Source organism: Marinobacter salinisoli (assembly GCF_017301335.1).
Taxonomy (GTDB): domain Bacteria; phylum Pseudomonadota; class Gammaproteobacteria; order Pseudomonadales; family Oleiphilaceae; genus Marinobacter; species Marinobacter salinisoli.
In genome coordinates this window covers 3,454,187-3,567,728 of the sequence record NZ_CP071247.1, presented here as the reverse complement: position 1 = coordinate 3,567,728, position 113,542 = coordinate 3,454,187, and the positions used below count along the sequence as shown (strand labels likewise).

Here is a 113,542-nt window from a genome sequence, read left to right as displayed (position 1 = left end):
TTTTGAGCAAAAATTTGTTCGGAAGCGAATTTGGGTCCATGTTATACACATGTGCAACGGTGGAGTTGCTCCCATGGATTTCAATGCGTACCAGAAGGCCCTGACCCTTCAGTCCCGTGGAAGTGAATGCCCCTTTCCTCCGGAAGAATATGATCAGCGGCTTGCGCGCGTCCGTCAGTTGATGGAAGCGGATGATATCGACGCGCTGCTGCTCACTGACAGCTCCGATATCTTTTACCTGACCGGCTACAGCACCTTCGAAGTTTCTGTGCATATTGCGCTGGTCGTTACCACTTCATCCCTGTTGCTTCAGGTGCCCTCCATCGAGATGGGGCCGGCCATTGTGACCACCCGGGTGGACAACGTGACCGGGTATCGCTGGGAAGGAATTGGCGAGGTTCTGTTGCCACTGATTGATGCCCTGAGTGAAGCGGCGGATACGGTGGGCATCGATTCCTGGCACGGCTCGTTGCGACTCGGCGTGGTCGAGGGGCTGAAAGCCCGGCTGCCGGGTGTCCGATTCGTTGATGCCGGCGGTCTGGTGAAAAAGGTCCGGATTGTGAAATCCGAGATGGAAATCAATTTCCTCAGGCGCAGTGCCAGTGTGACAGCGGAAGGCTTGCGCGCTGCAGTGGCCGCCGTACGGGCAGGAATCACCGACAACGAGGTGGCCGCCGCCGGGGCCCGGGCGTTGCTGGATGCCGGTAGCGAGTTCATGAGCATGCAGCCGATCGTAACCACCGGCCCCAGAAGCAGTGTGATCCACGCCAACCACAAACGGTGTCCGATTGAACCGGATGAACCGGTCTTTCTGGAGTTTGGTGCGGCCTGGCACCGCTACACGGCACCGATGATGCAAACCGTGATAGCAGGCAAGCCTTCGGCTCAGATGCAGAAGGTGTTCGAGGGCTGTCGTAAGGTGGTAGATGCGCTGTTGGCGGCAGTGAAGCCCGGAAACACCTTTGATTCAGCGGCCCGGGCGGCGGAAAAGGCCCTGGCGCCGTTGGCCGACAAGGTATTCTTCTCTGGTGTGTTCGGCTACACCGTGGGCGCGCAGTTTCCGCCGTCCTGGGTCGAGGGTTCCGGCTTCATTGCCCGTGGCGGCAACACCACCTTCAAACCGGGCATGGTGTTCCATTTGCCAATCTGTCTGCGCATCCCGGGGCAGTGGGGCATTGGTTGCAGCGAGACGATTCTGGTGACCGGTCAAGGCGTCGAGGTGCTGACGGATAACCCCTGGACGCTCACTCCAGCCTGAGATCCTGAATGTAGATGGTGGTGGGCTCTGGCAGCCGTGATACGAACAGCTTGAGCTGTGACACGCTATCCATGTCCATCCGCCGCGTCCGCGGTGCCTGCTCGATGTCGTACAAATCCACCGTAATGGTTTGCGCACCTGGCTGCAGCGTCAGCCGGGTGTTGTACCGATCGCTGTGCGCGTTGTTGCCGAACGCGTGAGTCCAGTCATTGATGCGCAGTGTTATCGGCAGTGGCTCGCTATTGGGGTTGAACAACGCCAGATGCAGCCGTTGATAGCCGCGCCAGTCGGATGGCAGGTTGCCCAATGACCCGCCTGAGTACAGCTTGGTGTTCAAATCGAGCCGGAGGCTCTGCTCGTGCGGGCCGGCGTATTCCTTCGACGGTGTGAGCTCGCCTTGCCAGTAAGGGGTGGGGTCGTTGTGGCTGAAATCGTAGAGCTGGGGCAATTGATGGGCGACTTTAAACTGCCGGACACCGATGGCGGCCGTGGTTCCCAGTTCGAACAGGAGCAGCAGCGTGCTGGCGAGCATCAGTGCAGTATGAGCACTGGCTTGGGCTGATTGTTTCGAATCGAGCCGGTGACGCCAGGCCAGAACGATCCAGACGCCGATCAGGTTACGCAGCATATCGTGCCAGCTGGCCTCGCGCCCGACATCCGACTGCACAACTTCGATCGCGCCACCAACCAGAAACACCGCCAGCGTGGGGATCGCCCAGAGTTTCCAGCCCCCCAGCCATCGCCAGGGATGAGCGGCCAGCGTTATCAGAGCAAAGAAGCCGATATGGCCCAGGTTCCAGACGGCGCTTCCGAAAGGCCCGTTGAACCACTCGGGGCCACCGAAAAATAGTAACGGGGCCACAAAAAGAACGACCAGCAAGGCCAGGGCACGAGGCCCCAGCCAAGCTGGTCGGTTCGGGGAAGACACCGCTTCCATTAGCTGCGGCTGGTCACTTCCAACAGGTGATAGCCGAACTGGGTCTTGATCGGCCCGATCACGGTATTCAGTTCGCTGTTGAACACCGCTTTGTCGAATTCCGGAACCATCTGGCCCGGGCCGAAGCTGCCCAGGTCGCCACCGTTGCGGCCGGACGGGCAGGAAGAGTGTTGCTTCGCTACTTCGGCAAAGTCCTGACCACCTTCAATGGCTTTTTTCAGTTCTTCGCATTTGGCTTCGCTGTCTACCAGGATGTGACGTGCAGTGGCCTGTGCCATGGTTATTCTCCTATCAATGCATGGGTACATCAGAACGGGCATGCTGCCGTGACCCCTGGTCAGAGGCAAGCCCTTTTTATCCGTGCTTTTGCGGTCTCACAGTTGAACTGGCAAACCTGTACAATGCCGGCTTTTCCCGTCGCTGCCTGTGCATTCAAGCACGGCCGCCCTCTAATTCTATAGGTTTTTTCTTGATCTCCACCGCCAATATCACCATGCAGTTCGGGGCCAGGCCCCTGTTCGAAAACGTTTCGGCCAAGTTTGGCAACGGCAACCGGTATGGCCTTATCGGTGCCAACGGCTGCGGAAAGTCCACGCTGATGAAGATTCTGGGTGGCGATCTGGAGCCTTCTGCCGGCCAGGTCATGCTGGAACCGAACAGCAGGCTGGGTAAGCTGCGCCAGGACCAGTTCGCTTATGAGAACTTCACGGTGATCGACACCGTAATTATGGGCCACGAGGAGCTTTGGCGGGTCAAGAACGAGCGGGACCGTATCTATTCCCTCGCAGAAATGAGCGAAGAAGACGGCATGGCCGTGGCGGATCTGGAAGTCCAGTTCGCCGAAATGGATGGCTACACCGCAGAATCCCGCGCCGGCGAACTGTTGCTTGGCCTGGACATTCCGCTGGAAGAACATGACGGGCCGATGAGTGCGCTGGCACCGGGCTGGAAGCTTCGAGTGTTGCTGGCTCAGGCGCTTTTCTCTGATCCGGACGTCCTGCTGCTGGACGAACCAACCAACCATCTGGATATCAACACCATCCGGTGGTTGGAGAATATTCTGGTGTCGCGCAACAGCACCATGATCATCATCTCTCACGACCGCCACTTCCTGAACAGCGTCTGTACTCATATGGCAGATCTGGACTATGGCGAGCTGCGGCTGTTCCCGGGCAACTACGATGAGTACATGACCGCTGCGACTCAGGCCCGCGAACGCATGCTGGCGGATAACGCCAAGAAAAAGGCGCAGATTGCCGAACTGCAGCAGTTTGTCAGCCGGTTCTCGGCCAACGCCTCCAAAGCCAAGCAAGCCACGTCCCGTGCCCGCCAGATCGATAAGATCCAGCTGGAAGAGGTGAAACCCTCCAGCCGCGTGAGCCCGTTTATCCGATTTGAGCAGGGCAAGAAGCTGCATCGTCAGGCTGTCACGCTGAAGGATCTGACCAAGGGGTTCGACGGCGAAACCTTGTTCAACAAGTTGAATCTTCAGATCGAAGCCGGGGAACGCGTTGCCATCATTGGTCCCAACGGTATCGGCAAAACCACGCTGTTGCAGTGCATGGCAGGCGCCTATGAGCCGGACGGTGGTGAAGTAAAGTGGACGGACAGTGCCGAAGTCGGCTACTTCAATCAGGATCACACCGCGGATTTTGCCGCCGATGACACCCTGACCGACTGGATGGCGCAATGGACCAAGGGCGGCGAACAGCTGGTTCGCGGCACATTGGGGCGAATGCTGTTTTCCGGTGATGACATTGGTAAATCCGTGCAGGTTCTTTCCGGTGGTGAGCAGGGGCGCATGTTGTTTGGCAAACTGATTCTGCAAAAGCCGAATGTGCTGCTGATGGATGAACCCACCAACCACCTGGATATGGAATCCATCGAGGCGCTGAACCTGGCGCTGGAGAACTATCCGGGCACGCTGATCTTCGTGAGCCATGACCGGGAGTTTGTTTCGTCGCTGGCGACGCGGATTATTGAGTTGAGTGCCGATGGGGTGACTGACTTTAGTGGCTCTTATGATGATTATCTGCGGAGTCAGGGCTACTTCTAACCTTGTTAAGACGGGGGCTGGACAAGCGAGGCGGGCTGTCCAGAACCCGCTCAGGCACATCCCTGTGTCGCTTGAGCTTCGCCATCCATGGCTCAGCACAGTTCTGGTCAGCCCGCCTCGCTTGCCCGATCAGGCTTCATTGCCTGTGTCCTAGCCGAACGAGGAATCGAATGTGAACGAAACAGCGCTGATTGAAACAACGCGAAAATGGGTCGAAGACGTGGTGGTCGGGTACAACCTGTGTCCGTTTGCCAAGCGCGAGCTGGTCCGGGACCGGGTTCGATTTGTGGTGTCTGATGCCAAGGATGAAGATGCGTTGCTTCAGGATCTGCATGCTGAGCTTCGTCGCCTGGACGACCAACCAGAGATTGAAACCACATTGTTGATCCACCCGGATGTATTGCAGGCATTCGGACCCTACAATGAATTTCTGGATGCGGCCGATGGCTTGCTTGCGTACCTTGAGATGGAAGGCGTTTACCAGATAGCCAGTTTCCATCCGGATTATCAGTTCGAGGGAGCGGAGCCGGATGCTGCCGAGAACTATACCAACCGGTCTCCGTACCCGATGCTTCACCTGTTGCGGGAAGCCAGTCTGGAGGCGGCGATTGATAACCATCCAGATGTGGATGGTATTCCTCAGAGAAATATTGAGCTGATGGAAAAGATTGGTGTAGAAAAAATGCAGGCGGTGTTAAGGGCTTGTTTGCACTCTGGTGGGAATTCAGGGGGCTCCACCTGCGATAGCTCGGAGCTTTGACCAGGGAATCACATTTTTAAAGGTGAGGAAACACGTGGGACTTCTTTTCGAGCAAATCGATAGCCAACCCTCCGAAATCGGAGAGATCACCCTGCGTCGGCGCCGCATCCCGGCGATCGGCAACCGCGATATCTTCGAAGTAAAGCTCGGGGAAGAGTTCCTGATGTCCAGCATGTTTGTGGACGCCGAGGTGGCGCTGTCGGACATCGGCCTGGAGGCAACGCCGGGTGACAACCTCAGTGTGGTTGTTGGCGGGCTTGGCCTCGGCTATACGGCGGTTGCCGCGCTCAAGCACCAACGGGTGGGGGAGTTGCTGATTGTTGAGTACCTGGAGCCGGTCATTCGCTGGCATCAGCAGGAAATGGTGCCATTGGGGGCGGATATAAACGCCGATGCTCGGAGCCGGTACGTGCATGGCAGCTTTTTTGATCTCGCCATCGCCGAGCCTTCAGAGGGCGGCTTTGACCCTGAGTCGCCCGGCAAAACCTTCGATGCCATTCTTCTGGATATTGATCACTCGCCCCGGGCCCTGCTTCACGATTCCAACGCCAGCTTCTATACCGTCGCCAACATTGGCCAGATGGCTCGGCAGATCAAGCCGCAGGGAATCTTCGCCATGTGGTCCAACGAGGGTGAGGATGAGGAATTTATGGCGGTACTGAGGGAAGTGTTTGTCGATGTGGCCTGCCACGTCGTCACTTTTTTCAATCCGTTTCAGAACAGGGAGTCTTTCAACACCGTTTATGTCGCCCGGAAGCCGGGCTGAATTTATCGGGGGCGCTCTACCTGTGATAACCCATCGAACCCGACCCTTCAGTAGTAGTCAGCGGTTGCCCGACGCCGTGGAGCCAGTGGTTCAGCATGAGCCGGAACAGGCCGGGGCGCTGCTTGCCGAGTTCGTTCGAGACCATCCGCGACTGATGGTGCTCACCGGCGCCGGTGTCAGCACGGATTCCGGCATTCCGGATTACCGCGACGGCGATGGCGCGTGGAAACGCAAGCAGCCTGTTCAGCATCAGGTGTTTCTGGACAGTCACGAAGCCAGGCAGCGCTATTGGGGGCGCAGTCTGATCGGCTGGCCCCTGATCCGTGATGCCCGGCCCAACCCTGCCCATCATCACATCCGGGAGTTGGAGCATCGCAATCACTGCCCGCTGGTGGTCACGCAAAATGTCGACCGCCTGCACCAGCGAGCCGGTTCCCGATCGGTGATCGACTTGCACGGCCGGGCCGATGAAGTGCTCTGCATGAGCTGCGGCTACCGTTGCACCCGTGATGAAGTCCACGACCGGTGCGCTGATCTGAACCCGGGCTTTACCGGCCTGAGTGCCGGGGTCGCGCCCGATGGGGATGCCGACCTCGACGTGGAGTTCTCCGGTTTCAAACCTGCGGATTGCCCCAAATGTGCCGGCATCCTGAAACCGGATGTGGTGTTTTTCGGGGATTTCGTGCCCAGGCAGCGGGTGGAAGCCGCACTGGATGCGCTCCGCCAGAGTGATGGGCTGCTGGTAGTGGGTTCGTCGTTGATGGTGTACTCGGGCTTTCGGTTTTGTCGCTATGCGAGCGAGTGGGGCAAGCCCATCGCCACGCTGAACCTGGGGCGGACCCGGGCGGATGAATTGGCGGACCTGAAGCTTAACGCACGAATCGGGGAAACGCTGGAAGCAGCCTTGCGGCTGATCTAGAGGTGTGAGCCGGGCGTGGGCCGGGGTTGGTTTTGAAAATCGATCTGCCCGGATACAGAAAGGCACCGCCCGAAGAGGGTGGTGCCTTCAATCGCTATCTCACGAAAATCGGCGTGTTTTACCCTTTAGCGATTTTTCTGGCGCGGCGGGAAGCCAGGCCTGCGACACCCAGCGCGAGGAGTGCGAGGGTGGACGGCTCGGGAACAGCCTTGACGTTGAAGTCGTAGCGATAGGTGACGTCTGCATCTGCATAGAAGCCGCTGGTGCGGAAACGGTGTATTTTGAATGGAGCGATCTCAACAAAGGTTTCGCCGTTCTTGATTTCGCCCTGGAAAAGGTCGCCAGCTAATGTCTGGGCACCGTCGCTGTTGTAATTGCCATTGCCACTGCCACTGAACCAAGCCTGGAACGTGCCTGAAATGAGCTCAAAACCCTCCTTCACGATAATGCCTATCTCGTCGATATCTCCTACGTTAGCAGTACCCAGAATAGATAGGGCTCCTTCTTCGAGGCGCCAAATCGACATACCGGACAGACCAGTTCCAATGTCGCCATCAGTAGCTTCGTCGTAAATAAGGCCGGCATTAGTAGAGAAGGACAGAGTGAGTAATAGAGCGCCAATCCCTGCAACTATTTTTTTCATCATTAACTTCCTTTTTCATATGAATGAGGGTCTTGCAGGGGGTAAATAAGCAAAAGAAATGCCGGTTAAATAAAGTGTTTTTTATCAGAAGGTTATGATTTTGTTTTGGGCGACATGTAAAATAAGTGGACACTTATATTTTAGGGCTTGCTTGCACCGAACAGGTAGTTTCGGGCTGATTGGTCGCACTCTTTTCCGTTCCCGAATAAAAAAGCCCGCTCGGAAGCGGGCTTTGTCGTTTCAGGTTGTGAGGCTTACATCAGGTTGTAGATGAACACCACAGCAACCGCAACCGGCGTGAAGTACCGCACGGTGGTGTACCACAGGCGGAACATCGGCTCGGACAGCGACAGCTCGTTCTCGACCGCCTGGCGGGACATCACCCAGCCGACGAACACAGCCACCAGCAGGCCACCCAGCGGCAGCAGGATGTTGGCGGTGAAGAAGTCGAGCAGGTCGAAGATGGTCTTGCCTTCGAACATGGCGATGCTGCCCAGCGGTGCGAAGTCGGACCACAGGTTCAGCGACAGGATCGAGGCAATACCCAGCGCCCAGCACACCAGGCCCGCACCCAGGGTGCTCACGGTGCGGTTCATGCCCTTCTGCTCTTCCAGCCACTCAACGATGGGCTCCAGCAGGGAGATGCCGGATGTCCAGGCCGCGAAAATCAGTAGGACGAAGAACAGGGTGCCGAACAGGCTGCCCATGGGCATCTGACCGAAGGCCAGCGGCAGGGTCTGGAAGATCAGGCCAGGACCTGCACCCGGCTCGAGGCCGTTAGCGAACACGATCGGGAAGATCGCCAGGCCAGCCAGCAGGGCCACACCGGTGTCGATGACAGACACGGTGATGGAGGTCTTGGCGATGGACACGTTCTTCGGCAGGTAGGAACCGTAGGCCATCATCACCGCCATACCGAGGCTCAGGGTGAAGAAGGCGTGGCCCAGGGCAACCAGCACACCGGAGGTGGTCAGCTTGGAGAAGTCCGGCTGGAACAGGAACGCCGCCGCACGGCCAAATTCGCCGGTGGTCATGGCGTAACCAACAACCAGCAGCAACAGCACGAACAGGCCGGGCATCAGGATGCTGACCGCACGCTCAAGGCCAGAACGAACACCGCGGGCTACCACCACCATGACCAGCGCCATGAACACGGTATGCCACATCAGCAGGGTGAGCGGGTCGCTCAGCAGGCCGGAGAAGATCGCACCGATGGCATCGGCAGACTGGCCCACCAGCTGGCCGCTGGCTGCCGTACCCACGTAAGAGGCAGCCCAGCCGCCAATCACAGAGTAGAAAGACAGGATCAGGAAGCCGGCCAGAACGCCGACGGCGCCAATCATGCGCCAAAGGGGGTTGAGCCTGTCGCGCTCGGCAATCAGACGAATGCTGTTGACCGGACTGCGACCACCGCGCCGGCCGATCAGCACTTCACCCATCATGATGGGGATACCGACCACCGCAATACACAGCAGATACACCAGCACAAAGGCGCCGCCGCCGTGTTCGCCGGTGATGTAGGGGAACTTCCAGATATTACCCAGGCCCACCGCAGAACCGGTGGCGGCCAGGATAAAGGCCAGGCGTGAGGACCAGAGGCCACGCTTGGCGCTGGCACCTTCCTGTGCTCCGGTATACGTTGTGCTGCCGGATTGTGATACGGACATAGCTGTCTCCTGCTAGTACTTGTTTTTGTAAGGGGAAACAGAGGCTGTGACGGGCACAGCCTCATAGGTGGTGTTGCCGCTGTTCAGACCGCGCGCGCCAAACGTTCGGGCAGGGTGCTGACATGGGCAACGTGCTTCTTGAACCGCTCCTCGGCCAGCTCGTTAGCGATCACGCCAGTGGGGCGGCCGCTGTCGTCGGAGCGACGGAAGATCTCGGCCAGGGTGTCAGCGATGGTTTCCACGTGGGCGCGGGATTTCTCGGCAGAGCCGGAGGTGCGCTCGTAGAACACATCGATGATGCCGCCAGCGTTGATGGCGAAGTCCGGGGCATACAAAATGCCGCGGTCTTTCAGGGCCTGGTCATGGTCCGGGCGCTCCAACAGGTTGTTGGCGGCACCGGCAATCACAGACGCTTTGATTTCAGGGATCGTGCTGTCGTTCAACACGGCACCCATGGCGCAGGGGGCAATGACGTCCACCGGCAGGGTCAGGATGTCCTCGGCCGCGGCCGGCTTGGCCCCCAGTTCGTCCACGGCGCGCTTCATGTTGTCCTCGTGGATGTCGTACACCCACAGCTGGGCGCCGGCGTCCGCCAGGTGCTTGGCCAGGCGGAAGCCCACGTTGCCAATGCCCTGGATGGCGACTTTCAGGCCCTTCAGGCTGTCGGTGCGAAGCTGGTGCTTCACCGCCGCTTGCAGGCCGATGAAAGTGCCGTAGGCGGTGGCCGGGGACGGGTCGCCATTACAAGGACGGCCATCAATACCGGTGCGCTCAACGATGCCGGCAACGTGCCGGGTATGACGGCCCATGATTTTCAGGTCAGAGACACTGGTGCCGGAATCTTCAGCGGCAATGTACTGGCCACCGAGACCGTCAAGATGCTTGCCCATGGCTTCCAGCAGTGCTTCGGTCTTGTGCTTGCGCGGGTCACCGATGATCACCGACTTACCGCCGCCCAGATCCAGGTTGGCCAGGGCGGATTTGTAGGTCATGCCCCTGGACAGGCGCAGCACATCACGCAGCGCTTCTTCGTCCGAGGCATAGGGGAACATCCGGCAGCCGCCGAGGGCGGGGCCGCGAGAGGTGTTGTGAACGGCAACAATGGCTTTCAGTCCGGTTTCCGGATCGCAGAAAAAGGACAGATGCTCGTGGTTGTCGAATTCGGGATGGCTGAATACGTTCATGGCGTTTCACCTTTCTCGTTAAGCCACCGCTGCCCTTGTGGGGCCTGCGGTGGCGGGGTTCTTGTTGTTAGATTGCCGCGTTGGCGATTTGTTGATGTTCCCGTGCGTTTGGATTCAGTTCCGCACGCAACTGGGTCCGCTCCTTGCGGGTGGCCTCATAGGCTTTTTCCTTCACCGGGCCATAGCCGCGGATCTTCGCGGGCAGGTTGGCCAGGGCACGGGCGGCGTCGGCGTGGTCGCTGCTCAGGTTTTTGAGCAACCAGTTAACATCCGCCTCGTAGTCACGAATCAGCTTGCGCTCCAACCGGCGATCGGCGGTGTAGCCGAACGGGTCCAGCGGGGTACCGCGCAGCCCTTTTGCTCTGGCGAGCAGGGCAAAGGCCTTCTCCATCCACGGGCCGAACTTCATTTTCTTCGGGCGCTCGCCGTTCCTGGCGCGGCTGAAGATCGGCGGAGCCAGGTTAAACTCCAGCTCCACCTCGCCCTCGAACTCTTCCGCCAGTTGCTTGCGCAAGTTGCCGTTGCTGAACAGACGCGCCACTTCGTACTCGTCCTTGTAGGCCAGTACCTTGGCGTAGTTTTCCGCGATGGTGCGCAGCAGCACCGGATCACTGCCCAGTTGCTTGGCAATGCGGGCTTCGGCCTGACGCACCAGCTTCTCGTAGCGCTTGGCCAGGGCGGCGTTCTGGTACTCGGTCAGGAAGTTCATCTTGCGACGGATCAGCTGATCGGTGGTTTCCATGATCTGTACCACGTCGCCCTTGGGCTTCGGGAAGGCCAGGCCTTTGACCCGGTCCAGATCGTGAGCCGCCCGGCGGCCCCACAGGAACGCCTGCTTGTTCTTGTCCACAGCTGCGTTGTTCAGTTCGATGGCGCGCTCAATGGAAGCCGCGCTCAATGGCAACAGGCCTTTCTGGTAGGCAAAGCCGACGGTGAACAGGTTTACCGCCATGTTGTCGCCCATCAGAGCCTTTGCCAATTTGCCGGCATTCAGGAAGTGACCGCCGTCTTCGCGGCAGGCTTCGCGAATGCTTTGCTCCATGGATTCACCTGGGAACTGAATGTCCGCATTACGGGTGAAGGCAGCCGGCATGGCTTCTTCCACGTTCACCACACAGCGGGAGAAACGGTTGTCCAGCTTGGCGAGGGCGTCGTCCGTGGCGGCAACCATCAGGTCGAACGCCATCATCAGGTCGGCTTCACCCGCCGGGATGCGAACCGCGTGGATGTCTTCCTGCTTGTCGCTGATGCGGATGTGACTGACCACCGCACCGAATTTCTGGGCCAAACCGGTCTGGTCCAGCACAGACACGCCTTTGCCTTCCAGGTGGGCGGCCATGCCCAGCAGGGCGCTGACGGTGACCACACCGGTACCGCCGACGCCAGTGAGCAGGATGCCGTAGGGGTTATGGCCATCCACAGCGATCGGCTCCGGCAGCTCGGGGAAGTCCACATCCGCACTGACGCCAGCCGGCTTCTTCAGCTTGCCGCCTTTGACGGTGACAAAGCTCGGGCAGAAACCACGCACGCAGGAGAAGTCCTTGTTACAGGCGGATTGATCGATGGTGCGCTTGCGCCCTTCCTCGGTTTCCTTCGGCAGGATGGACAGGCAGTTGGACTGGATGCCGCAATCGCCGCAACCCTCACACACATCGGAGTGAATCATCACGCGCTGATCCGGGTCCTCCATGGTGCCGCGCTTGCGACGACGGCGTTTCTCCGCGGCGCAGGTCTGGTCGTAGATGATCACTGAACAGCCTTCGATTTCGCGCATCTCGCGCTGCAGGGCGTCCAGATCGTCCCGGTGATGGAAGGTGGTGCGATCGGCAAAATCAGCCCGGGATGGGTACTTGTCGGGCTCGTCACTGACCACGGCAATGCGGCGCACACCTTCACCGTAGAGCTGGTGGCTGATCTGCTGCACCGTTAAGGTGCCGTCCACCGGCTGACCACCGGTCATGGCGACCGCGTCGTTGTACAGGATCTTGTAGGTGATGTTGGAACCGGAGGCGATAGCGGCACGGATGGCCAGCAGGCCAGAGTGGAAGTAGGTGCCGTCACCCAGGTTCTGGAACACATGTTTTTCTTTGGTGAACGGCGCCTGACCCAGCCAGGTCACACCTTCGCCCCCCATCTGGGTGAAGGTGTCGGTGCCCCGTTCCATCCAGGTGGCCATGTAGTGACAGCCAATGCCGCCCAGGGCGCGGCTGCCCTTCGGGACCTGGGTAGAGGTATTGTGCGGGCAGCCGGAGCAGAAGTGCGGGGTGCGCTCCAGGCGATCTTTTGGCTGCGCCAGGCTGTTCTCTTTCTCGGTCAGAAAGTTCAGGCGACGGTGCAGCTGGTCGTTGCAGACGCGGTCACCGAGGCGGGAAGCGATGGCGCGGGCCACCATGGCCGGTGTCAGCTCGGAGATCACCGGCAGCAGCTCTTCACCGTGCTCGTTGCGCTTGCCGATCACCAGCGGGCGCTCTTTGTCCTGCCAGCTGTAAAGCTGGGTCTTGAGCTGGTCTTCAATCAGGCCGCGCTTTTCCTCAACCACCAGGATTTCTTCCAGGCCGGAAGCAAATTCGAAAATACCTTCCGGCTCCAGCGGCCAGGGCATGGCGACCTTGTACACGGTCAGGCCGATGGCCTCGCGCTCCTGCTCACCCAGGCCCAGGTCGGCCAGCGCCTGAATCACGTCCAGGTAAGCCTTACCGGTGGTGATGATACCCAGCTTGGGCTGGCTGGCGGACAGCACGGTCTTGTCCAGACGGTTGGCCCGGCAGAACGCCTTGGCGGCTTCCAGCTTGTAGCGGTGCAGACGTTCTTCCTGCTGCATGGGTTTGTCCGGCCAGCGGGAGTTCAGGCCGCCTTCGGGCATCTGGAAATCCCGGGGAATCTGGATGTCGATGCGGCTCAGGTCCAGGTTGGCGGAAATGGATGAATCCATGTTTTCAGCCAGTGCCTTGAAGCCAACCCAGCAGCCGCTGAAGCGGGACATGGCCCAGCCATACAGGCCCATGTCCAGAATGTCCTGAATGCCGGCCGGGTTCAGCACCGGCATGCCGGCATCCATGAAGGCGTAGTCGCTCTGGTGGGGCAGGGTGGAAGACTTGCAGGCGTGGTCGTCGCCCGCTACCGCCAGTACACCGCCGAAGCGGGACGTGCCTGCGGCATTGGCGTGCTTGAAGACGTCACCGGTGCGGTCAACGCCCGGACCCTTGCCGTACCACAGACCAAAGACGCCGTCGTACTCGGCGCCTTCGAAAATATTAACCTGCTGGGAGCCCCACACGGCGGTCGCGCCGAGGTCTTCGTTAATGCCTGGCAGGAAGTGAATGTTCTGTTGCTTGAGGTAGTCGCGGGCTTTCCACAGGACTTTGTCGAAGCCGCCCAGTGGTGAGCCGCGGTAGCCGGAAATGAAACCGGCGGTATTCAGGCCGCTGGCCTTGTCGAGCTGGGCCTGAAGCAGGGGCAGGCGAGCCAGGGCCTGGCTGCCATTCATGTACACGGCGCCGGAGTCTTTTTCCCAGACGTCGTTCAGGCTGGCGTTGCGCAGTTGTTTCTCTTGCATGGTGTTCACCGTTTCCACAAATCGTCGGGGCACGCGCGCAGTGCATTCCATGCGCTGTGTGCCGGAATCAGTTCGAGTTCAGAAAGCGTGCCGGGCAGCCGTCAGGCTGGCAGCTTGAAACGCAGTCGAAGTCGGTTGCTGATGTCAGAGTCGGCCGGTATGGCCTTGGGAAACGGTCGGCGGGACTGTCGGCGTGCAGGGTGCACCAGTCCTGATCGATTGGTCATTGCTGGCATTTTGAAATCCTCTCCACCTCTCCGGATCACGGTTTGGGTGGCCATCTTGTTTTTGTAGACCGGCTTTTGGCCGTACTTCTGATTTCAATTGTCCACCGTTGATGTTGGCTTGCCCTTTTGGGGCTGGACGGGAAACACGCTAGTCAGTTTTCTGGGGGAGGTCAATGTTCAAAACTTAGGCAAAAAGGCGTAGATGATTTGGATGGCCGATAACGTCTTGTCCGCCTGAGAAAAAAAATAAGTGACGAAATGTTTAAGAGCAGCATGGCCGGAGGCGAACAATTCTTGAGCTGTCGTTCGGTATTTCCCTATTCGCCGAAAAGCGGATCTCGCTTAGCTTGCTTAGGATGTCTGCCGCATCGTTTTCCTACCAGATTCAGCCCTGCAAAGTCCGTCAGGAGTTTGTCCGGCTTTTTCCCATCTCCCTGTTTGTGGTGGCGTTCGGTGCTGCCTTTGGATTGGCCGCCACCCAGAAAGGTCTGGAGCCACTGCAAGCCTTGCTGATGAGCGGGGCTGTGTTTGCCGGCGCATCCCAGTTTGCCGCCATCGATATGTGGAGCGGCCAGGTGTCGGTATTGCCGCTGATGGCGGTGGTGTTTGCCATCAACTCGCGCCATTTGCTGATGGGGGCCTCGCTGTACCCCATGCTCAAAGACCTCAGCCCTGGCAAGCGCTACGGCGTGCTGCTGTTGTTGACCGATGCCAACTGGGCAGTGTCGGCCCAGGATTACCAGAACGGCCGTCGTAACCTGGAGGTCATCCTTGGGGGCGGCCTTGTGCTCTGGCTGGCCTGGATTGTCGGTACCTGGCTGGGCGTTTACTTCGGTGGTTTGCTGGCTGATCCTCAAAGCCTGGGGCTGGATATGGTGCTGGGCTGTTTCCTGTTGGCCATGGCTCTGGGCGGCAAGCAGAAATCGGTTCGAACCCTCACAGCTTGGGCGGTGGCGGCAGTGGCCTCGCTGTCTGCCTGGAAGTGGCTGCCTCCACACACGCACGTGGTGGCTGGCGCATTGGCTGGCGGACTGGTGGGTTACTTCTGGCTGGAAAAGCCTGCGGCGGTAGAAGCGGATGCGGGAGGTGACTCCCAATGACCATTGAAACCACTGCTGTCGGCACCCTGGCGCTCATTGCCATCATGACCGCCGTTACCGTCGCCACCCGTTTCGGGGGCGTGTTCATCATGTCCTATCTGCGCATCAGCCCAAGGGTGGAGAGCTTCATCAACACCATGGCCAGCTCGGTGCTGATCGCCATTGTGGTGCCCATGGCGTTTGCCGGCGATGTCGGAGCGCTGGCGGCTCTGTCCGTCACCGCCATCATGATGCTGGTGCTGAAAAAGCCCCTGCCAGCCATTGGCGCAGGTATCGCGGCGGCTGGCCTGGTGCGTTATCTGATGTGATCTGGTCTCTGCGCCTGTTTCACTCCATGAAGTCCAGCACTAAGGCGTGTACCAGATCGGACTGGTAATGGCCCGCTCCTGAGACACGTAAGTCGCATCGTCAGGCATCTCATCCTTCAGGTCATAGAATTTCCGGTCATAGGCCAGGAAAGTAGGTGTCGGAATCTCGATCACGCGCATGTAATAAAAGGCCCGCTGATCCGGGTCGAAGTTCGGATCTTCCCAGTAGGCTCCCAGAGTGGCCGAACCAATCGAGTTATCGTAGCTCGCATCATCAACATCTACAGTGTTGCCAACCGGTTCCTCCGCTCGGCCATCGCTGTTGATCGTGCGATCGCCGGCAACGGCGATGTCGTAGATTCGCTCTTGGGTGTTGCCCTTAGCGTCGAGCCAGCCCTTGATGACCTGGATTCGGTCCAGATTGGCACCATCCGGGTCGCGCAATGCGCGCACCAGAAAGCGGGGTGATTTATCCGAGGGTGCCTCTGACAAATCGCCTCCCATGGGAACCCCCACTTCATAGGCATGTTCGGCCAGGTTCGACTTGTAGAGGTCGTCCTCGGTGAAATCGAAACCGCCAAATACCCTTACCCGAATGCGGGTGCCGGATGTTGCATAGACCTCGCGGCGTTTGAACGCATCCCAGATTGCCTCCCGGGTGTTCTCGCGGGCCCACACGGCCGCCAGGCCAGACGCGTTGAGACTCAGCGCGTTGATGGAAAGGCTGTCGTCGACCGGCGACTTGATCAGCACGTCTTTCCAGCGCTCGGGGCTGGGTTCGACGATGTTGGCCTTGCCGAACCAGTTGTTCTCCTCGGATGAGGCCAGGCCACCATGGGCATCGGTACTGCCGATCATCCCAAACTTGAAAGGGTTCTCGCCCAGCTCTTCCTCATAGGCCAGCCCACTCTTCAGGGCTTCCCGGGCGTACTCGTACTGCAGCATGTCGTCGGTTTTGGCTTCAGTGCCGTTTAGATTGGTACCGTCGATCAAGGCAAAATCTGCGAACTCATCGTTTGGCGAGAGAAACGGATGGGCTTCGCCGTAACCTTTGGGCTGGATAACCTCGACCACGGGCTCCCATTCACTCCGGCGGTTGGCATAATCGGCATCCAGCGGTTCCTGTGTGGTCAGTGTGGTGGGTGCAAACATCATACCGTTCGACAGATTGCCGTTATGAGGAATGGCCAGCGCCCTGTCCCCGGTTTTCTTTTCATACTCTGACATCCAAGCCCAGAGGTCCTCCGGATCCCGGCTGTCATACTGCGAAAATGGCACGATCTGGGAAGCCGCTTCCTTGCCGCCCCGAAACAGAACGTTCCGATGAAGGTTGTTACCATCGACGTTCGTGGTCCACTCGAATCCGATGATGGCAGTGAATCGACCCGGCTGGTTGTATTTTTCCGCCATATCGATAATTTCGTTCCAGGCGGTGCGTGACATCGACGGGTCTTTGATCGGGTCCTCCGCCTTGCCTTGGTGGCTCAGCCAGTCCAGAAAGGCCTCGTACCCGTTTCCGGCTTTCACCATGTCGTGGTATCGCTTTGCTTGCGGGTTGTCTAAAACCACTGGCGCGCTTCTGTCGATCAGCGGTGCCAGGCCGAGGTTTTCCGCGTGATCCGCCACCACCAGAAAGTCCAGTGGCCGTTTGAGCTTGGCCCGCAGGCCGGTGCTGCTTTCAACCTCATAGCCCAGAGCGAAGCGATAGGCGCCCTCCGGCGTTACCGTATTGCCACCCATGCCAGCATCCACGGAATAGGACGTGTGCAGGTGGGTGTCACCAAAGTACACCGTATTCGGAAACGTTTGTTCTGGGTAAGGCGAATAGATCTGATCGGGGTCTACCTCTGGAAAACGCGCCTGGGCGTTTGCTGTGGAAGCGAGTGCAAAAGCCAAAACAAGAGGTGCGACCATCCTGATAGTCGGAGAGATCATGCCTTCGAGCTCCATGCCGTTCGTTTAAGAAGTACGGAAAGGACAGAGTCAGACAGCAATCGTGATTCTGTGCAGAGACAGCTTCTTGGAAGTGTAGCCGCTGCCGATGACAGCGAAAGTTTGCCCCGCAGCGGCTACACGACGGGTTGTCAGGCGACAGTCAGGGTTTCCAGCCAGTGGAACATTGCTGAGCGGATATGCGGGAAGTCTTTGCCACCAATGGTCCAGTGGCAGCAGCCCGGAATTTCGATCAGGGAGGCCTGAGCACCAAACCGCTCTGCGATGCGGCGTTGAATGCGGATGGGCGTGATGCGATCAGCGGTGCCGCCGATGATCAGCACGGGGCATCGGATACGCTCCACCTCCACATGGGCCGGGGAGCGACGACGAAGGATGAGCCCCACGCTGAGCTGGAACGTGGCCATCCCGGATTCGTAGGTACAGCCCTCGAATATCTCCTGCTGAAGCTCCGCGCTCTGGCTGTTGGCGACGCCGTAGCGGATATTCTCCAACCCGACTTCCGTTACCTTGTCCCAGAGCGGAAAACGCACCAGATTTCGCCCCAGGGTCCGGATCACTGACCAGCCCAGGCCATTGATGCCCGCCGGAGCCGCGGAGGACAACACCACCAGCTGTGCACAGGGCACCCGTGCGGCCACCAGCTGAACCAGCACGCCGCCCATCGAGTGCCCCACCAGAATCGGCGGGCGTGCCTGTGCGCTTACCTGTTCCACCAGGTAGACCACGTAGTCCTGAATCCGGGCCCGGGCCAGAGCGGCCATGGAGGCATCGGTGTGATCGGCCTTGGCGAGGTGATAGGGCAGGCAGAGGGCCTGGACCTCGTAACCTTCATCAGCGAATGCATCACGGAGTTCGTGCAGCGTCTGGTCGGTGCTCCACATGCCATGCACGAGCAGTACCGGTGGTTTGTCGTTGCCGGCGTGAAGCTGGTCGTCAAGTTGTTGCGGCTTCCGTGTCATGCCGTTGCCGCCCATGGGTCTTTGTCGGCGCTGGAGCTCGCTTTCGACGCGGTCTGAAAGGCGAGAATGCCGTCATCCACCGGGTCCTCAACCAGCATCTTCTTGTCCTTGCCGTAGTGCATCGTTACCTCCCAGGGGGGCGCCTTTCCCTGACGTGGCATTCGCTCGATCGCTCGCTTGATATAGCCGGGGGCGAAGTTATCCAGGACACCGGTGTCCGTCCAGCTGTCGAAGTGGTCCACCGGCGTGGCCACCCTGAACCCGTGATCGTCCATATGCTGGAACAGCCGGCACAGGTACTGGCCACCGATATCGCATTTCAGTGTCCAGGGCGCGTTAGTGTACCCGAAGATCCAGCCATAGTTGGGCACGTCCTGAATCATGATGCTCTTGTAGCTCAGCTTTTGAGTCAAAGGCACCGGCACACCATCCAGCTCCAGTTGCAGCCCGCCCATGAGCTGAACGTCCAGGCCGGTGGCGGTGACGATGATGTCGGCGTCCAGATGCTCGCCGGACTTGAGCACAATGCCGGTTTCGTCAAAGCGCTCGATGTGGTCCGTTACTATGTTCGCCTTGCCGGAGTTCAGGCTGTCAAAGAAATCGCCATCCGGTGCCGCGCACAGGCGCTGATCCCAGGGCATGTAATCCGGAGTGAAATGCCGGATGTCGATGTTTGGCGCCTGCTTGTGCATGTGAGCGATCAGCAGCTTGCGGGCGCGTTCCGGCCAGCGCTGGCAGGCCAGATAGAGCCCTCGCTGGATCAGTATGTTGCGCTTGCGGGCCAGCAGGAAAACCCACCGCTTTGGCAGCAGCTTGCCGAGCAGCATGGAGATCTTGTCGGTGTCGGGCATGGCCATGATGTAGCTGGGGGAGCGTTGCAGCATGGTGACCCTGGCGGCTTTGTCCGCCATGGCGGGTACCACGGTAATGGCGGTGGCGCCACTGCCAATCACCACCACCTTCTTGCCCGTGTAATCCAGGTTTTCCGGCCACTGCTGGGGGTGGATGATTGCACCCTTGAAGGTGTCCTCGCCGTCGAAGTGTGGTCGGTAACCGTGATCGAAGCTGTAGTAGCCGGCACAGTTCACGAGGAAATTGCAGGTAAAGCTTCTGGTTTCGCCACTCGGTTCATGAAGTGCCGATACCGTCCATTGCTGATCGGTGCCCGACCAGTTCGCAGTGTCCAGCCTGAGGCCGAACTTCACCTTGTCGTACAGGCCGAATTCTTTGGCGGTATCCACCACGTACTTGCGAATATCCGGGCCCTTGGCAAGCACGGTGTCGGAATACCAGGGCTTGAAGTTATAGCCGAAGCTGGCCATGTCGGAGTCGGATCGGATGCCCGGGTAACGGAACAGATCCCAGGTGCCGCCCATCCTGTCCCGGCGTTCAAGGATGGCCAGAGTCTTGCCGGGGTGCTGACGGGCGATTCGGCAGGCGGTGCCGATGCCGGAGAGCCCCGCGCCAATGATGATGATGTCGTAGTGCTCCGCACTCATGGTCGTCTCCTTGTTATTCATTTATACGACTGACAGGTTCCTACTATTCCAAAGCCACGCTTGACAATCTTGACAAATCGGGACAAGTTTTTGACATATTGCGACAGGAGTGGCCGTGACGCATCTGATTCGGGTGACCAACCTCAGGGGCTTTGACCAGCTGGTCCGGGAGCGGGGCGGTGATCCTCTGCCATTGCTGGGCAAGTACCGCATTCCGCCGATGGAGCTGCGCGACGACAGCTCATTCATCCTCTACCGTCATTTGTCAGCACTCCTTGAAGATACTGCTCATGCACTGAATTATCCGGAATTTGGCCTCAAACTGGCGGAATATCAGGGCATGGATATTCTCGGGCCGGTCAGCGTCATCGCCCGAAGCTCAGCCACCGTCGGCGCTGCGATCAACAGTATTGCCCGTTATCTGCACTTGCACAGCCCGGCGTTGGCCCTGAGCAAACTGGTGGAGGGCAACGGCAGCGGGCAGCGCGTTCGTTTCGCTTTCCTGATCGACGACGATGATGCCGGCGGCTATCGCCCCCAGGCCTACGAACTCAGCCTGTCCAACTCCATGCAGGCGATGAAGCTGTTGTGCGGGGAGTGCTTTGACCCGATCAGTGTGCATTTCAAACACCCGCGGGCGGGCTCGGAGCAGGCCTATCGGGAGGTTTTTCGATGCACGCCGCAATTCAATGACAGCTGGTGCGGGTTTTGTCTGAACCCCGACGTGTTCGACATTCCCCTGGCCAGCGCCGATCACCAGACCTGGCAACTGGCCGAGCAGTACCTTGCCTCCCAGCAGGCACCCTTTGCCGAGACCCTGTCCGAGGATGTCGCGCGGCTGATCAACACCCTGCTGCCCACCGGCAAGTGCAGCAGCGAAACCATTGCCTCACACCTGAATATGCATAAACGTACTCTTCAGCGCCGGTTGTCTGAGGAGGGTGTGACCTATGAGCAGTTGCTGAACCGGGAGCGCAAGAAACTGACCCGCCAATACCTGACAGAGCCGAACCTGAAACTCGGCCAGATCGCCGGCCTGGTGGGCTATTCCGAGCAGTCTGCGTTTAACCGTGCCTGCAAGGATTGGTTCGGGGCGACGCCGCGGGCGGTCCGGACGGCACTTGATCAGGGCAAGTAATCGGGCATCAGAAATTCTGGCCCCGCCACTGCTCGAAACGCTCGACTTCGTCATTCAGGGTTTTGAGGTGGCCATTGATGAGCTGTCTGCTACCGCCGTGGGCAATCAGATACGACCCGGGCCCGAAGGCGGGCGCAATGCTCACCGCGGTTTCCTCGGGCAGACTCCGCCCCGCCTGCGAACGTAGTGTCAGCCAGGACATCGGTCAGGCCTTTTTCCAAGCCACCAGGGGGCCGGGCTGAAAAAACAACGACCCATTAACATCAAGAGGTGACTCGGCGATGCCCAGCCAGAAGGCAATCCCTGCCATGGCCAGATCGAAACCCAGCCAGAAAAACAGAATGATCAGCCACCATCGCCAGGAAATGCGCCGCCAGTCCAGCAGACGGCGAGCCAGATCCGCGACTTGCCTCTTACCTCCGGTCAGCGCCGCCAGCCCCAGTCCGGCCAGCAGCGGGCTGGCACCGCCCAGCAGGAACCACACCAGGCCTGGCAGTGTCCACACCGATTCGTCTGACAGCAATACCGGAAGCCAGAAGAGATAGGCCCACCCCAGATAGATCAGTGGAAACCCCAGGCGTGGGTGTGCGATCGCCCACCGCCTCGTGCGGTCAAAATGAGGACCGTGCTCAGGCGTCACCATTCAAGAACTCGACCGAAGTCACGTCCGCCACGAAAAATGGGAAATACCGGTCCGTGGCGAATTGGTTTCCGGCTTCCACGTGGGTGGGCAGGCGAAAGCCGCCGAAATGTCTGAACTCCGAGAGATAGCCACCGAACGGCTGCCATTGATATTTCTGCTCGGGATTGGCATTGCTCCACCGCTGAAAACGGACCTGCAGCGGTTGACCGTCCGGCCCCACGGTCAGGTCGACCGATTGAGACATGCCTCGGTGACTGACGGTCACCCGGGCAGAGTCCGCATCGATGGCCTCCCAGACGATTTCAGGGCGGGGCAGCACGGCTGCCGGTGTCCAGAAGATGGCTTCGGCCACGTAGCGGCCAAACGCGGACAGGGTATGGTCGGAATCACCGCCCAGGCGTGCCACCGGCACGAAGCCTATCAGCCAGAACCGCGTCCAGCGGTGGCTATCTGAACCGGAGAGTCCCATCAAGCCGCGCCGGGCATGCATCTTCCACACGAAGCCCTGCGGCATGGCCAGGACTTGAGTCGCTGAAAAACACAGATAGTCGGGGTTTTCCCGGTCGCCCATACCAAAACGACCGGCCATGGTGATCCGTGCCGCTGACAAAAGCGGGGTGCCGGGTTCTATCGAATACATGAAAAAGCGCCGGGCCGGGTCCGGCAGGTCAGCCACCATATCGGCGGAAAACACGGGTGGGTGGTCTGGCTGGCTGACCGCCAGTGAATGCATGACATCATGATCAGCCCGGTGGTCCATTCGCCGCCACAGGCAGAGCGACAGGCCGGTGGCAAGCAGACCGACCAGTACCACAGTGACTGCGCTCATCGCAGAACATCCTCCACTGGCCGCCTCAGGGAACGGGGCATCTCAGGGCCATGGCCGATCCGTACAGCGAGGTCCGGGCGCCGGTCACCAATGCCGATTGCCCGGGCAAACTCACCGCGAAGATTGGCCACCTCGACGGGTTGGTTGATAAACGCCGTCTTCAGGCCAAGCGCCGTCACCTGAAGGGCCAGGCGCTGGTAGCATCTGCCCGCCTCAATCCAGTGGGGGATGTCATCGCACTCTGAGTAGATCACGGCGAGGGCTGAAGAACTCTGGATGTGGCGTCGATCTTTGCTGTTCTGTTGGTTCGCAGAAAACGTGGCTTTCATGGCCAGCAAACCGAGCCAGCGTGGCACGCTCGGGTTGCCCATGGCAGGGCCGTAGAGTCCGTCACAGGTTTGCACGGCTTCATTGGCGCTGAAGCGAATCCATGATTTCAGTTCGTTGGCCCAGGCTCGGTCCGCGAACTGGGCATTGTTCCCTTTCACGACATACCCTGTGACGAGCGCTTTTCCACGCGTGTCAGTGATCAGCAGTGTTGACACACCGTCGCCACAGCCGGAGTTCTGAATATGCTTCAAGTCGGCTTCAGAGAGTGGTTTCCCGTCATATTCAGTCCGGCAGCACTGCCGATGGGGAATGGCGTCGAAAAGTGGCGATCTGGTCGGCGGGGCCGTTTCAAACTCAATGAATACCCCGGATGTCGACGCATCGAATCGGCAACGGCCTTTCAGCCCGGCGGCCTGTGCCGCAAGCATCAGGTTTTCGGTGGCACATCCCAGGCTGGCGAACAGGTGGTGGTCGTCTGGATCCACAGCAGGGCAGCGGCGAGAGACATCGGGGAGAACCCAGATGCCGTTGCGCTCGAGTTTGAACCGCCAGGGTTGGGTGTTGTGGCTGGAAGCGGCCAGGGTGGCGTAGCGTACCAGCTCTGTAAAGACGTTGGTCGCAAGATCAAGGTTGCCATGGCGCCAGGTTTTCTGGGCCTTGTCGGAATAACTCATGGTGCACCCCAAGTGTTCAGGTTGAGGAACGTTGGGCGAGCGTTTGGCCTACTCGCTACCGGACAAGCATGCCATTAATTCCGTTTCGAGAGACTCACTCAGGTCAATTCCGATGATCTCTATTCGGCTTTCCGAACAATCCTCGAGCTTAGTCTCTTCAAAAGCGTCAGCGGTTACGTTATAGCCGACCATGCCCGCGTCGGTAATGAACACGCCCTTCACCCGATCAGCCGTTACGCCTCTCAAGAAGGCCACGAGTTTGTTGCGATTGAAAGACAGTGACGGCGAAAAGCGCCAGCCAATACTTTCGTATCCCTCGCCACGATTGTGCGCCTTCAGATAACCGCAATCCGGAATCGGGGCGTCCGAGAGCAGTTCCGAGGGTTCCTCGGCATGGTGATGCGGGGCTGCTGTCGTCAGTGGGGACGTTGCACCGTCAAGCATCCCGATATCGATGATGCCGTGTTCGGTGAGCACCGTTGGTGTCTGTTCACCGGCATGCAATCGGGTGTATTCGGTGAGTCTCTCGTCATCGCCCGGTTTATACAGATCGCGTTTATTGCCGATCACGATATCGGCAATGGCGATTTGTTGGTTAAAGGTGTCGTGCCGGGTATAACGTTCATCGGCAAGCTTGCGGGCATCAACCAGGGTCAGGGTTTTCTGCAGCGAGAGAATGTCCTGATAATGCTCTGCCGACAATGCCCGGAGTACCTCGGCCGGATGGCCCAGTCCGGTGGGCTCGATCAGCAATCGATCGGGTTTCGCCCGGGCCAGTAACTGGTTCAGGGCAATTTGCATTGGTAAGCCAGACACGCAGCACATGCAGCCACCTGGGACTTCGCGGATGTACACGCCCTGATCCTGGCCATGTTGACCCTGAAACAGGCTGCCATCGACGCCAATTTCTCCGAATTCATTGACCAGCACCGCCCACCGTTCGTTGTCTGGCTTGTTGTTCAGCAGATGCAGGATGGCGGAGGTTTTCCCGACCCCAAGAAAGCCAGTAATGATATTGGTCGGAACGGCCTTGATGGGCTCTGGTGCGGTGTTCATGGGCAAGTTATATCTCCGTAGGGAACCATGGGCAGCTTTTCTGCCTAAACTGAGGGGTACTGGATTTGGCTTGAGATTCTCTTTTTCAGCGGAGCCTGTCCAGCCTTGGTCACAGTTTGGTCGCCACGCAAACGTCCCTTGGACGATGGAGAATCTTGATGCCGAGGTGTAGACGCCTCTCACATTATCTTGCCACCCTGGCACTGATCTGTCTGCCGCTGCTGGTGAGCCGGGTCGAGGCGTGCATGGTCTGTATTCCGTACCCCGAGGAAACCGGGACCGACCGGCTGTTACACGCGGATGCGGTGGTCTTTGCCCGCGAGAACCCGGAACAACCGTTTTCGTACTCGGCCGTTGAAGTCCTCAAGGATGACGTGGAAGCGCCGCCGATTGATCTGTTTCTTCCGAGCACCACCCGCAAACGCCTGGCGCTCAGACCCGAAGATTCCGTGGCACTGGCCTTTGATGCTGCCAACAACGAGTGGCGTTCTGCCGGATATGCGACCCCTGCTTACCAGGAACTTGTGCGCAAAATCGTGATGCGCGCGCCGGCCTGGAACCGCTCGGCGCGGGCAGAAAGTCGGGCGAGGTTCTTCGTGCCCTATCTCGCCAGTGAGGACGAAAGTGTTCATAAACTCGCCTATCTGGAAGTTGGACAGTCCTCCTACGATACGATTCGCGAAGCCGACAGTGTCGTGCCCGCCGCACAGGTTCACCGCTTTCTGAACGATCTGAAGTACATCGAATGGCATGCGCTGTACATTCTGCTGTTGGGGGTGGATGCGCAGCCGGAGGAAGAGCGCATCATTCGTCAGGCCATGGAAAGCAGGGCGCGGCTCGGCCTCAAGCTCAATCTCTCGGCATGGGCGACGGCGCTGATCGAAATCGATGGGGCCGAGGCAGTCGAGTGGCTGGAGCGGCATTATCTGGGCGTTGCTGACCGCGAGTCCGATGCCGTGGTGGAAGTTGTAAAAGCACTCTCGGTTCAAGGTGCCCGTAACCGTTCCAGCCTGCGGCAACGCATTGCAGACAGCTACGCGCTATTGATTCAAACCCATCCGTCGCTGGCGGGGTGGGCGGCGCGTGATCTGGCCTCCTGGAACGACTGGCGCTTCGCAGATGCCCTGGCCGAAGTGCGTGACGGCGAACAGGACCTGGATGGTGCTGCCGCCTTCTCAATCAACTACTACATCCGGCGTGCGCAATCCCGCGCCTCAAACTGAACGCCCTTGCTTTCATTACCCGCCGGGGCTTAACTGAATCTGATAGCCCCGGCTTTTGCTCCCCGCAGGCCTGGGGCTTTGGACAGGAGTGGTGCAGTACCTGTTACTGGAATCCAGGGAAGGAGGAAAGTCATGCAGTTGCCCACATTCGATGAGCTCAAGGATCTGGCTCAGCGTGATCCGGAAGGCTTCGAGAAATTGCGCGCCGAACTGATTGAGGAGTGCATCCTCAGCAGTTCGAAAAGCAACCAGCCTCGTCTGAGAGGCCTTCAGTTTGTGATCGAGTCCCGCCGGCGGGTGGCGGGGAGTCCAATGAAAGCATTATTGGACATCCAGAGCATGATGCACGATTCGCTTTTCGAGCTTCAGCAGGCGCTGCTAGGCCCGCGCGGTGGTTGTGAACCGGCGCCGGCAAGTACGCGCATTCTGGAGTTCCGGCCGCCGCTGTCGTCTGCAGACTGATGCCTTAACCCTTTGGGGTCGCGCTCAGCGAGGGAACGACAAGGCCGGCAGCAGCGCCCTGGCGTTCCCGAGCCGGGCACCTGGCGCCGGCCAGTGTATGCTTTTTACCGGTGCGCCAGCGCGTAGTCGATCGCCGCACACACCGCAGCCGCCTGCGCAGCATTGCATTGTTCCGGGGTCGCTCGGGGGCTGTCTGGATAGACCTCGGTGGTCGTCCTGTACGGCGCGTTGGTGACACTGGCGCACAGCCCCAGCTGCTCAATCGGGTACTCGATCACGCCCCGAGCCACCACGGGTGACCCGAAGATCTCGCCTTTGTCATCGGCCGGCGCGATATGTGTGATAGGTTCTACCGCCTTGATCACCGCTTGCTGGAATTCAGGCTGTGGGTTGTTGCTGTCATCGACCAGATAGAAACCATCGGGAATCCCGCCGGGCTCGAACGGCTTGCCGTCGCGGGCAGCCAGCGCGGGGCGAAACTCGGATTCGTCGGTGTCGGTGGTCTCGTGCAGGTCCAGGTGCAGCAGGGCACGGTCACGGATGGGGGCCACCAGACGCATGAGGGCCGCCGACTCTTCCGCTTGACTGTCATCGCGGAAGGAGCGGTTCGGGTCGACCGCGTGCGCGTTCCAGCGGTGGATGCGCTCGTATGCCCAGGGGCTGACGCAGGGCGCGACCAGCAGGTTGACGCGACCGGCGTAGTCCCCTGCGTGCTGATCGACGAACTGCAGCGCGCCGTGCACGCCGCTGGTTTCATAGCCGTGCACTCCGCCTGTGATCAGCACGACCGGCAAATTATCACGCCAGTCCCGGCTCCGGATTGCCATCAGCGGGTAGGTTTCGTGGCCGTAGTTCAGGTGGCCATACTCTTCCACATCAAACCGCGTGCCCAGACGCTCGATCACACTCAGCACCTCAGACTCGTAGCTGCGATGACGGGTCTGTCGTGACAACCACTCGGCGCGTTCCGCTTCGCCCCAGGGCGTGCCGGGAGTTCCGATTGGGTAGGGTGCAGGAGCCGTGCTCATATCAAATGTTCTCCGGTGATGATCGATACTGGCGGGCATTCTAGCATCCGCGCCTGAGCTCGCAATCCGGGCTGATACCTGCCGGGGCAAGCTTGCCGTGCCATCGGTGCCTCCCTGAACGGACGGATGAGCACTTGTTATCACCCACTCGCACCGGCGTGGTTTGTCAGTGCTGCGGCGTTTTCCCATTATTGGGCAGGCTCTGCCATGTCAGGGTTTCGGGCGCCCGGGCTGGTGCCGAGCCCAAGTTCCACTACTATCTAGGTAAGTTAACGCTGGAGACGACGTTACCGTGGGTCTGTCGATCGAAAAAACGGAATTTGCTGCGGAAGATTTTGAACGTTTTGCTGCCAAGGTTCGCACGGACCTCTCGGCACTGACCCGTCTTCTGAATCGCCCGGGTTTTGGTGAGGGGGAGAGTTCCATTGGGGCCGAGGTTGAGTTTTATATCGTAGACTCTGACCTGCGCGTTCAACCCATCAACACCGAAATCGCGGCCAGCGTTCAGGATCCCCAGCTGACGGTTGAGCTCAACCGCTTCAACCTCGAATACAACCTCAGCCCGCAACCGTTCAAGGGCGACCCGTTTGGCAGAACGGAGCAGGAATTACTCTCTGCCATCAGGCGAATCAATCAGCACGCCGCATCCATGGATGGGGAGCTGGTACCGATCGGCATTCTGCCCACCCTTCGCCAGTCCGATATGGGGGCGTCGGTGATGACCGACGAACCCCGCTATCATGCCCTGTCCAAAGCGTTGATCGAGCAGCGAGGAGAGCCCTTCAGCATCCACATCGGTGGCAACGATGTCATCGATCTGCAGGCCGACGACGTTTACATGGAAGGGGCCAATACCTCGTTTCAGCTGCACTGGCGTGTTCCCGTCCATCGTTTCGCCGACTATTTCAACGCCGTCCAGCTGGTGACACCGATTGTTCTGGCCCTGGCCAGCAATTCGCCGAGCCTGTTCGGGCATCACCTGTGGGACGAAACCCGTATCGCCCTGTTCAAGCAGTCCATCGACAGCCGATCCCCCAATCACAAAACCTGGCGCCACCCGCCGAGGGTTTACTATGGCAATGGCTGGGCCCGCAGCGCCTGGGAGCTGTTCGCGGCCTCCGGTGCCTTGTATCCGCCCATCATTCCACTGATGTCGGATGAAGATCCAATGGCCGTGATCGATGGTGGCGGGGTGCCGAAATTGGCCGAGTTGCGCCTGCACCAGGGCACCACGTGGCCCTGGAACCGGGCCATCTACGATCACACCGAAGGGGGCCATCTGCGCATCGAAATTCGTTCCATGCCGGCGGGCCCGACCGCCGTTGATATGTGTGCCAACGGACTGTTTATCATCGGAGCGGCGCTGGCGGTGCTGGATGATATCCGCCATCTGACGTCGATACTCCCTTTCCATTACACCGAACACAATTTCTACCGTGCCGCGAAATACGGCATTGGTGCAGAAATTATCTGGCCGCACAAGGACCAGGTTCAGTTGCAGGATGTGCCCCTGTTAACCGTGGCCCGAGAGCTGCTGCCGCGCGCCCGGGAGGCGCTGCAACACACCGCAGTGGACGAGGCGGAAATTTCCCGTCTGTTGGGCATCATCGAAGGCCGCATTGAAACCAATATGTCGGGGGCGCGGTGGCAGCGCCACATCACGGAGTCTTTTCTCAAGTCCCTGACTCCCGATGACGCATTCCGGAGCATGTTGTCTCTTTACATGGCCAACCAGAAGACAAACCGGCCGCTCCATGAATGGGCATTGTCACCGTGAGCCACTCGAATGTTCTTGATTGCCTGAATAATCCGTCGCCCCGAACCTTGGGACGATCACCCCTTGAGTGGCTGGACCGGCTGAGGAGGCCCACGGTGGTGCGCGTTGCCGGTCGGGATCGCTCCCGCACCCGGGCCATGTCAACGCTGCTGCATGGCAATGAGCCTTCGGGGCTGTTTGCGCTGCACCGCTGGTTACTGGAGCAGCACACGCCCGAGGTCAACATGGTGTTTCTGCTCGGTGGCGTCTATCCCGCGAAGATTCCCCCTATGCTTTCACTGCGACAGCTGCCTGACGGGCTCGACCTCAATCGGTGTTTCAAAGAGCCTTTTGACGGGGAGGAAGGCGCCATCGCACAGGCCATGCTGGCAGAGCTGCGCAAGGCCAAACCTGAATGCCTGCTGGATGTGCACAACACCTCAGGCACCGGCCCGGCCTTCGCGGTGACCATCACCAATGACGCCGCTCATCAGGCGCTGACCTCGCTCTACACCGATCGCCTGATCATGACGGATCTTCGTCTGGGCGCGCTGATGGAATATTCCGAGCAGGAGGTGCCCACGGTGACCATTGAGTGCGGTGGGTCTCAGGATGAGCAGGCTCACCAGCTGGCCTACGAGGGGCTCGTCCGGTATACCTCGCGACCCGACGTGTTGTCGCTGGAAAAAGCGGAGTGGGACGTTGCGGTACTGCGCAATCCGATCCGGGTGGAGCTGGACCCTGAGGCAACCATAGAATACCGCCTCGAACCTTCCGGCCACGCTGACCTCACCTTCCCGCCGGACATTGAACACCGCAATTTCGGGGTGGTTTCACCGGATGAGCCGCTGGGTTGGATCGGGGACAAGGGCCTCGGCATCCTCACCGCGATCAGCCATAACCGGGCCGAGGATGTAGAGCAGGTGCTTCAAGTAAAGGACGGGCAGATTTACCCTGCCCAGGACATCAAAGCCTTCATGATTACCACCAACCCGGTCATTGCCAAGAGCGATTGCCTGTTCTATGCCGTCAAAGCAACGGGCGAACCCATATTCTAGGCTCCACCGCGTGGGCTTCAGACACCTGGTATTTCCACTGCCTTGGCATCAGTGCTATGCACTGGCTTTTGCTCGTGCCTGTTAATCGTGTATGGCCCGCTGCCTGGCATCCCTTCGGGAGTCGGCATCTTCAACCACGGCGATAGAGATCATCTTGGTCTCTATGTATTCGAGGGGTAGAGCGGTTTCCTGTGCACCGATGAGCACATGGTTCATGTACCAGGAATAGGGTTTGAGCGTTGTATCAATATGGGTGGCCACATAAGTCACTGCCCGCACCGGGCGGCCATCCACGGCCAGGACATCTACCGTTTTCTCGTCATAGCCAAAGCCCAGGCCTTCCGCTTTATCCAGAACGGGCTTTTCGTCGGGATCAATATTGAACAGGGCGCCGTAAATAACGTCACGCACGTTTGATGTGAAGTAGGCATCGCATTTGGCAGAGCCATCATGGCAGGCTTTGTGAAACCGCAAGTCATGCTGATGGAGACGATACTGCCCAAGGGCGAGCGCGCTGGGAACCCGAGCCCTCAGCCGCGCCAGTGACATGTTCGATCCGTATGCAAAATAGAGCATGAAAACCTTTTCTGGTTAACGCCAGCAGCAGCCATGATCCAGCGACCAGCGGGCGCAATGCTGGCTGACTTTTCATCGGGCTCTTACTGGCTGGCTTCCGCCATGGGATTCGGGTTGCGCAATGCCAACTCGCCAATCCCGGGCAACTTGATCCCCAGCGCCATTGGGTTCACCCCCAGCGACAGCCCCAGCACGTTCAGCTCCAGCCCTTCCCGAACACCGGCCAGCAATCCGAAATAACCGCCCACGCTGAGCTGGTAGCCGGCGCCCCCGGGCACTTCAGCCACCCAGCTTTCCCCCAGATAGTCCTTGCCGATGGCGTGATTGGGCAGTGCAACGTCGAGTCCCGGCACCTGGCGAATGACCCAGGCCACAAAGGTGTTGCTGTTGGGGCCCGGCCAGGCTTTGTACTTGGTGGGGTAGGGGTAGGATTCAACTGCATCGTAGATGGCAGGAATGAGTGCTTCCGCCTCTTTGCCGCGAATGTCGGTGTAGAGTTTGGGGAGCGCGCCATACCAGTGACGGTCCGGAACTCCGGGTGCGGACTTCACTACGTTCCGTCGCCAACCGATGACCTGATGAACCTGGTAGTGGTCGGCCCCTTGTTCCTTGGTGGCAATCCATGTGTGCACCGCGAAGTACCCGCGCCAGCTCCAGGCCCGGGCGCCATAGACGTGAACAACGGCACCGTTGTAGTCCTCGGGTGAGGGGGCAAGTCCGGCGCTTTCCCGGCTGGCGGTTTGCCAAGTTTCGGCGCCTTGCAGGCTACTACTGGTGGCCATCAACAATGGCCCGGCCAGAATGACCGCAAAACTGACGACTAGCCAGAGGCTGAATCTAGAGGCTGCTTTCATGACAAAGGTTACGCCGTGAACGGCCGGCCAGATCGCCGAAGGCTGCGGCGAGTTTGCCGGTATCGGGCTTGTCTTCTAGGCTCAAGAGTATCTTCAGCCACGCTGTTGTCAGCAAACCGGGGGAATCAATCATGACTGACCACCATACCTACAAGAAAGTCGAGATTGTGGGCTCGTCCAAAAAAAGCATAGAAGATGCCATCGAGAATGCCCTCGCCGAGTGCGCCAAGTCGATTCACAACATGGAATGGTTCGAGGTGGTGGAAACCCGGGGTCATATCGTGGATTCCAAGGTGGGCCACTATCAGGTCGTTCTGAAGATCGGCTTCAAGATCATGGATAGTTGACGTTGATCACCCGGGTTCGGATGGCGTCTACCAGACGGTTCATCAGGTCCCGGGCCTCGCCGTCGTAAAGGGCCTGGCATTTATCCTTCAGAACCCGGCGTTCGTGGTCGGAGGATGAGTCAGACACTTCCTTCGAGACGTCCATATGCTGACAGGCGGTCAGGTGGACCTTGATTTCGGTGTCAATCAGGCGGCTCACCAGTTCTTCGACGGTTTCATTGCAGAAGGGGCGGTTCTGATTCAGCAGCTGTCTGGCCTCCAGCGCGGCGTTGCGGGCGTCGAGCCGAAGATCGCCGGCGGACTCGCCGTTTTCGATTGCCCGAATGAAGATCCCCAGGCGGTCATGTAAGTGCCAGATTTGCGGCCAGATTTTGCTGTAGGCTTCTTTCTCTGTGTCGTAACGGGCAGCGCCCGGGTCGGCGCCCAGGGTCGGCGGCGGGCGATGACTGCTGCCTGAGAAATGGCCGACCCGAAGCTCCTCCAGCTCGCGCCCGAGTGTGCGCGCTTGCTGGCGCAGGGATTCGACTTCCCGGTTGGCGCTGCGGGACAGGGTGATGGCCATGACCAGGGCGACAAGGCCTGTCAACAAGGCGATGGCCGCAATAATGAGTGCTGTGTGGTTGCCTTCAAAAAGACTGAGTAGTGAGTCCGTTTCCATTCGGGCTGCGTCCGTGTGAGTCTCATCAAAGTATCAGTATAGAAGCTAATCCGGATCCTGTTGTTTGTAGGGCAGAAAGCTGAACGACTCCTGAAAATAGCTGTCCACGTGCGCCGTTTCATCCCGGATAAACGTGCGGATGGCGTCCCGGAAGCCAGGGTGACTGATGCCGTGCCAGGAGTGAGTAAGCTGCGGCTCGAACCCGCGCACCAGCTTGTGCTCGCCCTGCGCGCCGGCATCAAAATGGCTCAGGCCCAGCTCAATGGCCAGTTCGATGCCCTGGTAGTAGCAGGTTTCGAAATGCAGGTGCGGAATCTCTTCCAGACAGCCCCAGTAGCGGCCGTAGAGGGTGTGCTGACTGGACAGGAAGAGGGCGCCGCCAATCCATTGGGTGTCTTTCCGGGCCATGACCATGTGCAGGTGTTCGGGCAGGTTGGCGCGAATCAATTCAAAGAACTGCCGGTTCAGGTAGGGGCGTTGGCCGCGCTTGAGGTAGGTGGCCTGGTAAAAGGTGTAGAACGCCTCCATGGCGTCGTCCGGGATGTCCTGACCGTGAAGGCGGCTGAACACAATGTCCTGTTCGGCCACCTGGCGGCGCTCGCGCCGGATCGACTTGCGCTTGCGCGAGGTCAGCTGGTCCAGAAAGTCGTCAAAGGTGTCATACCCGCGGTTATGCCAATGAAACTGGCAGCCGAGTCGCCGCAGCTGTTCCGGCTGGCCGAGCAGTTTCCGGTCCTGGGCATCGGGGAACAGCAAGTGCCAGGAGTGAGCCCCCAGCTGATGCATCAAGGTGTCGAACATTTCGTGCAGCTGGCTGGCTTTCAGCATGCTTCGCAACTCTGGTTTCAGCAGCAGTCGCGGCCCCTGAGAGGGCGTGAACGGAATGGCCATGAGCAGTTTGGGGTAATAATCCAGGCCGTGCTGGTGATAGGCCTCGGCCCAGGACCAGTCGAACACGTATTCCCCCATGGAGTGGGTTTTCAGGTAAGCGGGAGCCACGCCGGCGAGTTCACCGTCCAGCCGGAAGACGAGGTGGCTGGGCTCCCAGCCTGTCAGGCGGCTGGTGCAGCCGGAACGCTCCAGAGCCTGAAAGAACTCGTAGCGCAGGAACGGGTTCTGTTGGCCGGCGAGTCGGTCCCAGTCGGCTCGTGGAATGTCTTCCACCGAGTAGCAGGTGTCCAGGGTCAGGGCGGGGGGCTGTGTATCAGGCATCCGTTACAGGCTTCTTCGGCATCCTTGGTCATACCATAGGTCACATCAGGGCTGAGATCACATGTTTTACGTGAGAAAGCATTGCCAGGTTCTCAGAATGTAAAGGTTCTGCAAAGCAAAGCGACAGGAATCAGCGGCTTGAATCCGCCGTGTTAGACTCGCAAGGAGTCTGTGGGAGGCAAACGATGCAGAACCGGGTATTGCTGGTTGAGGATGATGACGAACTGCGGAGCCTGCTGGCCCGTTACCTGAGTAATCAGGGATTTACGGTCCGTGAAGCGGCCACGGGTAATGATGGCCTGGCGCTGGCAAAGGGGCAGGCCTGTGATTTGGTGGTGTTGGATATCATGCTGCCGGATATCAATGGCCTGGAGGTTTTGCGTGAACTGCGGGCCGACACCCATCTGCCGGTGGTGTTGCTGACCGCCCGGGGCGATGAAACCGATCGTATCGTAGGCTTTGAAGTCGGTGCCGATGATTACATTCCCAAACCCTGCAATCCCCGCGAACTGGTGGCCCGGATGCAGGCCCTGTTGCGCCGGGTGGCATGGGACCAGAGAACCGAGGTGAACGCAGCGCGCGTCTGCGGTGACCTGACTGTCGAGCCTGACCACCGCCGCATTCTCCAGAACGATGAGGCACTGGATCTGACCGCCACCGAGTACGAAGTCCTGCAGGTGCTGCTGGCCCATGCCGGCAGCGTGGTTCGCAAAACCGACCTGATGCAGTGGGCCCTGGGCCGCCGCCTTGAAGCCTACGACCGCACGCTGGACATGCACATCAGCAATCTTCGCAGAAAACTTGGCCCGGAAGGTCCGGCGCGCATCGAAACCGTGCGAGGCCTGGGTTACAGCTACAGGGTGCCGGTATGAAGTGGCCCCCGTCGGTTCCCCTGTTCTGGCGAATTTTCCTTTTTATCTGGCTGGCAATGGCGGTAACGGTGCTGGCCAGTCAGCTGGCAACCCGAGTGCTGCTGGACCGGGAGCGGCAAGCCATTGAGCGTCAGGTGGGGCTTGAGGATCTTGGGCTGGAAGCGGTGGAAATCCGCGAACGGCAGGATAAACGCATGGCCTGGCGGTTCTTGCGGCAGCAAGGCGAGGAGCGTGGTCTGTATCTGATTCTGAATGATCAGAGTGAAAACGACGGCCAGCTGCCTTCCTTCGTCCGCGACCGGATGAATTCAAGCTGGTATCCCCAGCAGCCCGCGGTGATTGAGATTACCGACAGATACCGGCTGGTCGCCTGGCCCCGGTCTTCCGGTGAGGGCTGGCTGGACCCGGGAATTTTCCGTTACATCGAGCTGGCACTGGCCTTTGGGCTCATCACGGTGGCCTGCTGGTGGGTGGCCCGGCTGGTTTCCCGGCCACTGAAACACATGGAACAGACCGCGCGCCAGATCGCCGGTGGCCGGACGGAACTGCGGGTGAGTGACGATATTGCCGGGCGGCGCGATGAAGTCGGGCAGCTGGCCACAGCCTTCAATGCCATGACGGATCAGCTCTGTACTCTGCTGGAGCGGCAGAAACATTTGTTGCGGGACATCTCACACGATCTTCGAACCCCGCTCACGCGCCAGAGGATTGCCATCGAGTTGGCCAGCGATGGCGGCGGTGATGAGCAATTGATGGCCAGCATTCTGCGCCAGAATGAGCGGCTGGAGGCCATGACGGCCCATATTCTCACCCTTTATCGCGTGGCGGAGCAGGGCGGGGATATCGAGCGGCAGCCGCTTGGCCTGGTGAAGCTGATTAATGAGGTTTTGCGCGACGCCGCAGACTACGCCGAGCACCGGGGGGTGGACTGCCAGCTCAAAGCCAGGCCCGATTTGGTCCGAAGCGCGGTGCTTGGCGATGCCGAACTGTTGCGCCGGGCGTTCGAAAACATCCTGCAGAATGCGTTGGATCACACCTCACCCGGCCATGCGGTGCATGTGAGTGCAGACTCTGAAAACCGATGGTTGCTGGTGGCGTTTGAGGACGAGGGTCCGGGAGTGGATGCCGAGCACCTGCCGCATCTGTTCGAACCGTTTTACCGGGCGGACAAATCCCGTGGTGGGCAGGGCTGGGGCCTGGGCCTGGCGATTGCCCGGGATATTGTCGCGGCGCACGATGGCACGATCAGCGCCGACCGGGGCGCGTCCGGCGGGCTACGCGTGACGATCCGGCTGCCGGCTTTCATCGGCGGCTGATTCCCGTTCTTCGGCTGTGGCACTGTCGGTCGGTTTGAGATCGGCGGCGCCGGAAAAGTCGATACCTTCCTGCAATTCGTCGTCTGCGAACCGGATGCCGCAGGCGGCTTTCCGGATCTTCGCTGGGCTGGCTGTGCCCGGGCTGCTACGATCGCTGTCTTGAGACATAAGGTTTACCTACAGATGAGCAAGGATTACCCCGTCCCCGCAGGATACCTTGAGCGGGAAACGGAAGTGAAGAAAAGCCGCTTCATCGCCCGGATCGTCCCGGTTTCCTCCCGGGAAGAGGTCAAATCCTGGCTGGAAAGCGCCCACAAGGATCACCCGGACGCCCGGCACATCTGCTGGGCTTACCAGCTCGGCCGGCCGGGATCCGCCGCAGAAGCCGCCATGAGTGATGATGGCGAGCCCTCCGGCACCGCCGGCAAACCCATTCTCAACGTCATCCAGCACAAGGATATGGGGGATGTTCTGGTGATGGTGATTCGTTATTTCGGCGGCGTAAAACTGGGCGCTGGTGGCCTGGTGCGGGCTTACGCCGGGGCTGCCGAGAGCGTACTGTCGGCGGTGGATCGTGTGGTCCAGCAACCCATGGCGGCCGTAACCGTGACCATGCAGTTCGCCGATGAACAGCCAATCCGGCACTGGTGTGAAGTGAACGGGGCAGAAGTTGAATCGGTTGATTACGGTAATCGGGTCACGGCCCGCCTTCAGGTGCCCGAGGAATTGTCCGAAGCGTTGATTGCTTTCTGCGATGCCCAGCGATTGGACTACCATTTCGATAACTGATCCGTAAGGACCGCTGACGGTCTCTGGCGGACGTATACTGAAAGGACGTGAGTTCCACAAGGAGGACCTTGCATGCGTTTACTGATGATTTCTGCCCTGGTGCTGGCTCTGACCGGCTGTGCGGCGAACGTGGTTACCGATTACAAGGATTCAGCACCGTTCGGCAGCTATGGAAGCTGGGCGTTTGCACCGAATGCCGGCGAAGGTTCCTTCGTGTCCCTCGATGATAGCCGGGTTCGCACTGCGGTGGACCGCGAAATGAAGCGCGAGGCCTTGCGTCAGGTGCCTCAGGCCGAAGCTGATCTGCTGGTGAACTGGAAAATTGTCGAAGAAGAACGGCTGGAGCAGGTGGGTGTTGGCCTCGGCGTCGGCTTTGGGAATGGGCCCTTTGGCTGGGGCATGGCAGCGCCGCCCCCGGTGCGGGAAGTGAAAGAGGGCAAGCTCGTTATCGAACTGATCGATACGGCCACGAACGAAGTCGTTTGGCGCGCGGCCAGTCAGCGTTATCTGAAGGAGCGCCAGTCACCCGACGAGCGCCGCGAACTGATCGATGAAGTGGTAGCGGAAATGTTTTCGCAGTACCCTCCGGTGCCTGAGTCATAAACCGGAGAACAACAGAGGACCGGAATGAAAAAGCGCAACGAAGGGGGGCTGGTTTTTTCCACCGAGCACGGTCGGATGTGCCCCGGCTGTCATAACCCTGTGGCTGAATGCAGTTGCAGCGCGCCTGAGCGGCCCAAGGGCGACGGCGTGGTGAGGGTCAGCCGTGAAACCAAGGGGCGCAAGGGCAAGGGCGTGACCCTGGTGACGGGCATCCCTATGGACGACAAAGAACTCAAAGCTTATGCAAAAGTCCTGAAAGCCAAGTGCGGCACCGGCGGTACAGTGAAAGATGGTGTCGTGGAGATTCAGGGCGACCAGCGGGATATTCTGGTGCCGCTCCTGCAGCAGAAGGGCTGGACGGTAAAGCGTTCGGGTGGCTGATAACCGGCCATCACAAAACCCTGAGGGCTCGCACTTCTGCTGATCCCACACCTTTCTTATCTGTGTCGGCCTTGGTCGATCTTCTCCAGGGTGAAGCTAATGGTACGCTTCGCCTTGTTTCCCATCTTTGTATCATGCTGAAAAGTCTGCCATAAACATTTCAAATTGAAATTCAGGTTTCATATTGAAATGCTTTTCTTGCGTGGCGTGCTTGTCGTGTATCGGTTTTTACTTACACAAAAAGACCAACAAAAATAAGCAGTTAAAAACTAATTCTTCTGATCTTGGCTGAGTTGGCACTCGGTTTGCGATGCGTAGTGAAAAAGCCCACATCTGAAGGGCGCTAACACTCCATCCAACAATAGTGTGCTGACGAAAATGACCAAACCATTAGAAGGCGTTCGAATTATCGACCTCACGCACATGCTCTCCGGCCCCTATGCGGGCATGCTGCTAGCCGATATGGGGGCTGAGTCGATCAAGGTAGAGCCGCTTAAAGGCGAGGGCACCCGGGCTCTGTTGGCAAGCGATCCGAAGAATTCCTACAACGGCCAGGGCGCCTACTTCATCACCCTCAACCGGAACAAGAAAAGCGTCTGCATCGACCTTAAAACCGAGGAAGGACTGGAAACCTTCTACGACCTGGTTCGGGAAGCGGACATTGTGCTGGATAATTTCTCCGCCGGCGTTCCCACCAAGCTCAAGATCGATCACGAGCACCTTTCCCGCATCAACCCGGGCATCATTACCTGCTCTGTCACGGGCTTTGGCCAGGCCGGCCCGAACTTCAAGCGCCCGGCCTTCGATCAGGTGGTGCAGGGCATTGGTGGCGGTATGTCGATCACCGGCCACGATGAAGAGCATCCGGCGCGGGCGGGCATCCCCATTGGCGATCTGGGTGGCGGTATGTTTGCGGTGATGGGCGTACTGGCTGCACTGCACTCAAGGGCAGTCAACGGCTATGGGCAGCACGTTGATATTTCGATGCTGGATTGCCAGATCAGCATGCTCAATTACATGGCCACCATGCACATGCTCAGCGGCGATAATCCGACGCCCATCGGTAATGGCCACTTCGTTCACGTTCCTTACGACGCCTACAAGACCAGCGATGGCTTCGTGATCATTGCGGTCATCTTCGACAGCTTCTGGGACAACCTGGTTCAGTTGCTGGATATCGACGAATTCCGCGACCCAAAATACAAAACCCAGCCGGGGCGTTTCGCCGACAAGCATAAGATCAACGCCATTCTCACCGAACTGCTTCAGACCAACACCACCCAGCACTGGGTTGACCTGCTCTCCGGCGCCCGGATTCCCTGCGCGCCGGTCAATAAATTCTCCGACGCGTTGACTGATCCCCAGGTGCTGTTCCGCAACATGGTGGTGGACATTCCCCAGGCCGGCGGCGGTGTCGTCAAGGCTCCAGGTAACCCGATCAAGCTGAGCATTGACTCTTCCGACAGCTATACGCCGCCACCGTTGCTGGGTCAGCACACGGAAGAGGTGCTCAGGAGTATGGGGTACGACGATCAGCGCATTGCTGATCTGAAAGCCAAGAAGATTGTGGGGTAAAGCAATGTCCATCGAGATTCGAGTCAACGAAGTGGGGCCTCGCGATGGCCTCCAGAGCCAGGGCAAGACCCTGACTACGCATGCGCGTCTGGACCTGATTCGCACCATGGTTCGTGCCGGTGTGCGGAATGTCGAGGCGGGCAGTTTCGTGTCGCCCAAGGCGGTGCCTCAAATGGCGGGCACGGCCGAACTCTTTGGACAATTGCCGGATCCGGACGCAGTTCGGTATGCGGGGCTGGTGCCCAACATGAAAGGCTATGAACTGGCTGTTGAAGCTGGGGCCCGGGTGGTGAACGTGGTGTTGTCCGTCACCGAGACCATGAACCAGAAAAACATTCGCATGAGTCTCGATCAGACTGCCGAGGTCTGCGCCGCCATCGTCGAGCGCGGTCGCAGCGAAGGAATCGAGGTGCAGGCGTACCTGGCCGTCGCCTACGAATGCCCGTTTGAAGGACGTGTATCACCCAGTGTGGTTGCCGAGTATGGCCGCCAGATGCAGCAGGCCGGTGCCAGCAAAATCATTGTCGCTGACACCATCGGAGCGGCTAATCCGGCACAGGTCCGGGAGGTCCTTGGTGGGCTGACTGCGTTTGTGCCTTCGGAAAATCTGTCCTGCCATTTCCATGATACCCGGGGCATGGCGCTGGCCAATATCACAGCGGCCCTGGACCTGGGGATACGGGAATTCGATGCTTCCATCGGCGGTCTGGGGGGATGCCCCTTCTCGCCGGGGGCAACCGGGAATGTGGCAACAGAGGATGTGGTCCTGCTCCTGAACAGCATGGGTTACCAGACCGGCATTGAGCCGTTGGACCTGGTGCCGGTCGTCAAGTTCGCGGAGGACCTGACCGGCGTGACGCTGGGGGGCAAGAGCTTCAAGTGGCTGGATCAGCAGTTCGCGAAAAAGCGCGGGGAAACCGGCCATGGTGGGTAAAGTGCTCGGCTTCGCAGCGCAGGTTGCTCCCTGGGCGGTAGTCAGCGGACTGGCCTACGCCGCCGCTTTCATCAAGCCCTCCGTGGAGCCGCTGCCACTGCCGCAGCCGCTCAGCGAGTCCAGGGATACGTTCTACGACGTGAGCGCTACCGGTTCCGATCGTTTCTGGTTCGCGGGCAACAACGGGGTTGTGCTGGAAGGGGGCACGGATCCGTCGACCTGGGCTCGTCATTCCATGCCCCACAACATCAACCTTCAGGGGATCGCCACCTCGGACGATGGCCTGGTTCTGGCGGTTGGTAACGGCGGATGGACCTTCCGCCGGGAAGGTGGAGGCCAATGGGAATCCACGCAGCTGCCGGTGTCAGACATCGCCGGAAAACTGATCGAAGTGGCCTGGCTGGGCGACGGTTTCTTTGCGATTGGCGAGATGGGCGCAGTCTTTCGCAGCAATGCCGAAGCGGAGGACTGGGTGAACCTGAGTATCGATGGCGATGTTGGCCTGAACGACATCACCCGGGACAACGACGGTGTGCTCTGGATTACGGCCGAATTCGGGACTGTCTACCAGTCCGACGACAACGGCGAGAGTTGGTCCGGCGAGGAGCTGGGTTACGAGAGTCTCCGTTCCGTTGCGTTTTTTGATGGCACCGGCGTCATCGTGGGCAACGGTGGCGTGATTTTCCGTTCTACCGATGGCGGCGACAGTTGGACATCGGTTTCTTCGCCTACCTCTGAACATCTCTACGACGTTATCCATGACGGCTCTCGCTGGCTTGCCGGTGGCAATGGTGGGGTGCTGCTGGAATCGGTCGATGGTGACGAATGGCGCTTGCTGACGCCCGAGAACGGAACCACCGGATACGTCGCGCGCCTACTGACTGCCGGCGACCGTGTGGTGGTTGCCGGCCAGGAGATTGGTCAACTTGATGGTGGACGCTGGGACGCTTGGCCCGCCACCCGCGGCGAGGAGAAATAGGCATGGTCAGTCAGTTCGCACGCTCCCTCTCGGAACTCTGCATCCGTCATCGCGGTGTGGTTGCCATCCTGATCTTGATCAGCACGCTGTTTATGGCGCTGACGCTCCTGAAAATGGATGTGCGAACCGTGTTCAGCGACATGGTGCCCAGCGATCATGAATACGTGGATGTTCACGAAACCTACAAGGAAACCTTCGGTGGAAGTAACAAGGTTTCCATTCTGGTACAGGCTAAATCAGGCGACATCATGACTGGCCCGATCCTGACCGAAGTCCAGCGCATCACTCGCGAGCTGGCCAAGGTCAGCGGTGTCAATCCGTTTCAGGTAGTGTCACTGGCGTCCCGCAAGCTGAAATCAGTCAGCGCCTCGTCGATGGGAATAGAAAGTGTGCCTCTGATGTGGCCGGGTGTTCCCGAAACCGCCCAAGGCATCGAAGAGCTGCGCGAAGCCATTCTGAATAACCCGCTTGTTTACGGCATCTATGTGGAGCCTGACCTGTCTTCCACGCTGATCCAGATGGATTTCTACGATCACCTGGTGGATTACAGCAAGATCTTCCCTCAGGTACAGGCCATTCTCGATGCCTCTCCTATCAAGGATCAGGTAAGCCATCATGTGGTCGGCGAGCCGATTCTTTATGGCTGGGTCGATTTCTTCCTGGAAGAGACCGTCGCCATCTCTCTTATTTCACTCGGTGCGATGCTGCTGGCGCTGTTCCTGCTGAACCGCACCTGGCGCGGTACGCTGCTGCCGTTGCTAAGCGGCGTGGTGTCCACCATCTGGGCCCTGGGCATTGGTGTGCTTCTGGGCTTCAATTTCGACCCGCTGGTTATCGTGGTTGCCTTCATCATTACCGCTCGTTGCTTCAGCCACGCGGTGCAGCTGATCACCCGTTTCGATGATCTGTGTGACGGGGAGGGCGTGGCACCACGGAAAGCGGCTGAGCAGACCATGCGGGAACTGTTCCGGCCAGGGCTGCTGGGTCTGGTGTCCGATGCGGGCGCGATCCTGTGTGTGGTGCTGACCCCGATTCCGCTGCTGCAGAAAGTGTCGATCATTGGTGCGATCTGGGTGATGACCATCGGCTTTTCGGCGGTGATCCTGACGCCGGTGATGCTCAGCTGGGTGAAGGCGCCGCTTCGCAATGCCCATCCCCTGAACCTCCGGTTCCTGCTGAGTGCGGTACTCGGACTGGCGGTCAGAGTGGTAGAGACCCGCGCCCGCTTTTTTGTGTTGCCGGTGACGCTCGTGGCCGTGGGCCTGCTGGTGTTTAAGGCCACCGACCTGACCATCGGCGATGCCACCACCGGCTCGCCCATCCTCTGGGAGGATTCCTCGTTTAACCGGGACAGTGCGTTGATCAATGCCAGCTATCCCGGCACTGAGCAGATGTTTGTGGTGCTGGAGGCGGAGGAGCGGGATGCCCTGAAGCGCCCAGACGTGCTGGCATGGATGCAGAGTTTCCAGCGGCGCATGGAACGTCTGCCACAGGTAGGTGGCAGTATTTCCCTGGCGGATATTGTCGTGGATGTACGTCGCAACCTGTACGAGGGTAACCCCCGTTACCGGGAACTGGGTTCGAGCCAGCTCGAGAACGGTGAGCTGATCAGCTTCTATATGCAGGGCGCTGCTCCGGACGACCTGGCCCAGTTCGCTGACCCACTGTTCAAAAACGGCTCGGTCATCCTGTTTTTCCGTGATCGTCAGGGCGAAACGCTGCGTCAGGCTACCTATCAAATCAAGCAATTCATCGCGGCAAATCCGCTGGATGGCGTCGAAGTCCGGCTGGCTGGCGGGTCGCTGGGCATCATTGCCGCGGTGAATGAGATTCTGCTTTCCGATCAGATCGAAGCGATTGCCCTGGCACTGCTGGTGGTCATTCTGTCCTGCCTGGCGGTTTACCGTTCCTCCGCGAGCGGCATCTTCTTCATCGTACCGGTGCTTATTTCCAACGTGGTGACCTTTGCCTTCATGGCGTGGCAGGGCATTGGCATGAGCATCAGTACTCTGCCGGTGGTCGCGCTGGGGATCGGCCTGGGCGTCGACTACGCGTTCTACATCGTCGATTCGGTGAAAGAGTATCTGGAGAAGGAGCCAGACGCCGACCCCGTCGAGGCTATTCGCCAATCCCTGTTTTCTGCCGGCCGCGGCGTTCTGCTCACATCAGTGACGCTTGCCGCGGGCGTTCTGTTCTGGTCCCTGTCTTCGCTGCGATTTCAGGCGGAGATGGGCACCTTGATCGGGCTCTGGCTTCTCGTCTCAGCGTTCACATCGCTGTTCGTGATGCCATCCCTTGTCCGGGTGCTGCAGCCGAAGTTTATTTTTGGTGATAGCCCCTCCGGCACCGAAGCCAAGCAAGGCGCAGGGCCGCTAGCTCAATCCACGCAATGAAATGGGTAAAACTATGACAACGAAAAATAACCTGGAGTTGAAGGGGCGCTATCGGAAGCAGACGCTTCTGGCAGCTGGCATTGTGGCTGCGACGATGGCTGGCGTTCCCCAAACCGTGTCCGCAAGTGAAGAGGACTGGCTGACCAAAGACTGGGAGGTGTCCGGCTACATTCGCGAGTATCTTTCGTGGAACCTGGAGAACCCCACGCTGATCGGCCCTGGCCCCAATATCTTCGATGGCGAGCAGCGGGATGACTATCGCTACGACCTCTCCATGGCGCGGACCGTCGGCAAGCTCAACCTGTTCCGTGACTTTGGCAACGCCCGTTTCAAGTTTACCGGGCGCATCTCCCGGGAGTCTCCCACGGATTACCTGAAGGACCTGCAGGCGGTTGCCGATGAGTGGGCACAAACCGGCGGTGCGTCAGGTTCTTCGGTGAATCTGCGTGACGACGTCTACGACGATGAGGAGATCCGTGAGCTCTGGGTTCAGGGCGATATTACCGATACTACGAATCTGAAAGTCGGTCGGCAGCAGGTAGTCTGGGGCGAGACTGACTTTTTCCAGTTACTGGACGTGGTGCATGGTTACGACTTCCGCTGGCGTTCTTTCCTCGAGCCTGAAAATGAGGAGCTTCGCAAGCCGCTCAATCTGGTCAACCTGGTACAGCGGGTTGATGACCTCGATGGCAGCCTGCAGCTCCTCTACATTCCAGGTCGCCTCAATGATGGTGAAAACCGTGGCAACAGTTACGACGTAGAAGGCGGTCGCTGGGCCAACAACCCGAATAAGGGCATTACCTTCGCGTCCGCACCCTTCGCCGCCAACGTGCCCTACAACTACGACCATTCCGAAGCCGACATGGATGATGACTCCTACGGCCTGCGTTGGAATGGCCTGGCCGGAGACTGGGGCTACTCGGTAGCCTGGTTCCACGGTCCCAACCCCAATCCAGTGGCGAATCCCAACCCGGCCACCAATCCGGGGCGGCCTGACCTTCAGACCAACCCGTACGAGTATGAAGGCAACCCAGCTGCGGCCGGTGAGTTTATCTACCCCTACATCGATATCTTTGGTGTGACTGCGAACAACTATTTCGCGGGTCCGGACCTGGTGTTCAGTACCGAGATCGCCTACATCCCGGATGCTCCCTACAACGTCGGCATTGCCGGTGGTGCGGCAGGGCTCGGCGCCGGCGAAGCTTGTGGCTTCTTCCCGGGTTTCTGCGGCATTGCCGAGAAGAGCCTGGTGCGTTCGATGTTCCGCATTGACAAGCAGCTGGACCTGCAGGATTTCCTCGGCACCAGCCGTCCATCGTTCTTCACCGTTCAGCTTTTCAACAACTGGATTACTGACTTCGAACGCGAGGAGCAGCTGGTTAACCTCGCCGGTTTCGGCGGTGAAACCAAGGAGTTCAGCAGCATCATCACTGCGGTGCTGGCAACCAATTACGCCAACGACCAGATCAATCCGTCCCTCGCGGTTGGTTCCGATCTGACCTACGGCGGCGGGTTCGTGATTCCCGCAGTGGAAATGGCCTACGGCGACCACATCCGGGTTCGCCTTGAAGCCGATATTTTCTGGCACGAAACCGATCAGGATCGTCCCCTGGAGGGCTTCAACGATACCAACCTGTTCGGCTATTTCTCCGGCAACGATCAGTTGACCGCACGTCTGACTTACCAGTTCTGAGGAGATACTCATGACAATCACAACAAACCTGAAGAACCTGACTCTGGCTGTAAGTCTTTTGGCAGGCGCCAGCCATCTGGTGGCTGCGGAGTTGCAGTCGGGTGATGTAATTAATGCGGGCAACCTTGATCAGCGTCTGTCCGATACTTTTGACGGGGATAGCATTGACTCCCTGCTGACCGACCTGCAGAAACGGCTGATTCGCGAGGAAGGCCTGGTCATTACGCTCAAGGCGCCCGAGCCCATTAACCTCGGTGACGACTACCTTGCCGCGACCGAGCAGTACGCCAGTGCCGCAACTTTCAATCCCGATACCCGCATGATGGAAGGCTGGAAAGCCGGCATGCCTTTCCCCGAGGTGGATGAAAACACACCTCATGCAGCGGAAAAGCTGATCTGGAACCACCACGTTGCACAACCGACCAAGAACTTCCAGGACTACCCGGAATTCGCCTATCTGTTTGTCGATGATGAGCGGGGCCTGGAGCGCACTCAGGAGTGGGTGCTGCGCCGCTACTATATGAAGGGGCGACTGGGTGAAGAACAGACCGTTGAGGGTGATGGCGATGTGTTGTGGAAGCAGCTGCTGTACGCCACCTATCCGGCGGATATCCGGGGTCTTGGCCTGTTCACCGTTCGCTATGACAGCCCGAAGCTGGATGACAGCTGGGCTTACATCAAGTCAGTGCGTCGTACCCGTCGTCTTTCGGGTGGTACCTGGATGGATCCCATCGGCGGCACCGATCAGCTAAATGACGATATCGAGATCTTCAACGCCCATCCGACCTGGTATCCGGAATACAAGCTTCTAGGCAAGCGCAAGATTCTGGTTGTCGCCAACAGCCAGTCCACGGCTTGGAATCAGGACGCCAGTGGTGACGCGGAATTCCCGATTGTGGACCTGGATAGCGAACCGTACTGGAATCCGACCGATCAGTGGGAGCCCCGTGAAGTGTGGGTGATCGAGGCCGTGGCTCCGCCCGAGCATCCGTACAGCAAGAAAGTTATGTACATGGATACCCAGTTCCCGCGTTTCTACATGGCCGATGTGTATGATCGCAAAGGGGAGTTCTGGAAGTGGATGAACTACAACCTGAAGACGATCGAAACCGAGGACGGCGACCGTGGCATTGTGTCCAACGCCGGTTTCACCATTGATTACCAGCGTCGCCACGCCACCATCTTTGTATTGGCACCGAACGCGAAACTGAACACAGGCGGGGTGGACGGTGATTCCATCAGTCTGAGAGAGCTGGAGCAGGCAGCAGCGCGCTGATGCCCATCCACAACCAAAACGTTTGTCAGGAGGAAGTATGAGCTTTCGACTAGGGGTTGATGTGGGCGGCACGTTTACGGACTTACTGCTCATCAACGACGATACCGGTGCGACGTATACCGCCAAGGTGCCTTCGACACCTTCCGACTCGTCCCAGGGGGTGCTCAACGGGATCGAGAAGATTTGTCGTACATCGGGGATTGATCCGAGACAGATTCGCTCGGTCATGCACGGTACAACTGTGGCGACCAACGCCATTTTGACCCAGAAGGGAGCCAGGGTTGGTCTGGTCACTACTCAGGGCTACCGGCAAGTGCTGCACATCGCGCGGTCCTTTGTGCCGGGCGGGCTGGGTGGCTGGGTGATTTTTAACAAGCAGCCACTGCTGGCGTCCCTGGAAGACACGGTCGAGGCGGTCGAGCGGGTCAGTGCCAAGGGTGAGATCATCCAGGAGCTGGACGAGTCGGACATCCGGTCGAAACTCGCATTGCTGCGCGACTCCGGCATAGAGGCCCTGACGGTCTCTCTCATTAATGCCTATGCCAGTGGCGCCCATGAGGAAAAAATCGCGGCCATCGCCGCGGAAGTGATGCCGGATATTCCGGTATCACTTTCCTCCCGGGTAGTTCCGGAAATGCAGGAGTACGAGCGGACTGAGACCACCGTGGTGAACAGCTTTGTCCGTCCGGAAGTATCCAGCTATCTGGATCACCTGGAGCATGAGATCAAGTCCCGGCTGGCGGATGACGTCCAGTTGTCCATCCTGCGTTCGGATGGCGGACTGGCCACCTGCGATTCGGCCTCCTACACGCCCGTCAACCTGCTGTTGTCCGGTCCAGCCGGCGGCGTCGCCGGTGCCATCTGGTTCTGTTCCAGGGGCGGCTTCGACAAGGTGCTCACGTTCGACGTGGGTGGCACCTCCACCGACGTGGCGCTGATTGAGGACAACAGTGCACGACTGCGGCGGGAAACCCGTGTCGGTGACGTCGCAGTCCGTGCGCCTTCGGTGGATGTCCGAACGGTTGGTGCCGGGGGCGGTTCCATCGCTTTTGTACCTGAGCTGACCAAGGCGCTGCGGGTCGGGCCGGACAGTGCCGGTGCCGAGCCCGGACCGGCAGCCTATAACAAAGGCGGCGATCAGCCAACGGTCACCGATGCCAACGTGGTACTGGGGTACCTGCCGGCTAACCAGCGGCTCGGTGGGGATATGGAAATCCGTAAGGACCTGGCCGAAGCAGCCGTTCAGAAGGTGGCGGATGCCATGGGGGTTCCTTTGAAGGAGGCGGCGGAAGGCATTGTGCGGATTGCCAACGAGCATATGTTCGGTGCACTGCGCTTGATTTCGGTCGAGCAGGGCTATGACCCCCGCGAATTCGCCCTGTGTGGGTTCGGTGGTGCCGGTCCTCTGCACGCCAACGCCCTGGGCATTCTGATGGATGCCTGGCCAGTGATTGTACCGCCGTCACCGGGGGTGCTCTGTGCCTACGGTGATGCCACCACGCGGGTTAAAGACGAGGCGTCCCGTTCCCTGATCAAAGGCTTCTCCAATATCGACAAGAGCCAGGTGGTGGATATTCTCGAGGTACTCACCAAGCAGGTGAGTGATTCACTGGAGACACAGGACATCCCGGGCGACCAGCAGACCATCACCTGGGAGGCGGACGTGCGCTACCAGGGACAGGCGCTGCTGCTGACCCAGACGGTTGAGCCGGAGGATCTGCGTAGCAATGGTCTGAGCGTGTTGCAGGATGCGTTCGACGCGGAGCATGAGCAGCTGTTTAGCTTCTCGCTGGATGAAGAGCATGAGCTGGTTAATCTGCGCGCCATTGCGCGGGCCCCCCGCCCGAACATCAATGAAAAGGAATGGGCGGAAAAAGCGCAGGATCTGAGCGCGGCGGTCACGGGTGAAAGCCCCATCTACTTTGACGGTCAGGATCACACTGCGGTGCTGTATGACCGTGAGAAGCTCTGGCCCGGGCATGTGGTGCCCGGTCCCGCCATCGTAACCGAGATGGATTCAACTACCGTGGTTTTTCCGGGGTATCACGCGAAGGTCGACCAGGTGGGTAACCTGCTGATTGAACCCGTGGATCACAAGGGGAAGGAGTAATCGTATGCCAGCGAACATCGTTCAACCCAACAGCAAACCACTTGAACGCGTAGAAGTGGATACGGTCACCCTCGATATCATCGAGAATGCCATGGCCAATGCCCGCAACGAGATGGACGCCGTGCTCTTTCGCACCGCCATGTCGCCGGGTATTCGCGAGCAGGGTGATGCCTTCCCGATGATCGCCAATCACGAGGGTAAAATGGTCGTTGGCCAGTTTGGTTCGTTCATTACCGGGTTCACCCAGTCCTACCAGGGCGACATCGAGGAAGGTGATATCTTCCTGACCAACGACCCCTACATGTGCGATGGGGCGGTGAGTCACCTGCCAGACTGGCTGGTTCTGGTGCCCATCTTCAAGGACGGCCGGCTCATTAACTGGGCGGCCATGTTCGGTCACATGTCCGATGTGGGCGGCAAGGTTCCGGGCAGCCTGCCGACCGATGCGCAGACCATTTTTGAGGAAGGTATCCGGATTCCCCCGGTCAAGATCTACAAGAAGGGCGAGCTGAACGAAGACGTTCTGGATTTGATCCTTCACAACGTGCGGATGCCGCGCTGGAACAAGTCGGATTTCAACGCCATTGTTGCGTCCTGTCGTACTGCCGCGCGTCGCTGTGTCGAACTGGCAGAACGTTTCGGTGACGACGTGTTCTGCAGTGCTCTGGGCATGATGCTTGAACGCAACTACATAGCGATGCGCGAAATCATTCGCAATGTGGTTCCGGAAGAGAAACGTTCCTTTGAGGATTATATCTGTGACGATGGTGCGGGACTGGGGCCTTACACCATCCGCTGCACCATGTGGCGCGAGGGTGACAAGGCCATCTTCGATTTTGAGGGGACCGACCCACAGGCTCCGTCTTCGGTGAACTTCTACCTCAACGAGGAGATGTTCAAGATGTTCTTCGGGGCGTTCACCATCAACCTGTTTGATCCGTCAATCCTGTTTAACGACGGTTTCTACGACCTCGTTGAAGTGAACATCCCCCAGGGTTCCATACTCAAGCCAAACTTCCCGGCAGCCTTGTCCTGCCGGACTCACCTGCTGGGACGGATCTTTGACGTCATGGGTGGCCTCCTGGGGCAGGGCACTCCGGATGCCATGAGTGGTGCCGGGTTCTCGGATTCGCCCCACTTCATGTATTCCGGCTATGACGAAAACAACGAGTGGTTCCAGTTGTTCCAGATCGGCTTTGGCGGAATTCCGGGACGCCCGGCCGGTGACGGTCCGGACGGCCATTCCCTGTGGCCGGGCTTTACCAACGTGCCAAACGAGTTCGTAGAGGCCTATTTTCCGCTTCGCATCGAAACCTACGAGACCATCACCGACTCTGGCGGTGCTGGCCTTCATCGTGGCGGTAACGGTATCCGCGTGGGTTACCGGCTGCTGGCAGACGGCGAAATCTCGATCCACGACGATCGCTGGCTGACCTACCCGTGGGGGGTAAACGGTGGTGCGCCCGGGCAGCGGAGCCGCAAGGAGCTGGTCAAAGCCAACGGTGAGCGCCGTATTCTGCCCTCCAAGTGCGACCACGTGAAGGTTGAAAAGGGTGATCTGGTGATCTTCGATACGTGGGGTGGCGGTGGCTGGGGAGATCCCCTGCAGCGAGCCACTGACCAGGTGGCTGCCGACGTCCGCAAGGGACTGGTGAGTGTTGAAGGCGCCCGGCGATACGGTGTCGTTGTGAGCGCGGACGGAGCAGTCGATGAAACTGCCACAACGGAGTTGCGAGCCAGTATGGCCGAGGATCGTCAGGAGCCGGAGTTGTTCTCCCGCGGCGGCACCCTGGACGAAATCAAGGCCCGTTGTGAGACTGAGACCGGCCTGCCGGCACCGGCGACACCCACATGGACCACCGGTGTCGGAGGTGTGGCATGAGTCTGGACACTCGCGTCCTGGCAAAGGCCGACAGGTACGCCCTGATTGTGGTTGATATGAGTCTTGGATTTACCGACCCCACCCGCAGCCCTCTGGCTGCGGAGTGCGGGGACGTCATCAAGGCCAACCGGGTACTGCTTGAACGGTTCCGCGCTCAAGGACTGCCTGTTCTGTTCACCACTGTGGCTTACAGCTCGCCCGGCCAGGCTCGGATCTTCCGGGAAAAACTGCCCGATCTGGAAGTGCTGAAGGCCGGCTCCGGGCTCGAGAGCATCGACCCAAGGCTCGAACGTCGGGACGATGAAGTACTGATCACCAAGCAATGGCCCAGCGGCTTCTTCCGCACCGATTTGCACCAGCAATTACAGAAGGCCGGGGCCGATGGTGCCGTGGTAACCGGGCTGACTACCAGTGGATGCGTTCGGGCCACGGCTCTGGGTTGTCTGCAGCATGAGTATCGGACGGTGGTGGTCCGGGAGGCCTGCGGTGACCGGGATATGGATGCCCACGCTGCCAACCTGAAAGACCTCAACACCAAGTATGTGGATGTCCTGTCGCTGGAAGATGCGCTGAACCATGTGTTCTGAACGATCCCTAATGCTGGGGCTGGCGTTCGCTCTAACTGCCTGCGGCTCATTGCCAACTGAGACCATTGACGGCGACAACCGGCAGGCGTTTATCGCGCGCCTCGCTGCAGAGCCTGCGGTGTGTCGCAGTTACCGGGAGGTGTATGTGACCGGCTTCCGGGCCAACGTCAGAGCGCTCGCGAAAGACGATCCCGACGCTGCGGCAAGCGCAAAAGCGACACTGGATGAGAGCCGAAACCTGCTGCTTCGTAAGGGATTGTCGGGCAGCGATTGTGCCCGTCCTTACTGCATCATCGAGCCGTTGCAGAATGGCCAACTGGATAGCTGGTGTGGATTCAGGATTGACGCCGACGAAGGCGAGGAACTCTACCAATGGCTGAGTTATCCTGAAGTCCGGGAGCAGCTATCCAGCCACAACTGAGGAGATCAAGATGGCTGGTCAAACGCTGTACGACAAGCTTTGGAGCCGACATTTTGTCGATGAACTGGACGATGGTTCGTCGCTCATATACATCGATCGGCATCTGTTGCATGAGGTGACTTCTCCCCAGGCTTTTTCCGGCCTGAAAACCAATAACCGCCAGCCCTGGCGCATCGGCGCCAACATCGCCGTGCCGGATCACGCGGTACCGACCCGCAAGCGTGAGCTGGGAGTCGCTGGGATTGCTGACCGTGTGGCCAGGCGGCAGGTCGAGACACTGACCGAAAACTGCCAGCACTTCGGCATCCCGTTGATTGAACTTGAAGATGTGAGGCAGGGTATCGTCCATGTGGTCGGGCCCGAGCAGGGACTGACGTTGCCCGGCATGACGATCGTATGCGGCGATTCTCATACTGCGACCCACGGAGCCTTCGCAACGCTGGCGATGGGTATCGGGACCAGTGAAGTAGAGCACGTACTGGCGACACAAACCCTGCGAACTCAGAAGCAAAAAAACATGCGGGTCCGGTTCGACGGGCCCATGGGGCTCGGCGTTACTCCCAAGGACATGATCCTGGCCCTGATCGGGCGTATCGGCACGGCCGGCGGTACCGGGTATGCGATCGAGTATTCGGGGGATGCTATCCGGGATTTGTCCATGGAAGGGCGGATGACCATCTGCAACATGAGTATCGAAGCGGGCGCGCGTGCTGGCATGGTGGCCTTTGATGCTGTTACCGAGGCGTTCTTGCGTGACCGGCCGCATACGCCTGCTGGGGCGGATCTGGCGGACGCTGTGGAGTACTGGCGCAGTCTCCACTCGGACGAGGACGCAGTGTTTGACAGGGAGGAGGTGTTTGACCTCGGCAAACTGGTTCCACAGGTCACCTGGGGAACGTCGCCGGAGATGGTCACCGGCATTGATGGCTCTGTGCCGGTGCCCGAAAGCCTGGCCAGCCCGGCTGAGCGCAATTCGTTGACGCGTGCGCTCGATTACATGGGGCTGACGCCCGGTCAGTCCCTGAAAGGCGTGCCCGTCGACAAAGTGTTTATCGGCTCCTGCACCAATGCGCGCATCGAAGACCTGCGCAGTGTGGCGAATCTGGTCCGGGGACAGAAGGTTCATCGCTCCATCCAACAGGCCCTGATCGTGCCCGGTTCGGGGCTGGTCGGACTTCAGGCTGAGCGCGAAGGGCTGGACACCATCTTCAGAAAAGCAGGTTTCGAGTGGCGATCCGCCGGCTGCTCCATGTGCCTCGGTATGAACGATGATCGCCTGTCCAGCGGAGAGCGCTGCGTTTCCACCTCAAACCGCAATTTCGAAGGCCGGCAAGGCAAAGGTGGTCGAACACATCTGGCCAGTCCCGTCATGGCAGCTGCCGCTGCTCTTACCGGTGAAATTACCGACGTCAGGGAGTTGTAACATGGAGCCTTTCACCCAGCATACCGGCACCCTCCTGCCGTTTGACCGGGACAATGTCGACACCGATGCCATTCTGCCCAAGCAGTATCTGAAAATGTTGGAAAAAACCGGGTTCGGGGATTTCCTGTTTGACGATGAGCGCTATCTGGATTCGGGGGATGTGGATACCCCGCTTGCCGAGCGGCGTGCGAATCCTGAGTTCATCCTCAACCGGTCGCCATATTCCCAGGCAAGTATTCTGGTGGCCGGGGCCAATTTCGGCTGCGGTTCCTCCCGGGAACATGCGGTGTGGGCACTTCGGGACTTTGGTTTCCGCGTTGTGCTGGCAAAGAGTTTCGGCGATATCTTTTTTAACAACTGCTTCAACAACGGGCTGTTGCCGATCATTCTCGATGACACCGTCATTGATGAACTCAACGTTCTCGCGCAGACCTTGCCCGAGCTGGCAGTGACCGTTGACCTTGATGCGTGTGAGATCCGTGCCGGTGATCGGATCTGGACTTTCGTGGTCGATCGTGGTCGCCGGGAAAATCTGTTGAGCGGACTGGATGAAATTGGCCGAACACTGGAATACGCGGAATCGGTGCGTCAATATGAACTGAACCGCAAGAAACTGGAGCCGTGGCTGTTTCAGGATTAACGATGTAATTTCCGGAGGCGAATTTTGGAGTTCAACAACGCAGAGAGTCGTCGCGCCACCGTTTGCCTGATTGGTAACTCGAAACTAAGCAAAATGGTGCATTCGCTGGTTCCGGAATTCAGCTCCATTGCCGAAATTGTCATTATTGACAGTGTCTTTCACGACGCACTTCTGTCCGCCCGGCGACTGGTGGAGCACGACGCGGTCGATGTCTTTATCAGCGCCGGGGCAAACGCCTATTACCTCAAGGATACCCTGCCGGTTCCGGTTGTGCCGCTGGAGGTGCGCCAGTCCGATCTGGTTGAAGCTGTCCTCAAGGCTCGCAGGGTGGACCGAAGAATTCTGCTTCTGACCCACGAACATCAGGCCACCTGGACCGGGTTTCTGGAGTATGTCGAGGGTGCGGAGATCGTCCACCGCACCTATCAGACTGCCGAAGAGGCAAAGGAGATCTTCGATCGGGTCAGAGACGATGGCTTTGGCGTGATAATCGGCTCCAGTTACACCTGCGACCTGGCCGAAAGTGCAAACATCCCCTACGTCATGCTCTATTCCAGGGAATCATGCCGGCAGATGATCCAGCGGGCTATTGCGGTGGCTGGCGAATACAAGCGGGAAAGTGAGCAGAGAGCCTTCAGTCAGTTTCTGCTGGACAGCGCAACGGAAGCGACCCTCGTCACCAATCGGGATGAGCAGATCATTGGATTTAATGGCGCTGCCCGAAGCCTGATTGCAGGGTTAAGCCGCAACAGGCGGGTGGACAGGTATCTGGATGGACGGTTTCTACAGACGGCGGAAACCGTTGCCGATGGCATCCTGATCGGCGAGCGGCTCTGTCGGGTCGCCAAGCGCTCGTTCGAAATGGACGGTCAGCGCGTTGGCCACCTGTACTTGATCAAAGCGGCGCCCGTTAGTGCGCCAGATGCCGACGCACCATCCTCCACGCTGGTATTTCAGTCCAAGAGGATGATGGAAGTCAGTCACTTTCTTCAGGTGTATGGGGCAACGCCCGGGGCTGTCCTGCTGCGGGGGGAAACCGGAACCGGTAAGGAGCTGGCCGCCCGTATGGTTCACGACTCCAGCGCCAATCGGAACGGGCCCTTTGTCGCGATTAACTGCGCCGCCATTCCGGGTGAACTGTTCGAATCCGAACTCTTTGGGTACGCCGACGGAGCATTCACCAGTTCACGCAGCGGTGGCCAGTCTGGCTTGCTTGAGTCCGCCAACAACGGGACCTTTTTCATGGACGAGATCAACTCGCTGCCTATTCCGCAGCAGGCCAAGTTGCTGAGGGTGCTGCAGGAAAAAGAGGTGCGGCCCGTCGGTGCGCGACGCTCCATTGCCCTGAACATCAAGTTCGTGGCTGCCTGTAACCATGATCTCCTCAAGGAGGTTGAGGCGGGCCGGTTCCGGGAGGACCTCTACTACCGGCTTAATGTCTTTATCGTCAATCTGCCGCCCCTGAGGGATCGGCCCGATGATATCGAACCGCTTACACGGCACTTCGTCCGGACGCTGGGCAAGCAATACGCTATAGAAACAGACGAGACCGCTCTGGTGGCAGCACTGGTGCCAATCTTTCGGAAATACCACTGGCCGGGTAACGTTCGGCAGCTTGAGAATCTGATGGAACGATTGTTGGTGTCGTCGAGCATGTATGCCTCCGTCGACCAGTTCGCCAACAATCTCCCCACTTTGGCACCCGAGTTGTTTGAGCGTCAATCCGTATCTAAGTCATCAGCGGACTCCGGGCATTTGCAGACTATGGAGCAGGAAGAGATTCTTCGGGTTCTGGAGAGTTTCAATGGCAATAAGAGTCGAGCCGCGGAGTATCTTGGGATCAGTCAGACCACGCTGTGGCGACGTCTGAAGCAATTGAAGTCCGGAACTGTTGACTGATCTGATTCAAGAGGTTCTCAGTCTTAAACTAATAAAAAGCCCCGTGCAGCGAGATGCTGTCACGGGGCTTTTTTCTTCAGGGCGCTGACCCAAGAACAGGGCCGGGCACCCGACGCTTATTCGTAAGTGCAGAGGTAAGCCGTGTCGACGTCCGTGGTCACCTTGAAGCTGGCCTGGCCGGCGACTTCAAAGCTCTCGCCCGCGCCATAGGTCAGCCAGTCGTCCATGCCCGGCAGCATCACGGTCAGTGCGCCACTGATGATGGTCATGGTTTCTTTCTTGGTGGTTCCGAACTCGTAGTCGCCCGGGCTGATCACGCCCACCGTCGCCGGCAGGGTGGAGGTCTGGAAGTTGATGGACTTGGCTTTGCCATCAAAATATTCATTAACTTTCAGCATTGTGCGCTGTCTCCTTATAAGAAATGGGGCGCCTACTATACGGGAATTCTCCGCCCTTCCAATGAAAAATTGTGGGTCCCAGCGGCGGGCGCCGACCCGTTTTGACCGGGCGATTACCAATTACCCCGGCATTCAAAGCGGGTTACATTTCCGACCGGTCCGAGGGTTGCAGCGGCATTCCGCCCTCTGTTTTTCCTTCCAGTCCGCTCTCAAGCTGATGGGTACCGGGATCGTAGCGCTCGCGGAGCTCGTCCTTGATGGTGCCGTCCCAGAGTTCTGCACCGGTACGATAGCCGGCGCGGCCAATAACATGGGCCGCGATGGGCGTGGTCAGCAGGATGAAGATAATAAAGGCGATTGCTCTGGCAACGACGGTGCTTTCAGAAAAATGCAGTGCCACTGCGCTCATGATCAAGATAGCACCCATTGCACCGGCCTTAGTGGACGCATGCATGCGGGTGGGCAGGTCGGGCAGCCGCAGGATGCCAAGGGCGGCAAGAATAACGAACGAAGCCCCGGAAACTAGCAGAACAGAAACGATCAGTTCACTCATCCTTAACGCCTCCCCGTTCCAGGAATCGTGCAAACCCGATGGCCGCCAGGAAGGCGGTCAAGGCGATGACGATGGCGACATCAAGAAAACTGGAGACGCCTGTATCAATGGCGTGCACGCCGACGAAGCCCACAACCACGGAGGCAATGAGCTCGAGAGCAACAACGCGGTCGGCGAGGGAGGGGCCAAGGGTTAATCGAATGAACGAAAACAGCAGCGCCAGGGAAAACATCAAATAAACCAGATTGATTGCAATATTCAGCATGGCAGCTCCTAGCGCATGACTTTCAGGATTCGGCGTTCCAGTTCCCTGAGGTCTGCTCTGAGTTGTTCCTCGTCCTGAAGGAACATGGCGTGAATGAATAGCACACGCCGGTCATCGGAGACATCGAGGCTCAGAGTGCCCGGCGTCAGGGAAATCAGGCTGCTGACAAACATGATCTCCATGTCGGATCTGGCCTCGAGGGGAAATGCGATCACCCCGGGTTTCATATGCCAGACCGGTGTTGCGATGTCGTAGGCAACCCGCAAGTTTGACTTCACCAGTTCCCTGATAAAAAAGAACAGGAAGGCCATAAGCCGTGGCAGCCTCCGCGAATAGCCCTTCAATGCCGGTACCTGCTTCTGCAGTACCATGAGTGCAAAGTAGCCGAAGCAGAAGCCGGCCAGCAGGTTCATCCCGGTAAAACTGCCACTGAGGGCGGCCCAGGCCAGGGCCAGTAGTAAATTCCAGAACATGCCAGTCACTTCGACTGCCCTCCCAGAACCGCTTCGATATACAGTTGTGGGTTCATTAGCTGGTCGGCTGCCGTCTCGGCGAGCACGTAGATGGGCTGACCGTAAAGGCCAATAATGAGCGTGCAGAATGCGAGACCAACAACGGGCACGTAAAAGGCCCAGCTGCGTGGGTCTTTGACTTCACCATTGAGCCTGCTCACATCCGTCACATGCTCCGGGACTTTCTTCCAGAAGACCTCCGCCCAGATCTTGATCATCGAATAGAGGGTCAGTAAACCAACCAGTAAGGCAATGCCTGAAATGAAATACTCGCTGGCCTCAAGGCTTGCCCGAATCACAACGAACTTGGCGAAGAAACCGGACAAGGGCGGGATACCCGCCAGCGACAACGCCGGAATCAGAAACAGCAGGGCCAGATACGGACGCTGACGATAGACGCCACCCAGGTTCTTCAATTCATAGCTGCCCAGCAGGCGGTAGGTAATGCCGCTGACCAGGAACAGGTTCGTCTTCACGATAATGTGATGCATGATGTAGAACACGCCCCCAATCAGCGCCAGTGGCGTGAACAGGGCAAGCCCGAGCAGCATGTAGCCGATCTGGCTGACGATATGGAACGACAGAATCCGGCGGAACTCGAATTGCGCGGCGGCCCCGAGCACGCCCGTAAGCATGGTGATGGTGGCGGCCCAGAGCATGATGGTATGCGTGTACCCCACATCCTGGGTGAAAATCAGCGTGAACACCCGGTAAAGGGCATATACCCCAACTTTGGTCAGCAAGCCGGCAAACAGCGCAGAAACCGCTACCTGCGGGGTGTGATAGGACGCCGGTAGCCAGAAAAACAACGGGAAAGCCGCCGCCTTGATACCGAAGGACACCATGAAGAGTAGAGAGACCACCGTGACCATGCCGGGGTCTTCAACCTGACTGACCTTCTGGGCGATGTCCGCCATGTTCAGGGTGCCGACCATGCCGTAGAGCAGGCCAACGGCCGACAGGAAAATCGCCGAGGAGAACAGGTTCAGGGTGACATACTTGATCGCCCCTTCCATCTGCGCGCGTTCGCCGCCGAGGGTCAGCAGTGCGAAAGATGCAAGCAGCATCACCTCAAACCAGACAAACAGGTTAAAGATGTCGCCGGTCAGAAAAGCACCAGAGACGCCGGCAAGCAGCAGGTGCATCAGGGGGTAATAGCCGAATTTTTCGTGCCCCGGGGGCGTCGAGGCGAGGGAATAAATTGCGATAGCGAGGCCGATGATGCTGGTGAGCACGATCATAATGGCCCCCAGCACATCGGATACCAAAACGATGCTGAAGGGCGCTGGCCAGCTGCCCACTTCCACCACCAGGAAGCCCTGTGCGATGGTTGAGCGCATCAGCCAGATACTCACCCCGAGCAAGAGCCCGGTGGCAATCACGGCAAGAAGGCGCTGAACGCGAACGGAGCGCCAGAACGCCAGAGAGAGCGCGCCGGCAGTCAGAGGGATCAGAATCGGAAGAACGAGCTCCAGGTTCAAGTATCCGTATCCTTCATCTGGGCAAGGTCATCGGTTCCCACCACTTCGTAAGCCCGTCGTATGAGAACCACCGCGAACGCTAGCACGCTAAACGCAATCACGATTGCTGTGAGGATCAGCGCCTGGGGCAACGGGTCTGCCACCGCACCGGCGGCTTCCGCTGTGCCTTCGGGAATAAGTGGCGGCGCACCCCGTGTCAGGCCCGAGACCACAAAAATCAGCAGATTCGCAGCGTTGCTGAGAATGATCAGGCCAATCACCAGCTTCACGATCGAGCGCCGCAGCATCATGTAAATGCTGGCCGCAAAGAGCAGGCCGATAACATAGGCCATCAGGGTTTCCATGGAGTTGCTCCTCGTTTGCAGGCTGTCGTTTGCATTACTCTCCCGACTCCATCAAACCAATCACGAAGGTCATCAGCGTACCCAGGACCGCCAGGTACACGCCAATGTCGAAGATCAGTACGGTCGACAACTTCAGGTAGCCCTCGCCGGGCAGGGGCAATTGCCACCAGTGGGCTGTCAGCATCGGTTGGCCCGACAACAGGGCGGGTAGGGTTGAGGCCAGCCCAAACAACAAACCGGCCGCCAGCAGATCCCTTGGATTGACGCGCATCAGTCTGCGCGTTGGCCTGGCACCGAAGGCAAAGGCGTAGAGGACAAACGCGCTTGCGGCGACCAGCCCGCCAATGAAGCCACCTCCGGGCTCATCGTGCCCCCGCAATAGCAGGAACACCGAGAACATCAGCTGCAGCGGCATGATGGCCAGTGCGGCGGTGTGCAGGATAAGGGTGTTGGAATTCATGGTTTGTGTTGCTCCTCCGCCTTGAGCTTGAGCATGGAATAAACCCCCAATGCGGCCAGGCCAAGCACGAAAATCTCTCCTAGGGTATCGAGCTGCCGGAAGTCCACCAGAATCACATTGACAATGTTTTTGCCGAAAGCCAGTTCGTAGCTGTTCTCGATGTAATAACTGGAGATGCTCTCAAAGTACTGAATGTCCAGCACCGCGAGCATGAGTAGGGTCATCACCGTACCGGCAAAGACCGCCACGGTCAGATCCCGGGAACGCTCCAAGGGAGAGGAAAGACTGACAAACGGCGGCAGTCTGAAAAGCACCAGAACCAGCAGGATAACCGTCAGCGTCTCGACCAGCAGCTGCGTGATGCCCAGATCCGGCGCGCTGAAGTGGATAAAGATCAATGCTACCCCGAACCCCTGGACGCCTACCGAAGCCACCGAGCCCAGCCGTGAACTGGTGACACTGGCAAAGACGGTAGAGGCGACGATCAGGAGCGCGATACCGAATTCATAAAAGTATCCGTTGCTGAAATCGAAGCTCAAATCGAGGCCATGACGGGTCAGCAAGGTGTACCCGACCAGTCCGAAGGTGACGAGTACCAGAGTCACCAAGTAAATACCGAGCACGCCGTTCTGCAACAGTCGTGTTTGCCAGCTGGCGACCTGGGTAATGCCCAGCATGAATCGGAAATACCCGGCTTCCGGGCCAACGCGGCTGACACTGCTGTTGACGGTGTCGAGTGCCGGTTGCAGTTTGTGCCAGGAGGCAAACAGCATTGTCCCTGCCAGCAGGCTGACAGCGGAAAGCATCAAAGGAACATTCACGCCATGCCAGAGGGCAAGGGCCGTCTCGACGCTGTTGCCATAGATTGAGGACACCGCCGCATCCAGCACCAGCGCTCCTGGCAGAAATGGCGCCACCCCGAACACCAGCGCAATCACCGACAGCACAGCAGGGCCGACCAGCATGGCAAAGGGCGCTTCGTGGGGGTGTTTCGGTGTGGTTGAGATTGGCCCGAAAAACGGTTTGATAAACACGATGCCGGCAACTGCAACGACCAGCATTGAGGCGACAACCGCCATGGTGACCAGCACCAGGGACCAGGACGGCGATTGCAGCAGAGACTCGAGCAGCAACTCCTTGGCAACGAAACCGAAGAGCGGCGGAAGTCCGGCCAGCGACAGTGCTGCCAGACAGGTGATTATTGCGGTATTGGGCATGGCACGTCTGAGCCCGCCCATCCTGGTGATGTCCTTGGTACCGGTTTCATGGTCAAGGGCGCCTGCAATCATGAACAGTGCGCCCTTGTACAGAGAATGAGCCACCAGAAAACAGATGAACGCGGTCGTCGCCTTTTCCGTACCCACCCCGATCAACATGGTCAGGGTGCCCAGCGCCATAATGGTGGAATACGCCAGGACCTTCTTGATACCGGTGCTGCTGAACGCCAGGTAGGCGCCGGTGAGCATGGTTGCTGCACCGAAGAACATCAGGGCGTTGCTCCACAGTTCATGCTCGCCCATCGAAGAGTTCAGCCGTGCCAGCAGGTACACGCCCGCCTTCACCATGGTAGCCGAATGCAGGAAGGCAGAAACCGGCGTGGGTGCTGCCATGGCATTGGGTAGCCAGAAGTGGAACGGCACCTGGGCTGACTTGGTGAAGGCGCCAATCAGAATGCACACGGTGGCACCGACGTAATAACTGTGTTCGTGCAACGGTTGATCAGAGGCAAGAATGTCAGAAAACGAATAGCTGCCGGTCATGAAAATCAGCAGAATCAGGCCCGCCATCAGGACCAGACCGCCCCCGGCCGTAACAAACAGCCCCTGTAACGCAAACTTCCGGGCCTCGGCGTCTTCATGGTTGAAGCCAATCAGCAGGTAAGAGGTGATGCTGGTGAGTTCCCAGAATACGAAGAACGTGATGAGGTTGTCTGACAATACCAGGCCGAGCATCGACGCCATGAATGACAGCATGATGACGTAGAAACGGCCGAGATCCCTGTGACCTTTCAGGTAGGAGCCGGCATAGATCAGGATGAAGGTGCCGATAGCGCTGATGAGCAGAGCAAACACCAGGGACAGGCCATCGACCATGAAATCGAGCGATACCCCGAGGCTGGGCATCCATTGATGCTCAATGACCAGCGTTTGCCCGCCGGTGATCGACGGTATCAGGTTGAGAAAGTACCCGGTGAGTGATGCGGGCAACAGGGCCAGCACCCAGCCGATGTAGTTGCCTGCCAGGCGATACAGCACTGGCACAGCAATCGCCAGCAAGAAACCGGATAGCACAGCCAGCAACATCATGCGTGGGCGCTCCTTGCAGACCCAGGTTGAGAGGCACTGCCGTTAATAGTGGCTTAACACAACTCTAGCAAATACGATTCCTTGGACGAAAAAGTTCTTAGAATTCTTTTAGATGTCTCGTTTACTGGTCCCAGGGTTGGCCCCGGGTGTTGTCGGTTGTCTTCACCTTCAGGTGCATGGCGGCTTTTGCCAGAAAGTTGGCACTGACGGGCGCCGTCATGAACAGGAACACGACAACCAGGATTTCTTCCACACCAATGCCCTTGCCCAGTGTGCTGAAGTATATGACCGAGCTGACCACGATGGCACCTACCCCGATGGTGGTGGCCTTGGTGGGCCCATGCAGCCGGGTGAAAAAGTCCGGCAAGCGGGCCAGGCCAATGGCACCGATCAGCGTGAACGCGCCGCCGGTCAGCAGCAGCAGGCATATGGCGTATTCCGTAAACTGGCTCATTGTCGGTTCTCCGCAAACGGTTGTGATGGTCGGGCGATCATTCGATGACGCTACCGCGCTTGAGGTATTTCGCCATGGCCACGGTACCTACGAACCCCATGACAGCAATCAGCAGGGCGGATTCCAGGTACATACGCGTTCCGAGCGAAATATCCAGCAGAACGATCAGGGCGATGGCATTGATGTAAAGGGTATCCAGGGCCAGCACCCGATCCGGCGCGTCGGGTCCCTTGAGCAGTCGGTAGACATTCAACAGGGCCGCCACAGTGACCATGGCAATGGTAATGTAGATTGCGGTAACCATCATGGGAACATCTCCAGCAAAGGCTTCTCGTAGCGGTTTCGGATGGTGTCGATGACCTCCTGGTCATCCTCCGCGTCCAGGGCATGAACCAGCAGCAACTTATTGTCGTCACTGACGTCTGCGCTCACGGTGCCGGGGGTCAGGGATATGGTGCTGGCGAGTATGCTGATGGCCAGGGGGTCCGTCAGCTCCAGCGGGTAGCAGACGAACGCGGGACGTGAAGGGCGCGGGCTGAGGATGAGTTTCGCCACCTCGAAGCTGGCCACGACAATGTCCCAAAGCACACGAATAAAAAACGCGGGCATCCGCCAGGCCTTGATGAAGACGAGCGGATCCGGCCAGAACCCTCGGGTCAACTGCGGGATTCCCCAGGCGAGAATGAGGCCGAGCACGACACTGCCGCCGCTCACGCCGTCACTGAGAAACTGCCAGGTGAGGAAAAGGCTCAGGCTGAGCCAGGGTTGGGGGAAACTAAGGCGGTCGAGCATTACGGATTTCCTCCCACCATCGGTGTATTCAGCACGTCTATATAGGCACCCGGGTTCTTAAGTTGCGTGGCCGTTGCATCGGTGTAGGTGCCAATCGGTCCGGCGAGCGCAACAATAACCAGGCTCAGGCCAACCAGGGCACCGGCACTGACCGATACCGTGCCTGTCAGAGGTGACTTGTTCTCCACGTGTCCATCGACCGTACGCCAGAACAAGATACTGCCGGCACGGCTGTAAGCGATGAGGGTAAAGAAACTGCCGATCAGAATCACCGACCACAGCGAGGCCATCTGTTCGCTGTCCAGCGAAGACTGCAGAATCAGAACTTTGGCGAAGAACCCGCTGAGCGGTGGCAGGCCAGCGGCAGCCACCGCACCCACCATAAACAGTACGCTCAGGAAGGTTCGGTTGTGCATGCGCGGAGCAGTGACGATTTTGTCCTTCGCTGAGCCTCGCTGGCTGGCTACCAGGTTAGCCACCAGGAACAGACCCGCGACGGTCCAGGTGGTGCTGAGCAGGTAAAAGAGTGCCGCCGAAATTCCGTCGGTGGAGCCGAGGGCGATCGGGGCCAGCAGGGTGCCGACCGAAATCACGACCTGCCAGGCCACCAGCGTTCGCAGGTTGTCGGCGCCCAGCGCGCCAATCACACCCATGGAGAGGGTGATCAGGGCCAGGTAGAACATCCAGTCCATGCCCAGGTTGGCGAGCGCGCCGGCGGAGTCGCCAAAGATCAGGAAGTAGATGCGCAGGATGGCGTAGACCCCAACCTTGGTCATCACCGCGAACAGGCCGGCCACCGGAGCAGTTGCCCGGGCATAGGCTTTGGGCAGCCAGAAACACAGTGGAATCAGCGCCGCCTTGAGCGCAAATACCACCAGCAGCATCAAGCCACCGGCCTTGACGATGTTCAGTTCTTCGCCGCTGACTTTCGGGATCTCGACAGCCAAGTGGGCCATATTCAGGGTGCCGGTAACGCTGTAGATCATGCCGACACTGATCAGGAACACCGCCGAACCGATCAGGTTGAGTACCACGTAGTGCAGTCCCGGGGTTGTGCGGGTGCGGCCGCCTCCGTGCATCAGCAGACCGTAGGAGGCAATGAGCAGAACCTCGAAGGCGACAAACAGGTTGAACAGATCGCCGGTCAGGAAGGCAATGTTCAGGCCCAGTAACTGGAACAGGAACAGGCCGTGGAACTGCCGGTTGCCTTCGTCCTGGCCACCGAGAGAAAAGATATGGCAGAACAGTGCCAGCACCGAGGTGAGCACCAGCATCAGGGCGGCCAGCCGATCGAGCACCAGTACGATGCCGAACGGTGGCTGCCAGTTACCGAAGGCGTAGAGCCGGTAACTGCCGTCGCTGGCCATCACCAGCAGTACGATGGAGGAGACCATCATCAGAACGGTGGTGATCAGAGCCAGGGTTCGCCTCAGGCTGATGGGGGCATAGCCCATGAACACCTGAATGATGCCTCCGATCAGCGGGATCAGGATGGGGGCGGTCAGCCAGTGAGTCATCGCTGGCCCTCCTGTTTTTCCTGATGGGTGTCCGTACTCCTGACATTGCGCTCGCCGTCTACGTGATCATCCTCGTGGTCGGCCAGGCTCCGTAGCGACAGAACCACCACAAAGGCGGTCATGGCAAAGCCAATAACAATTGCCGTCAGAACCAGCGCCTGGGGAAGTGGATCGGAATAGGCTTCTGTGGAGCCCAGGATTGGTTGGCCACCGGTTGCGAGCCGACCGCTCGAAAACAGGAAAAGGTTCACCCCGTAAGAGAGCAGGGTCAAACCGACTACCACCGGGAAAGTTCGGGCACGCAGAATCAGGTACACGCCGGATGCGGTCAAGGCACCGATGATCAGGGCAAAGGCAAGTTCCATTACGCGCCCTCCTTAGGACTCTTGATGGCCGAATGAGGGGAAATCCTCCCGATGCTCACGATTGCCAGCAGGGTGGCGCCAATGACGGTCAGATAGACGCCGAGATCAAACACCAGGGCCGAGGCAACTTCGAACTTGCCCACCACCGGCCAGGTGATGTAGCCGAAGGTGGAGGTCAGGAACGGATAGCCGAAGGCGAGACTGCCAGCCCCGGCAATCAGGGCAAACAGCAGTCCCATCGCTATGACGCTATGGTACTTGAATGGCACCCGTGCTTCGGTCCAGGTCAGGCCGGCGGCCACATACTGGAGGATCAAAGCAACCGAGGTAATCAGGCCGGCAATAAACCCACCGCCCGGCAAATTGTGCCCGCGCAGGAAGATAAAGGCGGAGACGATGAGCGCCAACGGCAGCATCGGCCGGGCAATCAGCCGAAGCATCAGCGGGTGCGCATCCCGCGCCCATGCATGGCCCTCGCCATCACCCGGGGGAGGCGTCAGGGCCATGTCCTTCAGCATGGCGTAGATGCCCAGGGCCGCAATGGCCAGAACGGTGATCTCGCCAAGGGTATCAAAGCCCCGGAAGTCCACCAGGATCACGTTCACCACGTTGGTGCCGCCACCGCCGGTTTTGCTGTTCTCCAGGAAGAACTCGGAAATGGAACTGAACGGCTGGGTCAGCATGGCCAGGGTGACCAGCGTCATGCCGACACCCGCCACCAGCGCGATCACAATGTCGCGAATACGTCGTGGCATCGGGGTTTCTATCGGTGTCCAGGACGGCATGTAATACAGCGCCAGCATGAGCAGTACGATGGTAACCACTTCCACTGACAGCTGGGTCATGGCCAGGTCGGGTGCTGAGAAGCGGGCAAAGGCCAGAGCCACGATCAGTCCCACCACGCTCAGCAAGGTCAGGGCATAGAAGCGTGACCAGTGCAGGGCCGCTGTGAGCAGGGCGCACAGGATCAATACGCCGGCGGCCATCGCGGTGGGGACATCAATCGGCGTCAGCCCGGTTTCACCCACAAAAATCCCGAGGTCGAGCAGCGGCGCTGCGGCAACCGCAATGACGCTGATGACCAGCAGCAGGGTATAGCGCTGCAGCGAGCCATTTTCGAGGCGGGCAGTCACGGTGCGGGCGAAGGCTTCGAGCTTGAGCATGGCAGCTTCGAACACCGCTTTTTCATCTATTTCCTTAAAGCGGGCATGGAAGTCGAAGAACTTCTGTCTCTGGGTGTACATCAGCAAGCCGCCAAAGAACGCGATAAAACTCATGAGCAGTGGCAGGTTAAAGCCGTGCGCGATGGTTAGATGGTATTCCGGAACATCACCACCAAGCGTGGCCGAGGCCGCAGCGTACAGCAGTGGGCCGACGGAAAACGCAGGGAACATACCCACCATGATGCAGGCGAATGCCAGAATCTCGACGGGGATTTTCATGTACCGGGGCGGCTCGTGTGGGGGATAGATCGGCAGATCCACCGGCTGGCCATTAAAGAACACGTCGTGTATGAATCGCGCCGAATAGGCCACGGCAAAAATACCCGCCAGGGTCGCCACCAGAGGGGGAATCCAGGCCCAGATCCCGGGCAGATTCAGCTCCAGGGATTCGGCAAAGAACATCTCCTTACTCAGAAAACCGTTCAGCAATGGTACGCCGGCCATGGACGCTGCGGCGACCATGGCGAGGGTGGCCGTATGGGGCATGTACCGCCAGAGCCCGTTGATACGCCGCATGTCCCGGGTGCCGGTTTCGTGGTCGATGATGCCGGCGGCCATAAACAATGAGGCCTTGAAGGTGGCGTGGTTGATGACATGGAATACTGCGGCCACCGCCGCCAGCTCCGTGCCCATGCCGAACAGCAGGGTAATCAGCCCCAGGTGGCTGACGGTGGAGTGTGCCAGCAGGCCTTTCAGATCGTGCTTGAACATCGCCACGTAAGCGCCAATCAACAACGTGGCCATGCCGGTAAAGCTGACCATGTAGAACCACTGTTCCGTTCCGGCCAGTGCCGGGTACAAACGAGCCATCAGGAAGATGCCTGCTTTTACCATGGTGGCCGAGTGCAGGTAGGCCGATACAGGCGTCGGAGCCTGCATGGCATGGGGCAGCCAGAAGTGGAACGGGAACTGAGCCGACTTGGTGAATGCCCCCAGCAGGATCAGAGTCAGTGCCACCGGGTAAAGGTCGTGTGCCTTGATCTGGTCGCCTGCGGCCAGCACCTGATCGAGTTCAAAACTGCCGACAATGTTACCGATGATCAGGACGCCGGCCAGCAATGCCAGGCCACCGCCACCGGTGATAGCGAGGGCCATACGGGCACCCCGGCGAGCATCCTGTTTGTAGTTCCAGAAACTGATGAGCAGGAACGAGGTGAGACTGGTCAGCTCCCAGAAAATCATCATCAGCAGCAGGTTGCTGGAGAGTACGATACCCAGCATGGAACCCTTGAAGCACAGCAGCAGCGCGTAAAACTTGCCGGCGTTTTCGTAGGGCTTCAGGTAGTAGCGGGCATACAGGATGATCAGCAACCCGATAACCAGAATCAGCAGGGCAAACAGCAGCGACAGGCCATCAAGGCGGAAGCTGAAGGCCAGGCCCAGCGTCGGGAGCCAGTCGGCGTGGTACAGCACGACACCGCCATCGGCCAAGGTCTGCCAATGGGGGAATAATGCGGCAAGTGCGATCAGCGCAGGAACGGAAGACGCAATGGCAATGGCCGTGCGTCCTCCCTGGGCAAACAGGGGCGCGGCTATGGCGCCCAGGAATGGCAGTAAAACAACCAGCGGTAGCGACATCGCAACCTCTTATCGGATCCTTGTTAGTCGTAGAGACAACTATTTATTCGTGTCTTGTCTCCGGCATTCCTGTCACCTGTCAAAGCTTAGTTGAACCGATGAGAGGAATGAGAAGCAGTCAGGCCTGGGCGGGAGGGTCAGGGAAGTACGGTAATCGACCCCTGTGCCGCGCGATGTCTGCGGTAATCGGCGTGCGAGTGGAGTTCTTGCAGCCAGAAGACCTTGAGGTCATGGTTGCTCCGTTCGTGAAACTTGATTGACGATGATACGTGGCCCGTCGTGCTGGTCAAGTCAACTTGCCATTCACCAAGTGTATACTCGGTATAAATTTTTCGTGAGGCAACATCATGAGTTCAACCTACCCACATTTACTGAAACCTCTTGACCTTGGGTTTACCGAACTGAGCAACCGTGTGCTCATGGGCTCCATGCATACCGGATTGGAAGACCGGTTCTGGAATATCCACAAGTTCGCCCGCTACTTTGCCGAGCGCGCCGAGGGCGGTGTAGGTCTCATGGTGACCGGCGGCTACTCGCCCAACATGGCGGGCCAGCTGGCGCCCCTCGCCTCTACCATGAACAACAAGGGAACGGCTCTGTTACACCGACATGTCACCGGCGCTGTGCACGAAGCCGGCGGAAAAATCTGTTTGCAGCTGCTGCATGCCGGTCGCTATGGCTATCATCCGTTCACCGTGTCGGCGTCGGCCACCAAGGCGCCCATCACCCCGTTCAAGGCCCGGGCGCTGTCAGCCCGCGGAGTCGAGAGCCAGATCAAGGACTTTGTCCGCGCCGCCGAGTTGGCCAAATTTGCCGGCTACGACGGTGTCGAGGTGATGGGCTCCGAGGGCTACTTCATCAACCAGTTCCTGTGTGAGCGAACCAACAAGCGGACCGACAAGTGGGGCGGCCCGTACGAAAACCGGATGCGCCTGCCGGTGGAAATCGTTCGTCGTATCCGGGAAGCGGTTGGCCCCGAGTTCATCATCATCTACCGCTTGTCCATGCTGGATCTGGTGGAAGGTGGCCAGACCTGGGATCAGATCGTGACTCTCGGCAAGGCCATTGAGCAGGCCGGTGCGACCATTATCAACACCGGCATTGGCTGGCACGAAGCCCGGGTACCCACCATTGTCACTTCCGTGCCCCGGGGCGGATTCGCGGATGTGACGGCCAAGTTCTATGGCGAAGTGGCGATCCCGGTGTGCACAACCAACCGGATCAACACGCCGGAAAAAGGCGAGGAAATTCTGGCTGCGGGCAAGGCAGACATGGTGTCCATGGCCCGTCCGTTGCTGGCCGACAGCGAATTTGTCCGCAAGGCCGAGCAGGGGCGCGCCGACGAGATCAATACCTGCATCGCGTGTAACCAGGCGTGTCTGGACCACGCGTTCCAGGCCAAGCGGGCCTCTTGCCTGGTGAACCCCCGGGCCTGTCACGAAACCGAGTTGGTGCTGACCGTTGCACCGGTCACCCGAAAGGTGGCTGTGGTCGGCGCCGGGCCGGCGGGGCTTGCCGCCGCCACCACTGCCGCCAAGCGAGGGCACAAGGTCACTCTGTTCGAGGCGGACGATCGCATTGGCGGGCAGTTCAACTACGCCAAGCGGATTCCGGGCAAGGAAGAGTTCTATGAGACCCTGCGCTATTTCCAGCGCCAGATCGAGCTTCTGGACATCGACCTGAAACTGAACACCCGGGTGGACGCCGACAGCCTGACCGCTGCCGGTTTTGACGACGTTATTGTCGCCACCGGCGTTAAGCCCCGGACCCCGGCGATTGAGGGCATCGATCATCCGAAAGTCCTTGGTTATCTGGACGTTCTGCGCCATAACAAACCGGTGGGCAAATCCGTCGCCGTGATCGGTGCCGGCGGTATCGGCTTCGACGTCAGTGAATTTCTGACCCATGATTTCAGTCATCAGCCCGAAGGCGAGCAGATCAGTGTGGCCGCCTGGCAGGCGGAATGGGGTGTGGCGCCCGATTACGAGGGTCCCGGTGGCCTGGCGGAACGTCAACCCACGGAATCACCGCGCAAGATTTACCTGATGCAGCGCAAGGGCGGGAAAGTGGGTGCCGGACTGGGTAAAACCTCGGGTTGGGTGCACCGCAACAGCCTGAAACACCGCGATGTGGAAATGCTGCGGGGCTGCCGCTACGACCGCATCGACGATGAGGGCCTCCACATCACTCTGGTGAACAAGGATGGTCAGGAAACCGACACCCGGATACTGGACGTAGATAACGTGGTGATTTGCGCCGGCCAGGAGCCGTATCGGGAACTTTTCGATCAACTGGAGTCTTCGGGCGTCAAGGCGCATCTGATCGGTGGCGCTGACGTCGCCGAGGAACTGGATGCGAAACGGGCTATCCGCCAGGGAACCGAAGTTGCTGTGAACCTATGACCTTACTGATTGCGTTTGCGATTCTCTCAATCGGGTTCTCGTTCCTCTGCTCCATTCTGGAGGCAGCCCTGCTATCAGTGACGCCCAGCTACGTGGCGTCGCTGAAAAAGGACGACCCGGAACAGTTCGCCCGGATGCGCAAGCTGAAGGACGACGTCGAAGACCCGCTGTCGGCAATCCTTACACTCAACACCGTGGCTCACACGGTGGGGGCAACCGGGGTTGGCGCCCAGGTGGCCGTGGTGTTTGGTGAAGCCTGGCTGGGTGCGGCCTCGGCGGCGATGACCCTGGCCATCCTGATTTTCTCTGAGATTATTCCGAAGACCATCGGCGCCAAGTATTGGCGGGGGCTGGCACCGCATCTGCCCGGCGTTCTCGGGTTTATGATCAAGGCGCTGTTGCCGTTTATCTGGCTGTCCAAGCAGGTTACCCGGCGAATCGGCTCTGGAGAGCCGGAAACGGACATCCGCGGTGAAATCAGTGCCCTGGCGGAAATCGGTCGGGACCAGCAGGCGCTCGACGAAGATGAACGGCGGATCATCCAGAACGTGCTGAGATTTCATGAAATCAAAGTCGATGCTGTGATGACGCCCAGAACGGTGTGCAAATTTATCGAGCCGGGCACGACGGTGGACGAGTTCCGGGAGAAGGTCCGGAATTCGCCGTTTTCCCGGTATCCGGTGATCGATAAAGAGGGGGAGGCGCTGGGTTACCTGCACCGCGCCGATCTTCTCAACCTCGACTCGGATGCCGACCTGCTCGACCATATGCGTCAGATCAAACAGGTCAAGGGCAACACCAACATAGAGTTCTTGTTCTCGGACATGTTGCGCGAGCGGCAGCACTTGGCGGTTGTCTACGACCAGCTGGGGACCTGGCTGGGCATAGTGACGCTGGAGGACATATTAGAGACACTTTTGGGCACCGAAATCATGGACGAAACTGACAATGTCTCTAACCTTCGCCGCTATGCCAAACAGCGATGGAGCCGACGGCTGAGGAAAAGTCTGGCTCCGGGGAACGGTGAAGGCAAAGGTTAGCGGGCGGCCTTTATGGCGTTGAAGATGGCCTCGGCCTCGGCGGCAAGAACCTGACTTCGAAGGTTATTTCCGCTTTCCAGGGCTTTGGCCAGCTGCTTCTGCTTCATGCAATACAGCTTGTTAAGAATATCGGTCTGGTTTGGCCGTGCTGGTGTGTCCATGGTTACCTCCCATTTGAACACCGGTGTCAAAATTCTTTACGAATACCAACGTATTTTGGCCTTTCTAAATTACTGACGCATACGTCGTGCCACTGTTACAGATTTCAGCGGGCAAATCGGGCTCTGTAGGCACCGGGAGCCATCCCGGTGTGTTTCTTGAACAATCGGGAAAACGAGCTGACATCCTCGTACCCGGCTGCATGAATAATGTCTTCAATAGGTTGGCGGGAAGACTCCAGTTGCTGGCGGACATGCTCAATGCGGAGCAGTTGAAGATAGGTGGTGGGGGTGTCTCCGGTGGCAGTCCGGAAACGCCGGAACAGGGATCGCTCACTCAGCCCGCTCTGCTCGGACAAGTCCTTGAGGGAGATCGGCCGGGCGTAGTTAGTGTCCAGCCAGATCTGCAGGTTCAAAATGGTGGGGTCGTTATGATATCGCTTGGTCTGCAGGGCGCTGTAGGGGGCCTGGCTGGTTCTGCCCGCGTCAATCACAAAGGCCTTGGCCAGTTGCCGTGACACTTCTTGTCCGGCGTAGCGTTCCACCAGATAGATGCCCAGGTCCCACCACGCCATGCCGCCGCCGGCACAGGCGACCCGTCCATCCACGGTAACCAGCTTTTCAGGGCGACAGTAAACCCGGGGATACCGTTGCCGGAACTGGTTGCTGAACCCCCAGTGCGTGGTGGCTTCTTTGCCGTCCAGCAGTCCCGCCTCGGCCAGCAGGAAGGCACCGGTGCAGTTGCTGGCCACCAGGGTGTGCTGGCTGTCTTGCCGGCTCAGCCAGCCAATCAGCCCGGGGTTCTGGGCCAGCACGGTGTCAATCAGTGCGCCGATGGTGGGAATAATGACGATGTCGGCATCGCCGTCGGTGTCCCAGCGGCCATCGGCAACCAGGGTTATGCCGTTGATGCAGCGGCACGCCCCACCGGTTTCAGTGAGTAGTCGGGTCTCGAAAAGCGGGGCCGGGGCTTCGTTGTGGATGCGTGCCCAGGACACGCCGGCCAGCCGGAACAGGTCAATGATGCCGGTGATGGCACTTGCCAGGGCACCGTCGAATCCAATTACAGCCACTCGGAGCATAGTGTTTTCCGTTAAATCAGTGGATTAAAGGCAAAGGTGGCGGATTCGACCAATAATATGTCATCAATGCCGGTTTATCATCCTGAGGTGCTGTGACACCCTGTGCAAACGCACACAGGAGACTATGCATGAGTGATACGCTGATTGACCGCCGCGAACTGGCGTTCCAACTATACGAAGTCCTTGATACCGAGAGTCTGACGGGCCGGGAGCGCTTCAGCGAGCACAGCCGCGATACCTTTGATGCGGTGATTGAGACGGCCGACCGCATGGCGCGGGACAAGTTCGCCAGCCACAACAGCGCGGCCGACAAGCAGGAGCCGCAGTTCGTCGAGGGCGCGGTGGAGATGCTGCCGGACGTCAAGGAGGCCTTCGACGCCTACGCCGAGGCTGGTTTTCTCGCCGGACGCTACGATTACGAACTGGGCGGCATGCAGTTGCCGGAATCGGTGATGGCCGCCTGCAACGGGTTTTTTACAGCGGCTAATCCCGGCACCGCTGGCTACCCGTTCCTGACCACCGCCGCGGCCAACCTGATTCGTGTGTTTGGTGATGAGCAGCAAAAGACAACGTTCCTGCCTCACATGCTGTCAGGCCGCTTTACAGGTACCATGGCGCTGACCGAGCCCCATGCCGGCTCTTCGCTGGCGGATATCCGCACTTCTGCCTCGCCCACGGATGACGGCCATTACCTGATCAAAGGCGCGAAGATCTACATCTCTGGCGGCGAGCAATCCCTGACCGAGAACATCGTTCATATGGTGCTGGCCAAGATTAAAGGCGCACCGGCTGGCGTAAGGGGTATTTCTCTGTTCATCGTGCCCAAGTTCCGTGTGGATGAGGATGGCAACAGCACCGAGCGCAACGGGGTCAGTCTGGCGGGCCTGATTCACAAGCTGGGTTACCGGGGCACGACCTCCACCGCACTGAGTTTTGGCGACGACGCACCCTGCCATGGCTATCTGGTGGGTGAGCCTCATCAGGGTCTGAAGTACATGTTCCAGATGATGAATGAAGCCCGTCTGGGTGTGGGCTTCGGCGCTGCGGTCATTGGCTATCGGGGCTACATGCACAGCCTGGAGTACGCGAAAGACCGTTTACAGGGGCGCAAACCGTCAGAGAAGAACCCGGAAGCACCTCAGGTGCCCATCATCGAACACGCCGACGTGCGCCGGATGTTGCTGGCCCAGAAAGCCTACAGCGAAGGGGGGCTGGCGTTGTGCCTGTATGGTGCCCGCCTGATGGACGATCAGCACACCCACCCGGAAGAACAGAAACGGCTTGAGGCCGGTAAGCTGCTGGATCTGCTGACACCGGTGATCAAGGCCTGGCCCTCGGAATACGGTCCGAAAGCAAACGACCTCGCCATACAGGTCTATGGCGGTGCAGGTTACACCCGGGAATATCCGGTCGAACAGTGCTGGCGCGACAATCGCCTGAACCCGATCCACGAAGGCACCAATGGTATCCAGGCACTGGATCTTCTGGGCCGGAAAGTCTGGCAGGATCAGAGCCACGGCCTGCAATTGCTGATGCAGCAGATGCAGATTGATCTGACGGCTGCCAGCACCGAACGCTGTCAGCAGTGGGCGCTGTCGCTGAGTGAAACTCTGCAGAAAGCCGTTCAGGTGACGCAGAGCCTGGGCAAGAGCCTGATGAGCGAGAGCCCTGACCGGGCGCTGGCCAATGCGTCCTGTTACCTGCACCTGTTTGGCCACATTGTGGTGGCCTGGATGTGGCTGCGTCAGGCCAACGTGGCCGAGGCAGCGTTGCCGGGAGCTCAGCCCGGCAGCGAGGAAAATTTCTACCGCGGCAAGCTCCAGGCCGCCCAGTACTTCTTCCACTGGGAGCTGCCCACCGTGGCGCAGGATTTGGTGCTGCTGCGCAACCAGGATGATACCTGCCTGGAGATGAAGGCCGAGTGGTTCTGACCGGCTCACCGTGAACCGAATGCCTGCGTCCATCGCCCCGGTCTGCTGAGGCCGGGGTCTCTCACCGAACAGCTCAGTGGCGCTTGCCGGCCCGTATCAGGCGGCGGGTTTGGCGCAGACTGGCGAAATCACCAATTGTGAACCAGACTTTGCAAGTTCTTGCCTGTAGATGAAGTAAACATACAGCCCAACTGATAACCCAATAAAAGGGATAGCTTCATCATGATTCCATCGAGGAGCGCGCCGCAAACGGTAGTGCCTTGGTCGGCTCTGGATATTCTCAGCGGTTACATCACTTCCGGTCAGCTTGCAGAAATCGTCTATCGTGATACGTCAGGCCAGATCTTTACGGTGCACGACACCATCAAGGATCTATACAGCCGGGCGGGGCACGACTATGTCCTGCTGGGGCGCAACGTTATGGTGGGCATCGACCATATCATTACCCTTGACGGGCAACGCCTCTGTCTTACTTTCCACTAGATAAACAAAGGGTAATACGGCATCTGTTGTGTGTGACGTCTGGTAGCCCTAACCTGTTATGGCAGTAACTTACGGACCAAAGGAGGGAATAGTTATGAATAAACCGATTCTGGCAGCAGTTGCTTTTACGCTGACACTTGGCCTGACAGCGTGTAGCTCCGAGGAAAACGAAGGCGTTGATATGGAGCAGGCGGCCGATAACGTCGAGGACATGGCGGAGGACGCAGCGGACGCAACAGAAGATACCTATGAGGATGCCACCGGGCAAACAGACAGTGCCTGGGAAGAGACCAAAGATGCAGCTTCCGATGCAGCCGAAGAAGTGGGTGAGGCCGCTGAAGATGCCGCTGATGCGGTGAAGGACGAATACAAGGATTTGACCGAGTAATTCCTGCCGCCCGGGCCCGGCACATCCCGCCACGGGATATAAGTGCCGGGCCTGCCCCCCAGACCCCGCTCTGAATTTGTCAGCAAACCGTAACGGCTTCGTCCGCGGATTGTCACGGATTGTCACATAGCCCTCGACACCCTCGAGATCATGCGGTTCCTTGTGGACCCGCGAGGTTGTGAGGTGACGGGTGTGGTGAGCTCAGTGAGTTTTTCTGTTGCCGGCGAATTCCCTGAGCGCAATAAGGGTCAGGGTCAGTGCCGTAATCGGCAGCACGAAATAAAGCATTACTGCGCTGAATCTCGGCAGTGCGTCGTGGTGCGAGGCGGCCAGAATCAGGTAAAGGGTGTAGGCCACGTAGTAGGCCAACAACACCAGACCCTCCTGGCGGCTGATGGTCGCGCCGGTGAAGAAAATCGGCAGGCAGGCGAGGGCGACGGCAATCATCACCGGCAGGTCAAAACCGATGACAGCGGTAGAGACCTCAATGCCGGCGGGTGCGACGATTCCGGCCAGTCCCAGCACGCCCATCAGGTTAAAAATATTGCTGCCCACCACATTGCCCACGGCAATATCTCGCTCCCCGCGGATGGCTGCGATCACCGATGTCACGACCTCAGGCAGGGAGGTGCCGGCGGCGACGATGGTCAATCCGACCACCAGTTCACTCACCCCAAGGTATTGGGCGAAAGCCACCGCGCTCTCCACGAGCCAGCGGGACCCGATGACCAGCAACACCAGGCCACCAACCACCAGACCAAGGTTTTTGGGCCAGTTGACGCTTGTCTGGTGATCGGGCGCCAAATGATCGGAGCCATTCCCCGTGATGCCGGCGGAGGTTTTGCGGCTTTGATAGATCAGGAATCCGATGTAGATGATCAGGCCGGTGACCAGCAAAATCCCATCCATGCGGCTCAGGTTTCCATCCAGCGACAGCAAAAGCACTGCAACTGATAGGGCGATCATCAGCGGTACATCAAGGCGTATGAGCTGTTGGGATACCACCAGCGGCACAATCAGTGCCGACAGACCGAGGATAAAGAGCACGTTGAAGATGTTGCTGCCCACGACATTTCCCATGGCCAGGCTGGCCTGATCGGAGAGGGCGGACTTCACGCTCACGGCAAGCTCGGGGGAGCTGGTGCCGAAGGCGACGACTGTCAGCCCGATGACCAGAGGTGAGATGCCCAGCACCGCCGCCAGACGGGATGCCCCCCGAACCAGGGCTTCCGCCCCGACGATCAGAAACACCAGGCCGATGCAAAACAGGAAAATAGTCATTGTTTGTCGAGATCCTTTTCCTCAGGGCCGGAAACGGGGTGAATCCAGTTTGCAGCCCGGGCGTCCATTTCGGGTTATTCGGCGGGTGGCAGGTTGCCGCCCAGCATGTTTTCAACCACCGCTGCGTTGTAGAAGGTTTCGACGGTCTGGATCTTGTTGCCTCGCACGCGGAACCAGACGGCGAGCCGGACATCACCGATGGGCTCGAAATGGGTTCTGTAATCGAGAATGGCAAACACGTGCTCGCCATCTTCACTCAGTTGTCTGAGCACCAGGTCTTTCTGAATGGCGACCATGCCGAACTGGTAGCCCAGCATGTCGTCACGGCTCAGGAATCGCATGTTCGGCCCGACGTACTCAAAGCCCTCGGTCGCCAGCAACTCCTTGGCTTCGTCCAGGCGCTGGTCATGGATGTCGGCGATGAACTGCGCCACGATGTCTTTCGGTTGCATGGCAGCCCCCAATAGCTTGCAATGGGCGCAAAGGGCCCGAGATTGATGTGGTTCGGGGCTTTGCGCACCCTTCACCTCTATACCAAAAACAGGGTTATGACAAATATCTCGGTGGGATAAGCCGGGGTTGAATCGGACCAGGGTTACCGGGGGGCTGGCCAGATACCCTGTGGTACACTCGGAGCCGTTGCGATACAGCAGAAGAACAGAGAGGTAGCGCCTTGCCTGAACAAGAATACATTCCCGCAAAACCGGATCCAGTGGTTCGCCGTTCCGATCCGGCCCGCAATCTGGCCGTGGTGGTTTACATCCTGCAGGCGCTGCACTTTTTCACCGGCGGTATCACGCCGCTGGTGGGGGTGATCATCAACTACGTGAAACTGGACGATGTGCAGGGCACCTGGGTTGAGAGTCACTTCCGCTGGCAGATCCGAACTTTCTGGATCGGGTTGCTGTGGACGGTCATCGGGGTGCTGACCGTCGCGCTGATCATTGGCTGGTTCATCCTTTTGGGCGTCTCCATCTGGATGATCTATCGCATTGTCAAAGGGGCGCTGGCCCTGAACGATGGCAAGCAGGTCTGATGCCCTTTGGCATCAGACCCAACCGTTCGGCCGTGTCAGGATACTTCCCGCAGCCGGGTGGCACTCACCAGCCCGGCCGCACCCATGAGCCCCAGAACCAGAATAACCGCCACTTCTGAAATTGCCGACAGCGCCGCGGTCAGCGCACCGGTGACCAGCAGCAAAACCCCGATCACCGAATTACTGACCGAGGTATAGTCGGTGCGTTTGTTGCCACCGGCCATATCCACCAAATAGGTTTTGCGGCCCAGCCGAACCCCCGAGTGGGCGATTTGGAGGACAAAGAACGCCGCGGGGTAGAACCAGGCGCCGAGTTCCTGGCTACCAGCAAAGAACGTTGTCGCTGCGACGATCAGGCACACCCCGCTGGCAATGGCGGCACCTCGGATCATGGTTTTCCGGCTGGACGCATCCGCCATCCAGCCCCAGACGCTGGCACTGATGGAACTGGCCAGACTGCTGACCAGCAAAAACACGCCCAGTAGCAGGCTGCCATCTGCTTCCTGCTGCGCCAGGACCACGAAATAGGGCGCAGCCAGGGCCGAGCACAGCAGCAGGGCCCGGGTAATGACAAAATGCCGGAAGGGTGCGTCGTCCCTCAGTAGTGACAGGCTCTTCAGCGCCTCGGCCAGTGCGTTGCCGCCGCCGCTGGTTTCCCCTTCATACTCCTCAACGCCCGCGAACAGAATACCGGCGATGATCCATAGCCCGGCAGCAAGCAAGAGCAGCAGGCTGTAGAACGCAACGCTGGGGTCGCCTTGTCCCCAGAACAGCAGAAAGGTCATGACGACTGTTAATCCGCCGCCCAGTGTGGTGGCCAGGCCGGACAGGCGGCCCCGGCGGGATTTGGGGATGCACTTGCCCTGAACGTCCTTCATCGCCACTGAACAGAAGCCGCGAGCGAGGGAAAAGGCAATCAGGCCTGCGACAATGCCGGCGCCGGCGGCGTAGCCTTCCAGAAACCAGACGCTGGCGGCCATGGCCATGACGCTCAGTGCCTGGCCGAAACTGCCCAGCACCCAAAACCACTTGCGCACCGGTTTGCGACGAACCCAGGCACCGATCACCATCTGGGGCAGCATCGAGCCGGATTCCCGAATGGGCACCAGCCAGGCGACCAGGGCCGGGGCGCCCACCGCGCTCATCAGCCAGGCCAGCACGGTCTTGGGGCTGGTCAGTAAATCACCCAGCTTGGTCAGCACATTGCTGGCCAGAATCAAAAAGAAGTTTTTCGGCACTTCCCGGCAGGCGTCATCGGGAATGTCCTTGCACACCCGGGCGTCTTCTTCGTTGGCAATGAGGCTGTAGAGCTGGTCGAGGGGATCGGCGTTGTGCTTGGTCAAGGCGGGCTTCCTGCAGGTCTTGAGATAAGTCGGTTAGTAAGGGTAACAACCGCGCCGGGCAGTTTGTACCGTCGCGTTGTTTTTCCAGTCTGTTCAGGCGCGAGGGAGGGTGCTAGCCTGAGCCACCCGAATATGCCAGAGCCGGAGCCTCCCATGCTGAGTTACCTGCACGCCTTCCACGCCGGCAATTTTGCCGACGTTCAGAAACACGCCGCCCTGACATTGGTGCTGTCGATGATGCAGGCCAAACCCTCCGGTATCGCCTGCATCGACACCCACGCCGGTAGTGCCGTGTACGACCTGGACAGTGACCGGGCCCGGAAAACCGCCGAAGCAGACAGCGGTGTACGCCGAATTTGGTCGGTCCGCGACCGGCTTCGGTCACCGGACTGGCAACCCATGCTGGAGGTGTTGGCCGACTATAATCCATCCAGCACCGAGCTGAGCCGCTATCCGGGGTCGCCGGCGTGGTTTGCGCATTTCCTGCGCCCTGCCGATACGTTCACGGCTTTCGAGTTGCACCCCGCCGAGGGGGCCCAGCTCAGTGACTGGGCCAGGGCCGAGGGTGTTCGGGTCAGACAGGAGGACGGCCTGAAGGGGCTGTTAAAACAGCTTCCGCCCCGGCAACCGAGGCTACTGGTACTGCTGGACCCCTCCTATGAGATCAAGTCCGATTACCAGGACGTTGCCTCGACGCTGGCGAAAAGCTGGAAGAAGTGCCGGCATGGCGTCTATCTTATCTGGTACCCCATTCTCACCAGCGGCCTTCAACAGGGTCTGTTGGATGCTGTTCAGCAGGGGCCGGTACGCAAGGTACTGCGCAGTGAGGTGCGTCTGCTACAGCCGCCTGAGCGAGGGATGATCGGATCCGGTATGCTGATGATCAATCCACCTTGGGGGCTGTCTGAACGTCTGTCGGTGATGATGGACGAGGTGAGTTCCGCCGATGCGCTTGGCGCCGATCACCAGCTGGAGTGGCTGGTTCCCGAATAGCCAGGCCGTCTGATGATTCAGGAGGCATTTGCTTGACGGAAAAGCCCGATTCATCTTCCGAGACACCCTGCCTGCCTGGCGGCCTGATTCCCATCGATCAGTGGGAGTTTCCGGAATTGTCGGTGCGCCGATCGGTCAAAGATGCCGTGCGCCATATCTCGGTTCAGCTCCGGGGCGGCGTGTCCCGCAACGAACAACCGTTTCAGAGCCTGGACGATCTTCCCGAACTGTCCGAATCCGACCGTAATGCCGTCGCGCCTGACCCGGATTTCTCGGCTCTCGCCGCCACGCTGGCGGATCTGCTCTGGCGCCAGAAAAACGACGTTCCAAATCCGCGCAATGTCTCGTTTCTTGTGGCGCCGCCGTTTTCCGGCGTGCGCGAGGCGCTGGTGCGCTGGTCCTGGCTGGATCTCGATACTGACACAGATGCGTCGGCCGGCTGGGTGATCACGCCACCGAAAAACCTGTTGATGAGCGATGCAGACGCGATCGAGTGGTGGAATGAGCAAGACTTGTCGCGGCCCTGGGTGATCCCGGAGTTGGCGGATTTCTGGCTGCGACACATGCAGGGGCTGGCCCTCGTGCGTGAGCTGTTTCGCCGCATCGCGGCAGACACCGCCGGCCAGGGAGTGGTGGGGTGCTCCAGCTGGTGCTGGCAGTTTTGGGCCAGTTATGCCCCGGACCTGCCGGCTGCGCCCTGTACGCCAGCTCCGCTCAGCGCCAGCTATTTGGGCCATTGGCTGGAATACCTGTCCGGTGATAACGACGAAGAACCAGTGGTCGCCCGGATGGCTGACGATGGACTGTATGTGTTACCAACCCGGGATAAACTCAACGGCAAGAAAATCAAGCACAGCGGGTTCCTGAGTGAGCTGGCTGCCGCATCCCGAGGCAACCATGGCGTGGCGCTGGCGCTGTGGCGAAGCGCCATTCGGGCGGAACCGGAAGAGGGTAATGACGAGTCGGAGGATGACTCTTCAGCAGAAAAGAGCCCATCATCGTGTTGCTGGGTGGTGCCGCTGGACAAGCTGAGCCTGCCGGCGATGCCGAAGAGCAGGGATCGTGCTCTGGGGCTGGTTCTTCATGCACTGTTACTGCACGACGGGCTTGACGAGGATTCGCTGTTCCTTGTTGTCGGGATATCAAAACACGATTTGACACATGCCGTCGCGCTTTTGCAGCGGGCGGACATCATTCGCTACAGCGATGCGGGCAACCGCTGGCACGTCACGGATCTTGGCTACCCCGATATCCGGCGCCATTTGCAGAGCTGGGGCTTTCCGGTAGACGGCTTTTAACGGTGGGCGGTATGGAAAACTTGGAGGTGAAAAAGGTTTTCGCAACGATTACATCCGAGGAATTGCTGGAAGCGTTGCTCGTGGTGTTGATTGCGTCGGTGTTGATTTTTCTGGTACAGAAACTGCTGCCGGCACTGGCGTCCCGGCTCAGTGGCAAGCCCAGGCTGTATTTGCTGGCCTCGGTGCCGTTGCTTCGTCTGCTGATTATCGCCGCCACCATTATTGTTGTGGTGCCGATTCTCGTCGAGCCCTCATTTGAGAACATGGTTGCCATATTCGGGGCGCTGGGGTTGGTTCTGGGCTTTGCGTTCAAGGACTACGTGAACAGTTTGATCGCCGGCATTGTCACCCTGTACGAGATGCCCTATCGGCCCGGGGACTGGATACAGGTTGATGACCATTACGGCGAGGTTCGCTCAATCGGGGCGCGGGCGGCCGAGATTATCACTCCCGACGATTCTGTCGTTCTGGTGCCGCACCTTAAGCTCTGGAATGCGCTGCTGGCCAACGGCAACGATGGCACCGACCGTCTGATGTGCGTGGCCAAGTTTCATCTGGAGCCCAACCACGATGTCGATCAGGTGCTGGAGTTGCTGCGGGACGTGGCCTTCACCAGCCCCTTTACTCGTACCTGGCAGCCGATTGTGGTGGTGGTTGAAAACGAGCCCTGGGGTATGCTCTATCGCCTTAAGGCCTATCCTCTCGAGCCCAAGGAACAGTTCCGCTATGTCAGTGACCTGACCGCCCGGGGTGCCAGGGTGCTGGCGAAGGAAGGCGTGAGGTTCATATCAGCTCCCGTTCTGGCTGGCTGACTCCGGCGTCTGGCTTTCAAAGGTGTTGCCAGTCTGGCTTAACCAGCGGAGCATGTCGGCTCCGAATTCGCCTGCCGAATCCACGTACGCCTGTCGGGCCGGCGCACTGGCTTTGGCAAAAGCGGCGCGCTCTTCCTCTGTGAGCTGGACCACCTTGATCTGCGCAATTTCCAGCATGCGTTCCAGTCGAACCTGATTGAGTTCTTTCTGGATTTGCCATGTGGTCTCGGCCACTTCCTCGAGCGCGGACTCAAGCCACGCTTTCTGGTTCTCCGGAAGGGCGTCGAACCACTCTGGATTGGTTACCACCGATGAAATGAACTGGGCCGGGCGAGCCACCGTCAGGGTGCTCTGCACTTCGTAGAAATTCATTTCCTCGATGGCAAAGATGGGGTTGGTCTGGCCATCGGTCTTGCGCAGCTGGAGGTCGTTGTAGACTTGCGAGAATGGTGTCTGTTTGGGTTCGGCGCCGTACACCCGGAATGACTCAGCCGCCATATCTGAGGTCATGGTTCTGAATCGAATGCCCTGGAAATCGGCCGGTGATCTCAGCGCCTTGTTGGCAGTCCAGGCCATCCAGCCTTCCGGTACGAACGAAAGAAGCTTGAGATTGTGCTTTTCGTAGGGCGGTTCAAACTTGCCCACCAGTTCCGGACTGGTCAGCAATTCGCGGACCGTTTGTTCGTCATCGGGGAACAGGTAGTGGAGATTGAAAATGCCCACTTCCGGAATTTGGTTGGCCAGGTGGCCCGGCGAGGCGAAGGCCAGGTTCACGGATCCGTTACGAACCAGCTCGGTCAGCTGAATGGAGGTGCCCAGCGAACCATAGGGAAACACCTCAAGCTCAACCTTACCGTCGGACAGCGCTTCCACCTGCTCTTTTAGGGCCACGGCATAGGCATGTTGTACACTGCCCTCGATTTCTTCCAGCGCAAACCGCCAGGTCACCGGATACTCCGGCGGTGTCGCTTCCGGGGTCGCCTCAGCGTTCGAGGAGTCCTGGCTTTCGGAACAGCCGGCCAGAATCAGCAACAACGTGGTAAGCAGCGATAAGCAAAGTGCCAGAGGGCGCATGTCCCGGTCTCCGGAGCCAGGGTGAATGAACGGGCGGTAAAATAACATATTAGGGCAGGTTCATGCTGCCTGGAGGTTTTTGGAGCGCGTATGACAAACCAGAAGCAGGCCATGTTGTTCGGGCTGGCCACGGTGCTGTTGTGGTCGACGGTGGCGACGGCATTCAAACTGGCGCTGCGGGATCTGGCGCCGGTCCAGTTGCTGTTGATCGCCTGCGCGTCGTCGGTGTTGGTCCTGGCGGGCATACTGGTTTTTCAGAATCGCTGGCATCTGGTGTTTGAACTCAGGAAACGGCAATACCTGCAGTCGTTTCTGATGGGGCTGATCAATCCCTGCCTGTACTACCTCGTGTTGTTCGCGGCCTTTGATCGTTTGCCCGCCCAGGAGGCCCAGCCGCTGAACTACACCTGGGCACTGGTGCTGACGTACCTGTCAGTGCCTTTTCTGGGGCACAAGCTCCGTCGGGTGGACATACTGGCCGGCCTGGTGTGCTATGCCGGTGTGGTGGTGATTGCCACCCGGGGTGCGGTGACGTCGCTGAGTTTCTCCGACCCGGTTGGCGTCAGTCTGGCCCTCGGCAGCACACTGATCTGGGCCTCCTACTGGATTCTGGCTACCCGGGATCAGCGCGATCCGGTGGTCGGTCTGTTTCTGAACTTCCTCTTTGCCTTGCCTGTTATTGCCCTCATCTGTGGTGTTTCCGAGGGTGTTCAGCTACAGCCATGGCCAGCGGTTGCGGCCGCCGTGTACGTTGGGGCGTTCGAAATGGGAATTGCCTTTGTGCTCTGGTCCTTCGCGATGAAAAAGGCGGAAAACACGTCGAAGGTCAGCAACCTGATTTTCATTTCACCGTTTTTGTCTCTGGTGTTCATCTACCTGATTCTGGGGGAGCAGATCCTCACATCCACCTACGTCGGCCTGGTGATGATTGTGGCCGGGCTCTGGCTTCAGCAACGAAAAGTATCTGCCCAGAAACAGCGACTGGCTCATGAATCCTGAGTGGAGCATTTACATGATCCGCACCGGTAAAGGCACGCTCTATACCGGTATTACCACCGATGTGGCGCGACGGCTGGCGGAACATCAGGGGGGAGGCAATAAAGGCGCCCGTAGCCTCAGAGGCAAGGGACCACTGCGGCTGGTGTTTCAGACCGAGGTGGGCGACCGGAGCCGCGCCTCCCGCCTTGAATGGCATATCAAACAGTGGCCGAAGGCGCGCAAAGAGGCGCTGGTGCGCGGGGACATCAGTTTGCCAGATGGCATTTGATGTGAGCACCGGCGCCTTGCAGCGCTTCGGTGGCACGGGTCAGCTGGCCGGCGTGAATCTGGAACACGTGCCAGAGGCTATTGAAGATTTCCAGTGTGGTTGGCACATCCTGCCGCTTGGCTTTGTTGGCTAGGCGCTGCGCATCATTGAGCAGGATTTCATCGCTGCCTACCTGGATCAGCAGAGGCGGCAGCCCGCTCAAGTCACCGAAAATGGGCGAGATCAGCGGATTGGTCAGTGGCTCGTTGCCACCATAGTGGCGCGCGTTGCGCTCCAGCCAGCGTGCTTGCAGAACGGGCTCGTTTTCCGGCACGTACATCTGTTGGTGAGTCAGATCCACCAAAGGTGAAAACAAGGTGAGGGACGACGGCAGGGGCACGTTTTGATCCCGCAGTTTCATCGCCAGGGAGATGCTCAACCCCGCGCCGGCGGAGTCCCCCGCAAGGGCAATCTGGTCCGCTTTTACACCGTCATCCAGCAGTGCTTTATAAACCGCTTCGGCATCCTCCAGGGCCGCCGGAAACGGGTGCTCCGGGGCGAGTCGGTAGTCTGGTGCGATTACCTCGCAGCCACTGGTTTTGGCGAGGTGACCGATAATGCCGCGATGGGTGGTGTCGGAGCCAAAGACGAAGCCGCCACCGTGCAGATACACGAGGGTACCTGCTTTACTGCCGCCGCAACTGGCCCGAGTGATTGGCATACCGCCAAGCGTTGCTTCGTGAAAGACGCAGTCTCGTGGCGGGACTGAACTGCGGTAAGCCTGTGCCACCAGTGTGCGCTGCAAGGATAACGGGATAGCCGGGTGGAGCAGGGGGCGCACAAGTCGTGTCATGGTCTGGCGCAGGCCGCTCTCAAGAAGGTGTTGCAACATCTGTGTTCTGTCCTCGCTATACGTTAGGATTGTAGTTAGAGAAGCGAATAAACATTCATGACAGGCGTTTAACTCTACGTGTACTGGAAAACAGATACCATAGAAATTCCGGACTGGGACAGGGGGTCCCTGCTCGAAAGATTAAACCCTTTCGATCCGGACGTGGCGGACACGCTGAGCGCAGAAATGGTCGCTTACTGCCGTTTTTACGGACTGGATCTCTGGGTGGAACATCCGGAAGTCGGTTATCACCAGGGATACGTTGAGGCCGGGCCTCATCAGGTCATGGTGCATTACTACCGGCTGCCGGAATCCTTGCCCAAGCGGGGCACGGTGTTCATCTTTCACGGGTACTTTGATCATGTTGGCCTATACAGCCAGTTGATCGAGCGTTGCCTGGGGGCGGGCCTGGATGTGCTGGCGTATGACCAGCCAGGGCACGGTCTGTCCAGCGGAGCGCAGGCAGCAATCGGCAGCTTCGCTGAATATCAAGACGTGCTGACGCGGGTGATGGAGCAGGTGCAGGACAAGGTGCCCGGGCCGTGGTTTGCCGTCGGACAGAGTACCGGCGGCGCCATCCTGATCGACTACCTGCTGTCCAATTACCACACGGAAGAGACCTCGGCCTTCAAGAAAGTGGTGCTTCTGGCGCCGCTGGTCAGGCCGACGGGGTGGTTGGGCGCCAAAGTGCTGCACAGCGTGATGAAGCCTTTCATCAGCCGATGGCGGCGGGCATTCTCAACCAACAGCGGAAACTCCCGGTTTCTGAAATTTCTGCGGGAACACGATCCGCTTCAGGCCCGTGCGGTTCACGTCGACTGGGTCAGCGCGTTGCGGCTATGGATTCCCAAGATCGAATCAGCGCGGCCGGTCAACTTTCCGGTTACGGTGATTCAGGGCGAGAAGGACCTGACGGTGGATTGGCAGCACAATCTTCGCATCGTCCGGAATAAATTTGCCTCGGTAGAGGAACTGAGAATCCGTGATGGGCGTCATCATCTAGTGAATGAAGCCCAGGATTTACAGTCAACGGTTTTCAATACAATCATCGACACCTTTGTCGGCGAAGCGACCGCCAAGGTCGAAGCGGCAGCGGGTCGGGCATAAACGTTACAGAGGAGAATGCTGTGAAAAAAACGGTTCTTGCGTTTGCGGTTGCAACGATGGGGTTGAGCGGGTGTATGACTTACGACCCCTACACCGGTGAGGAGAAAACCTCCAGCGCGACTACAGGCAGTATTATTGGTGCGTTGGGTGGTGCGGCTATTGGTGCGGCAACTTCCAGCAAGAGCGATCGTGGTAAGGGTGCGCTGATTGGCGCAGCCGGTGGTGCGGCTATTGGTGGCGGTATCGGTTACTACATGGACAAGCAGGAAGCTGAACTGCGTCGCAAGCTGGAAGGCTCGGGTGTTCGCGTAGTGCGTAACGGCGATCAGATCGAACTGATCATGCCGGGTAACATTACCTTCGATCTGAACCAATCTTCTATCAAGCCGTCTTTCGTAGACACGCTGGATTCCGTTGGTCTGGTTCTGCAGGAGTTCGACAAGACCAGCATCCAGATCGCGGGCCACACCGACAGCTCCGGTTCCCAGAGCTACAATCAGCTGCTCAGTGAGCGTCGTGCCTCGTCTGTGCGTGACTTCCTGATGAATCGCGGTATTCAGCCGCAGCGCACCCGCGCTGTAGGCTATGGTGAGCGCTACCCCGTGGCGTCCAATGACACTCCGGCCGGTCGTGAGCAGAACCGTCGGGTGGAGCTGACGCTGGTGCCAATGCAGTAAATTGCGGTAGCTGGCAGTAAGCCGGAAAAAAGGCACCGTGGCTGTGGCCACGGTGCCTTTTCTTTTGGTCGTTACCAGGGCTCTTGGCTAGCTTTTACTGCCGGGCAGCCAGCCCTCGATGCTCTGCTTCAGGCTTTCCAGCTGGCTTTCGCTGGCGCCTTTGAGTTCGTCCAGCTTTGACTTCGCCGAGGAGATCTGGTCCTCCAGCCCCTGGATTTGCTCAGAGAACTCTTTCTGTATTTCCGCTTCGGCTTGTTCGTCCTGGGCCGATGCTTTCTTTTTCTCGGCATCCGCGCGCAGGCTTTCGACTTCTTTGCTCCAGCGCTCTGTCTGGGTTTCAAGTTTCTGTATCAGTGAATCCTTCAAAGACATAGAACCTCCTGTTAGTAAGGCCGCCCGAATTGGGATTTAGTGGCCGCCCTAATTAAAGAGTGGGCGCGGGAGTTGACAGATCAAGGTACGGATCGTGAATGTTTTGTAATCGGATTGGCGCCGTCATGGCACATTGCTTTTTCAGGCGATAAAAAAACCGGAGCCAGGGCTCCGGTTTTTCGGCTTGCCGTCAGGGCTCAGAACAGCACCCGGCAACGAATGGTGCCTTTGACATGACGGAGTTTCTCCAGCGCCAGTTCGCTGTACTCCTTGTCGACGTCGATGACGACGTAGCCAACGTTTTCGTTGGTCTGCAGGTACTGGCCGCAGATATTGATGTCGTTTTCGGAGAATACCTGGTTGATCTCTGACATCACGCCCGGCACGTTTTCGTGGATGTGCAACAGGCGGTGCTGGTTCGGGTGAGACGGCAGCGCCACTTCCGGGAAGTTGACGGAGGACACCGAGGTGCCGTTGTCGCTGTACATGGCCAGCTTTTCGGCCACTTCGCGGCCAATGTTTTCCTGCGCTTCGATGGTGGATCCGCCCACGTGCGGCGTCAGGATCACATTATCGAATTCCCGCAGCGGAGAGATGAACTCTTCGTCGTTGGACTTGGGTTCAACCGGGAAGACGTCGATGGCCGCGCCCAGAAGCTTGCCACTGCCCAGGGCATCGGCCAGGGCGTCAATGTCCACCACGGTGCCGCGGGATGCGTTCATCAGAATGGAGCCGGGCTTCATCTGGGCGAACTGTTCGGCTTTGAACATGTACTTGGTGGCCGGCGTTTCCGGCACGTGCAGGCTCACCACGTCAGCAATGTTCAGCAGTTCCTGAAGCGTGCCAACCTGGGTTGCGTTGCCGATCGGCAGCTTGGAAACGACGTCGTAGAAATACACATCCATGCCCAGACCCTCGGCGAGCACGCTGAACTGTGTGCCGATGTTGCCGTAACCGATGATGCCCAGCTTCTTGCCGCGGATCTCGTAGCTGTCCTTGGCGGACTTCAGCCATTCACCACGGTGTGCCTTGGCGTTTTTCTCCGGGATGCCGCGCAGCAGCAGGATGGCCTGCGCCAGAACCAGCTCGGCCACGCTGCGGGTGTTGGAGAAAGGCGCGTTGAACACCGCAATGCCACGGCGGGTGGCGGCCTGCAGGTCCACCTGGTTGGTTCCGATACAGAAGCATCCCACTGCGACGAGTTTGCTCGCAGCATCAAATACTTTTTCAGTCAGCTGGGTGCGGGACCGGATACCAATAAAGTGCGCGTCGGCGACCTTCTCAATCAGATCTTCCTCGGCCAGCGAGTGAGTCAGATACTCAATGTTGGTGTAGCCCGCAGCGTTCAGGGTATCAATGGCAGATTGATGCACGCCTTCCAGCAGCAGAATCCGGATTTTGCTCTTTTCGAGAGACGTATATGACATAGAAATGCTTCCGAACCTTTCGTCACGTGAAACGGCCTGTTACCAGCTTTATGTGAGGGCTGGCTCACAGAACAGGGGCGGTATGATACCATAAACGCAAGTTTTCACAGTGTGCTGACCGGCTTGTTTTAAACGTTTGTATGCAGGCCCGAGGCGCCATGCTAAGAGACTGACGCTCCGATGAATTCTGATCAAGTTATTGCTTCCCTTAAAGAGTTGATGAGTGCCGGCGATGCACCCGGCAAGGTGCTCACCGATCCGGCCGACCTTGAAACCTACGGTAAGGACTGGACCAAGATCTACCCGCCCAAGCCCCTTGCGATCGTGCTTCCCAAAACCACGGAACAGGTTCAGGCACTGGTCAAGTTCGCCAATGAAAACCAGGTGGCCCTGGTGCCTTCCGGTGGTCGTACCGGTCTGAGTGCCGGTGCCGTGGCGGCCAATGGTGAAGTGGTTGTGGCCTTCGACAACATGAATCAGATTCTGGATTTCAACGCCAGTGATCGTATTGTCCGCTGTCAGGCCGGGGTTGTGACCGAGCAATTGCAGAATTTTGCCGAAGAGAATGACCTGTATTACCCGGTAGACTTTGCCTCCGCGGGCTCCAGCCAGCTGGGTGGTAACCTGTCCACGAACGCCGGTGGTATCAAGGTGATCCGTTATGGCATGAGCCGTGACTGGGTGGCGGGCCTGAAGGTGGTTACCGGCAAGGGCGATGTTCTGGATCTGAACAAGGATCTGGAGAAGAACAACACCGGCTACGACCTGCGTCATCTGTTCATCGGCGCGGAAGGTACGCTCGGCTTCATTACGGAGGCCACCATGAAACTGGCCCGTAAGCCGGAGAACCTGACGGTACTGGTGCTGGGGTTGAACGATCTGACCAACACCATGGACGTGCTGCAGACCTTCCAGAAGAAGATTGATCTCACCGCCTACGAGTTCTTCTCTCACCAGGCGATGGGGCACGTGTTGGCGCATGGCCAGGTGCAGGCGCCGTTCGAAACCGAGGCGCCGTATTATGCGCTGCTGGAGTTCGAGGCGGTGTCCGATCAGGTGATGGATGACGCCATGGAGCTGTTCGAACAATGCATGGAGAACGGGTGGGTGCTCGATGGCGTGATCAGCCAGAGCGAAACCCAGGCCCAGAATCTGTGGCAGTTGCGTGAGCGGATTTCCGAGTCCATTGCCCCGCGCACGCCCTACAAAAACGATATTTCGGTCGTGGTGTCCAAGGTGCCTGGCTTCCTGCAGGAAATCGAGGATGTGGTCACCGAGCATTACCCGGACTTCGAGATCATCTGGTTCGGCCACATCGGTGATGGCAATCTGCACCTGAACATCCTCAAGCCGGAAGACATGGCCAACGAGGACTTCTTCGAGAAGTGCCAGCAGGTGAACAAGTGGGTGTTCGAGATCGTCGAGCGTTATCAGGGCAGCGTATCTGCCGAGCATGGCGTCGGCATGACCAAGAAGCCCTACCTGCAATACACCCGCAGCGACTCGGAAATTGCCTACCTGAGGGGAATCAAGCAGGTATTCGACCCGAACGGCATCATGAACCCGGGCAAGATCTTCGACTGATGCAGGATCACATCGTTGTACTGACCGGCGCTGGCATCAGCGCCGAAAGCGGCCTGTCTACCTTCCGTGACAACGGTGGTTTGTGGGAGGAGCACAGTATCTACGATGTGGCCACGCCCGAGGCGTTTGCCCGCAATCCGGAGCTGGTGCTGCGCTTTTACAACGAGCGTCGTCGCCAGCTTCAGTCTGCCCAGCCCAACCGGGCCCACCGGCTGCTCGCGGAACTGGAATCCAGATATCGCGTGTCGGTGATTACCCAGAACGTGGATGATCTTCACGAGCGCGGCGGCTCCAGCCAGGTGATTCATTTGCACGGCGAGCTGACGAAGGCCCGCAGCACCCGCCACTGCGATCTGGTTTACGACATTGGCTATCGGGATATCGAACTTGGCGAAACCTGCGATCGGGGCGCCCAACTGCGCCCGCATATTGTCTGGTTCGGCGAAGAGGTTCCGATGCTGGATAAGGCCGCAGAAGTTGTGCGCACGGCAGACCATCTTCTGATTGTCGGCACATCCCTGCAGGTCTACCCGGCGGCCGGGTTGGTGTACGAGGTGGACCTGTCTGTGCCCATCACTGTCATTGACCCCGGTGAGCCGGCCTCTGTCAGCCGTGCCCGCGTTATCCGCAAAGGTGCGTGTGAAGGGGTCGCGGAGTGGCTTCAGTCACTCTGATTCAGGGCTGACTCGGAGCCGGCTATCCCGAGGCGGCGGTGGCCGGTGCCAGGTATTTTTCCAGATCCGAGCGGAACGCTGCCTGAACGCCCAGCCGTTTCAATATCCAGTAATGCCCCGCGATCATCCGGTCGATGAAGATGCTCTCTACCGGTGGCTTGAAATAGTCCAGATACTTGAACACCGTGCTGGTTTTGGCGGCCACGTGGGTGTGCAGGTCGGCTTCGGCAAAATCGTAGGGTTCCGGCTGATCGAAAGGGACTATCAGTATATCGCGCCACATGGCGTAGTAGGCTGCGTCTACCGCCGGCTGGCTTTCGATCCTGGCGCCCAGATCGATCAAGTAGCGATCCAGGGCCTGGTAATCTTCTTCCAGCGCGGAGAGGAGAACATTTCTGTAGGCTTCCACGATCTCCGGCTTCAGTTTTTTCACGCAGCCAAAGTCGTACATGATGATGGTGCCATCAGGCCGGTAGGCAAAGTTGCCCGCGTGCGGGTCACCATGGATGCACTGGAATTTGAACAGCTGGTCGGCCATGGTGCTGAAAATGCGGTGGCCGATCAGGTTGATGGTGTCCTGGCTGTAGCGGTCCGGCGTAACTTCATTGATGTGGTCACCTTCGACCAGTTCCAGGGTCAGCACCCGTTTGGTGGAGTGGCTGTCGATCACCGATGGAATCAGCACCCAATCGTCTTTTTCATGGAAGTTCCTGAACAGTTTCAGATTTTTTGCTTCGTTCAGGTAGTCCAGCTCCTCTTTCAGCCGAGTCCGGATCTCGCCGAACAGCTGATCCACGGTTTCCTTGGGCATCTTGAGCAGGCCGCCCAGTTTGAGCGCCATGCGTAGCTGCTTGAGGTCTGAATCACAGGATTCGTCCACGCCCGGGTACTGCACTTTCACAATGACATCGGTGCCATCATGCAGGCGAGCCCGATGCACCTGGCCAATAGACGCAGCGGCGTAGGGTGTCTCCTGCAGGTATTCGAACAATTCTGTTACGGGTTTGCCCAGCTCGGCTTCGATCTGCATCTGTATGATCGCAAACGGCATGGGCGGCGCTTCTTTTTGCAGTCGTTGCAGCGCGTCGGAAAATTCTTTGGGAAGAAAATCCTGAGTCTGTGAGGCGATCTGGCCGACTTTCATCACCGCGCCCTTGAGTTCGCCCAGGGTGTCGGCAATCTGGTCTGCCATCCGGGTGTAGTTCTGGCTGCGGGCGTCTTCGTTGTCTTCCTTCTGGAACATTCTGCGGGCACGTTGGCCTGCATACTGGCCAGCCACCGAGGCGGTCATTCCGGCCAGTTTCAGAAACCGTCCGCTGCGAGATGTAACGGGTTTTTTTGCCATGACAGATGTACGTCTTCCACTGAAAAAGGATTCACCTGTCTTTGACGTTAAACCACTTTGGTTTCAACGAACAGCACATCTTCCAGTTCCAGTGACAGGGTCTGGCCCACCGCCAATGGCCCCACGCCCTTGGGGGTTCCGGTCAGAACGACATCGCCAGGCATCAGCGAAAACTGGCTGCTGATGTGGGCGATCAGAGGCGCGATGGGCACGAGCATGTCCCGGGTGTCGCCGCTTTGTCGCAGGTGCTGGTCAACCTCCATGGTGAACGTGAAGTGGTCTCCGGTAAGCTTCTCTGCCGCCACAAACGGAGACAGAGGACAGGCGCCGTCGAAGCCCTTGGCTCGCTCCCAGGGGTGTCCTTTTTCCTTCAACTGGCTTTGGACATCCCGCAAGGTCAGATCCAGTGCAAGGCCGTAGCCCAGAATCGCTTCTTTCGCCTCACGTTCTGATGCATTGGTCAGGGGGCGGCCAATCAGTACGGCCAGTTCGGTTTCGTAATGAACCTCGCCCTGATTGCGGGGGATAACCAGGGGCCGGGTAATATGCACGGCGGCGGTGGCGGGTTTGATAAACAGGAGTGGTTCGTCGGGAATGGGGTTGTTCAGTTCCCGGGCATGTTCGGCGTAGTTGCGGCCGATGCAGACGATCTTGCCCAGCGGTAAGTGGAGGGGAACTCCATCTTTCCAGTGGTGTTGATAATCGTACATGGCCGCCTCCTGTCAGTTCGGTTTTATTCTCCGTCAAACGAACAGACAGTGTATACCTGCAGACCTTCTTCCTGAAGCTTGCGAGATCCGCCCAGATCGGGCAGATCAATCATCGCCGCCACCTCAACGATTTCGGCGCCGATGCGACGAATCAGTCGGGTCGCTGCCAGCATGGTGCCGCCCGTTGCGATCAGGTCGTCGACCAGCACGACTTTGTCACCCGCTTTGAAAGCGTCCTTGTGCAACTCGACGGACGCCGTGCCGTACTCCAGTTCGTAGTCTTCCACCAGGGTGTCGAACGGTAGCTTGCCCTTTTTCCGAACCAGAACCAGGGAAGCGTTCAGTTCGTAAGCCAGTGCCGAGCCGATGATGAAGCCGCGGGCATCCACCGCGGCCACGGCGTCGATCTTCTGGCCATGGTAGCGGTGTACAAAGGCGTCAATCAGCTTGCGGAACGCGGTTTTATCCTGCAGAACCGTGGTGATGTCGCGAAAGGCAACGCCGGGCTTGGGCCAGTCCGGGACAGTCCGGATGGCTTGTTTGATGCTTTCCGAAAAATAGTCCATGACAGATCCGGTTAACTCACTGGACGAGGTTTATTCCCCGCCCAGGAAAATGAATTTCAATACAAACACGATCGCGATGATCACCACGCTCGGGTTCAGGTCAGACCAGCGACCACTCAGAGCCTTCACAATAGCGTAGGTGATAAACCCGAACGCGATGCCGTTGGCGATGGAGAAGGTCAGCGGCATCATCAGCGCGGTCACCACGGCTGGGGCAGCATCGGTAATGTCTTCCCAATCCACCAGCTTGAGGCCGCCGGTCATCAGCACGGCAACGTAGAGCAGGGCGGGTGCGGTCGCGTAGGCCGGGATGATGCTGGCAATTGGTGACAGCAGCAGACACGCCAGGAACAGCAGAGCCACCACGACTGCTGTCAGACCGGTGCGGCCACCGGCAGAAATACCGGCGGTGGACTCGATATAGCTGGTGGTGGTGGAGGTACCCAGTGCCGCACCGGACATGGTGGCCACGGAGTCTGACATCAGGGCGCGGCCAAGGCGCGGCAGCTTGCCATCCTTGTCCAGCAGGCCACCGCGCTGGGCGGCGCCGATCAGGGTGCCGGAGGTGTCGAACAGGTCAACAAACAGGAAGGCAAAGACAACGCTGATCATGCCCACGTTCAGGGCACCGGCAATGTCCAGTTCCATGAAGGTCGGCGCCAGGCTCGGCGGTGCGGATACGAAACCGTTGTACTCCACCATGCCAAGCATCATGGCAATGCCGGTTACGGCAATGATGCCGATCATGACCGCTCCGGTGATCTGGCGGAATGACAGCGCGCAGATCAAAACGAACCCTCCGAAAAACAGCAGGCTCTCAGCCACTTTGATGTCGCCCAGGCCAACCAGGGTGGCGGGATGATCCACCACAATACCGGCGTTCTTGAGGGCAATCAGCGCCAGGAAGAAACCGATACCGGCGGAGATGCCGAAACGCAGAGACATCGGAATGCTGTTGATGATCCACTCACGGACCTTGAAGATACTCAGCAGGAAGAAGATAACGCCCGACAGGAATACCGCACCCAGGGCCACCTGCCAGCTGTAGCCCATGCTGCCAACCACAGTGAACGAGAAGAATGCGTTCAGGCCCATGCCGGGTGCCAGAGCAATCGGGTAGTTGGCCCAGAGGCCCATGATCAGGGTGCCGATGGCGGCTGCAATACAGGTCGCCACGAACACGGCACCGAAATCCATGCCGGTGGCGGACAGGATGCTCGGGTTGACCACGATGATGTACGCCATGGTCAGGAAGGTGGTGATGCCCGCGATCACTTCTTTACGAATATCGGTACCGTGGGCCTGGAGTTGGAACAGTCGTTCAAGCATGACGGGTGTCTGCCTCTCAGGATTGCTGAAGGTTGGGATTGAACAGTGTGTTTTGGATGGACAAAACGGCTTCGATGAAAAGGCGGTAATCTTACCGGCTGGGGGCTCTCAGGCCAAGGGAGGATTGACCTGAGTTCGTAAAAAAGTGTTCGCTCACTTCAGCAGGTTGGCCGGATGCAGGCCGATGTCGACACATTTAACAGCCTTACCCCGAATACCGATAAAGAGCCGGCCAATGGTCAGCGCGAGGGCGCTGTGCCGGGTGCCATTGGCGGCCAGCGCAAACCCGGCGGCCAGTATATTTCGGCATGCAGTGATCTGGGCGCCAGCCCCCGGCCGTAAACCCTCGCTGGTCCTCTTTTTTCAGCGGTAAGGAGAAAACTATGCCATTGATGCGCCTGGCCTACGCCAGCACCGCCACCTTCGAGGCGGAGCCGGTGAAACGCGGCATCGAACCCCATGTCGCGCGGATTCTGATGGAGTCCCGCCGTAACAACGCCAAAAATCAACTGGTGGGCGGGCTCTATTACGGCGATAACCGGTTCTTTCAGTACCTGGAAGGTGACGAGCGGGCAGTGCTCGAGCTTTATCAGCGTATCAAGGCCGATCCACGGCATCGGGATGTGATTACCCTGATCCAGGAACCGTTGCCCAAACGGACGTTCACCGACTGGTCGATGAAATACGTTCCGTTGTCCGGGGATGTTCAGCAGTTCCTGGAGCGGCATGGTCTGGTGGAATTTCAGCCGGCATCCTTCGATGCTGCCCAGTGTGAAGAGATGGTGGAGCTGATACGTGCGTCCCGGCATGACCAGAAGGTGGTGAATCACGACGAGGCCACCCGGCATCGCCGGCCAGAGTCGCGAGGTATATCTCGCGGCATGATGGCCGGGCTCCTGCTTGCCTCGGCCTGTGTGATCGGTGGGCTTGTTGCCACCGGGGTGAGCCTGTGACCTTCATAAACAGGATTTATCGGGATAGATAAGTCAGCTTCAGTTGCTTCATGGCCAGAGTCGGTTTAGCGTGACCGGCAACAATCAAACGGGAAGTTCACCTTCCCTCCGATAACGCTGCTACAGGAGTTGCCATGAAAGCCATACTCTGCAAGGAACACGGTCCCGCGGAACAGTTGGTCATTGAGGACATCCCCAGCCCGGAGGTGAAAGGGCGCGGCGTTAAAGTGCGGGTAAAGGCCGCCGGACTGAATTTCCCGGACACCCTGATTATCGAGGACAGGTACCAGTTAAAGCCTTCGCTGCCGTTCTCCCCGGGCGGGGAATTGGCAGGTGAAGTGATCGAAGTCGGCGAAAAAGTCACCCGCTTCAAGCCGGGTGACCGTGTGGCAGGCCTGACCGGATACGGCGCCTTTGCCGAGGAAGTGGTAGTGCCCGAGCAGAACCTGCTGCCGGTGCCCGACAGCATGTCTGATGAAAAGGCCGCCGCCTTCATGATGGTGTACGGCACCTCCTACTACGCCCTGAAACAGCGCGCCAATATCCAGCCGGGTGAATCCCTGCTGGTGCTTGGGGCCAGCGGGGGCGTGGGGCTGGCCGCCGTGGAAATTGGCAAGGCCATGGGCGCCAAAGTAATTGCGGCGGCCAGCACCGATGCAAAACTCGCAGTGGCCAAAGAAGCCGGTGCTGATGAGCTGATCAACTACACCGAAGAGCCTCTGAAGGATGCGGTCAAAAAACTGACCCGCAGCAAAGGCGTGGATGTGGTCTACGACCCGGTGGGGGGAGATTTCACCGAACAGGCGTTGCGGGCCATGGGCTGGAACGGTCGCCACCTGGTGGTTGGTTTTGCCGCCGGCGACATTCCCAAGGTGCCCGCCAACCTGACCCTGCTGAAAGGCTGCTCACTGGTGGGCGTATTCTGGGGCAGCTTCACCCAACGCGAGCCGGAAGCCAGTGCCCGCAACATGATGGACCTGATGCAGCTGTTTGCAGAAGGAAAAATCGACCCGAAAATCAGTGAAGTGTTCGAGTTTGAAGACTACGCCCGGGCGCTGAACACATTGACCGAGCGCCGCGCCACCGGAAAAATCGTTTTGCGGGTGGCAAAAGACTGATTGTCCGTTATCTTCGCCAGAGAGCATCCGCCCGCGGTTGTCTGTTAAGCGGGTCGCCTCAGGGCGGGGCATGGCCAATGCCTCCCGCCATTGGTTCAGAAACGCACCTCGCCGGCGTTGATCTGCGCTTCCAGTTCCGGGGTCAGTAAGGTGTACTCACTGCTTCTTGGCAGCCAGACATACACGGAGTCTGCCGGCTGTTCAGTGGAGTACGCCAGCTTCTGTATCTCCACCTTGCGGTATTTGAAGGTGCCGGTTTTTTCGATGGCCGTTGTAACTCTCACGAAGACCGGAATGGCATAGGGCGGCAGGTTGGCCTGCAGATAGCCCAGCAGCTTGTTGATATCGAACGGGTGGCCGTTGCTGCGGGGCACCAGCGTCACCATGCCGGCCTTGCCGTTGGTGGCCGGTATTTCCACGCCGTAGACAATGGCCTCTGCCACCATGCCGGAACCGTCGATGATGTTTTCCACCTCGTTGGTGGAAACGTTTTCCCCTTTCCAGCGGTAGGTGTCGCCCATTCGATCGACGAACTGCAGGTGGCCGCAGCCGATCTCCCGCAGGACATCGCCGGTGTTGAACCAGGCATCGCCTTCCTTGAAGGCACTGCGAAGAATCGATTTTTCGGTGGCGTCCTTTTGAGTGTAACCCTCAAACGACCATTTCTTGGTGATTTCGCCGATCAGCAGGCCGGGCTCGCCCTTGGCGACTTCTTCCATGTGTCCCTTGTTGTTGCGAACCGGATCGCGGGTGCCATCGTGGAACTTGACCAGTTTGTAGGGCGCGGTGGAGAAGCCGACCGTGTTGTCCAGGTTGAGGAAATTGCTGAAGCCGATGTTGCCTTCGCTGGAGGCATAGAGTTCAGACACCGTTTCGATACCGAACCGGTCTTTGAATTCCCGCCAGATGGAAGGGCGTAAACCGTTGCCGACCATCTTTCTCAGACGGTGGTTCTGGTCCTGCTTGCTGGCGGGCTGGTTCAGCAGATAGCGGCAGAGTTCGCCCACGTAACCAAAGGTGGTGGCGTGATAACGCCGGACGTCATCCCAGAACGCACTGGCCGAAAACTTCCGGCGTATGGCGATGGCGGAGCCACCTGCCAGTACCGACCCCCAGCACACCAGCAAGGCCGTTCCGTGATACAGGGGCAGGGTGCAGTACAGAACATCCTCGGGTTTCATGGCCAGCGACATATGGCCGAAGCCGCCGTAGGCCTTGATGAATTTCCGGTGCGAACCGGGTGCGGCCTTGGGCAGGCCGGTGGTGCCGGAGGTGAACAGGTAAATGGCGGTGTCGCCCATCTTCGGTGGGTCGCTGAGTTCGGGGCGTTTGTTGTTGAAACGGCTCACGGCTTCGGCCAGGTTGGTGTAGCCCTCGGGCGCTGCACCGAAGCTGTTCAGGGTGTTGGCGTCCGCCACGAACAGGAACGGGTGCGAATGCCGGGTCTGGACCGTGCTCTTAACGCCCTCAAACGCGTCGACCAGTTCTTCACCAACGACCACCATCTGCGGGTTGATCAAATTGATGCTGTGTTCGAGCACTTTGCCCCGTTGTGAGGTGTTGAGCATGGCGCAGGCAATGCCGAGCTTTGCCGCACCGGCAACCACGGCCAGCAATTCCGGACGGTTTTCCAGGAATACGGCAATGGCGTCGCCCTTGGTCAGACCCTGGTGCATGAAGTATTGCGCAATCCGATTGGCCCAGTGGTCGAATTCGCGCCAGGTGATGATGGTCTCGTCGAAGAGAATGGCCTGACGATCGCCATAACGTTCGGCGTTGCGCTCGATCAGGGTGCCGAGGGTGAGTTCTTTCTTTTCGTTTTTGACGGCGTAGTAGTAATAACCCCGGGCAATTGAGGGGATGCGACGCAGAACGGCCGGAAGGCTTCGGGCGATGTCCAGGGCGGATACGTGGTTGCTACTCATCATCGGGTCCGTGATAGAGGGTTCTTGTTGTCTGGATGCTGGATCGAAGGAGTAGTTGCGCTAGTCAACGAACAGGTCGGTCATCAGCGGCTTGTCCCCCGGTTGGTATCGGTAGGGTTCAAAGTCGGTTACACCATCGCGCCGAAGTACCTCTTCGTCGATCAGGTTCTGGCCGGTCAGTTCCTCGGCCGAGCGGTTCAGGATGCTGACGGCAGCGTCGGCCATGATGTCGGGCTTTCGGCCCTTGGCCAGCATTTGTGGCCCGCCGGCTTCGAACTCAACGGCGGCGGTGGCGATCAGGGTTTTTGGCCAGAGCGTGTTCACGGCAATGCCGTAGCGCCGGAACTCCTGCGCCATGCCAATGCTCATCATGGTCATGGCGTATTTGGTGCTGGTGTACGGGCCGTAGTGGGCAAACCATTTCGGGTCCAGGTTCAGCGGCGGTGACAGGCTCAGGATGTGTGGCCGCTCTGACGCCTTCAGATGTGGCAGGGCGGCCTGGCTGCAGACCAGCGTGGCCCGGGCATTTACCTGATGCATGAGGTCATAGCGGCTCACCTTGAGCTTTTCCACCCCGGACAGCCGGATCGCTCCGGCATTATTGATCAGTGCATCCAGTCCACCGAAGTATTCGGCGGCTTCGTCTATGCGCTGGCGGACGAGTTTCTCATCACGAACGTCCAGTACCAGAGGCAGGGCCTGCCCGCCGGCGGCGCGAATTTCTTCAGCCACGGTGTGGATGGTGCCCGGTAGTTTCGGGTGTGGTGTGTCGGTCTTGGCTGCGATCACCACGTTGGCACCCTGCCTGGCGCAGGCCAGAGCAATGGCACGGCCGATACCCCGGCTGCCGCCGGTGATGAAGATGGTTTTCTGTTCCAGAGTGGTCATGCGTCGGCTTCCTGTTCGACCGATGTATTGTCGGATATTTCAGCCAGCAACTGGCTGCGCTTTACCTGGTCGCCCTTGCTGACGAGTACTTCCCTGACAGTACCGTCGCGGTCGGCCTTGACGGGATGTTCCATTTTCATGGCTTCCAGTATCAGGACTGTGTCCCCTTGCTGGACCGGTTGGTCGGGCTGGACGAGTATATCGACGATCGCGCCGTCCATACTGGCCTGAATCTTCCCGCTACCCGATCCTGTCCCTCCCGCAGCCGGTTGGTGGGTGATGTCGCGAACCTGCCAGGCCTGCCCATCGAGTTGGAAATATAGGGAATCACCCTCCCGGTGGTATTGGCAGGTCTGACGAACGCCCGTGTCGATGAAGCAGGCCCGGCCATTTTCCAGGCTGGTCACGTTGAGCGAATGCTGGTCTTCGCCCAGGGTCACGTTCAGTCCTGAATCACGTCGGCCGACCAGCAGCTGGAACGGCTGGCCATCGTGTTCAAGTAGAATCGGCGTCATGGTGGCTGGAGCGTTGCTCCAGGAGCGCTGGCCCTGCTCACCGTGGTCGAGCAGGCAGGCGGCAACAGCCATTTCCCGGATGCCCGGTGTCGCTGGCTTCAGAGAGGGATCATCGGCAAATGCCTGCTGAAGAAATGCTGTGGTTGCCTCGCCGGCGCCAAAAGTGTCGTCAGCGATGATCCGGCTGAGGAAGTAGCGGTTGGTGGTCACACCGAACACGGTGGTGTCCTCCAGAGCCCGGACTAGCCGGCGGCGCGCTTCATCTCGGGTCTGGCCCCACGCGATGACCTTGGCCAGCATGGGGTCGTAATGCGGGGTGATGGTATCGCCGCTGCGAACTCCGGAGTCGAAGCGAAGGCCCTCTGCCATGGCGGGTTCGAACGCCAGCAGGGGGCCGGTTTGCGGAGTGAAGCCGTGGGCCGGGTCTTCAGCGTACAGCCGGACTTCGATGGCGTGGCCATTCAGTTCAATCTGATCCTGAGCCAGAGGCAGTGGCTGCCCCTCGGCCACCGTCAGCTGCCACGCCACCAGATCCTGCCCGGTGATCAGTTCGGTAACCGGGTGCTCGACCTGCAAACGGGTGTTCATTTCCAGGAAGTAAAAATTGCGGTCTTTGTCGACCAGAAACTCCACGGTGCCGGCGCCTTCGTAGCCACATGCCTTGGCGGCCTGGACCGCCGCTTCCCCCATGGCGGCCCGAAGTTCCGGGGTGACAAAGGGGGAAGGCGCTTCTTCCACGACTTTCTGATGCCGGCGCTGTACCGAGCAATCCCGTTCACCGAGATAGACGGCGTTGCCATGGCGATCGGCGAACACCTGGATTTCCACATGACGGGGTTCGATCACGGCTTTTTCGAGGATCAGTTCGTCGTCGCCGAATGCCTGTTTGGCTTCGGAGCGGGCACGCTGGATGTTGTCGAGCAGATCAGCTTCAGACGCCACCAGACGCATGCCCCGGCCGCCCCCACCGGCGGACGCCTTGATCATCAGTGGGTAACCAATATCTCCGGCGGCGGCCATCAGTTCATCATCGCTGGCGTTGTTGCCTTCGTAGCCTGGCACCACGGGAACTCCGGCTTCCTGCATGGCGATCTTGGAGCGCCGTTTGCTGCCCATCAGCTCGATGGCGCCCGAGGGCGGCCCAACGAAGGTCAGGCCCCGGGCTTTGCAGGCTTCCGCGAATGCAGAGTTCTCGGACAGGAAGCCGTAGCCCGGGTGCACGCAGTCGACGCCGGTCGTCTTGGCGGCTTCGAGAATAGCCTCGGCATTCAGGTAGGAGGCTGACACCTGGGCCGGCCCAATGCAGACGGCTTCGTCGGCCAGTTCGACATGGAGTGACTTGGCGTCGGCTTCGGAATACACCGCAACGGTTCGGTAGCCCAGTGCCCTGGCGGTGCGGATGACCCGGACGGCGATTTCACCGCGGTTGGCGATCAGGAGTTTTTTTAGCATTGTGTAGTCCCATTCTGAGGAGCCTGTCCACCCACTCGCTCCGCTATCATTCGGAATCGCCTGCCCATGCTGGCGGCCGCTTTTGCATGAAGGCCATGGTGCCTTCCGTGCCTTCACTACCCTTGATGGCTTCGGCAAACTTTTCTGCAGCATCATCCAGTAGGCCGCTCATGGCTTCGTGGCCGACTCGATGCAGCAGTGCTTTGGTCTCTGCCGTGGCGACCGGTGCGCACTGGCGCACCCGTTCAATGGCGTGGCCAAGCATTTCTTCCAAGTCCTGCTCGGAGCTGGCCGCCTGATGGACAATACCCAGCTTGCAGGCTTCGTCGGCATCAATTCGGAGTCCAAGCAGTGCCAGGCGGCGGGCCTGGGTGAGTCCGATTCGTTCCACAACGAAGGGCGCAATCTGTGCGGGAATAATGCCCAACGTGGTTTCCGGCATGCCGAACTTCGCGGTCGGCCCGGCGATGGCGACATCGGACACGCAGGCAAGGCCAAAGCCCCCGCCCATGACGGCGCCCTCGGTAACCGCGATGACCACCTTGGAGGATTCGTTCACCTGCTGGATCATCTGGCCAAAAGCCCGGTTTAGCCGGTAGAAAGGATCGGCTTCGCCCGCGCCAGCTCTCTGGCCCCGGGCACCAGCCATGTCCTTGATGTCGCCACCGGCACAGAAGTGGCCGCCGGCACCACGAATCACCACGGCGCGGATGTGCAGGTCGGATTCAATCTGGGTAAACACCGTGGACAGTTCCGCCACCATCTGCAGGCTCATGGCGTTGCGGACCTCCGGCCGGTTGATTGTGATAATCAGGATTGGCCCCTGTTTCTCCAGCAGCAGTGTTTCGCAATGCGGTAAAGATTCCATCAAAACGACTCCAAGAATGTTGTCGGAGCCCAGCGGGGCGATAGTCAGTTCAGGACCGTTTCGGGCCATGGATGGCCCGGACCGAGCCCTACAAGGACGTACTTGCGGGCGTGTCCTGAACTGACTATCGGGCCGTTGGGCAAACTCCGGGATCAATCAATGAATTAGTCGCGCTTCTTTCCAGGCAGCGTCCCCATCATCTTGCAGATAATCCCCAGCATGATTTCGTCCGCGCCACCACCGATGGAAACCAGCCGGACATCCCGGTAAGCGCGGGACAGCGGGTTATCCCACATGTAGCCCATGCCGCCCCAGTACTGCAGGCAACTATCCGTCACTTCACGGCCCAGCCGGCCTGCCTTGAGCTTGGCCATGGAGGCCAGCTTGGTGACATCCTTGCCTTCAATGTGCAGCTCGCAGGCCTGATAGGTCAGGGCGCGCAGGGCTTCGACTTCGGTTTGCAGTTCGGCCAGGCGGAAGTGGATAACCTGATTGTCGATCAGCGGCTGCCCGAAGGTCTGGCGTTCGCGGCAGTAGGCGATGGTCTGGTTGATGCAGTTTTCCAGCGCCTTGATCACGTTGGCGGCGCCCCACATGCGCTCTTCCTGGAATTGCAGCATCTGCATCATGAAGCCGGTGCCCTCGGCGCCGATGCGGTTGCGCTGGGGCACTCTCACATCATCAAAGAAGATCTGGGCGGTTTCCGAAGAGCGCATCCCCAGCTTGTTCAAGTGTGGGCTGAACGAGATACCGGGGCTACTCATGGGCACCACGATCAGGGACTTGTTCTTGTGGGGCTTGTCGTCGCTGGTGTTGGCCAGCAGGCAGATGAAGTCCGCCTTCGGGCTGTTGGTGATCCACATCTTGGAGCCGTTGATGATGTAGTCGTCACCGTCTTTGCGGGCGGTGGTTTTCATGCCGGCCACATCCGAGCCGGCACCCGTTTCACTGACACCGATACAGCCAACCATCTCCCCGCTGATGGCCGGAGCCAGAAACGTGCGCTTGAGCTCGTCCGATCCAAAGCGCGCAATCGCCGGGGTGCACATGTCGGTTTGCACACCTACCGCCAGAGGCACACCACCGCAGTGCGCCATGCCGAGTTCTTCGGCGACGACCAGGTTGTAGCTGTAATCCAGCCCCATGCCGCCATACTCTTCCGGTTTCTGAATGCCCAGCAGGCCCAGTGCACCGAGTTTTCGGAACAGGTCATGAATCGGGAATTCGCCCGCTTCCTCCCATTCGTCGCAGTGGGGGTTGATTTCTTTTTCGACGAAATCCCGCACGGTTTTCCGGAGGGCGTCGTGTTCGGCGGTGAATTTCACGGTGTTGTTCTCCTTGTCAGAATTCGCCGGATGCGTGCCAAGCGTGGTTAGAGTCGGGCGACCCCAAAGGTATTGGAACGTAACGGGCGAGCGTCGGCTTCGCGGCAGACTGAAAACACCAAAGCCAGAATCCGGCGGGTGTCCCGGGGATCGATGAGTCCGTCGTCCCAGAGTCGGGCGGTGCCATACAGGGCGGTGGAGCCTTCTTCCAGTTTCTTGGCCGTTGCCTGTTCCAGAAATTCCAGGGTTTTCGGGTCTGGCTCAATACCGCTTTTCCGTTGTTTCTCTTCCGCCACGATGCGCATCACCTTGCCGGCCTGGGCGGGGCCCATGACGGCGGTTCGGCTGTTGGGCCAGGCGAAGATGAATCTTGGGTCCAGGCCCCGGCCACACATGGCGTAGTTACCTGCACCATAGGAACCACCGACCACGATTGCGACCTTGGGCACCTGCGCATTTGCTACGGCCTGCAGCATTTTCGAGCCGTGCTTGATGATGCCGTTCTGTTCCGAGTGGGTGCCCACCATGAAGCCGGTGGTGTTATGCAGGAACAGAAGCGGGGTGCCGGCCTGTTCACAGAGTTGGATGAACTGGGCGGCCTTGGCACTGCCGGCCGGCGTAATGGGGCCGTTGTTACCGATGATGCCGATGGAATGGCCTTCAATGCGGATGGTGCCGCACACGGTCTGGTCATCGAACTCGTTCTTGAAGTCCATAAAGCGGGAGCCATCGGCGATGCGCGCCAGGATTTCACGGACGTCGTAAGGTTTCTTGGCGTCGCAAGGAATGACGCCCAGCAGTTGCTCTGCGGGATACAGCGGTTCGTCCCATGGCGCTTCGCGCTGGGGTGGCAGTTGCTCGTTCCAGGGCAGGGCACTCATGATGTTGCGGGCGAGGCGAATGCCGTCGGCATCGTCCTCGGCCAGGTACTCGGCGGTGCCAGCCACCTGAGCGTGCATTTCCGCACCACCGAGCTCCTCATCCGTTGCAATCTCGCCGGTGGCGGCTTTCAGCAAGGGTGGGCCAGCCAGGAACATCTTGGCCTTGCCGCGCACCGTGACCACATAATCCGACAGGCCGGGCTGGTAAGCGCCGCCGGCGGTGGCGTTGCCGTGTACGACGGTGACCTGCGGAATGCCCGCTGCCGACAGGCGGGCCTGATTGGCAAAGCCCCGGGCACCCTGCACAAAGATGTCGGTGGCGTAGTTGAGGTTGGCTCCGCCGCTTTCAGACAGCGATACGATGGGCAGTTTGTTTTCCTTGGCGATCTGCTGCAGACGCAGGGTTTTATCAAGACCGGCCGGGGAAATGGTGCCGCCTTTGATGGCGCTGTTGCTGGCCACGATCAGGCAGCGAATGCCGCTGACGGTGCCGATGCCGGCAATGATGCCGCCGCCGGCCAGGCTGCCGTCCTTGTCGTCGTGCATCTTGTAGCCGGCCAACGAACACAGCTCCAGAAAATCGCTTCCCCGGTCCAGCAGGCGGTTGATCCGATCCCGGGGTAACAGCTTCCCCCGGTTGTTGAATTTTTCCCGGGCGGCTTCCGCCAGGTCCAGCACCTTTTGCTCCACGTCGCGGAACGTCTGGATGTGTGCCTCCATGGCATCGACATTGGCCCGGAACTCATCGGATTGGGGGTTAACGCTGATTTGCAGTGCCTCCATAGTGATCTCCTCAATCCTTACTCAGAACTTTGGGTGTTGTGGCCCGGTGGAAGCCGTTAAAGGGCTCATTGTTCTTGGCTTTCGGTAACGGCCAGACGCGCCCGCCCTGCGAGGCACCGCCATCGATACGCAGGCAGTCGCCGTTAACGAACGCGGCTCCGGGTGAGAGCAGGAAACAGATGGCCGCGCTGACTTCGGATTCGGTACCCATTCGCTTGATGGGAACGTTATCCCCCAGGCTGCGGATCCACTGCTTCATGTGTTCGGGGTAGTTGTCCATGCCGCTGGAGGCAATCCAGCCCGGCGCTACCGCGTTCACGCGCACACCGGAGGCCGCCCATTCCACGGCGGCGGTCTGGGTAAAGTTCACCATGCCGGCCCGCGCTGCGCCGGAGTGGCCCATGCCGGGCATGCCGCCCCACATGTCGGCGACGATATTGACGATGGCTCCGCCCTTTTTCGACAGTGCCTGGGTGTAGGCTTCGCGGGCCATCAGGAAACCGCCGGTCAGATTGGTGCGGACCACGGTTTCCCAGCCTTTCTGATTAATGCCCGCCAGTGGCGCGGGGAACTGGCCGCCGGCGTTGTTCACCAGACCGCTCAGGCTGCCATGTTGGTCGAGGATGGCCTTCATCGTGGCTTTGACCTGTTCTTCTTCCCGGATATCGCACACATGGGCGGAGGCGATGCCGCCGTCTTGTTCAATCTCTGCTTTCACCGTTTCGACCTTTTCCGCCTTCCGGCCCACCAGAGCTACGCGGGCACCCAGTGACGCCAATTCGTGAGCGGTGCAGCGGCCAATACCCGAACCACCGCCGGTCACGATGAAGGTCTGCTCCTTGAACAAACCGGGGTGAAAGATGGATTGGTAACTCATGACTCTTGTCCTTGTTCCATAATGGCGCGGTTAATGGCCACGGGGAATTCCAGCAACTGCTGGGCAAACGCCTTGCCCTGGGGGTCGATGCGCAGGCTGGCCACGCCGCCGCCACCAAGGCTGTGCTGCAGCAGGAAATTGAAGCCGTGAATCCCGGGCATGGCCCAGCGGGTGACCTTGCCGGTTTCGGGGTTCAGGGTGTGGGCCATCCAATTCTTCACCGCATCCTCGGTCAGAGCTGCGGCCAGGTAGGGCAGGTAATCGGGGTGGCGGGCAATGACACCGATGTTGCTGTGATCACCTTTGTCGCCGCTGCGGGCCCAGGCCAGTTTGATCAGTGGAACCGTGGTGTCTGGTTCGGCGGGCGTGGAGGGGTAGGTGGCCATCGGGCTCAGGTCGCTGGTGTTCAGGCCGCCCTCGGTGGCAACAACCACGGGCTGGCTTTCGCCGGCAATGTCCACACGGACACTGACGGTGGATTTCGGCACCAGGCAGGAATACAGGCGGATTTTCGGCCACACCGTGGGGCGGCCGCCGACGATGCCGGTGATACCCGGCGCCATGCCGGTGGCGGCCTGGGCAATTTCCCGGGAGAACAGCACCAGGGCCTCTTTTTTAGGGTGTGCGGTGCTGATTTTCACCACCACTTCCCGGCAGTTTTCGGTTCGAGCGTGGGGGCCATAGGTGGCTTCGGTACCCAACAATTCAATGCTGGTGTCGGAGTAATCGGGCAAGCCGCGGGCTCTGAACATGCCGGAGGTTTTGCTGAGAATGGCTTCTGCCACCGCCTGGGCCTTGGCCTTGGCGTCGAGGCCGGCCAGCAGGAAGGTGACCGTACATTTGAAGCCATCCGGCCAGGTGCCGGACACCTTGTAGGAATCGGTGGGCGGCAGGCCGCGGGCGCCTTCAACGGTTACCTGATCCGGGCCGGATTCGGTCAGTGTGACCTGGGTGAAATCGCAGGTGACATCCGGCAGCAGGTAGGCCCGGGGGTCGCCGATCTCGTACACCAGTTGCTCTGCCACGGTGCCGCGGCTGACCTTGCCGCCGGTGTTGTCAGGTTTGGTGATCACGAACTCGCCGCTGGCGCTGACCTCGGCAATGGGGAAGCCCATGTCCGCATAGCCTTCGGCCACTTCCTGCCAGTCCGTGAAATTACCGCCTGTGGCTTGGGCACCGCATTCCAGCAGATGCCCGGCAAGGCTGCCCTGGGCCAGTTTGTCGTAGTCGTTCCAGCTCCAGCCGAATTCGTGGATCAATGGCGCCAATACCAGGGCGCTGTCAGCCACCCGACCGGTGATCACGATGTCGGCGCCTTGATCCAGTGCCGCCACAAGGCCCGGGGCGCCGAGATAGGCATTCAGGCTGACCATCATTGCTGGCATCGGCTGACCGGTGGACATCTCGGTGATACCGGCGTCGGCCAGTTTTTTCTTCTGCATCAGCAGGTCGTCACCGAGCACCAGGGCGATCTTCAGGTCCACGCCCGCTTCATCACAGAGGGCCTGAAGGGCATCCCGGCAGGCGGTTGGATTTACGCCACCGGCGTTGGCCAGCACGCGAATCCCTTTTGCCTTGATGTCCCCCAGTAGCGGACCCATGACGGTCTGCACGAAATCCCTGGCGTAGCCCTGGGTTGGGTCCTTCATTTTCTGGCCGGCCATAATGGACATGGTGATCTCGGCCAGATAGTCCGCCACCAGATAATCGATATGGCCGTGCTGAACCAGCTGGCGGGCGGCGGTTTCGGTGTCGCCCCAAAAGGCCGCAGAGCAGCCAATGCGGACGGGCTTTTTGGAAGTGATGCGGTTGTCAGACATAGTTGGGCGCCTTTGGGTGTGGGTCGCTCTTGTTAAAGAAAGAGGGAAGTCGCCTGCATTCAATGATGCAAATCAACATACCAAGCAAGCGCTTGGTTTGTAAACATGGAAATGTCAGGTAGAATCGTTGGCCTGATCTGACAGCCGGGAACTTTCCGTGAACCAATCTGACATCCTGAACGCCCTGATAGCCGATAACTTGGTTTCTGACCCGGGCGGAGCCCGCGGGCGCCTGCTCAACGAAGCCGCCCGCCTATTTCGGGACAAAGGCTATGAGCGCACCACGGTTCGGGATCTGGCGGCTGCAGTGGGCATTCAGTCGGGCAGTCTGTTCCACCATTTCCGTACCAAGGAAGAGATCCTCAAGGCGGTGATGGTGGAAACCATCCATCTGAATACCGCGTTGTTACGGGCCGCGGTGGATAAGGCGGATACGGATACCGGCAGGCTGCGGGCGCTCATCCGCGCTGAACTCGAGTCAATCAACGGCCAGACCGGGGAAGCGATGGCGGTGCTGGTGTATGAATGGCGGAGCCTGTCCGAACCTTCTCAGGCCGAGGTGCTGAAGTTGCGAGCCATTTACGAGCAGATTTGGCTGGATGTGCTGGCGTCGCTCAAGGTGGGCGGCCAGCTGACGGCCGATCCGTTCGTGGTGCGCCGGATGCTAACCGGTGCCTTGAGCTGGACCATCACCTGGTATCGGCCCGAAGGCGGGGGGCTCTCGCTCGATGGCTTGACTGATCAGGTCATGGCCATGATGGCGTTTTCGGGCTGATTCGCCACCGCTGCACGTCTGCAGTTGACCCCGTGCCGACGGGCCATTGGCCCGGTTGGCCCCACAGACCTGGCACCAAAGCCATGTCTGTACGCCTGTTTTATCAGCATCCTTTCTTCCGGCTTCCAATCTGAAACAACGGCCAGAGCGCGCTGCGGATCACGGTATCTGGGGTCGGAGCCGTGGTAAAAGAGGGGTGCGCTATCCCGAATAGAACAACAAGGAACGTAGGGCGAATTATGATTGCTTTTCTGACAAGGAATGTCGGCGCCGGGCTGTCTGCGCGCCTCAAGACGCTTACCCTGATTGGCCTGCTTCCGTTGGCAGGCTGCTCCATGGAACCGATCTACAAGACCACGGGTGTGGTGATGTCCGGTTATTCCTGGACCGAAGCCACACCTTACGTCATGCAGATGTCCGACCCGACCATGGCCTGCGCCCTGGGCGAGGGGGTGGATCCGCTTCTTTACTCGTTTTCCGAAGTTGTTGATGCCCCGGACGACAGCGGCTCCCTGCTGATGGCGCTGGCGGCCAACTGTGTTGAGTACCGGGCCTGGGAGGCCGAGCTGGATTACCTGCGTGCCGATTACGCCGGCGATGTGGTTGCAGCCAAGAACGCCCGGGAGATGGCGAAACGCCTGAATGCGGAGTCGGCCGTTCGGCGCCACCGATCGTTTGAAAGGGCCATGGCCGCCTACGACTTCGACCCGGCCGCTGAGCCGCTGGTGTGCCCCGACTTTGATGACGAGCAGGACGAACTGACTTTCCTTCTTGGCTTGCTCAATGGCATGCAGGCGATTGTGAACGATTCCAATTCCGGGGCCCGTGCCGGCATCCCGAGAAACATAGCGCCCCAGGCTGAGCGTGCCGCCACCTGTGTCAATAACGACAAGTGGGCGGGGCTGCCCAGCGCAGTGCGCGCACTGGTATGGCTGCTGCTGCCAGACACCCAGCCAGACTCAGCCACCGATCCCTGGAAGGTTCTGGACAAGAGTTCCGACATGTCCATTCGCGCCGGTATGAGGGCCTCCATGGCGATTGAGGTCGTGGCCGCTGAAACCTTTGGCCGTCCGGACATACTGGAGCAAACCATCGCCGAATTTGCGTCCGCCGATGGGCGAATGAAGGTCTGGGAAGACTACCGTCTGGTGGATGTGGTGGCAGGGACTATTGTTCAGTTTGCGTCCGATAAACACTGGGCGGCCAATTATGGCCACCGCACCCCGCAAGGGGCTTTTGGCAAGTTAAGCCCGGAGAATCCGATGAGTGACATGGAAACCATGGATCTGGACGGACTGCTTTAACGCTCGACTGTTGTAACTACCGGTTGCCGGAAGCGGCCCACAACAATGACAAGCAAAAATGACTGGGAGGTCGTTATGATTCGCAAATCCCTGAGTGCACTTATCCTGGCTGCCATGGCCCCGCTGGCATCGGCCCAGTCGGTGTCCATGTGCGTGTTTGATGTGATCGGTGCCAATGGCGATCTGTATAACATGATCAAGGATTACGCCCTGGAGATGAAAGCCCACGGCGTGGATCTGCAGCTGAAGCCCTACACGGATGAGGGGGTCGCGATCGGGGACTTCAATGCCGGTCAGTGCGATGCGGTTGCCGCCACCGACATTCGCGTGCGCCCTTACAATCAGTTCACCGGCAGCATTGGTGCGGTTGGTGCCTTGCCAACCTACGACGACCTGAAAACCTTGCTGGCCACGCTTGCTCAGCCCAAGGCTGCGCCGCTGATGAAAGCCAATGGTTACGAGGTGCTGGGCATTCTGCCGGTCGGCGCCGGTTACCTGTTCGTGAATGACCGCAGCATTGATACCGCCGGTGAGTTGGCGGGCAAGCGCATCGCGACACTGGATTACCAGGAAGATGCCATCCACATGGTCAACTTCGTGAAAGCCACCGTTGTGCCGTCGGACATCACCAACTTCGCCGGCAAGTTCAACAACGGTTCCGTGGACACCGCTTACGCCCCTGCGTTTGCCTATGAAGCCCTGGAGCTCTACAAGGGCATTGGTGAGAGCGGCGGCATTGTCGATTACCCGCTGGCTCAGGTAACCGTTCAGATGGTTGCCCGGGACGATGTGCTGGCCGATGAGAAGGCCCAGAAGGCCCGTGAAGTCGCCTGGGGTATGTTCCCGCAGGCGATGAAGCTGGTGGCTGGTCAGGAGGCGGCGATTCCGGATCAGAAGTGGGTGCGCATTCCGGCCAAAGATGTTGAAGGCTACCAGGAAATGTTCCGCCAGAATCGCCTGGAAATGCGGGATGGTCTGAACGGTGCGCCCAGTGTTTACCATCCGAAGATGCTGGGTCTGCTGAGTAAGATTCGCTGCGCCAGCAATCCCTCGGCGTCTGAGTGCACGGCGGCCAATCGCGAATAACAGGGCATTCACTCATGAACTGGCGAGCCTTGACCGCACCTGAGGCGAGGGGCCTGTATCCCGTGCACCGGGTACACGGGATCATCCTCCTGCTGCTTCTTCTGTTCACCCTGCTGCTGGGTATGGGGAACTCCCTCCACTCGCGCCTGTTGTGGGTCGGCGAACAGCTCTGGCCGAATTACTACCTGCTCAATCCGGATGCGATAGAACCTTCCTGCCAACTGGACATGGATGTCGGCGCCGAGGTGCGCAAGCGGGTCGATGCTTATCAGCCGGACCCTGATGATCTGTTCAGCTCGCCCCCTAATCCGGAGGCCATCAGGCAGTCACTTGAACGGAATCTCGTTCTCTGCCAGCAGGCATACGTGCTGTATGAGCAGAACCTGAAACTGGCGACGCCGGCATTGGGCGCGTTCAAGACGTTTGAGCAGGGGCTGGCGGACTTTCTGCTCGGCAATATTGAGCTGACCAAATACCTGTTCATCGCCATGTTTGCCATGGCAGCGGCCATCGCCGCGCTGGATGCCGATCACATCGCGTTGCGGTTGCCCCGCAACCGTGCCGAGTGGCGCCTGAGCCAGGGCGGTCAGTTCGTGGTGAACGGATTGATGGTCGTCTCTCTGTACGCCTACCTTGGCAAGCTGACGAACTCGCCCGGGACAGAGCGAACCGAAGACCTGCAAATTGCCTGGGCGGGTGTGTTTGTTTTGTTCATGGCGATCAACGCCGTTCGATTCGTGAATGTTCCCGAGCGAATGAAATCGGGGCAGTTATCCCTATCGTCTGGCCTGGTTCTGCCCCTGTATTGCGGTATGGGGCTTACCGCCATGGGGTACTTCTTTCTGGTGGATGGCTACGCCTCCGGGCTGGCGATTTACTTCGGCATGATGTCCAACCTGTCATCCATGTTCATTAACATCGGCCTGTACGTCCTGGTGGGCATGGTGCTCAAGCAGACCCGTCTGCCGGAACTGCTGCTCAACGTCATCAAGCCCTATCGTTTGCCGGCGCCCATGCTCGCTTCGGTGATTATCTTTGCCACGGCTTTCCCTACCGCGTTTACCGGTGCCTCCGGGATTTTCATCCTGGCAGTGGGGGGAGTGGTGTACGACGAATTACGCCGTTCGGGGGCCGGCCGGCAGTTGTCGCTGGCGACCACCGCCATGTCCGGCAGTCTCGGTGTGGTGCTCAACCCCTGTCTGTTGATTGTCGTGGTCGCTGCCTTGAACAAGGAGGTAACCACAACGGAGATGTACGGCTGGGGCTTCTGGGTATTCCTGATGTCGGCCACGCTGTTCTCGGTGATTGTTTGCAAAACCCAGGGTAACTGGCGACCCCGTCCGGCACCGGGCGCGTTCCGGGCATCGCTGGCGGAATTGCGCCCGCTATTGCCGTATGTTGCGGTCGGGGCGGTGGTTATCTTTGCCATCTGGGGAGTTCTGGGGCTGGGTTTCAATGAATACAGTGCCCCCATGATCCTGCCGCTTGTGATGCTGGCGCTGGTGTTTCTGGATGCCGGAAAAGACAGCCGCAAGGAGGGGGATTCCCGGCTGCAGGCCTTCTGGAACCGAAGCGCGGCCGCAGCCAGTGATTCCGCGGTGCATATTGGCGCCCTGCTGTGCCTGATCGGCTTCTCGATTTGTCTGGGGGGCATTCTGGAGCGGTCCGATGTTGTCCATACGCTCTTTCCGGAAAGCCTGACCAGTCCCTGGGTTGCCATGCTGGTGATCGTCATAATGCTGACCGTTATCGGTATGGTGATGGATCCCTTCGGGGCGGTGATTCTGGTTTCGGCGACTATTGCCCAGCCCGCCATTGGCCTCGGCATCGATCCTTTGCACTTCTGGATCGTGTGTCTGGTTGCGTTTGAGCTGGGCTACCTGAGCCCGCCGGTTGCCCTCAACCACCTTCTCACCCGTCAGGTGGTCGGCGAGAAAGAAGTGCTTGCTGGCGAATGTACCGGCTCCTTCTGGCACCGTTATGAACGTTTGCTGCTTCCGCTCGCGGTGATGGGACCAACGCTCCTGCTGGTGGCGTTTGTGCCCATGTTGTTCTACACCCT

At 59.1% G+C, this 113,542-nt stretch carries 109 protein-coding genes (1 of these 109 only partly in view); 53 read left to right on the top strand and 56 right to left on the bottom strand.

What is annotated here, in order from left to right; all coding sequences use genetic code 11:
• The first annotated feature begins 73 nt into the window (after window positions 1-73).
• Window positions 74-1,258: a M24 family metallopeptidase gene (locus LPB19_RS16280; RefSeq protein WP_206643925.1), complete on the top strand. Its 1,185-nt coding sequence runs from the start codon at window positions 74-76 to the stop codon at window positions 1,256-1,258.
• Here LPB19_RS16280 and LPB19_RS16275 read toward each other — a convergent pair.
• Window positions 1,245-2,120, bottom strand: coding sequence for a VanZ family protein (locus LPB19_RS16275; RefSeq protein WP_228289144.1), 876 nt, complete (start codon window positions 2,118-2,120; stop codon window positions 1,245-1,247). The genes LPB19_RS16280 and LPB19_RS16275 overlap by 14 nt on opposite strands.
• A gap of 74 nt (window positions 2,121-2,194) precedes the next feature.
• Window positions 2,195-2,473, bottom strand: coding sequence for a peptidylprolyl isomerase (locus LPB19_RS16270; protein ID WP_008939100.1), 279 nt, complete (start codon window positions 2,471-2,473; stop codon window positions 2,195-2,197).
• Window positions 2,474-2,664: 191 nt separating this feature from the next.
• Here LPB19_RS16270 and LPB19_RS16265 point away from each other — a divergent pair, with 191 nt between their 5' ends.
• From LPB19_RS16265 to LPB19_RS16250, 4 genes are all read left to right on the top strand, one after another.
• Window positions 2,665-4,251, top strand: a complete 1,587-nt coding sequence (locus LPB19_RS16265) for an ABC-F family ATPase (RefSeq protein ID WP_206643924.1) — start codon at window positions 2,665-2,667, stop codon at window positions 4,249-4,251.
• A 172-nt stretch (window positions 4,252-4,423) separates the two neighbouring features.
• Window positions 4,424-5,011, top strand: a complete 588-nt coding sequence (locus LPB19_RS16260) for a DUF1415 domain-containing protein (RefSeq protein WP_206643923.1) — start codon at window positions 4,424-4,426, stop codon at window positions 5,009-5,011.
• Between the two features lie 34 nt (window positions 5,012-5,045).
• Complete coding sequence (locus LPB19_RS16255; RefSeq protein ID WP_206643922.1) at window positions 5,046-5,777, top strand: polyamine aminopropyltransferase; 732 nt, start codon at window positions 5,046-5,048, stop codon at window positions 5,775-5,777.
• Complete coding sequence (locus tag LPB19_RS16250; RefSeq protein ID WP_206643921.1) at window positions 5,755-6,696, top strand: NAD-dependent protein deacetylase; 942 nt, start codon at window positions 5,755-5,757, stop codon at window positions 6,694-6,696. Before LPB19_RS16255 ends, LPB19_RS16250 begins: the two co-directional genes overlap by 23 nt.
• Before the next feature lie 118 nt (window positions 6,697-6,814).
• On the opposite strand, the gene LPB19_RS16245 is transcribed toward LPB19_RS16250, so the two are convergent.
• The 4 genes from LPB19_RS16245 to LPB19_RS16230 all read right to left on the bottom strand — a co-directional run bounded on the left by LPB19_RS16245 (window position 6,815) and on the right by LPB19_RS16230 (window position 13,746).
• The gene (locus LPB19_RS16245; RefSeq protein ID WP_228289143.1) at window positions 6,815-7,339 is read right to left on the bottom strand and encodes a PEP-CTERM sorting domain-containing protein; all 525 of its coding nucleotides are present in this window, start codon (window positions 7,337-7,339) and stop codon (window positions 6,815-6,817) included.
• A gap of 254 nt (window positions 7,340-7,593) precedes the next feature.
• Window positions 7,594-9,006 (bottom strand): sodium-dependent transporter, encoded by a 1,413-nt coding sequence (locus LPB19_RS16240; protein WP_206643919.1) that lies wholly within the window; start codon window positions 9,004-9,006, stop codon window positions 7,594-7,596.
• A gap of 83 nt (window positions 9,007-9,089) precedes the next feature.
• Window positions 9,090-10,190: a Glu/Leu/Phe/Val family dehydrogenase gene (locus LPB19_RS16235; protein ID WP_206643918.1), complete on the bottom strand. Its 1,101-nt coding sequence runs from the start codon at window positions 10,188-10,190 to the stop codon at window positions 9,090-9,092.
• 67 nt (window positions 10,191-10,257) lie between these two features.
• The gene (locus LPB19_RS16230) at window positions 10,258-13,746 is read right to left on the bottom strand and encodes an indolepyruvate ferredoxin oxidoreductase family protein (protein WP_206643917.1); all 3,489 of its coding nucleotides are present in this window, start codon (window positions 13,744-13,746) and stop codon (window positions 10,258-10,260) included.
• Between the two features lie 583 nt (window positions 13,747-14,329).
• On the opposite strand from LPB19_RS16230, the gene LPB19_RS16225 reads away from it, so the two are divergent.
• Window positions 14,330-15,073: an AzlC family ABC transporter permease gene (locus LPB19_RS16225; RefSeq protein ID WP_206643916.1), complete on the top strand. Its 744-nt coding sequence runs from the start codon at window positions 14,330-14,332 to the stop codon at window positions 15,071-15,073.
• Window positions 15,070-15,381, top strand: coding sequence for an AzlD family protein (locus LPB19_RS16220; RefSeq protein WP_206643915.1), 312 nt, complete (start codon window positions 15,070-15,072; stop codon window positions 15,379-15,381). The genes LPB19_RS16225 and LPB19_RS16220 overlap by 4 nt, the downstream gene beginning before the upstream one ends.
• A gap of 39 nt (window positions 15,382-15,420) precedes the next feature.
• On the opposite strand, the gene LPB19_RS16215 is transcribed toward LPB19_RS16220, so the two are convergent.
• From LPB19_RS16215 to LPB19_RS16205, 3 genes are all read right to left on the bottom strand, one after another.
• Window positions 15,421-17,316: a DUF3604 domain-containing protein gene (locus tag LPB19_RS16215; protein ID WP_206643914.1), complete on the bottom strand. Its 1,896-nt coding sequence runs from the start codon at window positions 17,314-17,316 to the stop codon at window positions 15,421-15,423.
• A 149-nt stretch (window positions 17,317-17,465) separates the two neighbouring features.
• Window positions 17,466-18,296, bottom strand: a complete 831-nt coding sequence (locus tag LPB19_RS16210) for an alpha/beta hydrolase (protein ID WP_206643913.1) — start codon at window positions 18,294-18,296, stop codon at window positions 17,466-17,468.
• Window positions 18,293-19,795: a flavin-containing monooxygenase gene (locus tag LPB19_RS16205; protein WP_206643912.1), complete on the bottom strand. Its 1,503-nt coding sequence runs from the start codon at window positions 19,793-19,795 to the stop codon at window positions 18,293-18,295. Before LPB19_RS16205 ends, LPB19_RS16210 begins: the two co-directional genes overlap by 4 nt.
• Before the next feature lie 115 nt (window positions 19,796-19,910).
• Here LPB19_RS16205 and LPB19_RS16200 point away from each other — a divergent pair, with 115 nt between their 5' ends.
• A complete protein-coding gene (locus tag LPB19_RS16200; protein ID WP_206643911.1) occupies window positions 19,911-20,933 on the top strand; it encodes an AraC family transcriptional regulator in 1,023 nt (340 codons plus the stop codon).
• A 7-nt stretch (window positions 20,934-20,940) separates the two neighbouring features.
• Here the strand turns inward: LPB19_RS16200 and LPB19_RS16195 are convergent, their stop codons facing one another.
• The 5 genes from LPB19_RS16195 to LPB19_RS16175 are packed head-to-tail and all read right to left on the bottom strand — an operon-like array spanning window position 20,941 to window position 24,465.
• Window positions 20,941-21,078 carry a hypothetical protein gene (locus LPB19_RS16195; protein ID WP_206643910.1) on the bottom strand — a complete coding sequence of 46 codons (138 nt, stop codon included), beginning with the start codon at window positions 21,076-21,078 and terminating at the stop codon, window positions 20,941-20,943.
• A 60-nt stretch (window positions 21,079-21,138) separates the two neighbouring features.
• Window positions 21,139-21,576 (bottom strand): hypothetical protein, encoded by a 438-nt coding sequence (locus tag LPB19_RS16190; protein ID WP_206643909.1) that lies wholly within the window; start codon window positions 21,574-21,576, stop codon window positions 21,139-21,141.
• Window positions 21,563-22,405: a DUF6544 family protein gene (locus tag LPB19_RS16185; RefSeq protein WP_206643908.1), complete on the bottom strand. Its 843-nt coding sequence runs from the start codon at window positions 22,403-22,405 to the stop codon at window positions 21,563-21,565. The genes LPB19_RS16190 and LPB19_RS16185 overlap by 14 nt, the downstream gene beginning before the upstream one ends.
• The gene (locus tag LPB19_RS16180) at window positions 22,402-23,409 is read right to left on the bottom strand and encodes an Acg family FMN-binding oxidoreductase (protein ID WP_206643907.1); all 1,008 of its coding nucleotides are present in this window, start codon (window positions 23,407-23,409) and stop codon (window positions 22,402-22,404) included. Before LPB19_RS16180 ends, LPB19_RS16185 begins: the two co-directional genes overlap by 4 nt.
• A 48-nt stretch (window positions 23,410-23,457) precedes the next feature.
• Window positions 23,458-24,465 carry a CobW family GTP-binding protein gene (locus LPB19_RS16175; protein WP_206643906.1) on the bottom strand — a complete coding sequence of 336 codons (1,008 nt, stop codon included), beginning with the start codon at window positions 24,463-24,465 and terminating at the stop codon, window positions 23,458-23,460.
• Between the two features lie 158 nt (window positions 24,466-24,623).
• On the opposite strand from LPB19_RS16175, the gene LPB19_RS16170 reads away from it, so the two are divergent.
• Both LPB19_RS16170 and LPB19_RS16165 read left to right on the top strand, forming a co-directional pair.
• Window positions 24,624-25,688 (top strand): hypothetical protein, encoded by a 1,065-nt coding sequence (locus LPB19_RS16170; protein WP_206643905.1) that lies wholly within the window; start codon window positions 24,624-24,626, stop codon window positions 25,686-25,688.
• A gap of 132 nt (window positions 25,689-25,820) precedes the next feature.
• Window positions 25,821-26,150: a DUF3135 domain-containing protein gene (locus LPB19_RS16165; RefSeq protein ID WP_206643904.1), complete on the top strand. Its 330-nt coding sequence runs from the start codon at window positions 25,821-25,823 to the stop codon at window positions 26,148-26,150.
• A gap of 104 nt (window positions 26,151-26,254) precedes the next feature.
• Here LPB19_RS16165 and LPB19_RS16160 read toward each other — a convergent pair whose 3' ends face one another.
• Window positions 26,255-27,178: a M14 family metallopeptidase gene (locus LPB19_RS16160; RefSeq protein ID WP_206643903.1), complete on the bottom strand. Its 924-nt coding sequence runs from the start codon at window positions 27,176-27,178 to the stop codon at window positions 26,255-26,257.
• Between the two features lie 292 nt (window positions 27,179-27,470).
• Between LPB19_RS16160 and LPB19_RS16155 the strand changes: the two genes are divergently transcribed.
• Both LPB19_RS16155 and LPB19_RS16150 read left to right on the top strand, forming a co-directional pair.
• Window positions 27,471-28,955, top strand: a complete 1,485-nt coding sequence (locus LPB19_RS16155) for a hypothetical protein (protein ID WP_206643902.1) — start codon at window positions 27,471-27,473, stop codon at window positions 28,953-28,955.
• Window positions 28,956-29,050: 95 nt separating this feature from the next.
• Window positions 29,051-29,992: a M14 family metallopeptidase gene (locus LPB19_RS16150; RefSeq protein ID WP_228289142.1), complete on the top strand. Its 942-nt coding sequence runs from the start codon at window positions 29,051-29,053 to the stop codon at window positions 29,990-29,992.
• 81 nt (window positions 29,993-30,073) lie between these two features.
• On the opposite strand, the gene LPB19_RS16145 is transcribed toward LPB19_RS16150, so the two are convergent.
• The 3 genes from LPB19_RS16145 to LPB19_RS16135 all read right to left on the bottom strand — a co-directional run bounded on the left by LPB19_RS16145 (window position 30,074) and on the right by LPB19_RS16135 (window position 31,555).
• On the bottom strand, window positions 30,074-30,568 hold the full coding sequence (locus LPB19_RS16145) for a gamma-glutamylcyclotransferase family protein (RefSeq protein ID WP_206643900.1): 495 nt from the start codon (window positions 30,566-30,568) through the stop codon (window positions 30,074-30,076).
• Between the two features lie 83 nt (window positions 30,569-30,651).
• Window positions 30,652-31,422: a DUF3750 domain-containing protein gene (locus LPB19_RS16140; protein WP_206643899.1), complete on the bottom strand. Its 771-nt coding sequence runs from the start codon at window positions 31,420-31,422 to the stop codon at window positions 30,652-30,654.
• Window positions 31,406-31,555, bottom strand: a complete 150-nt coding sequence (locus LPB19_RS16135; protein WP_206643898.1) for a hypothetical protein — start codon at window positions 31,553-31,555, stop codon at window positions 31,406-31,408. The genes LPB19_RS16140 and LPB19_RS16135 overlap by 17 nt, the downstream gene beginning before the upstream one ends.
• Here LPB19_RS16135 and LPB19_RS16130 point away from each other — a divergent pair.
• Entirely contained in the window at window positions 31,554-31,769 is a 216-nt protein-coding gene (locus LPB19_RS16130) for a dodecin (RefSeq protein WP_206643897.1), read from the top strand. The genes LPB19_RS16135 and LPB19_RS16130 overlap by 2 nt on opposite strands.
• On the opposite strand, the gene LPB19_RS16125 is transcribed toward LPB19_RS16130, so the two are convergent.
• Window positions 31,756-32,427, bottom strand: a complete 672-nt coding sequence (locus LPB19_RS16125) for a hypothetical protein (protein ID WP_206643896.1) — start codon at window positions 32,425-32,427, stop codon at window positions 31,756-31,758. The genes LPB19_RS16130 and LPB19_RS16125 overlap by 14 nt on opposite strands.
• A gap of 45 nt (window positions 32,428-32,472) precedes the next feature.
• On the bottom strand, window positions 32,473-33,639 hold the full coding sequence (locus LPB19_RS16120) for a GNAT family N-acetyltransferase (protein ID WP_206643895.1): 1,167 nt from the start codon (window positions 33,637-33,639) through the stop codon (window positions 32,473-32,475).
• Window positions 33,640-33,824: 185 nt separating this feature from the next.
• Here LPB19_RS16120 and LPB19_RS16115 point away from each other — a divergent pair, with 185 nt between their 5' ends.
• Complete coding sequence (locus LPB19_RS16115) at window positions 33,825-34,511, top strand: response regulator transcription factor (protein ID WP_206643894.1); 687 nt, start codon at window positions 33,825-33,827, stop codon at window positions 34,509-34,511.
• Window positions 34,508-35,827, top strand: coding sequence for a sensor histidine kinase (locus tag LPB19_RS16110; RefSeq protein ID WP_206643893.1), 1,320 nt, complete (start codon window positions 34,508-34,510; stop codon window positions 35,825-35,827). The genes LPB19_RS16115 and LPB19_RS16110 overlap by 4 nt, the downstream gene beginning before the upstream one ends.
• Here the strand turns inward: LPB19_RS16110 and LPB19_RS16105 are convergent.
• A complete protein-coding gene (locus LPB19_RS16105; protein WP_206643892.1) occupies window positions 35,786-35,995 on the bottom strand; it encodes a hypothetical protein in 210 nt (69 codons plus the stop codon). The two genes, LPB19_RS16110 and LPB19_RS16105, sit on opposite strands and share 42 nt — an antisense overlap.
• A 15-nt stretch (window positions 35,996-36,010) precedes the next feature.
• Here LPB19_RS16105 and LPB19_RS16100 point away from each other — a divergent pair, with 15 nt between their 5' ends.
• The 16 genes from LPB19_RS16100 to LPB19_RS16025 all read left to right on the top strand — a co-directional run bounded on the left by LPB19_RS16100 (window position 36,011) and on the right by LPB19_RS16025 (window position 55,412).
• Window positions 36,011-36,616, top strand: coding sequence for a YigZ family protein (locus LPB19_RS16100; protein ID WP_206643891.1), 606 nt, complete (start codon window positions 36,011-36,013; stop codon window positions 36,614-36,616).
• A 72-nt stretch (window positions 36,617-36,688) separates the two neighbouring features.
• A complete protein-coding gene (locus tag LPB19_RS16095; protein WP_206643890.1) occupies window positions 36,689-37,219 on the top strand; it encodes a DUF4136 domain-containing protein in 531 nt (176 codons plus the stop codon).
• Between the two features lie 24 nt (window positions 37,220-37,243).
• A complete protein-coding gene (locus LPB19_RS16090) occupies window positions 37,244-37,600 on the top strand; it encodes a translation initiation factor Sui1 (protein WP_206643889.1) in 357 nt (118 codons plus the stop codon).
• A 378-nt stretch (window positions 37,601-37,978) separates the two neighbouring features.
• The gene (locus LPB19_RS16085; RefSeq protein WP_206643888.1) at window positions 37,979-39,175 is read left to right on the top strand and encodes a CaiB/BaiF CoA transferase family protein; all 1,197 of its coding nucleotides are present in this window, start codon (window positions 37,979-37,981) and stop codon (window positions 39,173-39,175) included.
• Window positions 39,176-39,179: 4 nt separating this feature from the next.
• On the top strand, window positions 39,180-40,109 hold the full coding sequence (locus LPB19_RS16080; RefSeq protein WP_228289141.1) for a hydroxymethylglutaryl-CoA lyase: 930 nt from the start codon (window positions 39,180-39,182) through the stop codon (window positions 40,107-40,109).
• Window positions 40,099-41,088: a WD40/YVTN/BNR-like repeat-containing protein gene (locus LPB19_RS16075; RefSeq protein WP_206643887.1), complete on the top strand. Its 990-nt coding sequence runs from the start codon at window positions 40,099-40,101 to the stop codon at window positions 41,086-41,088. The genes LPB19_RS16080 and LPB19_RS16075 overlap by 11 nt, the downstream gene beginning before the upstream one ends.
• Window positions 41,089-41,090: 2 nt before the next feature.
• A complete protein-coding gene (locus LPB19_RS16070; RefSeq protein WP_206643886.1) occupies window positions 41,091-43,481 on the top strand; it encodes an efflux RND transporter permease subunit in 2,391 nt (796 codons plus the stop codon).
• A gap of 13 nt (window positions 43,482-43,494) precedes the next feature.
• Entirely contained in the window at window positions 43,495-45,174 is a 1,680-nt protein-coding gene (locus LPB19_RS16065) for a DUF1302 family protein (protein WP_228289140.1), read from the top strand.
• Between the two features lie 10 nt (window positions 45,175-45,184).
• Window positions 45,185-46,450, top strand: a complete 1,266-nt coding sequence (locus LPB19_RS16060) for a DUF1329 domain-containing protein (protein WP_206643884.1) — start codon at window positions 45,185-45,187, stop codon at window positions 46,448-46,450.
• 37 nt (window positions 46,451-46,487) lie between these two features.
• On the top strand, window positions 46,488-48,560 hold the full coding sequence (locus tag LPB19_RS16055; RefSeq protein ID WP_206643883.1) for a hydantoinase/oxoprolinase family protein: 2,073 nt from the start codon (window positions 46,488-46,490) through the stop codon (window positions 48,558-48,560).
• A 4-nt stretch (window positions 48,561-48,564) separates the two neighbouring features.
• Window positions 48,565-50,442 carry a hydantoinase B/oxoprolinase family protein gene (locus LPB19_RS16050; protein ID WP_206643882.1) on the top strand — a complete coding sequence of 626 codons (1,878 nt, stop codon included), beginning with the start codon at window positions 48,565-48,567 and terminating at the stop codon, window positions 50,440-50,442.
• The gene (locus tag LPB19_RS16045; protein WP_206643881.1) at window positions 50,439-51,029 is read left to right on the top strand and encodes an isochorismatase family protein; all 591 of its coding nucleotides are present in this window, start codon (window positions 50,439-50,441) and stop codon (window positions 51,027-51,029) included. The genes LPB19_RS16050 and LPB19_RS16045 overlap by 4 nt, the downstream gene beginning before the upstream one ends.
• On the top strand, window positions 51,019-51,450 hold the full coding sequence (locus tag LPB19_RS16040) for an isopropylmalate isomerase (protein ID WP_228289139.1): 432 nt from the start codon (window positions 51,019-51,021) through the stop codon (window positions 51,448-51,450). The genes LPB19_RS16045 and LPB19_RS16040 overlap by 11 nt, the downstream gene beginning before the upstream one ends.
• A 10-nt stretch (window positions 51,451-51,460) precedes the next feature.
• On the top strand, window positions 51,461-52,873 hold the full coding sequence (gene leuC, locus LPB19_RS16035; RefSeq protein WP_206643880.1) for a 3-isopropylmalate dehydratase large subunit: 1,413 nt from the start codon (window positions 51,461-51,463) through the stop codon (window positions 52,871-52,873).
• A 1-nt stretch (window position 52,874) separates the two neighbouring features.
• Window positions 52,875-53,513, top strand: coding sequence for a 3-isopropylmalate dehydratase small subunit (gene leuD / locus LPB19_RS16030; protein WP_206643879.1), 639 nt, complete (start codon window positions 52,875-52,877; stop codon window positions 53,511-53,513).
• A gap of 24 nt (window positions 53,514-53,537) precedes the next feature.
• Window positions 53,538-55,412 (top strand): sigma 54-interacting transcriptional regulator, encoded by a 1,875-nt coding sequence (locus tag LPB19_RS16025; protein WP_206643878.1) that lies wholly within the window; start codon window positions 53,538-53,540, stop codon window positions 55,410-55,412.
• Between the two features lie 116 nt (window positions 55,413-55,528).
• On the opposite strand, the gene ppnP is transcribed toward LPB19_RS16025, so the two are convergent.
• From ppnP to LPB19_RS15955, 14 genes are all read right to left on the bottom strand, one after another.
• Window positions 55,529-55,810, bottom strand: a complete 282-nt coding sequence (gene ppnP, locus LPB19_RS16020) for a pyrimidine/purine nucleoside phosphorylase (RefSeq protein ID WP_206643877.1) — start codon at window positions 55,808-55,810, stop codon at window positions 55,529-55,531.
• A gap of 142 nt (window positions 55,811-55,952) precedes the next feature.
• A complete protein-coding gene (gene mnhG / locus LPB19_RS16015; RefSeq protein WP_206643876.1) occupies window positions 55,953-56,363 on the bottom strand; it encodes a monovalent cation/H(+) antiporter subunit G in 411 nt (136 codons plus the stop codon).
• Window positions 56,356-56,628, bottom strand: a complete 273-nt coding sequence (locus LPB19_RS16010) for a monovalent cation/H+ antiporter complex subunit F (protein WP_206643875.1) — start codon at window positions 56,626-56,628, stop codon at window positions 56,356-56,358. The genes mnhG and LPB19_RS16010 overlap by 8 nt, the downstream gene beginning before the upstream one ends.
• A gap of 8 nt (window positions 56,629-56,636) precedes the next feature.
• Window positions 56,637-57,110, bottom strand: a complete 474-nt coding sequence (locus LPB19_RS16005; RefSeq protein WP_206643874.1) for a Na+/H+ antiporter subunit E — start codon at window positions 57,108-57,110, stop codon at window positions 56,637-56,639.
• The gene (locus LPB19_RS16000; protein ID WP_206643873.1) at window positions 57,107-58,621 is read right to left on the bottom strand and encodes a Na+/H+ antiporter subunit D; all 1,515 of its coding nucleotides are present in this window, start codon (window positions 58,619-58,621) and stop codon (window positions 57,107-57,109) included. The genes LPB19_RS16005 and LPB19_RS16000 overlap by 4 nt, the downstream gene beginning before the upstream one ends.
• On the bottom strand, window positions 58,618-58,965 hold the full coding sequence (locus LPB19_RS15995; protein WP_206643872.1) for a Na+/H+ antiporter subunit C: 348 nt from the start codon (window positions 58,963-58,965) through the stop codon (window positions 58,618-58,620). The genes LPB19_RS16000 and LPB19_RS15995 overlap by 4 nt, the downstream gene beginning before the upstream one ends.
• 34 nt (window positions 58,966-58,999) lie before the next feature.
• Window positions 59,000-59,425, bottom strand: coding sequence for a Na+/H+ antiporter subunit B (locus LPB19_RS15990; protein ID WP_206643871.1), 426 nt, complete (start codon window positions 59,423-59,425; stop codon window positions 59,000-59,002).
• Entirely contained in the window at window positions 59,422-61,731 is a 2,310-nt protein-coding gene (locus tag LPB19_RS15985; protein ID WP_206643870.1) for a putative monovalent cation/H+ antiporter subunit A, read from the bottom strand. Before LPB19_RS15985 ends, LPB19_RS15990 begins: the two co-directional genes overlap by 4 nt.
• 121 nt (window positions 61,732-61,852) lie before the next feature.
• On the bottom strand, window positions 61,853-62,185 hold the full coding sequence (locus LPB19_RS15980) for a Na+/H+ antiporter subunit G (RefSeq protein WP_206643869.1): 333 nt from the start codon (window positions 62,183-62,185) through the stop codon (window positions 61,853-61,855).
• Between the two features lie 37 nt (window positions 62,186-62,222).
• Window positions 62,223-62,492 carry a K+/H+ antiporter subunit F gene (locus LPB19_RS15975; RefSeq protein ID WP_206643868.1) on the bottom strand — a complete coding sequence of 90 codons (270 nt, stop codon included), beginning with the start codon at window positions 62,490-62,492 and terminating at the stop codon, window positions 62,223-62,225.
• Window positions 62,489-62,977 carry a Na+/H+ antiporter subunit E gene (locus LPB19_RS15970; RefSeq protein WP_206643867.1) on the bottom strand — a complete coding sequence of 163 codons (489 nt, stop codon included), beginning with the start codon at window positions 62,975-62,977 and terminating at the stop codon, window positions 62,489-62,491. The genes LPB19_RS15975 and LPB19_RS15970 overlap by 4 nt, the downstream gene beginning before the upstream one ends.
• The gene (locus LPB19_RS15965; RefSeq protein WP_206643866.1) at window positions 62,977-64,494 is read right to left on the bottom strand and encodes a monovalent cation/H+ antiporter subunit D; all 1,518 of its coding nucleotides are present in this window, start codon (window positions 64,492-64,494) and stop codon (window positions 62,977-62,979) included. Before LPB19_RS15965 ends, LPB19_RS15970 begins: the two co-directional genes overlap by 1 nt.
• Entirely contained in the window at window positions 64,491-64,859 is a 369-nt protein-coding gene (locus tag LPB19_RS15960) for a Na+/H+ antiporter subunit C (RefSeq protein WP_206643865.1), read from the bottom strand. The genes LPB19_RS15965 and LPB19_RS15960 overlap by 4 nt, the downstream gene beginning before the upstream one ends.
• Window positions 64,859-67,660, bottom strand: a complete 2,802-nt coding sequence (locus LPB19_RS15955) for a monovalent cation/H+ antiporter subunit A (protein ID WP_206643864.1) — start codon at window positions 67,658-67,660, stop codon at window positions 64,859-64,861. Before LPB19_RS15955 ends, LPB19_RS15960 begins: the two co-directional genes overlap by 1 nt.
• Before the next feature lie 347 nt (window positions 67,661-68,007).
• On the opposite strand from LPB19_RS15955, the gene LPB19_RS15950 reads away from it, so the two are divergent.
• Both LPB19_RS15950 and LPB19_RS15945 read left to right on the top strand, forming a co-directional pair.
• Window positions 68,008-70,062 carry an NADPH-dependent 2,4-dienoyl-CoA reductase gene (locus tag LPB19_RS15950; protein ID WP_206643863.1) on the top strand — a complete coding sequence of 685 codons (2,055 nt, stop codon included), beginning with the start codon at window positions 68,008-68,010 and terminating at the stop codon, window positions 70,060-70,062.
• Window positions 70,059-71,102, top strand: a complete 1,044-nt coding sequence (locus LPB19_RS15945) for a CNNM domain-containing protein (RefSeq protein WP_206643862.1) — start codon at window positions 70,059-70,061, stop codon at window positions 71,100-71,102. The genes LPB19_RS15950 and LPB19_RS15945 overlap by 4 nt, the downstream gene beginning before the upstream one ends.
• On the opposite strand, the gene LPB19_RS15940 is transcribed toward LPB19_RS15945, so the two are convergent.
• Entirely contained in the window at window positions 71,099-71,263 is a 165-nt protein-coding gene (locus tag LPB19_RS15940; RefSeq protein WP_206643861.1) for a hypothetical protein, read from the bottom strand. The genes LPB19_RS15945 and LPB19_RS15940 overlap by 4 nt on opposite strands.
• Before the next feature lie 104 nt (window positions 71,264-71,367).
• Complete coding sequence (locus LPB19_RS15935) at window positions 71,368-72,342, bottom strand: GlxA family transcriptional regulator (RefSeq protein WP_206643860.1); 975 nt, start codon at window positions 72,340-72,342, stop codon at window positions 71,368-71,370.
• 128 nt (window positions 72,343-72,470) lie between these two features.
• Between LPB19_RS15935 and LPB19_RS15930 the strand changes: the two genes are divergently transcribed.
• From LPB19_RS15930 to LPB19_RS15920, 3 genes are all read left to right on the top strand, one after another.
• Window positions 72,471-74,273: an acyl-CoA dehydrogenase gene (locus LPB19_RS15930; RefSeq protein ID WP_206643859.1), complete on the top strand. Its 1,803-nt coding sequence runs from the start codon at window positions 72,471-72,473 to the stop codon at window positions 74,271-74,273.
• Window positions 74,274-74,495: 222 nt separating this feature from the next.
• Window positions 74,496-74,756: a hypothetical protein gene (locus LPB19_RS15925; protein WP_206643858.1), complete on the top strand. Its 261-nt coding sequence runs from the start codon at window positions 74,496-74,498 to the stop codon at window positions 74,754-74,756.
• Between the two features lie 94 nt (window positions 74,757-74,850).
• A complete protein-coding gene (locus tag LPB19_RS15920; RefSeq protein WP_206643857.1) occupies window positions 74,851-75,144 on the top strand; it encodes a hypothetical protein in 294 nt (97 codons plus the stop codon).
• A gap of 201 nt (window positions 75,145-75,345) precedes the next feature.
• Here LPB19_RS15920 and LPB19_RS15915 read toward each other — a convergent pair whose 3' ends face one another.
• Window positions 75,346-76,425 (bottom strand): calcium/sodium antiporter, encoded by a 1,080-nt coding sequence (locus LPB19_RS15915; RefSeq protein ID WP_206643856.1) that lies wholly within the window; start codon window positions 76,423-76,425, stop codon window positions 75,346-75,348.
• Between the two features lie 74 nt (window positions 76,426-76,499).
• Window positions 76,500-76,877: a nuclear transport factor 2-like protein gene (locus LPB19_RS15910; RefSeq protein WP_206643855.1), complete on the bottom strand. Its 378-nt coding sequence runs from the start codon at window positions 76,875-76,877 to the stop codon at window positions 76,500-76,502.
• Window positions 76,878-77,098: 221 nt separating this feature from the next.
• Here LPB19_RS15910 and LPB19_RS15905 point away from each other — a divergent pair, with 221 nt between their 5' ends.
• Window positions 77,099-77,461: a DUF4870 family protein gene (locus LPB19_RS15905; RefSeq protein ID WP_206643854.1), complete on the top strand. Its 363-nt coding sequence runs from the start codon at window positions 77,099-77,101 to the stop codon at window positions 77,459-77,461.
• Window positions 77,462-77,496: 35 nt separating this feature from the next.
• Here the strand turns inward: LPB19_RS15905 and LPB19_RS15900 are convergent, their stop codons facing one another.
• Complete coding sequence (locus tag LPB19_RS15900) at window positions 77,497-78,804, bottom strand: MFS transporter (RefSeq protein WP_206643853.1); 1,308 nt, start codon at window positions 78,802-78,804, stop codon at window positions 77,497-77,499.
• A 153-nt stretch (window positions 78,805-78,957) separates the two neighbouring features.
• Here LPB19_RS15900 and LPB19_RS15895 point away from each other — a divergent pair, with 153 nt between their 5' ends.
• Genes LPB19_RS15895 through LPB19_RS15885 form a run of 3 tightly spaced genes read left to right on the top strand, consistent with a single transcriptional unit; the run spans window position 78,958 to window position 81,907 of the window.
• Window positions 78,958-79,797, top strand: coding sequence for a 23S rRNA (adenine(2030)-N(6))-methyltransferase RlmJ (locus LPB19_RS15895; protein ID WP_206643852.1), 840 nt, complete (start codon window positions 78,958-78,960; stop codon window positions 79,795-79,797).
• 32 nt (window positions 79,798-79,829) lie between these two features.
• A complete protein-coding gene (locus LPB19_RS15890) occupies window positions 79,830-81,095 on the top strand; it encodes a hypothetical protein (protein ID WP_228289137.1) in 1,266 nt (421 codons plus the stop codon).
• 11 nt (window positions 81,096-81,106) lie between these two features.
• The gene (locus LPB19_RS15885) at window positions 81,107-81,907 is read left to right on the top strand and encodes a mechanosensitive ion channel family protein (RefSeq protein WP_206643851.1); all 801 of its coding nucleotides are present in this window, start codon (window positions 81,107-81,109) and stop codon (window positions 81,905-81,907) included.
• On the opposite strand, the gene dctP is transcribed toward LPB19_RS15885, so the two are convergent.
• Window positions 81,884-82,981 (bottom strand): TRAP transporter substrate-binding protein DctP, encoded by a 1,098-nt coding sequence (gene dctP, locus LPB19_RS15880; RefSeq protein WP_206643850.1) that lies wholly within the window; start codon window positions 82,979-82,981, stop codon window positions 81,884-81,886. The genes LPB19_RS15885 and dctP overlap by 24 nt on opposite strands.
• A 90-nt stretch (window positions 82,982-83,071) precedes the next feature.
• Between dctP and LPB19_RS15875 the strand changes: the two genes are divergently transcribed.
• Both LPB19_RS15875 and LPB19_RS15870 read left to right on the top strand, forming a co-directional pair.
• Window positions 83,072-83,980 carry a DMT family transporter gene (locus LPB19_RS15875; protein WP_206643849.1) on the top strand — a complete coding sequence of 303 codons (909 nt, stop codon included), beginning with the start codon at window positions 83,072-83,074 and terminating at the stop codon, window positions 83,978-83,980.
• Between the two features lie 13 nt (window positions 83,981-83,993).
• Window positions 83,994-84,248, top strand: a complete 255-nt coding sequence (locus LPB19_RS15870; protein WP_407943933.1) for a GIY-YIG nuclease family protein — start codon at window positions 83,994-83,996, stop codon at window positions 84,246-84,248.
• Here the strand turns inward: LPB19_RS15870 and LPB19_RS15865 are convergent.
• Window positions 84,226-85,119, bottom strand: a complete 894-nt coding sequence (locus LPB19_RS15865) for an alpha/beta hydrolase (protein ID WP_206643847.1) — start codon at window positions 85,117-85,119, stop codon at window positions 84,226-84,228. The genes LPB19_RS15870 and LPB19_RS15865 overlap by 23 nt on opposite strands.
• 78 nt (window positions 85,120-85,197) lie before the next feature.
• Between LPB19_RS15865 and LPB19_RS15860 the strand changes: the two genes are divergently transcribed.
• Window positions 85,198-86,226 (top strand): alpha/beta hydrolase, encoded by a 1,029-nt coding sequence (locus tag LPB19_RS15860; RefSeq protein WP_206643846.1) that lies wholly within the window; start codon window positions 85,198-85,200, stop codon window positions 86,224-86,226.
• Window positions 86,227-86,246: 20 nt separating this feature from the next.
• Window positions 86,247-86,903: an OmpA family protein gene (locus LPB19_RS15855; RefSeq protein WP_206643845.1), complete on the top strand. Its 657-nt coding sequence runs from the start codon at window positions 86,247-86,249 to the stop codon at window positions 86,901-86,903.
• 87 nt (window positions 86,904-86,990) lie between these two features.
• Here LPB19_RS15855 and LPB19_RS15850 read toward each other — a convergent pair whose 3' ends face one another.
• Window positions 86,991-87,275 (bottom strand): hypothetical protein, encoded by a 285-nt coding sequence (locus tag LPB19_RS15850; protein ID WP_206643844.1) that lies wholly within the window; start codon window positions 87,273-87,275, stop codon window positions 86,991-86,993.
• Window positions 87,276-87,472: 197 nt separating this feature from the next.
• Window positions 87,473-88,702 carry a phosphoglycerate dehydrogenase gene (serA, locus tag LPB19_RS15845; RefSeq protein ID WP_206643843.1) on the bottom strand — a complete coding sequence of 410 codons (1,230 nt, stop codon included), beginning with the start codon at window positions 88,700-88,702 and terminating at the stop codon, window positions 87,473-87,475.
• Between the two features lie 180 nt (window positions 88,703-88,882).
• Here serA and LPB19_RS15840 point away from each other — a divergent pair, with 180 nt between their 5' ends.
• Together LPB19_RS15840 and LPB19_RS15835 are read left to right on the top strand one after the other, a co-directional pair.
• Entirely contained in the window at window positions 88,883-90,286 is a 1,404-nt protein-coding gene (locus LPB19_RS15840; protein WP_206643842.1) for an FAD-binding oxidoreductase, read from the top strand.
• A complete protein-coding gene (locus LPB19_RS15835) occupies window positions 90,286-90,960 on the top strand; it encodes an SIR2 family NAD-dependent protein deacylase (protein ID WP_206643841.1) in 675 nt (224 codons plus the stop codon). Before LPB19_RS15840 ends, LPB19_RS15835 begins: the two co-directional genes overlap by 1 nt.
• A gap of 22 nt (window positions 90,961-90,982) precedes the next feature.
• Here LPB19_RS15835 and LPB19_RS15830 read toward each other — a convergent pair whose 3' ends face one another.
• The 4 genes from LPB19_RS15830 to LPB19_RS15815 are packed head-to-tail and all read right to left on the bottom strand — an operon-like array spanning window position 90,983 to window position 94,910.
• Window positions 90,983-92,305, bottom strand: coding sequence for an ABC1 kinase family protein (locus tag LPB19_RS15830; protein ID WP_206643840.1), 1,323 nt, complete (start codon window positions 92,303-92,305; stop codon window positions 90,983-90,985).
• Between the two features lie 47 nt (window positions 92,306-92,352).
• Entirely contained in the window at window positions 92,353-93,015 is a 663-nt protein-coding gene (locus LPB19_RS15825; RefSeq protein WP_206643839.1) for a fumarylacetoacetate hydrolase family protein, read from the bottom strand.
• 23 nt (window positions 93,016-93,038) lie between these two features.
• Window positions 93,039-93,581, bottom strand: coding sequence for an adenine phosphoribosyltransferase (locus tag LPB19_RS15820; protein ID WP_206643838.1), 543 nt, complete (start codon window positions 93,579-93,581; stop codon window positions 93,039-93,041).
• A 30-nt stretch (window positions 93,582-93,611) separates the two neighbouring features.
• Window positions 93,612-94,910 (bottom strand): NCS2 family permease, encoded by a 1,299-nt coding sequence (locus tag LPB19_RS15815; RefSeq protein ID WP_206643837.1) that lies wholly within the window; start codon window positions 94,908-94,910, stop codon window positions 93,612-93,614.
• A gap of 174 nt (window positions 94,911-95,084) precedes the next feature.
• Here LPB19_RS15815 and LPB19_RS15810 point away from each other — a divergent pair, with 174 nt between their 5' ends.
• From LPB19_RS15810 to LPB19_RS15800, 3 genes are all read left to right on the top strand, one after another.
• A complete protein-coding gene (locus LPB19_RS15810; protein WP_206643836.1) occupies window positions 95,085-95,252 on the top strand; it encodes a hypothetical protein in 168 nt (55 codons plus the stop codon).
• Window positions 95,253-95,293: 41 nt separating this feature from the next.
• Window positions 95,294-95,863, top strand: coding sequence for a BLUF domain-containing protein (locus tag LPB19_RS15805; RefSeq protein WP_206643835.1), 570 nt, complete (start codon window positions 95,294-95,296; stop codon window positions 95,861-95,863).
• Between the two features lie 134 nt (window positions 95,864-95,997).
• Window positions 95,998-96,981, top strand: a complete 984-nt coding sequence (locus LPB19_RS15800) for an NADPH:quinone oxidoreductase family protein (protein WP_206643834.1) — start codon at window positions 95,998-96,000, stop codon at window positions 96,979-96,981.
• Between the two features lie 95 nt (window positions 96,982-97,076).
• Here LPB19_RS15800 and LPB19_RS15795 read toward each other — a convergent pair whose 3' ends face one another.
• The 8 genes from LPB19_RS15795 to LPB19_RS15760 all read right to left on the bottom strand — a co-directional run bounded on the left by LPB19_RS15795 (window position 97,077) and on the right by LPB19_RS15760 (window position 108,315).
• On the bottom strand, window positions 97,077-98,906 hold the full coding sequence (locus tag LPB19_RS15795; protein WP_206643833.1) for a long-chain-acyl-CoA synthetase: 1,830 nt from the start codon (window positions 98,904-98,906) through the stop codon (window positions 97,077-97,079).
• A gap of 60 nt (window positions 98,907-98,966) precedes the next feature.
• Complete coding sequence (locus tag LPB19_RS15790; protein ID WP_206643832.1) at window positions 98,967-99,794, bottom strand: SDR family oxidoreductase; 828 nt, start codon at window positions 99,792-99,794, stop codon at window positions 98,967-98,969.
• Window positions 99,791-101,761: an acetyl/propionyl/methylcrotonyl-CoA carboxylase subunit alpha gene (locus LPB19_RS15785; RefSeq protein ID WP_206643831.1), complete on the bottom strand. Its 1,971-nt coding sequence runs from the start codon at window positions 101,759-101,761 to the stop codon at window positions 99,791-99,793. The genes LPB19_RS15790 and LPB19_RS15785 overlap by 4 nt, the downstream gene beginning before the upstream one ends.
• Before the next feature lie 46 nt (window positions 101,762-101,807).
• The gene (locus LPB19_RS15780; protein ID WP_206643830.1) at window positions 101,808-102,629 is read right to left on the bottom strand and encodes an enoyl-CoA hydratase/isomerase family protein; all 822 of its coding nucleotides are present in this window, start codon (window positions 102,627-102,629) and stop codon (window positions 101,808-101,810) included.
• A 164-nt stretch (window positions 102,630-102,793) separates the two neighbouring features.
• A complete protein-coding gene (locus LPB19_RS15775) occupies window positions 102,794-103,954 on the bottom strand; it encodes an acyl-CoA dehydrogenase family protein (protein ID WP_206643829.1) in 1,161 nt (386 codons plus the stop codon).
• Between the two features lie 47 nt (window positions 103,955-104,001).
• Entirely contained in the window at window positions 104,002-105,618 is a 1,617-nt protein-coding gene (locus LPB19_RS15770; RefSeq protein ID WP_206643828.1) for an acyl-CoA carboxylase subunit beta, read from the bottom strand.
• Between the two features lie 10 nt (window positions 105,619-105,628).
• Window positions 105,629-106,495, bottom strand: coding sequence for an SDR family oxidoreductase (locus LPB19_RS15765; RefSeq protein WP_206643827.1), 867 nt, complete (start codon window positions 106,493-106,495; stop codon window positions 105,629-105,631).
• Window positions 106,492-108,315: an acyclic terpene utilization AtuA family protein gene (locus LPB19_RS15760; protein ID WP_206643826.1), complete on the bottom strand. Its 1,824-nt coding sequence runs from the start codon at window positions 108,313-108,315 to the stop codon at window positions 106,492-106,494. Before LPB19_RS15760 ends, LPB19_RS15765 begins: the two co-directional genes overlap by 4 nt.
• A gap of 157 nt (window positions 108,316-108,472) precedes the next feature.
• Here LPB19_RS15760 and LPB19_RS15755 point away from each other — a divergent pair, with 157 nt between their 5' ends.
• The 4 genes from LPB19_RS15755 to LPB19_RS15740 all read left to right on the top strand — a co-directional run.
• Window positions 108,473-109,090, top strand: coding sequence for a TetR/AcrR family transcriptional regulator (locus LPB19_RS15755; protein WP_206643825.1), 618 nt, complete (start codon window positions 108,473-108,475; stop codon window positions 109,088-109,090).
• Window positions 109,091-109,329: 239 nt separating this feature from the next.
• Entirely contained in the window at window positions 109,330-110,394 is a 1,065-nt protein-coding gene (locus LPB19_RS15750; RefSeq protein WP_206643824.1) for a hypothetical protein, read from the top strand.
• Window positions 110,395-110,469: 75 nt separating this feature from the next.
• Window positions 110,470-111,480, top strand: a complete 1,011-nt coding sequence (locus tag LPB19_RS15745; RefSeq protein WP_206643823.1) for a putative solute-binding protein — start codon at window positions 110,470-110,472, stop codon at window positions 111,478-111,480.
• 14 nt (window positions 111,481-111,494) lie between these two features.
• Window positions 111,495-113,542 carry the 5' portion of a TRAP transporter large permease subunit gene (locus LPB19_RS15740; protein WP_206643822.1) on the top strand. 4 nt of this gene lie beyond the right edge of the window, so 2,048 of the gene's 2,052 nt are visible here — the first part of the coding sequence; the start codon lies at window positions 111,495-111,497; its stop codon lies off the right edge, out of view.

Excerpts from the sequence above, each read along its gene's own strand:
- LPB19_RS15940 (WP_206643861.1), bottom strand. The coding sequence starts at position 71,263 with ATGGACACACCAGCACGGCCAAACCAGACCGATATTCTTAACAAGCTG.
- LPB19_RS15920 (WP_206643857.1), top strand. The coding sequence starts at position 74,851 with ATGAATAAACCGATTCTGGCAGCAGTTGCTTTTACGCTGACACTTGGC.
- LPB19_RS16175 (WP_206643906.1), bottom strand. The coding sequence starts at position 24,465 with ATGAACACCGCACCAGAGCCCATCAAGGCCGTTCCGACCAATATCATT.
- LPB19_RS16190 (WP_206643909.1), bottom strand. The coding sequence starts at position 21,576 with ATGGTGACGCCTGAGCACGGTCCTCATTTTGACCGCACGAGGCGGTGG.
- LPB19_RS16010 (WP_206643875.1), bottom strand. The coding sequence starts at position 56,628 with ATGCTGAATATTGCAATCAATCTGGTTTATTTGATGTTTTCCCTGGCG.
- LPB19_RS16240 (WP_206643919.1), bottom strand. The coding sequence starts at position 9,006 with ATGTCCGTATCACAATCCGGCAGCACAACGTATACCGGAGCACAGGAA.
- LPB19_RS15950 (WP_206643863.1), top strand. The coding sequence starts at position 68,008 with ATGAGTTCAACCTACCCACATTTACTGAAACCTCTTGACCTTGGGTTT.
- LPB19_RS15970 (WP_206643867.1), bottom strand. The coding sequence starts at position 62,977 with ATGCTCGACCGCCTTAGTTTCCCCCAACCCTGGCTCAGCCTGAGCCTT.
- LPB19_RS15975 (WP_206643868.1), bottom strand. The coding sequence starts at position 62,492 with ATGATGGTTACCGCAATCTACATTACCATTGCCATGGTCACTGTGGCG.
- LPB19_RS16210 (WP_206643913.1), bottom strand. The coding sequence starts at position 18,296 with ATGACACGGAAGCCGCAACAACTTGACGACCAGCTTCACGCCGGCAAC.
- mnhG (WP_206643876.1), bottom strand. The coding sequence starts at position 56,363 with ATGAGTGAACTGATCGTTTCTGTTCTGCTAGTTTCCGGGGCTTCGTTC.
- LPB19_RS15780 (WP_206643830.1), bottom strand. The coding sequence starts at position 102,629 with ATGGAATCTTTACCGCATTGCGAAACACTGCTGCTGGAGAAACAGGGG.
- LPB19_RS16080 (WP_228289141.1), top strand. The coding sequence starts at position 39,180 with ATGTCCATCGAGATTCGAGTCAACGAAGTGGGGCCTCGCGATGGCCTC.
- LPB19_RS16040 (WP_228289139.1), top strand. The coding sequence starts at position 51,019 with ATGTGTTCTGAACGATCCCTAATGCTGGGGCTGGCGTTCGCTCTAACT.
- LPB19_RS16270 (WP_008939100.1), bottom strand. The coding sequence starts at position 2,473 with ATGGCACAGGCCACTGCACGTCACATCCTGGTAGACAGCGAAGCCAAA.
- LPB19_RS15825 (WP_206643839.1), bottom strand. The coding sequence starts at position 93,015 with ATGTACGATTATCAACACCACTGGAAAGATGGAGTTCCCCTCCACTTA.
- LPB19_RS15960 (WP_206643865.1), bottom strand. The coding sequence starts at position 64,859 with ATGGAACTTGCCTTTGCCCTGATCATCGGTGCCTTGACCGCATCCGGC.
- LPB19_RS16160 (WP_206643903.1), bottom strand. The coding sequence starts at position 27,178 with ATGAGCACGGCTCCTGCACCCTACCCAATCGGAACTCCCGGCACGCCC.
- LPB19_RS15930 (WP_206643859.1), top strand. The coding sequence starts at position 72,471 with ATGAGTGATACGCTGATTGACCGCCGCGAACTGGCGTTCCAACTATAC.
- LPB19_RS15815 (WP_206643837.1), bottom strand. The coding sequence starts at position 94,910 with ATGCTTGAACGACTGTTCCAACTCCAGGCCCACGGTACCGATATTCGT.
- LPB19_RS15985 (WP_206643870.1), bottom strand. The coding sequence starts at position 61,731 with ATGATGTTGCTGGCTGTGCTATCCGGTTTCTTGCTGGCGATTGCTGTG.
- LPB19_RS16215 (WP_206643914.1), bottom strand. The coding sequence starts at position 17,316 with ATGATCTCTCCGACTATCAGGATGGTCGCACCTCTTGTTTTGGCTTTT.
- dctP (WP_206643850.1), bottom strand. The coding sequence starts at position 82,981 with ATGCGCCCTCTGGCACTTTGCTTATCGCTGCTTACCACGTTGTTGCTG.
- leuC (WP_206643880.1), top strand. The coding sequence starts at position 51,461 with ATGGCTGGTCAAACGCTGTACGACAAGCTTTGGAGCCGACATTTTGTC.
- LPB19_RS15820 (WP_206643838.1), bottom strand. The coding sequence starts at position 93,581 with ATGGACTATTTTTCGGAAAGCATCAAACAAGCCATCCGGACTGTCCCG.
- LPB19_RS15850 (WP_206643844.1), bottom strand. The coding sequence starts at position 87,275 with ATGTCTTTGAAGGATTCACTGATACAGAAACTTGAAACCCAGACAGAG.
- LPB19_RS15955 (WP_206643864.1), bottom strand. The coding sequence starts at position 67,660 with ATGTCGCTACCGCTGGTTGTTTTACTGCCATTCCTGGGCGCCATAGCC.
- LPB19_RS15945 (WP_206643862.1), top strand. The coding sequence starts at position 70,059 with ATGACCTTACTGATTGCGTTTGCGATTCTCTCAATCGGGTTCTCGTTC.
- LPB19_RS15870 (WP_407943933.1), top strand. The coding sequence starts at position 83,994 with ATGATCCGCACCGGTAAAGGCACGCTCTATACCGGTATTACCACCGAT.
- LPB19_RS16060 (WP_206643884.1), top strand. The coding sequence starts at position 45,185 with ATGACAATCACAACAAACCTGAAGAACCTGACTCTGGCTGTAAGTCTT.
- LPB19_RS16185 (WP_206643908.1), bottom strand. The coding sequence starts at position 22,405 with ATGAGCGCAGTCACTGTGGTACTGGTCGGTCTGCTTGCCACCGGCCTG.
- LPB19_RS16105 (WP_206643892.1), bottom strand. The coding sequence starts at position 35,995 with ATGTCTCAAGACAGCGATCGTAGCAGCCCGGGCACAGCCAGCCCAGCG.
- LPB19_RS16065 (WP_228289140.1), top strand. The coding sequence starts at position 43,495 with ATGACAACGAAAAATAACCTGGAGTTGAAGGGGCGCTATCGGAAGCAG.
- LPB19_RS15965 (WP_206643866.1), bottom strand. The coding sequence starts at position 64,494 with ATGACTCACTGGCTGACCGCCCCCATCCTGATCCCGCTGATCGGAGGC.
- LPB19_RS15915 (WP_206643856.1), bottom strand. The coding sequence starts at position 76,425 with ATGACTATTTTCCTGTTTTGCATCGGCCTGGTGTTTCTGATCGTCGGG.
- LPB19_RS15765 (WP_206643827.1), bottom strand. The coding sequence starts at position 106,495 with ATGAGTTACCAATCCATCTTTCACCCCGGTTTGTTCAAGGAGCAGACC.
- LPB19_RS16225 (WP_206643916.1), top strand. The coding sequence starts at position 14,330 with ATGTCTGCCGCATCGTTTTCCTACCAGATTCAGCCCTGCAAAGTCCGT.
- LPB19_RS16045 (WP_206643881.1), top strand. The coding sequence starts at position 50,439 with ATGAGTCTGGACACTCGCGTCCTGGCAAAGGCCGACAGGTACGCCCTG.
- LPB19_RS15935 (WP_206643860.1), bottom strand. The coding sequence starts at position 72,342 with ATGCTCCGAGTGGCTGTAATTGGATTCGACGGTGCCCTGGCAAGTGCC.
- LPB19_RS15840 (WP_206643842.1), top strand. The coding sequence starts at position 88,883 with ATGAATTCTGATCAAGTTATTGCTTCCCTTAAAGAGTTGATGAGTGCC.
- LPB19_RS15865 (WP_206643847.1), bottom strand. The coding sequence starts at position 85,119 with ATGTTGCAACACCTTCTTGAGAGCGGCCTGCGCCAGACCATGACACGA.
- LPB19_RS15800 (WP_206643834.1), top strand. The coding sequence starts at position 95,998 with ATGAAAGCCATACTCTGCAAGGAACACGGTCCCGCGGAACAGTTGGTC.
- LPB19_RS15770 (WP_206643828.1), bottom strand. The coding sequence starts at position 105,618 with ATGGAGGCACTGCAAATCAGCGTTAACCCCCAATCCGATGAGTTCCGG.
- LPB19_RS16075 (WP_206643887.1), top strand. The coding sequence starts at position 40,099 with ATGGTGGGTAAAGTGCTCGGCTTCGCAGCGCAGGTTGCTCCCTGGGCG.
- LPB19_RS15875 (WP_206643849.1), top strand. The coding sequence starts at position 83,072 with ATGACAAACCAGAAGCAGGCCATGTTGTTCGGGCTGGCCACGGTGCTG.
- LPB19_RS15790 (WP_206643832.1), bottom strand. The coding sequence starts at position 99,794 with ATGACCACTCTGGAACAGAAAACCATCTTCATCACCGGCGGCAGCCGG.
- LPB19_RS16110 (WP_206643893.1), top strand. The coding sequence starts at position 34,508 with ATGAAGTGGCCCCCGTCGGTTCCCCTGTTCTGGCGAATTTTCCTTTTT.
- LPB19_RS16140 (WP_206643899.1), bottom strand. The coding sequence starts at position 31,422 with ATGAAAGCAGCCTCTAGATTCAGCCTCTGGCTAGTCGTCAGTTTTGCG.
- LPB19_RS16135 (WP_206643898.1), bottom strand. The coding sequence starts at position 31,555 with ATGATTGATTCCCCCGGTTTGCTGACAACAGCGTGGCTGAAGATACTC.
- LPB19_RS16095 (WP_206643890.1), top strand. The coding sequence starts at position 36,689 with ATGCGTTTACTGATGATTTCTGCCCTGGTGCTGGCTCTGACCGGCTGT.
- LPB19_RS16120 (WP_206643895.1), bottom strand. The coding sequence starts at position 33,639 with ATGCCTGATACACAGCCCCCCGCCCTGACCCTGGACACCTGCTACTCG.
- LPB19_RS15910 (WP_206643855.1), bottom strand. The coding sequence starts at position 76,877 with ATGCAACCGAAAGACATCGTGGCGCAGTTCATCGCCGACATCCATGAC.
- LPB19_RS16180 (WP_206643907.1), bottom strand. The coding sequence starts at position 23,409 with ATGAGTTATTCCGACAAGGCCCAGAAAACCTGGCGCCATGGCAACCTT.
- LPB19_RS15990 (WP_206643871.1), bottom strand. The coding sequence starts at position 59,425 with ATGAATTCCAACACCCTTATCCTGCACACCGCCGCACTGGCCATCATG.
- LPB19_RS15885 (WP_206643851.1), top strand. The coding sequence starts at position 81,107 with ATGGAAAACTTGGAGGTGAAAAAGGTTTTCGCAACGATTACATCCGAG.
- LPB19_RS15925 (WP_206643858.1), top strand. The coding sequence starts at position 74,496 with ATGATTCCATCGAGGAGCGCGCCGCAAACGGTAGTGCCTTGGTCGGCT.
- LPB19_RS15895 (WP_206643852.1), top strand. The coding sequence starts at position 78,958 with ATGCTGAGTTACCTGCACGCCTTCCACGCCGGCAATTTTGCCGACGTT.
- LPB19_RS16050 (WP_206643882.1), top strand. The coding sequence starts at position 48,565 with ATGCCAGCGAACATCGTTCAACCCAACAGCAAACCACTTGAACGCGTA.
- LPB19_RS16235 (WP_206643918.1), bottom strand. The coding sequence starts at position 10,190 with ATGAACGTATTCAGCCATCCCGAATTCGACAACCACGAGCATCTGTCC.
- LPB19_RS15995 (WP_206643872.1), bottom strand. The coding sequence starts at position 58,965 with ATGGAAACCCTGATGGCCTATGTTATCGGCCTGCTCTTTGCGGCCAGC.
- LPB19_RS16145 (WP_206643900.1), bottom strand. The coding sequence starts at position 30,568 with ATGCTCTATTTTGCATACGGATCGAACATGTCACTGGCGCGGCTGAGG.
- LPB19_RS15810 (WP_206643836.1), top strand. The coding sequence starts at position 95,085 with ATGCAGGCCGATGTCGACACATTTAACAGCCTTACCCCGAATACCGAT.
- LPB19_RS16115 (WP_206643894.1), top strand. The coding sequence starts at position 33,825 with ATGCAGAACCGGGTATTGCTGGTTGAGGATGATGACGAACTGCGGAGC.
- LPB19_RS15785 (WP_206643831.1), bottom strand. The coding sequence starts at position 101,761 with ATGCTAAAAAAACTCCTGATCGCCAACCGCGGTGAAATCGCCGTCCGG.
- LPB19_RS15745 (WP_206643823.1), top strand. The coding sequence starts at position 110,470 with ATGATTCGCAAATCCCTGAGTGCACTTATCCTGGCTGCCATGGCCCCG.
- LPB19_RS16100 (WP_206643891.1), top strand. The coding sequence starts at position 36,011 with ATGAGCAAGGATTACCCCGTCCCCGCAGGATACCTTGAGCGGGAAACG.
- leuD (WP_206643879.1), top strand. The coding sequence starts at position 52,875 with ATGGAGCCTTTCACCCAGCATACCGGCACCCTCCTGCCGTTTGACCGG.
- LPB19_RS16280 (WP_206643925.1), top strand. The coding sequence starts at position 74 with ATGGATTTCAATGCGTACCAGAAGGCCCTGACCCTTCAGTCCCGTGGA.
- LPB19_RS16230 (WP_206643917.1), bottom strand. The coding sequence starts at position 13,746 with ATGCAAGAGAAACAACTGCGCAACGCCAGCCTGAACGACGTCTGGGAA.
- LPB19_RS16170 (WP_206643905.1), top strand. The coding sequence starts at position 24,624 with ATGCCGAGGTGTAGACGCCTCTCACATTATCTTGCCACCCTGGCACTG.
- LPB19_RS15980 (WP_206643869.1), bottom strand. The coding sequence starts at position 62,185 with ATGAGCCAGTTTACGGAATACGCCATATGCCTGCTGCTGCTGACCGGC.
- serA (WP_206643843.1), bottom strand. The coding sequence starts at position 88,702 with ATGTCATATACGTCTCTCGAAAAGAGCAAAATCCGGATTCTGCTGCTG.
- LPB19_RS16245 (WP_228289143.1), bottom strand. The coding sequence starts at position 7,339 with ATGAAAAAAATAGTTGCAGGGATTGGCGCTCTATTACTCACTCTGTCC.
- LPB19_RS16070 (WP_206643886.1), top strand. The coding sequence starts at position 41,091 with ATGGTCAGTCAGTTCGCACGCTCCCTCTCGGAACTCTGCATCCGTCAT.
- LPB19_RS15760 (WP_206643826.1), bottom strand. The coding sequence starts at position 108,315 with ATGTCTGACAACCGCATCACTTCCAAAAAGCCCGTCCGCATTGGCTGC.
- LPB19_RS15835 (WP_206643841.1), top strand. The coding sequence starts at position 90,286 with ATGCAGGATCACATCGTTGTACTGACCGGCGCTGGCATCAGCGCCGAA.
- ppnP (WP_206643877.1), bottom strand. The coding sequence starts at position 55,810 with ATGCTGAAAGTTAATGAATATTTTGATGGCAAAGCCAAGTCCATCAAC.
- LPB19_RS15795 (WP_206643833.1), bottom strand. The coding sequence starts at position 98,906 with ATGAGTAGCAACCACGTATCCGCCCTGGACATCGCCCGAAGCCTTCCG.
- LPB19_RS16220 (WP_206643915.1), top strand. The coding sequence starts at position 15,070 with ATGACCATTGAAACCACTGCTGTCGGCACCCTGGCGCTCATTGCCATC.
- LPB19_RS16085 (WP_206643888.1), top strand. The coding sequence starts at position 37,979 with ATGACCAAACCATTAGAAGGCGTTCGAATTATCGACCTCACGCACATG.
- LPB19_RS16250 (WP_206643921.1), top strand. The coding sequence starts at position 5,755 with ATGTCGCCCGGAAGCCGGGCTGAATTTATCGGGGGCGCTCTACCTGTG.
- LPB19_RS16055 (WP_206643883.1), top strand. The coding sequence starts at position 46,488 with ATGAGCTTTCGACTAGGGGTTGATGTGGGCGGCACGTTTACGGACTTA.
- LPB19_RS15805 (WP_206643835.1), top strand. The coding sequence starts at position 95,294 with ATGCCATTGATGCGCCTGGCCTACGCCAGCACCGCCACCTTCGAGGCG.
- LPB19_RS15830 (WP_206643840.1), bottom strand. The coding sequence starts at position 92,305 with ATGGCAAAAAAACCCGTTACATCTCGCAGCGGACGGTTTCTGAAACTG.
- LPB19_RS16090 (WP_206643889.1), top strand. The coding sequence starts at position 37,244 with ATGAAAAAGCGCAACGAAGGGGGGCTGGTTTTTTCCACCGAGCACGGT.
- LPB19_RS16125 (WP_206643896.1), bottom strand. The coding sequence starts at position 32,427 with ATGGAAACGGACTCACTACTCAGTCTTTTTGAAGGCAACCACACAGCA.
- LPB19_RS16130 (WP_206643897.1), top strand. The coding sequence starts at position 31,554 with ATGACTGACCACCATACCTACAAGAAAGTCGAGATTGTGGGCTCGTCC.
- LPB19_RS16165 (WP_206643904.1), top strand. The coding sequence starts at position 25,821 with ATGCAGTTGCCCACATTCGATGAGCTCAAGGATCTGGCTCAGCGTGAT.
- LPB19_RS16205 (WP_206643912.1), bottom strand. The coding sequence starts at position 19,795 with ATGAGTGCGGAGCACTACGACATCATCATCATTGGCGCGGGGCTCTCC.
- LPB19_RS15750 (WP_206643824.1), top strand. The coding sequence starts at position 109,330 with ATGATTGCTTTTCTGACAAGGAATGTCGGCGCCGGGCTGTCTGCGCGC.